The following is a 115343-nucleotide window of genomic DNA, read 5'->3' on the forward strand; positions in this document are numbered from 1 at the left end:
CAAGTGATCGACCCCTTGCGCTGCTATATGACCATCGCGTCACAGAGACCGACAATTCACTACAAGGGGGAGGAGTTGAAGGATTTTGACGCCATCATCCCCCGCATCGGCGCCTCCGTCACCTTCTACGGCACCGCGGTTGTGCGTCAGTTTGAAATGATGAACGTCTACAGCGTCAACGAATCGGTCGCCATCAGCCGCTCGCGCGACAAATTGCGCAGCATGCAGTTGCTGGCACGCAAGGGGATCGGCATGCCGGTCACCGGCTTTGCCCATTCGACCAAATACACCAACGACCTGATTGATATGGTCGGCGGGGCGCCCCTGGTCATCAAACTCCTGGAAGGGACACAGGGGATCGGCGTGGTTCTGGCCGAAACCAACAAGGCGGCCGAAAGCGTCATCGAGGCCTTCCGCGGTCTGCGCGAGAACATTCTGGTTCAGGAATTTATCAAGGAGGCAGGTGGTGCCGATATTCGCTGCTTCATCATCGGCGATAAGGTTGTAGCCGCAATGAAGCGTCAGGGCAAAGAGGGCGAGTTCCGCTCCAACCTCCATCGCGGCGGCTCGGCCACCATCGTCCGCCTGACCCCCGAAGAACGCTCCACGGCGATTCGCGCAGCACGCATCATGGGTTTGAGTGTTGCCGGCGTCGATCTGCTGCGTTCTAATCACGGACCGGTCATTATGGAGGTCAACTCCTCCCCCGGGCTCGAAGGGATTGAACTGGCGACAGAGAAAGACGTGGCCGCTCAGATCATTCAGTTCATCGAGAAACAGGCCAAACCGGGCAAAACCAAAACCAGAGGTAAGGGATGAGAAACCAGGCGGCATTTTCGCTGGGGGGAGTCAATGTCAGTGCGGGCACCCGCACCACGATTGATCTGCCGATGGCAAAACTTTACACCCACGCGGAAGTGACCTTGCCGGTGCACGTAATTCACGGCCGGCAAAAGGGTCCGACCCTGTTTGTCAGTGCCGCGATCCATGGTGATGAGATCAACGGGGTCGAGATCATCCGTAAGCTGCTGCAGAGCCGCTCCCTGTCACGCTTAAAAGGAACCTTGCTGGCGATTCCGGTGGTTAACCCCTTCGGTTTTATCCAGCGCACCAGATATCTGCCTGACCGACGTGATCTGAATCGATCCTTTCCGGGCTCGGCGACCGGTTCGCTGGCCAGTCGCCTGGCGCATCTGTTCATGGACCAGATCGTCAATCGCTGCAGCCACGGCATCGACCTGCACACCGGCTCCAACTATCGCAGCAACCTGCCCCAGATCCGCGCCGATCTTTCGGACCCGGAAACCGCCCGGCTGGCCGACGCCTTTGGCGCCCCGCTGGTGATTCACTCCGAGGTGCGTGACGGATCCTTACGCGAGGCGGTGGCCGACAAGGGGATTCCGATCCTGCTCTATGAAGCGGGCGAGGCGCTCTACTTTAACCCGGCGGCGATCAAGACCGGCACTCAGGGCATCCTCAATGTCATGCGCGCCATCGGCATGCTCAGTCCCGCTCGCAAAAAACCGGCGCAGGATCCGATCCATTCCGACAAAACCCATTGGATCCGTGCCACCATGAGCGGTATCTTTGAAAAACGGGTCTCTCTCGGCAGTCTGGTCCATAAAGGGGATCTGCTCGGGATTCAGAGCGACCCCCTGGGTGATGAGACCCAAAAGCTCTTCTCACCCCTGACCGGAGTAGTGATCGGCCAACTCAACCTGCCATTGACTTATGAAGGGGACGCCCTGATGAATATTGCCCGGGTCAAGGACACCGATGAGGCCGAAGAGACACTGGACGATTACACTTCCGGCTTGACCGAGGCGGATTACGGCGCGGAGCGTTAATATCAAGGGAGGGAAACAGGCATGATGGAGAAACTGGGATGAGACTATTTTCAGAAGCGAAACCGATCGGCCTTTCGCCGGGAACGCTGGTCCATATCGGGCGGCAGAAGACGGACACGGCTTCGATCTCGGTTATCGATTATAATTCCGAAAGTCATAAAATTGTCACGAACATCTCTCCGGAACAATCGAAAACTTTCAAGAATTCGGATTCGGTCAGCTGGATCAATATCTGCGGTATCCACCAGACAGATCTGATCAGCGATCTCGGACAGGTCTTCGATCTTCATGCCCTGGCCCTCGAAGATATCCTCAATACCGAACATCAACCGAAGTGCGAGGAGTTCGATTCCTACATTCTGTTGATCTTCAAACTGATTCACGTACAGAAAGACACACATCAGCTCGAACAGGAACAGATCAGCATGGTGATCGGGCCGAACTGGCTGCTGACCTTTCAGGAGAAACCTGAAGATATCTTTGACCGGCTACGCGACCGGATCAACCGGGCCACCGGCAAGATCAGGCAGCGCGGCACCGATTATCTCGCCTACGCCATTCTCGATTCTGTCGTCGACAGCTATTTCCATATCCTTTCCGATCTGGGTGAGCAACTGGAAGATATTGAAGAATCCCTGCTACTTGACCCCGAACAAAATGTTTTGCAGGAGATCCACCGTCTCAAACAACAGATGATCATGCTCAGGCGTTCGATCTGGCCGTTACAGATTGCGATCACCGAATTTCGTCAACTTGAATCTGCGTTGCTGACGCCGGGTACCGAAATTTTTCTGCGCGATCTGCTCGACCACATTTCCCATGCTGTCAATTCGCTCGAACTGATGCGCGACTCGAGCGCTAACCTGCTCGACCTTTACCTGTCGTTGTCCAGCCAGAAAATGAACGAAACCATGAAGGTTCTCACCATCATGGCCTCGCTCTTTATCCCCCTGACCTTTATTGCCGGGATCTACGGCATGAACTTTGAGAACATGCCCGAGCTCAAGTGGGCCTGGGGCTACCCGATGGTCTGGATGATCCTCATCAGCTGTGCCAGCGGTATGCTCTGGTATTTCAAAAGGAAAAAATGGTTCTGAATCGATATTTCATCATTTTGGTGGCGCTGCTGTTGCTGGCGGCCGTCCCCATGCAGACTCTGGCGGCAGCAGCCGATACCGCCGCTCCGGCGCAAACAGCACCAGCCGCCGCGCCAGCCGCTCCGTCCTTTCCCGGGCTCAGCGAACTCGGTCCACGCACCAGTAAGCTGACCGAGTTTGTTGATAATTCCGAAAGCCGTCTGCATCTCCTCGCCGAACTGAAAGACAGCGAAGAGGCTCTGCGGAACTTCACAACCCAGCTTCAGGATCTTCACGACAAGGCTGCACTCCTCGGCGACCCGAACGAATGGTACGTTGATCGCCTGAGCCAGTTCAACAACCAGTTTCTGCAATTGAAACAGAACCTGGAAGGATTGCAGGCCAAACTGGCTGAACGTCAGAAAAACGTAGAACAAATTCTTAGCAAGAGCCGTGAAGAGAGTGACTTCTGGCAGCAATGGAACAAGGAACTAAAGGCACAGAAGGTCGCCGTTCCGGTGACCACCGTCGGTCAGGTCAAAACTCTGTTGAAACGCCTTGAGCAGGGAGGCCAGAAGACCTCCGGTGCCATTCTTAAAATTCAGGAAAAGACCAGTACCCTGCAACAGAAGGTTAATACCGAACTGGACAGGTTCGCAGGGGCCCTGGCGGCCTTGCGTAAAGCAACCTTTCGTAAGAATGAATATTCGTTTTTTTCCCCTGGTTTTCAGGCCCGCTTCACCCCCGAGCTCTGGGCTCAAGTTCTTCAAGGCTGGCAAACCGCCAAAAAAATCGATTGGGAGTATCTGCAACGCTATATCTGGATCTTCGGCGTACTTGGCCTGGGGTTCATCGGCTTAGGCTACGCGATCAGACGTTACAGGCTTCCGGTGCAGGAAAACAAAGAGTGGCTTTTTGTCCTCTCACACCCTTTTGCTACCGGCGGGTTCCTCTCGCTGATTCTGGTGGGTAATCTTTTTCCGGCACCACCGACCCAGCTCCGTTTCGCCCTGATGCTCGCCAGCGTCGTGACCGGTTCGATTCTGGCGGCGGGGCTGATGGAGAATCGACGCCAGGTGCGGATGCTCTTTCTGGCCGCGGTGGTGCTGGTTCTGACCACCGGTTTCCGCATGATCGACCTGCCCCAGCCGCTCTACCGGATCTACATCGCATTTCTGGCCGTGGCAACCGTGCCGCTGTTGATCGGGCAGATCCGGACCTCACTTAAAGTCCGCGGGCCTAAGGCCGGGAATTTCTTCCGATTCCTGATGCGTATAGCTGTTGTCGTGCTGCTATTGTCATTCCTGACCCAGATGGCGGGCTATATGAATTTCGCCTCCTGGTTATTGCAGGCGGCATTTGAAACCGGGATGGTTATTCTGTTTGCCATCATGATTTTGCGCCTGGGCAGAGGGGCGATCGACTTTGTCCTGCAACACCAGAGGCTTGCCCGACATAAATTTTTTAGCCATTACGGCAAAGAGCTGGCACTGCGCTTCTATCATCTTCTGCAAATGATGGTTGTCCTCTATTGCCTGTATTATCTGCTGCCGCTGTGGCGGCTGGTCAACAGCAGTCAAGAAGCCTGGGCCCTGATTTCAGACTTTTCCATTCATTTCGGCAAAACGCGCATCAGCCTGGAGATGTTAATTCTTGCCCTGATCTCATTCTACCTGGCTATGCAGGTATCCTGGCTGCTGCAGGGATTGCTGGAGACCCGTCTCTTCTATCGCAAATCGGTCGATCGGGGCGTGCGCGATGCGATCAAAAAGCTGGTGCACTATGGGATGGTGAGCTTCGGCTTTCTGGCCGTCCTCAGCCTGCTCGGTATGAGCCTGCAAAACTTCGTCGTGATTCTTGGCGCCTTCGGTATCGGGATCGGCTTCGGCCTGCAGGATATCGTCAACAACTTCCTCTCCGGCCTGATCCTGCTCTTTGAACGACCGGTCAAGGTTGGCGATTTCATAGTGGTCAACGAAGAATGGGGGAATATTACGAAAATCGGGTTGCGTTCAACCGTGGTCGAAATAATTGATCACTCTGAAATCATCGTTCCAAATTCACAGCTGGTCTCGGAAAAGGTCACCAACTGGACCCACAGCACGCGGATGGCCCGCCTGGCCATTCCCGTCGGGGTCGCCTACGGCAGCGATGTGCCACGCGTGATGCAAATTCTCACCGAAATCGCCCAACAACATCCAGATGCGGTTAAGGATCCGGCAGCGAAAGTCCTCTTTATGGAATTCGGGGATAGTTCTCTCAATTTTGAAATTCGGGTTTTTATCCCGGATATCGTGGGGAGCTTCGGCATCCGAAGTGAGATGCTGCAGCAGATCGATGCTCGTTTCCGCGAAGCCGGAATCGAGATCCCCTTCCCGCAGCGTGACCTGCACCTGCGCAGCGTTGATGGCCAGATTCTGGAGAAAGCTCAGCAGCATCAACCGGCACAGGAAGCGGAACCAGCCCCGGAAAAGGAAAAGGAACCAGCCCCAGAATTGGCAACAGGCTTCCCCGAAGAAGGTTAGCTTTCCTGGTTAAACGCGATAGGCGCCGGCCCACAACCCCTTAAAAAATTGCTTCGCGTTGAGCCCGAGGACGCGGCTGTCGTAGCCCCCCTCCTGCACCACCAGGGTCGGCAGACGCAGCTCTCCCAGCAGCTGGCCGTTGGCGAAAAAATCTTCCTTGAGCAGACTCCATGTCCCGGTCGGATCGCCGTTGGCCGTATCAAGACCCAGGGCAATCACCAGAAACTGGGGCTTGAATTTTGCGATGCGGCGTAAGGCCTTTTCGAGCACCTTGCGGTAACCCTCCCCGTCCAGTTTCTCGCCCAGCGCGTAGTTCTGATTAAAGCCAAGGCCTTCCCCTTCCCCATGTTCGTCTTCGAACCCGCTGAAATAGGGGTAGGCAAAATTCGGATGACCGTGAATCGACAGGGTCAAGACATCGGCACGCCCGTAGAAGATGTCCTGGGTGCCGTTGCCATGGTGATAATCGACATCCAGCACGGCAACCCGTCCGTGGCTCGAAAGCATCTCGGCTGCCACCGCCGAAGAGTTGAAATAACAGAAGCCGCCATAAACCCGACGTTCGGCATGGTGTCCCGGCGGGCGCACCAGGGCATAGGCCAGGCGCTGCCCGTCGAGCAGACTCCCCGCGGCGGTCAGGGCGCAATCAGTCGCACGTCTGGCCGCAGGATAGGCATTGGCGGTCAGCGGCGTGAAGGTGTCGATGCAGTAATAACCGGCGCGAATTTCACGGTCGAGGGGCGGCCGCGCCTGATTGCGGATCGGGAAAACATAAGGATAAACCGCCTGCTTCTCGGGCAGGCCAAGACAGACCGTTTTCAGATAGCGGATATACGCCTTGTCGTGCACCCGCTGCAGAAGCTTCTCCGGATGACGCTTGATCGCGCCTTCCCGGAACAACCCGGTCGGCTTCAGTTCACGCAGAATCGAGCGAATCCGCACCGGCGACTCGACGTAACCCCGCTCGCGGATATGATGAATATCGTGCTGATCATTGATGACCAGCAGAATCTGCTGATCTTCGGTCAGGGTCTTTGGAGCCTTGACCCCGTTCACTGGGGATTTGAGATAACGCAGCGGGCGCTGACTGACCGGATCGGCGCTGAAAGACTCAACCACCAGCTTGATGTACTCAGGCGGACAATGATGCTTGTACTTGCGCTCGAGAATCGCCCGCACCAGGGCCTGAGCATCATCGCGGGACAAGGGCCGCGAACTGTCCAGCGGGTCAAAGACCAGGTAGGGCGGGTTATCATCCCCCGGCTTAACCGGGGTTTCATAAGCGGTGCCGGCAAGGGGCGTGGCACCGTATTGTTCATAAAACTTCAGCCGCGCCCGGTTCTGCGCCCTGACTTTGCTATCGGCACAGAGCGCCGGATCATCCGGCAGACATTCGAAGAAGATACCGCGACTGTTCCATTTTTTGGCGTCACCCCGCACCCGCTCATAGAGCGCCCCACCGATCCCGCGCCCGGTCATACCGGAGGCCGTGCTGATATAGTCGAGATAGTCAAACTTAAGATCAGGCTCATGCAGCAGCAGGGCAAAGCCTTTCACCCCCCGCCTGGCCCCTTCCGCCACGTAGAGAATGGCACGGAAGCCGTGTTTGACCGGGTTGTCCAGCTGTTGGGGCAGCTTGTCGACATCACTCACGCTGAGCCCGGAAAACTGCTCGCGCAGAATCGCCTGGACCTGATCAAGCACGATACGATTGGCAGGCAACCAACTATCAAACAGCCGTCTTATGCGAAACATGTCTGGTTCCTTTGAGGTTGCCGAGCCATACGGCAGCCGTGTTGGATTCTAACCCGCGTCTGCCTGCCGGACGATAACCCGCTCATCCGCCTCGGCAGGTTCGGCGTTGGGGTAATGATAGGTGTCGCCCTTATAATTTTTGAGGACCACATCGTCACCGAGCTGCTGCAGGTAATCGGGCAACAGCGGGATTTTCCCGCCACCGCCTGGCGCATCGATGACATAAGCCGGCACCGCCATCCCCGAGGTATGTCCACGCAGGGCACGCATCACTTCCAGCCCCTCTTCAACGCTGGTGCGGAAGTGGTCGGTCCCCTGCACCAGATCGGCCTGGTAGATGTAGTAGGGCCGCACCCGGATCATCAACAGCTTCTGCATCAGGCGCCGCATTACCAGCGGGTCATCATTGACGCCGCGCATCAGAACGGTCTGGTTCCCCAGCGGGATCCCGGCGTTGGCCAGACGCGCGCAGGCGCGGGTTGATTGCGGGGTGATCTCATCCGGATGGTTGAAGTGGGTATTGAGATAGATCGGATGATAGCGCCGCAGCACCCGCACCAGGTTCGGCGTGATCCGCTGCGGCAGAACCACCGGGATCCGCGATCCGATGCGGATCATCTCGATATGCGGGATCGCCCGCAGCCGCTTAAGGATACTGTCGAGGCTCTCATCGCTGCGCAATAACGGATCACCACCCGAAAGGATGACATCACGAATTTCCGGATGCTGCTGGATATAGGCGATGCCGTCATCGATGGTTGTGTCGTTGACCGCCATATCTGCGCATCCGACCTTGCGCTTGCGCGTGCAGAAGCGGCAGTACATGGCGCAGGTCGAACTGATGATAAACAGCACCCGATCAGGATAGCGGTGCACCAGATTCGGTACCGGGCTCTGATTCTCCTCATTAAGTGGGTCGACGTGACAGACCTTATCCTGCAGCTCCAGCGCATCGGGCATCGCCTGCTTCCAGATCGGATCGCCGACTTCACGGATCAAACTCAGATAATAGGGGTTAATCCGCATCGGGTAGCGTTCGGCGACCTTCAGCAATGGCGCCGGGTCAATCCCAAACTTGCGTGCCAGCACGGTCGGATCGGTAATGCTATTTTGTAATATTTTTTGCCAGGATTCCATCATTCCCTCCAGTTAGGCAAAACGCTTGACGTAGGTGATCCGGTCATCGCCCGGTGTGTAGAAATCGGCGATTACCGATTCCTGCAGGTAGCCGGCGTTGTCGTAGAAGGAACGCGTCCGTTGGTAGGAGCCCTTCGACGAGGTTTCGAGACAGATCATACGGGCACCCCGTTCGCACATGTCGCGCTCGGCGGCCTCCATCAGCAGACGACCAAAACCTTCCCCCTGAACACTCGGGTCGGTGGCGATCCAGTAGATATCAAAATTGCCACTGGTCACCGGCACCGGTCCATAGAGGATGTATCCGACCACCCCTTGTGGTTTTTCGGCCACCAGTACCAGGTAATCCTTCTGTTCAGGTTGATCGAGAACGATCTGCAGCAATTCCATGGCGCAGACGACTTCGTCCCTGGTGAAGGAACCCGCCAGTTTGAGGCGATTCAAGATCCCTTTGAGTTGCGCCAGATCACTGCGTTTAAGGGCGCGCATCGGCAACTTCCTTTCTCTGGCTGACAAAAGCCAGAATACGATCGATGAGTTGAGCATAGTTCAGGCCGGCCGCCGTAGCGGACCGCGTGAGACCGGCATCCGGCGAGATATCCGGATTGGCGTTGATTTCGAGGATAAATGGGGTGTTATTGCGCAGACGGATATCGACCCGCGCGTAATCACGACAGCCCAGCAGGGTATACGCGCGCTCGGCCACAGTGTAGATCAGCAGCGTCTCCTTGGCGGTCAGCGCCGCCGGGCAAACGGGCCTGGTGCCACGGTATGCGGCAGACTCCGGCGACCACTTGCTGTCAAAACAGACCATGGCGCGCGGCAATGACGGGTCAAAGGTGATCTCGGAGATCGGCAGAATCTTCGGTTTCACCCCGCCTAAAATGGCGACGTTCAACTCGCGACCTTCGATAAACTCTTCGACCAGCGCCGGCTGACGATAGACCTCATGGATATAGCGGATCCGTTTGGCCAGCGTCTGCTTGTTGTCCACCACACTCGCATGTTCAATCCCCTGCGAGGCGTCTTCATATGGGGGTTTGACAATCAGCGGAAACTTCAGCTTTTCGAGACGCAGGGCATCACCCTTCTGTTTGGCGATGGCAAAGGCCGGAGTCGGCAGACCGCTCTGCTGCAGCAAGGCTTTGGTGCGGATTTTGTCCTGGCTCAGGCCGAGGCAGAGCGCATTGGATCCGGTGAAGGGGATTCTCAGCAGTTCAAACAGGGCCGCGACATGCATCTCCTGCCGCGCATTACCCCAGAAACCTTCACACAGATTGAAGACTACCCCGGGAGCAAAGGCCTTGATCCGCTGGATGAAATCCACCAGGTCATCTGCCAGCGGCAGCAGCTCGGCCTGATGCCCAAGGGAGGCCAACGCCTTCTGCACCGCCTTGGCTTCGTCAAACGAGCCGGCATCGGCGATCAGGTCACGGGCTTCGCCCTGATTCGGTTTTTTAGGGGTCTGATTATAACAAACGGCGATGCGCATGATTTTTCTCCACCAGTCCCAGCCGCTCGCAAGCGGCATCGACGACACTCAGAATCATCTCTGAATAGCTGAGGCCCGCCGCACGCGCGGCCTTGGGGAAGCAGCTGTTCTGCTCCGGCCGCGGGAGGACCCCGGGCAACGGATTCACTTCGATGATCTGCGGATGACCCTCACTGTCGAGCCGCACATCGATGCGGCACCAGTCACGGCAACCCAGGTGGTTAAAAGCCTTACGGCAGAGATCCTCGATCGAACGCCGTAACAACGGTTCGAGGGGAGCGGGACAATGAAAAATCTGGAGCGGGTCATCATCAGTATCCCAGAGCCACTTGGCCTCGTAGGAATAGATCGGGTTGGCGCCCTCTGGCAGAGTCGAAAAATCGATTTCGACAATCGGCAGTACGCGAACATCTGTACCGTTACCGAGCAGGGCGACGGTAAATTCACGCCCGCAGAGGAATTCTTCGACCAGCGCCTGCTGCGCATAATTTTCACGAACGCGCACCAGTTCACGCTGTAACTCCTGCGGCGTGCGAACCAGCGAGCTGTCGGTAATCCCCTTGCTCGAACCTTCGAGGGGAGGTTTGACCAACAGCGGGTAACTCATATGAGCGGGGAGCTCGTCAGCGTTGTCGATGAGGACAAAGTCCGGCGTTGCAATGTGGTTGTAGCTGAGAATCTCTTTGGTGCGGTACTTGTCGAGACAGAGCCCGAGAGTCAGCGGATCACTCCCGGTATAGGGGATTTGCAGCATCTCCAGCAGCGCCGGAATTTGGGATTCACGACTTCCGCCGAAGAGGCCTTCGGACATATTGAAGACCAGATCCGGTTTTAGTCCTCGAAGTCGTTCGAAGGCGTCGAGGTCGGCATTGACCAACGAAACCTGATGCTGTTGAGCGAGAGCGGAAGCGACCGCCGCTATGGTCTGTTCATCGTCCCATTCGGCGTAAAGGTCTGATGATGTTTGCTGCGGGTGCAGGGTGCAGGGTGCAGGGAGAGGGTCATCTCCTTCTGCGCCACGCTGATTAAAAGCGAGTGCAATATTCATGGTCAACCCCTTTTTAAGTAAAACAAGCCACTACAAAATCTACCCTTGCGGGGTGCATTCCTCTTGGCGCGAAGCGCCTGACGTCTGTGGCTAAAAAGGGGTCTCTTTTGTCGCTTGGTCGTTGCGCGCTCCGTAGCCGGATATGCCTATTTCGCGCACTAATACTCCCGCTAAATATACTTGTCAACTAAATAAAAAAAAGCCCCCATTCACCCATTTCAACTACCTGAAATCTTAACAGAAAAGTTAAGGGTGGCTAGTTTAAATCCAGAATAAAAAAGGTCGGATTTTTCATAAAAAAATTTGCCGTGGGCCAAACAGAAACTGGGTTCCGTTTTACTAACTCCGAAAAATGAAATAAACCGCACCCAGCAGACAGAATGCCGCCTGCTCAAAAACCCTTCCGGCTCAATTCGCGAGAAAAAGCACAGCAGCTCACCGAGCCGTTTCAAGGCCTCATCGATGCGCAGTCCCAGTGCCAATCGGGCACCGGTGTTTTTGCCGGCTGCCTATTTTTTAGATAGCTTCGACTACACGATCGGAGCTACTTTCATGGTTTAGATTCTGAGGGAATTCTCGGAGCACCAGCAGACGCCCCTTGGCACACTGGTGCACAACGACCTCTGTTTCTCAGGCGACGGTCAAAAGCCTGCCTGAGGTTGCTAAAACGCCCGACAAACCCGTCCCTTTCAGACCGGACCTGCATATGCTTAATGTCATCTTCTACTGCGCTACCGTCCTGATCTGGGGCTCCACCTGGCTGGCGATCAAATTTCAGCTCGGCACTATCGCGCCAGTGGTCTCAATCTGCTGGCGCTTCGGGCTTGCTTCGCTGCTGCTGCTCGGCTTTTGCCTGCTGCGCCGCCTGCCGCTGCGTTTCTCGGCGCAGGATCAGCTGTTTATTGCACTGCAAGGGATCTCGCTGTTCGCTCTCAACTATCTGTGCTTTTATCTGGCCGAACTGCAGATTACCAGTGGCCTGGCGGCGGTGGTCTTTTCAACCATCGTGGTGATGAACATCGTCAACGGCAGGATATTTCTCAGCACCCCGCTCGAATGGCGGGTGCTGCTGGGAGGAGGTTTCGGCCTCTGCGGGCTGGGACTGCTCTTCTGGCCGGAGCTGGTCGCGGTTCATTTCAGCGGGGCGGTGGTCAGCGGCCTGCTGCTCAGCATCGCCGCGACCTATCTCGCATCCCTCGGCAATATCCTCTCGGCGCGCAACCAGCGTGCCGGGCTACCAGTGATCCAGACCAACGCCTGGGGGATGAGCTACGGCACCCTCTGCATGCTGGCGGTGGCCCTGGCCAGCGGTGCCCCCTTGCAGATCGACACCAGCCCCGCCTACCTGCTCTCGCTGGCCTACCTGGCGATCTTCGGTTCAGTCATCGCCTTCGGCTGCTACCTCAGTCTCATCGGCCGCATCGGCGCCGGTCGGGCCGCCTACTCGACCCTGCTCTTCCCGCTGGTAGCGCTACTGCTTTCAACCATCTGGGAGGGATACCGCTGGACCCCGGCGGCCATAGGTGGCGTACTGCTGATCGCCGGGGGAAACTGGCTGGCCCTGCTCAAGAAACCACTCGCGGTTCCCGTCGGCAACACGCAAAGATCCTGAAGCAGATTAAGCCTTAAACAACATCTGCGCCGCCTCGAAAATTGTCTCTGACAGGGTCGGATGAGGGTGGATGCTGCTGCGCAGATCCTCTCCCGTCGCCGCCATCTCCAGCGCCAGCACCGCTTCAGCAATCAATTCCCCAGCCCCGGGACCCGCCAGCCCCACGCCGAGCAGCCGATCATTTTCAGCATCAACTATCAACTTAGTGATGCCGTCGTCACGCCCCAGGGTCAACGTCCTGCCGTTACTGCGCCAGGGGAGCTTGGCGGTCTTGACCTTAAGCTTCTGTTCACGCGCGGCGGTCTCGGTCAGACCGCACCAGGCAATTTCGGGATCGGTGAAGACCACCGCCGGGATGGCGCGCGGGTCAAAGACCGCCTTGCGCCCGGCCGCAACCGCTGCGGCTACATGCGCTTCGGCATAGGCCTTGTGGGCGAGCATCGGTTCCCCGGCCAGATCGCCGATGGCAAAAATGTGCGGTACTGCGGTGCGCTGCTGGCCATCGACCTCGACAAAACCTTTATCTGAAACCTTGACAGCAGTATTTTCCAGCCCCAGATTTTCATGGTTGGGTCGCCGACCGATAGCAATCAGCACCTTGTCGAAGCGTTTGCTGCTGCTCTCCCCTTTTTGAGTTTCAAAGGTAACAGTCACGCCATTCTTCTGTACCTTAAGCTCGGCGACCTTGGTGTTCAGCAGCATCTGCTCAAACTTCTTGTCGAGCCGCCGCTTGAGCACCGAAACCAGATCGCGGTCACAACCCGGCAACAACCCAGAGGTCATCTCGACCACCGAAACCTTGCTCCCCAGCGCCGCATAGGCCGAGCCGAGTTCTAGTCCAATATAGCCGCCACCGACCACCAGCAGCGTTTTCGGCACATCCTCCAGCTCAAGCGCGCCGCTCGAATCGATAATCCGCTTGCCGGTCTCCACCCCCGGCAGCATCACCGGCCGCGACCCGGTGGCGAGGATCGCCTGTTCGAAGGCAAGTTCGCTCTCTTCCCCTGCGCTGGTTGTCACCACCAGGGTTTGCTGATCCTTGAAGCGCGCCGTACCGCGCACATAGCTGAGCTTCAGCTTGGTAGCTTTACCGCCCAGACCACCGGTCAGGGTTTCGATCACACCGTTTTTCCAGGCGCGGATCTTGTCGATATCGAGCTGTGGATTGCCGAACGTCACCCCGATCGCCGCTGATTCTTCGGCCTCGGTCACCAGCTTGGCGACGTGCAGCAGCGCCTTTGAGGGAATGCAGCCGCGGTAAAGACAGACCCCGCCGGGGTTGATTTCGGGATCGATCAGGGTAACTTCAAGGCCAAGTTCGGCGGCACGAAAGGCGGCGGAATAGCCACCGGGTCCGGCGCCGATGACGACCAGTTGGGATTTTTGGGGGAGAGTACTCATAATGCATCAGCCTTTCGACTATTTTTTAAAAGTCACGGCAAAGATCGTCGGGTTTCGCCCCGACAGGCGCCCAAGCTTTTGTCCGCCCAAAAGTTTGGATCAAAATGCGCCCCGACCTCCTTGCCGCCCACAGCGGTTCCCTCCACTCCACGCCGCTTTTGAGCTCACTCGAAAACTCGCCTGCGGCTCAGACATCCTCGCTCGAATTCCTCAAAATCTCTATTTCGCTCCGGCGGCGTCACGCGGGGAAGGTTGGCCGCACCTCACACCTCACACCTCACACCTCACACCTCACACCTCACACCTCACACCTCACACCTCACACCTCACACCTCCTGATGTCACATCACCAGATACAGCGGATTTTCCAGCGCACGACAGATCCAGCGCAAAAACCGCGCCCCGTCGGCGCCGTCGATCACCCGATGATCATAGGTCAGCGATAGCGGCATCACCAGCTGCGGCTCGAATTCGGTGCCGTTCCAGACCGGCTGCATCCCGGCTTCGGAGACTCCCAGTATGGCGACCTGCGGTGCGTAGACAATCGGCGTGAAGGCAGTGCCGCCGATGCCGCCCAGGTTGCTGATGGTGAAGGTGCCACCTTCCATCTCTGCCGGGGTGAGGCGTCGTTCGCGGGTGCGGCCGGCAAGCTCATTGAGCTCGCCGGCGATCGTCTCCACCCCTTTTTTGTCGACCTCGCGGATGACCGGCACCAGCAGACCGTTGGGGGTATCGACCGCTACACCGATATTGATGTAGTGCAGCATCACCAGCTCACGGCTGGCCAGATCGAGGGCGCTGTTAAACTGCGGAAAAACCTTCAACGCCGCCGCGCAGACCCTGGCCAGAAAAGCGGTCATGGTCAGTTTGGTTTCGGGCGTGGCCTTCAGGTTAAACTCCTTGCGAAACGCCTCGACCTTGCCGATTTGTGCCTTGTCGTACTGGGTGACCATCGGGATGGTCGACCAGGCGTAACTCATGGCATCGGCCGTCAGCTCACGCACCTTCGACATCGGTTCACGGCTGCTGGTGCCGAAACGGCTGAAATCCGGGAGTGGACGCTGGGCATGCAACCCGGGAAATTCTGAGACATGAATCCCGCCGCCAGTCACGCGCCGCATGGTCTCCTGCACAAAACTGCGCACATCTTCGGCACTGATTCGACCGGCGGGGCCTGTCCCCTGAACCTGATAAATGTCGACTCCGAGCTCGCGCGCCTGCCGCCGCACCGATGGCGCTGCCGGTGCCACCCGGTCATCACGCCGCACCGGAGTCAAATCAAGGGGACGCCTGACCTCGTCTTGTACCATTTCCACCGGCGCAGGCGCTGGATCCTGGCGCGCAGACGATTTTTCTGCGCCAACAACCGTCGCGTCCGCGGCTTGATTCTCTGTCGGTGTCTGTACTTTTTTATCCCGGCCATCCTCACCCCCTGCATCCTGGCTAGTTTCAGTTCGGCCCATACTCTCGAGCAGCATAATCACCGCCCCGATCTTGACCGAGTCCCCTTCCGCCACGCGGATTTCACTGATGGTTCCGGCCTCAGGCGTCGGGATTGCCACCACCGCCTTGTCGGTCTCCAGCTCCAGCACGGTCTGGTCGGCCTCGACCCTGTCACCCACCGCCACCATCAACGCCACCACTGTGCCGGATTTCACTCCTTCGGCGACCTCAGGTATTTTAATTTCGACTTTCATAGCTATCCTTTTAAAAGGGGGACAGGCACCTGCAGAGCCAGTCCCCTAATCGATATGCGGGTTCAACTTTTCCGCGTCAATCTTTAAATCCTTAAGCGCCTTGCCCAGCACCGTCTTCGACAGTTTACCCGCCTCTACCTGCTGCTTCAACGCCGCGAGCACAATGTAGCGCGCGTCAACCTCGAAGAAATCGCGCAGATGCTCGCGGTCATCGCTGCGCCCGAAGCCGTCGGTGCCGAGACAATGCAAGGGGCTGGGGAACCACTGGGCGATGGTCGCCGGCAGCAGCTTCATGTAATCACTGACGGCGACAAAACTCCCCTCCTCTTTGGCCAACAGACTGGTCACGTAAGGAATTCGTGCCTTCTTGTCGGGGTGGAGCAGATTCCAGCGCTCGCACTCGACCGCATCGGTATAGAGCTCCTTGTAACTGGTGACGCTCCAGACATCGGCGGCCACCTGATAATCACGTTCGAGAATCTGCTGCGCCTTGAGCGCCTCGTTCAAAATCGCGCCGCTGCCCAACAGGTGCGCCTGCCCTTTGGCCTTTTTGAGGCTCGACTTGTGGAAGCGGTACATCCCCTTCAGAATCCCCTCACGCACCCCGGCACCCTTGGGCATCGCCGGCATCAGGTAGGTCTCGTTCATCACCGTCAGGTAGTAAATCAGATCCTCCTGATGACAGTACATGCGGGTCAGCCCTTCGTGGATAATGATCGCCAGTTCATAGGCGAAGGCCGGGTCATAAGCCTTGACCCGCGTCGGCGTCAGGGCGAGCACGTGGCTGTGACCGTCCTGATGCTGCAGGCCTTCGCCGGCCAGGGTGGTCCGTCCGGCGGTTGCGCCGACCAGAAAACCGCGCGCCCGGCTGTCGCAGGCCTGCCAGATCTGATCTCCGACGCGCTGAAAGCCGAACATCGAATAGAAAGTGTAAAACGGGATGGCCTGCACGCCGTTGTTCGAATAGGCGGTGCCGGCGGCGATGAAGCTGGCCATGGAGCCGGCTTCGCTCAAACCCTCTTCGAGAATCGCGCCCTCCTTGCGCTCGTTGTAGAAGAGCAGGCTCCCCTTGTCGATGGGATCGTAGAGCTGACCGGAATGACTGTAGATACCCGATTGGCGGAAGAGCGATTCCATGCCGAAGGTGCGTGCCTCGTCCGGCACGATCGGCACGATCAGTTTACCGAACTCCGGGTCGCGTATCAGTTTAGTCAACAGATGGACATAGGCCATGGTCGTCGCCAGCGGCCGGTCACCCGAGCCGGCGTAGTATTCGCGGATAATCTCCTCGGTCTGGCAGGCGATGGGAAAACTGCCGTCCTGGCGGCTGGGGAGATATCCGCCTAAGGCCTCACGCCGTTCCTTGAGATAAACCATCTCCGGACTGTCGGCGGCCGGTTTATAAAAAGGGGTCTCGGCGATCTCCTTGTCACTGACCGGGATGTTAAAGCGGGTGCGGAAGGCTTTCAGTTCATCCTCGTTCAACTTCTTCTGCGCGTGGGTGATGTTCTTCCCTTCACCAGCCTCCCCCAGCCCGTAACCCTTGACAGTGTGGGCCAGAATCACCGTCGGCGATCCCTTGTGCTCAAAGGCGCTCTTGTAGGCGGCGTAGACCTTGTCCGGGTCGTGCCCACCACGCGTCAGGCGACCCAGCTGTTCATCGCTGTAACCCTTGACCAGCTCCAACAGCTCCGGATACTTGCCAAAGAAATGCTCACGCACGTAGGCGCCGTTGCTCAAGGTAAAACGCTGCATCTCGCCATCGAGCACCTCGTCCATGCGCTGCACCAGCTTGCCGCTCTTGTCGGCTTCGAGCAGGCGGTCCCAGTCGTCGCCCCAGATAACCTTGATCACGTTCCAGCCGGCGCCGCGGAAATCAGCCTCGAGCTCCTGGATGATCTTGCCGTTGCCGCGCACCGGCCCGTCGAGGCGCTGCAGGTTGCAGTTGATGACAAAGATCAGGTTGTCGAGCTTCTCGCGCGCCGCCAGACTGATCGCGCCCAGGGATTCGGGCTCGTCCATCTCGCCGTCACCAAGCATCGCCCAGACCTTGCGCCCACTGCTCTTGCGCAGGCCGCGATCGACCAGATAGTGGTTGAAGCGCGCCTGGTAGATGGCGGAAATAGAGGTCAAGCCCATGGAGACTGTCGGGAACTCCCAGAAGTTTTTCATCAAAAAAGGATGCGGGTAGGAGGAGAGCCCCCCCTTGCCGGGACGCAGTTCGCGCCGGAAGCCGGTCAGATCATCCTCGCTCAGGCGCCCCTCGAGAAAGGCGCGCGCGTAGACCCCCGGCGAGGCGTGCCCCTGAAAATAAACCATGTCGCCGATAAAACTGTCCGTGCGCCCGCGCCAGAAATGGTTGAAGCCGACCTCCCACAGGGTCGCGGTCGAAGCGAAGGTCGATATGTGCCCGCCGATACCATGGGATTCTTCATTGGCACGCACCACCATCGCCATGGCGTTCCAACGGATGATCGATTTGATGCGTCGCTCCAGCTCACGGTCGCCGGGGAAGTTGGGCTGCTGGTTGCGCGGGATGCTGTTGATATAGGGGGTGTTGGCACTAAACGGGACGCTGACCCCATGTTCCAGGGCGCGCACCTGCAGCAGGCGCAGCAGCTGCTGGACCCTTTCCGGGCCGGCGGTCTGCAAAACATAATCGAGGGATTCACGCCACTCGCGGTTTTCGATCTCGGTGGGATTATTCCGGACGGAGGAATTCGGGTCGGACATAACCTGTGACTCCTTTTCTAAAGCGAAAAAGTACAGATAGCTGACAAAAATTGTTGCCTTTTATTTATAACAGATTTATCAGGTTAAGCGGCAGGGGGTAGAAGAAAACAGACAAATCGGCCCAACTGCTTTTAAGCAGTTGGGCCGATTAAGTGAAATCAGGTGAGAAGAGATCCGTGGAGAAAAAACGTTGCGTTGTCCGGTTGAAATCTTAAGCTCTTTTTTAAGAGTTCGGGGTTACCCTCCGCGGAGCGTTTGGAGAATCTTGGGATTTTCCTGATCCTCTGCCAGTACAGCATGGCAGGTGGTGCAGTCAGAGGGGATGACCTCGCCCTGGGCACTTTCATGGGAGCCATCATGGCAACGGAAACAACCAAGGTCAAAATCTTTGCCATGGCCAATATCGTTAACGTAGGTGCCCCACTCAAGGTTCATGTCAGGAAAGACATTCTTCGCATAAGCATTTTTAGCCCCGGCAATCGACTTGTCCAGCTTCGCTTGATCGATAGCGGGATAGTGTTCTCGGTACCAGCCACGCAGATAGGTTTCAATCCCGATCATGGCTGCAGCCTGGCTGGGAAATTTCTGGTTAATGGCTTTCAATGACTGCTGCTTGATAAAGGGGAGACTTCTGTCGATTGCCTCTATGGTGATCTCCTCATTGATCGCAGCGTCAGCCAGGCGGTAGATGTGCGTCGGCCGGTTGTGACAATCAATGCAATCCATGGCGCGGTCTTCCAATTTATCCCCTGCTTTCTTAATAAGAGCGGCAGCATCTTCGCTGCGGAAGATGACGGTGGACCCATCTGCCTTGGTGAGAGTGACTTCGGGAATAATCATGCGCTTAGAATCAGCTTTGTAGTGGATGCCGTTTTCTTTAGCCACATGCCAGTGGATGCCATTGGGTTTGTCGGTACCGCTTCCGGCTGAACCGATCTTGATCAGCATGACGGTCTGCAGATGGGTGTTCTCTTTATCCTCTGCATACTTGTCGATAACTCTCAATTTGTCCCCTTGAAATTTATCGGGCCGGTGGCATTTTTCGCAGGTCTCACTGGCGGGGCGCAAACCATGGACCGGAGTAGGGATTGGCCTGGGGTAAGTATTGAGAGCAACCGCAAAAACTTGGCGAATCCCTGAAATTTTTGATTTGGCAAACCAGGTGGCACCGGAGCCGATATGACATTCCACGCAATTGACCTTGGAGTGAGGGGAATTCTGGTAGGCCGTATATTCCGGGTCCATCACCGTATGGCAGAATTGGCCACAGAAGCTGTTTGATTCCAGATAATGGTAGCCGCTATAACCCAAAAGTCCGAAAACAACAAAGTTAACGCTGGTCAGCAGCACCGCCAGAAAGATCAGTTTACGCACCCTGTTAAAGCGCGTTTCGTCAGCAAAGTGTCCCTGCAGATAATCCAGCGTGAAGAGACGAACATCCTCCTTCCCCTTCAGAAAAAACAGCCCGACGAAGACCATGACCAACCCCCCAATAAACGCCGGGCCGATGACCATATACACGAAAGCACCAAGGTAGGGGTTTTTGATATGAACCCAGGCGTCGAAAATTATCAGGCAGAGTAGAAAGGGAAAGGTCAGGGTGGTGATCATTGCCCCGACTAATGATACCCGGCTTCTCGCGATCCCGTGAAAAAATGAGAGGATGATGCCTTTAAGGTCGCCCATGGATCGAACTCCTGTCGTGTTACAAGCAAAATTTAACTGTCAATTTAAAAAATGGACATGTCTGTTTTCTGGATGGCTATGAGTATGACACTTCACCTTTGGAATAACAGGGATATTTTGAAAAATTTAACATCTGAGCATCTAAAGGGGGACAGGCACCTGCGGGAGCCGCTAAGGGGACAGGCACCTGCGGAGCCAGTCCCCGAACACGCCCAAGCTGGTATAGAGCACCTTTTATCCTGCATCGTGAAAGGTCCTGCGAGTCACTCACCCCCAGCGCCAGAACGCCACGATCAGCAGGATAGCGACCGCCAGAATCAGGTTGAGATAGGCCAGAAAGAAAAACTGTTTCTTCGGCCGGTCGCCGCTTGTGGCACCCGAGGCTAAAAGCGATCCGACTTCGGGCAGACGCATGACCCGGTCTTCACCGTGGGGGGCCTGCCCCAGGGCGACGGTCAGATCGGTGCCAGCCGAGTGGCGCTGCATATGCTGCCCCTTTTTCCACATCGGGCTCTGGCTCGCGTCATAGATTTTGCCTTTAAAGGCAAAACAGGCCGGCCGCCCTTCCTGTCCATCGCATAGGACCAACTGTTCTGACGTCATATCCCCCAGCACAATTTCTGTCGTTGCCGAGCTGCGCCGCCGTAAGCGCGGGCCGACAATAAACACCGCGATCAGACCCATGGTGACCATTATGGCGAACAGGCCAACCTTGACCAGCAGCAACTGTCCGAAACGGGTATCAACCAGGCCCTGCCATGAATCAAACCGCATCCAGGTCAGATAAAGCCCGGTCAACGCCATAATCGCCATCGAGACCAGTCCGACCCGCACCTCACCGCGCGGCAGACCTTTGGCGGCATAGGCCGGCTTGAGGACAAGGTGGACGTAAAAAATGGTGCCGAACCAGAAGACAGCCGTCAGCAGGTGCAGGCTGCCGACCAGCAGGCGCAGCAGTCGGGCAAAGCCTGACGGAGCGACCGGCGTCCCCGCAGCGGCCTGGGAAGCGATAAACGACTCACCTTGCGCCGTCAACTCTCCACCACCGGCGGGATCGAGATGACAATAGCTGCAATTCTGCCCAGTCTGGGCCGCAAATTCCGGGGTGGCAAGGGCCGGAACGACCCAACAGAACAACAGCAATGCAACCAGAATCACTCTCATCATAAATTCTCCCGCAATCAACAAGTTATCCTCATCAAAATCTTCTTCCCTGCACTTTTTTGATCTGGGTCAAAGATATCCGTAAACAACCGTTCTATTGTATCTGAGCGAATCAGTCAGGTTTTTCCCAGAAAAATGACTGCCCTATAAAACCTGTTCTGTTTCATTTAGTCAAAACCTAATGCTTATGAACAACTGATTACCGGAATTTAAACTTTCACTCCCCGCACCAGATATTTTCCAAGGAGAGACCGCATGAAAATCAGAGGCTGGAGGACCAATCTCTTTCGACTCATCATGCCGCTGGCATTCCTGGCATTTTTGCTGCCGGGGTTCAGCGCCATGGCTGTCGAGGGTGACGCCACGATCGGTGGTCAACTTTACGCCGGCTCACGTCCCATGGCAAACGGCGGTGCCCCCTGTATCGCCTGTCATGCCCACCCCGGGTTCGGTGCAGCAGGCACCGCCAGTTATGGCCCGGACCTTTCCAACCTCTATACCGACTACGGCGCTGAGGGGGTTGCGGGGGTGCTCGAATCCCTGGCCTTTCCCAGCATGGAGGCGATCTTCGCCAGCCGCCCGCTGACCGCAAGGGAGCGTCTCGATCTGAGCGCTTTTTTCGCCCAGACGGCAGACCGGAAAACCGCGCCGGCCATATCTCTGGCCGGGCTGATTCTGCTCGGGGTTGTCAGCGTCTTTGCCATTGTGGCCCTTTTGGGACTGCGCCGCCTCAAGGGGGTGCGTCAGCCGTTGATTGATCAAGTCAGAAAACAGCGAGGTATGTGAGCATGAGCTGGATCAAGGATATTATCGACCCGAAATCGCGCGCCTGGGAAGAGTTCTACCGCAACCGCAACCAGTGCGACAAAATCGTGCGCAGCACCCACGGCGTCAACTGCACCGGCGGCTGTTCGTGGAACGTGCATGTTAAGGACGGTATCGTCGGCTGGGAGCTGCAGGCGACTGACTACCCCGAGCTGGAACCAGGGCTCCCCCCTTATGAGCCCCGCGGTTGCCAGCGCGGCATCTCCTTCTCCTGGTATCTCTACAGCCCGCTGCGCATCAAATATCCCTACCTGCGTGGCATTCTGGCCGACCTCTGGCGCGAAGCCAAGACCGAGCATGGCGACCCGGTTGCTGCCTGGACCTCGATCATGGAGGACCCCGCCAAGCGCAAGAGCTATCAGCAGGCGCGTGGCAAGGGTGGCTTCCGCCGTGTCAGCTGGGACGAAGTCGAAGAGATGATCGCGGCTTCGTCGATCTACACCATCAAGAAGTTCGGCGCCGATCGTCTGGTCGGCTTCTCGCCGATCCCGGCGATGTCGATGCTCAGTTTTGCCAGCGGCACGCGCTTCATGCAGCTGATGGGCGGCGCCAACCTGAGTTTCTACGACTGGTACTGCGACCTGCCGAACGCCTCGCCCGAGATCTGGGGCGAGCAGACCGACGTCGCCGAGAGCGCCGACTGGTACAACAGCAAATATATCGCCGTAGTCGGTTCCAACCCCGACATGACCCGTACCCCCGACGCGCATTTTCTCTCCGAGGCACGCCACAACGGCTCCAAGGTCACGGTCTTCGCCCCCGACTTCAACATCACCTCCAAGCACGCCGACTGGTGGATTCCGGCCCATGCCGGGCAGGACGGCGCCTTCTGGATGGCGGTCAATCACGTCATCCTCAGCGAATTTCACTATCAGGCCAAAACACCCTTCTTCCTCGATTACCTCAAGCGCTACAGCGACACCCCCTTCCTGATCGAACTCGAGGAGAAGGACGGCGTCCACCGCGCCGGGCGCATGGCCCGCGCCGGCGAGCTGGAACGCTACAGCAAAGAGGAGAACGGCAACTTCAAGTATCTGGTCTGGGATGAAGCCAGCCAGGCGCCGCGCATGCCGCTCGGAACCCTCGGCTTCCGCTGGCAGGAGAAGAAGGGCGAATGGAATCTGCAGATGAAGGATGGCCAGGACGGCACCGATATCGCTCCGCAGCTCTCGCTGCTGGATGACAACGACGCGGTGCTGCAAGTCTCCTTCGATGATTTCTCCGCCGACCAAAAGGTCGAGCGCGGCGTACCGGTGCGTTACCTCGAAACCGCCCATGGCAAAGTCGCCGTCACCACCGTGTTCGATCTGCTGATGGCGCAGTTCGGCGTCAATCGTGGCCTCGCAGGGGCTTATCCCGCAGATTACGATGCCGAGAACGGCGTCTACACCCCGGCCTGGCAGGAGAAATATACCGGCATCGACCGCGCCAATGTCATCCAGTTTGCGCGGGAATGGGCCTCGACCGCCGAGAAGACCGGCGGCAAATGTTCAATCATCATCGGTGCCGGAGCCAACCACTGGTATCACTCCAACCTGATCTACCGCGCCGGGATCTCGGCCCTGATGCTCTGCGGCTGTGTCGGCAAGAACGGCGGCGGGCTCAACCATTACGTTGGTCAGGAAAAACTCGCCCCGGCCGCACCCTGGGCGACGATTATGGGAGCCCTCGACTGGGCCAAGCCACCGCGCTTCCAGAACGCCCCGTCCTACCATTATGTGCATACCGACCAATGGCGCTACGAGCGGACTTCGGACGAATCTCTCATCAATCCGGTCGCCGAGGAGAATCAGATCACCGGCGGACACACCATGGACCATCAGGTACGTGCGGTGCGTAACGGCTGGCTCCCCTTCTACCCGCAGTTCGACCGCAGCCCCATCGAAGCGGTCAAACAGGCCGAAGCCGCCGGTGCCAAAAACAATCAGGATATTGTCGACTGGACTGTCAAGCAGCTGGCCGGCAAGCAGATGAAGTTTGCCATCGAAGACCCCGATGCCCCCGAAAACTGGCCACGCCTGTGGATCATCTGGCGCGGCAACGCCCTGATGTCGAGTGCCAAGGGGCATGAGTATTTCCTCAAACATTACCTCGGCACCCACACCAACAGCATCGCACCCGAGACTGCGGAGGAGTTCGTCAAGGAGGTCAAGTGGCACAAGGAAGCGCCCCAGGGAAAACTCGACCTGGTGGTCGACATCAACTTCCGTATGGATACCTCGGCGCTCTATTCCGATATCGTGCTGCCGACCGCGACCTGGTACGAAAAGGACGACCTCAACACCACCGATATGCACTCCTTCATCCACCCGCTGCAGGCGGCGGTCCCGCCATGCTGGGAGTCGAAGAGCGACTGGGACATCTTCAAGGGGTTGGCCAAAAAAGTCAGTCAGCTGGCCGAAACCCATCTGCCCGAACCGATTCGCGAGATCGTCTCGGTCCCCCTGCAGCATGACACCCCGGCCGAGATGGCCCAGTTTGAAATCAAGGACTGGTACAAGGGGGAGTGCGAACCGATCCCCGGCAAGACCATGCCCGGCCTGGTGGTGGTCGAACGCGACTACAAGAACCTCTACAACCGCTTCATTTCCCTGGGTCCCGAGGCCAGAAAAGGGATGGGCGCCCATGGCCTCTCCTGGTCAATCGAGGATTACTACGATGAGATGGCCGCCAGCGACAAGACCCACACCTGGGACGACAAGACCTATCCGACCCTGATCGAAGCCCGCGACGCCGCCGAGGTGATCCTCAAGCTCGCCCCCGAGACCAACGGCGAGATGGCCTTTCGCGCCTTCGCCGCCGAGGAGAAGAAGGTCGGCCTGCCGCTGACCGATCTGGCCGCGGCCACCCGCGGGGTGCGTACGACCTTCGCCGCTCTGGCCGCTCAGCCGCGTCGCCTCTTGAACAGCCCGATCTGGAGCGGTCTGACCGACAACGGCCGCGCCTATTCGGCCTACTGTCTCAACGTCGAGAAGCTGGTCCCCTGGCGCACCCTGACCGGTCGCCAGCATTTCTACCTCGATCATCAGGGCTATATCGCCGCCGGCGAACATCTGCCGACTTACAAGCCGAAGCCGGGTCACGGCGCGTTGCAGGATTTTCTGGCCACCGATACCAGCGACAAGAAGAGCATCATGCTCAACTACCTGACGCCGCACGGCAAATGGAGCATCCACAGCACCTACAGTGATAACCATCGCATGCTGACCCTGTCACGCGGCTGTCACCCCTTCTGGATCAACGATCAGGATGCGGAACAGATAGGCGTCTTCGACAACGACTGGGTCGAGGTCTACAACGACCACGGCGTGGTAGTAACCCGTGCCATCGTCAGCTCGCGCCTGCCGCGCGGCATCTCGTTCCTCTATCACGCCACGGAACGCACCATCGACGTCCCCAAGACCGCACGCCGCGGCAACAAGCGCGCCGGCGGGCACAACAGCTTGAACCGCATCCGCCTCAAACCGAACCTGATGCTCGGCGGCTACGGTCAGTTCACTTTCGCCTGGAACTACTGGGGACCGCCCGGCGCCAACCGCGACACCTACATCATGGTGCGCAAGCTGGATGGTGAACCACAGTGGTAAGAGACTGATTTTTGCGACAAGGGTTGAAAACAGAAAAGTTAACTGATTGGCAGGAGCCTGACTGGTTTGACGAACCGTAGCGAGAAATTGGATTTTCGAGTCCTTATTTTCGGGAATTTGAGAGCGAATAGCACCGCTATTTGTCGAAAATTGGCGGAGATAAGGGCCGAAAAACCGGTTTCGCAGTAGGTTCTTGTTAAGCCAGACAGGTTCCTAGACCAGGGAGAGATTTTATGGATATTCGCGCACAGGTCTCATCGGTATTTCACCTCGACAAGTGCATCGGTTGCCACACCTGCAGCATCGCCTGCAAGAACCTGTGGACCGACCGCCGCGGGAATGAATACATGTGGTGGAACAACGTCGAAACCAAGCCCGGCACCGGCTACCCGACCAAATGGGAAGACCAGGAGAAATACAACGGCGGCTGGGAGCGGGTCGGTACTCAACTGCGCCTCAAACAGGGGGGCAAAGCCGCGACCATCGGCAAGATCTTTCACAATCCTGACCTGCCGACCATGGACGACTACTACGAGCCGTTCACCTATAAGTACGCCGATCTGACCAATGCTCCGGCGGGGACCGATCAGCCGACCGCTCGCGCTGTATCAATGGTCAGCGGCAAGCCGATGAAAATCGAAGCCGGTCCCAACTGGGACGATGACCTCTCCGGTTCAACAGTCTACGCCGCCAATGATCCCGGCGTCATCGAGCTGAGCGCAGAGCAGCAGCAGCAGCTGTTCACCATCGAGAAGATGGTGATGTTCCACCTGCCGCGCATTTGTAATCACTGCAGCAACCCGGCCTGCGTCGCCAGTTGCCCCTCGGGCGCGATTTACAAGCGCGGTGAGGATGGCATCGTCCTGATCAATCAGGACAAGTGCCGCGGCTGGCGGATGTGCGTCTCGGCCTGCCCCTACAAGAAGACCTACTACGGCTGGAGCAGCGGCAAGTCGGAGAAATGTATCCTCTGCTTCCCGCGTCAGGAGGCGGGTGAAGCCCCGGCCTGTTTCCATGCTTGCGTCGGCCGAATCCGCTACCTCGGCGTGCTGCTCTACGATGCCGATAAAATCGAAGAAACCGCCATGAAAGCCGATGGCGAACTGGCCGCCGCCCAGCGCGAAATGATCCTCGATCCCTTTGATCCACAGGTGCTCGCCGCGGCGCGCAAGGGGGGGATGGCCGAGCAGATTATCAAGGCGGCGCAGAAATCGCCGGTTTACAAGTTCGTCAAGGAGTGGGGGATCGCCCTGCCGCTCCACCCCGAATTCCGCACCCTGCCAATGCTCTTCTACGTGCCGCCGCTGTTGCCGGTGCTCTCGACCGAACATCAGGGAACCCAGAAACTGGCAGATGATTTCTTCACCAGCCTCGAGCAGGCCCGCCTGCCGCTGATGTACCTGGCCGGGCTCTTTGCCGGTGGCAACGAGGAAGAGGTCAAGGCGGTCTATCGGCGCTTAATCGCGGTGCGTATCCAGCGCCGGGCCGAAACCGTCGGTGACATGGCCGAGGCCGAGGTCGCCAAGGCAAGGGAACTGGCCGGTCTCGACAGCAAAACACTGGACGCCATCTACCGCATGACCAGCCTGACCCGCATCAAGGAGCGGATCCAGGTGCCGCCGATGCTGCGCGAGCAGGCGGTTGAGGCTGGGATGGATCCCGAAGAGTACAAGCAGTCGATGGGCTTCGGCAGCCGCAAAGCGCCGAAGAGACGGTGGTAATTATGAATCTGGAACTCTGTCTTTCCTTCAGCAGACTGCTGAGCTATCCGAAAACTCAGGTCAAGACCCTTGCTGCCGACTGTTACCGGCAGCTGAAAGATTTTGACCCGCAGGCCGCGGTGGCCTTCGCCCCCTTTAGCACTTTTATCGAGCAGCAGAAGCTGCCGCAGATCGAAGAGCTCTATACCTCGGCCTTTGACCTGCAGGCGCTCAGCTTTCCCTACGTCGGCTACCAGCTATGCGGCGAAAGTCAGGCGCGCACGATGTTTTTGATGAAGCTGCAGGAGATCTACACTCAGCAGAATTTCTCCTCTGAGGGTGAGCTGCCCGACCACCTGAGCGTCATGCTGCGCTTCATCGGCACAGTCCCCGACCCACAGGGGAATCAAGAGATCATTCGCGATGGGCTGTTGCCAGCGCTGGAGAAAATTATTCAGGGGATCGAAAACCAACAACACCCCTACCGCCAGCTGCTGGTGTCCCTGCAGACCTATCTGACCAACCTTATCGCAACTGAACTGCCTGAAAGCGCACCGCAGAAGGAGGTATCCCATGGCTGATCTGATCCTGTTCGGCGTCTTTCCCTATGTCGCGATAGCTCTGGCGATCGGGGTCGGCATCTACCGCTACTGCATCGACCGCTACTCTTACTCTTCGCAGTCTTCACAGTTTCTCGAGAGCCGCGCGCTCTTCTGGGGCTCGATCCCCTGGCACTACGCGATTCTGCTGATTCTGATCGCGCATTTTCTGGCCTTTCTGGTCCCGGCCGGTTGGGGCGCTCTGCTCGGTTCACCGGCGCGCCTGGTCTTGCTCGAAATCACCGGCATGGCGCTCGGCATCACCACCCTGATTGCGCTGGTGATTCTGATCTTCCGCCGCATCATCAACTCGCGTATCAACGCCGTGACCAGCAGTATCGACTGGCTACTGCTTTTCGTACTTCTGCTGCAAGTTGGCACCGGGGTCTATATCGCCATCAGCCTGCGCTGGGGCGGCGTCTGGTATGTCCACACCATTTCCCCCTGGCTCTGGTCGCTGGTCAAACTCGATCCGCAAATCAGCTATCTGGCGAACATGCCATGGATCGTCCAACTGCATGCGGTCAACGCCTTTCTGCTGGTGGCGATCTTTCCCTTTTCACGTCTGGTACACGTGGTCAGCATCCCCCTCGGCTATCTAGGTCGTCCCTACCAGGTCGTGGTCTGGTATCGCCAGCGCCGCAGTAGCTGAAGATCAGTTTTCTCAGGGGAATGAGGCTCCCTTTACTCTGAATTCAGACCGAAAAGGTTTTCTTTATGATGGAACAAAAGGCGACGGCCACTTCGCACAAGATGCTGTTTCTCAACACCCTGGCCTTTACCGTCTGCTTCGCCGCCTGGATGTTCAACGGCGTGTTGGTGACCTTTCTGGCCGATAATCAGATCTTCAACTGGGGACCCATTGAGATCGGCTGGCTGATGGGGATTCCGGTGTTGACCGGTTCGCTGTTCCGTCTGCCGGCCGGGATGCTGACCGACAAGTTCGGCGGCAAGCCGGTCTACGGCACGCTGCTGTTTATCTGCGCCATCCCCATGTACCTGCTGTCGTACGCCGACAGCTTCACGACCTTCGCCCTGTGCAGCTTCGGCTTCGGCCTGGCCGGGGTCAGCTTTTCGATCGGCATCGCCTTCTCCTCGGTCTGGTACCCACGCGAACGTCAGGGCACGGCGCTGGGGATCTTCGGCGCCGGCAACGCCGGTGCCGCCCTGACCACCATGTTTGCCCCGACCCTGCTCTACCATCTGACCAGCAACGGCGCCAACCTTGAGGGCTGGCGGCAGTTGCCGACCTACTACGCCATGGTGCTCGCCGCCATGGGAGTGATCTTCTTTCTCTTCGCCGAGAACAAAAAACCGGCCTCGTCAACCAAAACCTTCACCCAGATGCTGACGCCCTTAAAAAATGTGCGGGTCTGGCGTTTCGGGCTCTATTACTTCCTGGTCTTCGGTTGCTTCGTCGCCTTCTCCCAATGGCTGGTCCCCTACTTCGTCAATGTCTATTACCTGCCGCTGGTCACTGCCGGACTCTTTGCCTCGGCCTTCAGCCTCCCATCCGGGGTGATCCGGGCGCTGGGCGGCTGGCTCTCCGACAGGTTCGGCGGCCGCTCTGTCATGTACTGGGTGCTGGGCGCCTCGGTCCTTATCAGCTTTCTGGTGACCGTGCCGAAGATGGAAGTCTACTCCCCTGGCCGCGGCGTCATGGCGGGCAAAGGCGGAATCGTCACGGCGGTCAGCGCCCAATCGATCAGCGTCGGTGACCGGGTCTACAAGCTGAAGCTCAAGCCCCAGGATCTTGGAACCTTCGACGACAAAATGCTGATCCTGCCGACCAAGCAGGCCTGGCAGGAAGCGGCGGTCGAGGTCGGACAGACGGTGAAGAAGAAGGAGCTGCTGGCCAAGGGGGTGACGCGCATCTTCTTTCAGGCCAACGTCTGGATCTTCGCCATCCTCATCATCCTGCTCGGCAGCACCTGGGGTATCGGCAAGGCTGCCGTTTACAAGCTGATTCCTGATTATTTTCCCGATGAGGTCGGGGTGGTCGGCGGCATGGTCGGCGTGCTCGGGGGCTTGGGTGGTTTCTTCTGCCCGATCATCTTCGGTTATCTGCTGGAATATACCGGGCTCTGGAGCAGCTGCTGGATCTTCATGTGCGGGCTGTCACTGGTCTGCCTGCTCTGGATGCACCTCACAGTCAGTAAACTGATGAAAGAAAAACACCCGAAAGATATGAAAAAGATCGAGCGAGATAAGCATAAAATCATCGGAGAAGCCCTCAAGGAGTAATAACTATGTCGATCAATCTGGAAAAATGGGATGTCGAGGACGAGAAGTTCTGGGAATCCGAAGGCAAGAAGATTGCCAACCGCAACCTGTGGATTTCGATCCCCAGCCTGCTCTGCGGCTTCGCCGTCTGGCTCTACTGGGGGATCATCACGGTACAGATGATCAACCTCGGCTACCCCTTCAGCCAGTCGCAGCTCTTCACCCTGTCGGCGATTGCCGGTCTGACCGGCGCGACCCTGCGTATTCCGAGTTCGTTCCTGATCCGCATCGCCGGTGGCCGCAACACTATTTTCTTTACCACCGCCCTGCTGATGATCCCGGCGGTCGGCACCGGTATAGCGCTGCAGAACATCAACACCCCGATTGAGGTCTACTACCTGCTCGCCCTGCTCTCCGGGTTCGGCGGCGGCAACTTCGCCTCATCGATGTCGAACATCAGCTTCTTCTTCCCGAAGAAGGTCCAGGGGACCTCCCTCGGCCTGAATGCCGGCTTGGGGAACTTCGGCGTCACCACCATGCAGATTCTGATTCCGCTGTCCATGACCTTCGGCCTGTTCGGCGGCAAGTCACAGACCCTGATCAACACCAGCGGCACCTTGATCGGCAAAATCCCGGCGGGGACCGAGACCTACATCCATAATGCCGGGTATATCTGGCTGATCCTGCTGATCCCCCTGGCCTTTGCCGGCTACTTCGGCATGAACAACATCAAAACCAAGACGGTCACCCCCAACCTGAGCTCAACCGGCAAGTCCTTCGCCATGATCACCGGACTGCTGCTCATCGCCTTTGTTACCGCCGTGGCCGGACTCTATCTGATGTTGCCCCCACCTATCGGGCTCGGACTGCTGAGCAAGTGGATCGTGTTGCCGCTGGTGATCGCCGCCACGGTCTACGGCATGAAATACCTGACCAGCGGCGGACTGCGTGAAAACCTCGACCGCCAGTACAAGATCTTCAACAACAAGCACACCTGGGCCATGACCATCATCTACACCATGACCTTCGGTTCCTTCATCGGCTACTCGGCGGCCTTCGCGCTGTCGATCAAGGTTATCTTCGGCTTCTCGCACATCATGACCGCTGGCGTCATGACCCATAACACCATCAACCCCAACGGTCCCAGCGCCCTGATGTTCGCCTGGATGGGTCCCTTCATCGGCGCGCTGATCCGCCCGGTCGGCGGCAAGATCGCCGACAAGCTGGGCGGCGCCATCGTCACCCAGTGGGTTTCGATCGTGATGATCGTCTCGGCCCTCGGCTGCGCCTATTTCATGAAGGCAGCCTACGCCTCCGCCACCCCGGAGACGGTCTTCGTCCCCTTTTTGATCCTGTTCATCATCCTCTTCGCCGCGACCGGTGTCGGCAACGGCTCGACCTTCCGCTCGGTGGCGATGATCTTCAACGCCGAACAAGCCGGCCCAGTCTTGGGTTGGACCTCGGCGGTCGCCGCCTACGGCGCTTTTATCATCCCCAAGGTCTTCGGCGAACAGATCAAGGCCACCACCCCCGAAAATGCCCTCTACGGCTTCGCGATTTTCTACTTCGTCTGCCTGGTGCTAAACTGGTGGTTCTACACGCGCAAAGGCGCCTACATCCAGAACCCGTAAAAGCTAAAGAGACAGGCTCCGCCGTTGGTGCCTGTCCCCCTTTCAGAGGAGAATCCATGTTTCCCGAAAAACTCAGCCAACAGATCATCCAAAACGCCCCCGATGCCATTTTGTATGTCGACAGCAAAGGTTTGATCCAGCACTGGAACCAAGGCTCCGAGCGCATCTTTGGTTTTACCGCCAGCGAGGCGGTCGGGCAGTCCCTCGACATTATCATCCCCGAAAAGCTGCGCGGCAGGCACTGGGAAGGCTATTACAAGGTCATGGCCAGCGGCGAGTCCCGCTACGGCACCGAGCTGCTTTCCGTCCCGGCTTTGCATCGCGATGGCCAGCGGCTGTCGGTCGATTTCAGCATCATAATGTTGAAAGATGACCAGGGAAAAGTCACGGGGATCGCGTCGCTCATGCGCGACGTGACCGCCCAGCGCCAGAAGGAGAAAGAGTTGCGGGAAAGGATAGCTGCACTGGAAGGGCAATAATGTTAAATGACATTCTGTCCTGAGCCACGGTGTTTAATTTAAAGTGGACATCCATTTATCAATTAGCAGGTATTAAATTTTATACTTGAGTAGGATTTTAAACAGGCGGGCAATCCCCACTAAGGACGCGAAAATGGATACATTTTCAGTGGGCAAGTGCAAGAGGAGGAATCTGTTCAAGAGGTTCATCTGGACGGTTGATGCTTTTGGACGCTTAACCCTTCTGGCTACCTGGCCCGGCAGAACAACGCCTGAGATAATCTACGCATCACCCATAATCCACACAACAAACAGGGCGACCCATGGGTCGCCCTGTTTGTTGTCTTATCTCGATTTGGCTAACCAGCAAACGGACGGTGCTTATTCCGCTTCGGCCTGAAGCTCGTCGCTCTCAATCTCGCAGCCGCTGAAACGGATCATGAAGGCTGCGAAGCTGGCGGCGGCAACCAGCAGTCCGACGACCGATGCAACCTGCAGCGACAGCCCGAAACCGATCTTGGCATAGGCCAGGTAGGTGGCGGCGACGGCGGTCATGAAGGTCGCCGGGATGGTGCCGATCCAGTGGTTGCGGCCATGCCGGATCATGTAAGCTGCGCCGGCCCAGAGCACGATGGTCGCCAGGGTCTGGTTGGCCCAGCCGAAATAACGCCAGATCACGCCGAATTCGGCCTGCGAAATGATGATCCCGACGATGAACAGCGGGATCGCCAGCAGCAGCCGCTTGGCCATGGATTTCTGCTCAAAATTGAAAGTGTCGGCAATAATCAGTCGCGCGCTGCGGAAAGCCGTATCCCCGGAAGAGATCGGCAGGATGATAACCCCGATGATCGCCATCAGCCCACCGATCGGGCCGAGCAGGGTGGTGGAGATTTCATTGACCACCGCCGCCGGGCCGCCGTGGCTGAGCGCCACCCCCAGCGCATCGGAGCCATGATAAAAGGCTATGCCGAGAGTCGCCCAGATCAGGGCGATGACCCCTTCACCGATCATTGTCCCGTAAAAGAGCTTACGCCCGTCACGCTCGTTGCCGACACAGCGGGCCATCAACGGCGACTGGGTGGCGTGAAAACCACTGACCGCGCCACAGGCGATAGTGATGAACATCAGCGGCCACATCGGTAACCCCTTGGGATGCAGGTTGGCCAGGGTCATCTGCGGGAACAGATCATACCCCTGATAGAGCAGAGCGCTGGTCAGGCCGACAGCCATGAAGATCAGGATCGCGCCGAACAGCGGATAGATGCGGCCGATGATCTGGTTGATCGGCAGAATGGTTGCCAGGAAATAGTAGCCGAAGATGAGAACAACCCAGACCGGCACCGACAGCGGCGAAAGCTTGGCCAGCAGACCCGCCGGGCCGACGACAAAGACCACCCCGACCAGCAGCAGCAGGATAATGGAGAAGACACGCATGAACTGCTTGAAGCCGTTGCCGAGCTGATAACCGACCACGTCGGGGATACTCTTGCCGCCATGGCGGATCGAGAGCATCCCGGAGAAATAGTCATGCACAGCGCCGCCGAAGATGCAGCCGAAGACAATCCACAAGAGGGCGGCAGGACCGTAGAGCGCGCCGAGGATCGGGCCGAAGATCGGGCCGAGTCCGGCAATATTGAGCAGCTGAATCAGGTAGATTTTGCGCGGCGACATCTCGACATAATCGACGCCGTCGGCCATGGTTTTTGCCGGGGTCAAACGGTTCGGTTGCGGGCCGAAGGCGCGGTCGACAATCTTGCCGTAGACGAAGTAGCCGACGATCAGGGCGGCCACGCAGGAAAAGAAATACAACATAAAAAAACCTCCATCCGTTTGAGTTTGGCCAAAAGTAAGCATTTCTTCGGTCAAATAAAATAGCGGATGGGGTCAACGGTCGGATCTCGAAAGTGACCGGCGGTCTGGAGCAGGTGACAGGTTTTAAGGGGGAAGAATCAAGACAAGCTGGCGATCCCTAGAGCTCGAAGGTCTCCTTCAATGGCCTGACGTAGCGTCGGCTGACCGGCAGCTGGCGACCGGAGCGGGTCTGAATTTCGGCGAGCCCCCCTTCCAGAAAACGGATCTCGTCGATGAGCGCGGGGTTGATCAGATACTGCTTGTGACAAGGCACCAGGCTGGTGCGGGCGGCCAGGGTCTTGAGGGTCAGATCGGTAAAAAACTCCCCCTCAGCGGTCACCAGGTAAACCCCGCCGAAATCGGAGCGCACGTATTCTACGCTCTGCGGGTCGATCAACTTGACACGGTTGGCCAGGCAGCAGGGGATCCGTTTCAGCTCCGCCTGCGGATAAGAAACGGCGCGGCCGCCGGCATCCTCCTGCTTCAGCTTGTCGATGGTCTTGCGCAGGCGCTCGGGATCGACCGGTTTCAGCAGGTAGTCGAGGGCCTGCTCCTCGAAGGCTTTGACCGCGTACTGATCGTAAGCGGTGACAAACACGACGCGCGGCAGATGCTTTTCATCCAGCATGCTGAGCAATTCAAAACCATTTAAGACCGGCATATCGACGTCCAGAAACAGCACCTGCGGTTTCTCCCGGTTGATCAGGCGCAAAGCTTCCATGACGTTGCTGCAGCTGCCGACAATTTCGAAGCTGGCGCTCGCTTCCAGCAGCCGCTGCAGCTCCTTGCGCGCATGGCTCTCATCATCCACGATCAGGGCACGCATCATAACTCTCCCCCTTCGGGCAACGGGATCCGCACCATGACCCGGGTGTACTGCTGCGGCACGCAGGAGACCTCGATGCCGCAGTCCGCCCCGAACAGGTTTTTGATCCGCTTATCGACAATATTCATCCCCAGCCCTTCGCCGCAGGGCTTGTCGCCGTAGGTGCCGGCATCATCCTCGATCATGAGTTCAGCATGCCCGGCGACCCGCTGAACCGAGATTGTCACCTGGCCGCCTTCCAGCACCTGCGAGATCCCATGCTTGATCGCGTTTTCGATCAACGGCTGCAGGGTGAAGGTCGGGATCTGCAGCGTCCAGAGCGCGGGATCGATCCGGGTGATCACCTTGAGCCGCTCCTCGAAGCGCGCCTCTTCGATCATCAGGTAGGAGTGAACATGCTCCATCTCCTCCTTGAGACTGACCAGCTCGCCCGAACGCATCAGGTTTTTGCGGAAGAAGTTAGAGAGCTGCAGCTGCAGCTCGCAGGCGCGCTGTGCATCGCTGCGGGTGATGGATATGATGGTGTTCAAGGCATTGAACAGAAAATGCGGGTTGACCTGGGCCTGCACCAGCTTCAGTTCGGATTGGACGAGCAGATTCTTCTGCTCGGCGTAGCGCGCCCGCAACAGCTGATCCGAGAGCAGATTGGCCAGCCCCTCACCGAGGGAACGATTGAGGTTGAGAAACAGCTTGCTCTTCGGTTCAAACAGGATGATGGTGCCGATCACCTCCTGCTCGACGTGCAACGGCACCACCAGTTCGGAACCGAGGGGACAACCGGCCAGACGGGTACAGCTGAAGGGGATGTTGAAACCATCGGCATAGCATACCTGATTGCTCTGGATCGCCCGCAGGGTATATTCCGAGACGAGCGCCAGTCCCGGCAGATGATGATCGGCCCCCAGACCTGAAAAAGCTAAAATCCGTTCGCGATCGGTGATGCAGACGGCCCCCACCTGGGTCTCCTGATGGATAATCTGGACCAGTTGCCGGGCGCTCTCCGGGTTGAACCCGGAGCTCAGGATCTCCAAGGTGCGATCGGCGACCTTGAGCGCGCGGGCCGAGAAGTGAGCCCCAAAGCGATCATAGGCGTTGCGCTGATCGCGAATAATGCTGATGAACAGCGCGGCCCCGGCGGAATTGGCAAGCATCATCGGCAGAGCGATGGTCTTGACCAGTCCCAGCGCCTGATCGAAGGGTTTGGCCAGCAGCAGAATAATCACCATCTGCATTGCTTCGGCGTAAAAGGTGGCACCCAGGGCGACTAAGGGGAGGTAGATCTGCTCCTGACGGCCGCGGCGCACCAGATAAAGATGCACCAGCCCGCCGATCAATCCTTCGACGGTTGTCGATATCCCGCAGGCCTCGGCAGTAAAACCGCCGAGCAGATAACGGTGCAGGCCTCCGGTCAGGCCGGTTGCAACTCCCAGTAGCGGGCCGCCAATCAGCCCCGCCAGCACCGGCCCGATGGCCCGCGTATTCGCGATGGCATCCTGGATCGGCAGACCGAAATAGGTCCCGAGAATCGAAAAGGAAGAAAAGATCAAGTAGAGCAAAAACTTATGCTTGAAGCGCAGATGCTCGCTGGTCAGCGGTCGAAAGGCCGGAGACTTGGTGAACAGGTAAGCGATAACCAGGAAGATAGACATCTGCTGGAGCAGATGAAAAATCAGGTTCATCCGTTTGTGACCCTTCTTTTTGCTGGGGAGAATATCAGCGCACTATTGTAGCAGACTTAAATCTATTTCTGTGCCCTCTTGACGAAAGCACCAATCCCACCCCTCACACATTCCCTTGTTAAAATTATCCCCGCCGTTAAACCGTCGCAATGGTATTATGCATGTTCACCTTGAGGATTTCGCAAATGAAAGACCTTCTCCCGTTTGACATTGCACCCCAGCCTGACGAAATCACCTGCGGTCCGACCTGTCTGCAGGCCATCTATCAATATTATACGGACCCGATCGGGCTGACCCAGACCATTGACGAAGTGCCGATGCTCGAAGGGGGCGGGACCCTGGCGGTGCTCCTCGCCTGTCACGCCCTGCAGCGCGGCTATCGTGCAACCATCTACACCTACAAATTGCAGATCTTCGATCCGACCTGGATCGATCTGCCCAGAGAGGTTCTGGTTGATAAGCTTCTCGCCCAGGCGGCCTTCAAAAACGATCCCAAAATCCAGGTGGCAACCGACGCCTATCTCAAATTTATCGCCCTCGGCGGGCAGCTGAAGGCACAGGACCTGAACGGTAGCCTGATCCGCGGCTTTCTGAAACAGGGCACGCCGATCATCGCCGGGCTGTCGGCGACCTTCCTCTACCGCAGCGCTCGCGAATTCGGCCCCAATTGTGACTACGACGATGTGCGGGGAGAGCCATCCGGCCACTTTGTCGTGCTGCATGGCTATGATCGTGAAGCGCGAACCGTGCATGTCGCAGATCCGCTCCAGAGCAACCCCATGACCGGAACCCGCAAATACACCGCCAGCATCGACCGGGTGATCAATGCTATCCTGCTCGGAGTGCTGACCTACGATGCCAACCTGCTGATCATTCAGCCTGCCAAGGAGAAAAAATCACATGCCCAGGCCCACCCTGATCGTCGTCGATGACCCAGCCCAGTGGCCCCTGGATATTCCCGGTGTCGAACGGGTGCCAGCCCGTTCCTACCTGACCGATCCCCGCTATCTTGAATTGAAGGGCGCGGAAGTTTACAACCTCTGCCGTTCCTATCGTTACCAGAGTATCGGTTACTATGTTTCGCTTTTGGCAGCAGCCCGCGGCCACAAACCGAGCCCGAGCGTAACCGCCGTGCAGGACCTGAAATCCCAGACCATCATGCGCATCGCCTCGGATGACCTACAGGCGTTGATTCAGAAGAGCCTCGAGACGATCCAGTCTAAGGAGTTTGTGCTCAGCATCTACTTCGGACGCAACGTCGCCAAACGCCACGACCGGTTGGCCGCACAGCTCTTCACCCTGTTCCAGGCGCCGCTGTTGCGCGCCAATTTCGTAATCGGTGAGAAGAGCGGCAAATGGTCACTGTCCAACCTGAGAGCGATCAGCGCCAGCGACATCCCGCCCGAGCATCAGCCGTTTGTACTCGAAGTCGCACAGGAATACTTCTCCGGCAAGCGCCGCCGCATCGCCAAAAAAACCGGTAAGCGCTACGACCTGGCGATTCTGACGAATCCGGCTGACCCCGAACCGCCGTCTGATGAAAAGGCGCTGAAACGTTTCGTGCGCGCCGCTGAAACCGTCGGTTTCTCGACTGAATTCATCACCCGCGACGATTTTGCCAAACTCGGTGAGTTCGACGCCCTGCTCATCCGCGAGACGACCAGCGTCAACCACCACACCTACCGCTTCGCGCGCAAGGCGGTAGCCGAAGGGCTGGTGGCGATTGATGATCCGGAGTCGATCCTCAAGTGCACCAACAAGGTTTTCTTGGCCGAGTTGATGGAGCACAACAATATCCCGGCCCCCAAGACGCTCATCGTCCATCGTGACAACCGCGATCAGGTCGCCGAAAAACTCGGCCTGCCGGTAGTCTTGAAACAACCGGACAGCTCCTTTTCGCAGGGGGTGGTCAAGGTCAGCGCGCTGGCGGAGCTGAAACCGACGATCAACAAAATGCTCGAAAAATCCGATCTTATCATCGCCCAGGAATATCTGCCGACCGACTTCGACTGGCGGATCGGGGTCTTTGACCGGCAGCCGATCTACGCCTGCCGTTACTACATGGCCAAGGGACACTGGCAGATCCTTAAACGCGACAACAACGGAGTCAAGAACGACGAGGGGCGCTACGACACGCTTCCGGTCGAGCATGTCCCAGGTGCGGTCATCAAGCTGGCGTTGAAAATCTGCAACCTGATCGGTGACGGCCTCTACGGGGTCGACCTGAAACAGTCGGGGAGCAAGGTCTACGTCATCGAGGTCAACGACAACCCGAACCTCGACGCCGGGGTCGAAGATCAGGTGCTCAAGGATGAACTCTACCTGCGGATCATGCGCGTCATGTTTCGGCGGGTAGAGAAACGCAAGGAAGGATTCACGGCATGAGTGAACGGGCGCCGCTACACCTCTTCGAAGGCTACGGCATCGAGCTTGAGTACATGATCGTCGACCGCGATTCCCTGGCGGTCAAACCGGTCACCGACCGGGTGCTGCAGCAGGTTTCCGGGGAGATCGTCAACGAGATCGAGCGCGGTCCGCTGTGCTGGTCAAACGAACTGGTGCTGCATGTCATCGAGCTGAAGACCAACGGCCCGGCCCCTGGCCTCAAGGGCCTTGCCGCGCAGTTCCAGAGCGGGATCGCGCAGGTCAATGAACAGTTGGCAGGGCTTAACGCGCGTCTGCTCGGCACCGCGATGCACCCCTGGATGGAGCCGCACCGCGAAACCGTCCTCTGGCCGCACGAGAACAGTCCGATCTATGACGCCTACAACCGGATCTTCGGCTGTCAGGGGCACGGCTGGTCCAACCTGCAGAGCATGCACATCAACCTGCCCTTCTCAGGTGATGCCGAATTCGGGCGACTGCATGCCGCTATCCGCCTGGTCCTGCCGCTATTGCCGGCGCTGGCCGCCAGTTCGCCGATCGTTTCAGGCGAGGCGACCGGCCTGCTCGACAACCGGCTGGAGTTCTATCGCAACAACCAGAAGATGATCCCCGAAATTGCCGGGCAGGTCATCCCCGAAGCGGTCTTCACCCGCGCGGACTATGAGGACCAGATTCTGGCGGCGACCTACCGCGCGATCGCCCCGCATGATCCACAGAATGTGCTGCAGGAGGAATGGCTCAACTCAAGGGGCGCGATTGCTCGCTTCGAACGCAGCGCCATCGAGATTCGTCTCCTCGATATTCAGGAATGCCCCATGGCCGATCTGGCGATTGCCGCTCTGACCATCGCTCTGATTCGGGCGCTGTGCAAGGAGTGCTGGATCGGGCTTCATCACCAGCAGGAGATCGCGGTCGCGCCGCTCGCCGAACTCTTTAAAAGAACCCTGCAGGGGGGTGGCGATGATCTGATCGACGTGCCGGACTATCTGTCCTGCTTCGGAGTCCTTGAAGAGCGGATCAGCGTCGCCGATCTCTGGCGGCGAATCTACGAACAGCTGGAAAGCGACATCCCCATGGAATACCGCGCAGCGCTGGAGGTGATTCTGCACACTGGCCCGCTGGCCGGACGGATCCTGCAGGCGTTGCCGCAAGGGTTCAGCCAGGCGGAGCTTGCAGCTGTCTACCGCCAGCTGGCGGATTGTCTGCACCAGGGGGTAATGTTTCATGGCTGAACCGCGCTGGAGGCTGCTGCTCAGCTGTGAACACGGCGGCAATCTGGTCCCGGAACCCTACCAGGGGTTGTTCGCCGGACAGGAGGCGCTGCTGAAAACACACCGGGGTTACGACATCGGCATTGAACCTTTTGCCCGCCGACTGGCAGCCGAGCTTAAGGCCCCGCTCCAGCTGACGCTTGTCAGCCGCCTGCTGATCGAACTCAACCGCTCCCCCGGTCACCCGGCGCTCTTCTCCGAGTTCACTCGCAATCTCAACCCCGCTGAACGCGAGGCGCTGCTGAAACAGCACTACCGTCCTTATCGGGCTGCAATCATGCAGCAGATCGAGCAGCTGCTGGCCAGTCATTGCCGAGTCTGTCATGTCTCACTGCACAGCTTCACCCCGGAACTGCATGGTGAACTGCGCAATGCCGATATCGGCCTGCTTTACGACCCGCAACGACCGCTGGAGAAACAGTTCTGCCTGAACTGGCAGAAGCAGATTGAAAAGCACAAGGACAGCTGGCGGGTGCGGCGCAACTATCCCTACCGCGGCGCCGCCGACGGCCTGATCACCCAACTACGCCGCCGCTTCCCGGCGGAGAGCTACCTCGGCTTCGAATTGGAGTTGAACCAGTGCTGGCCACTACAGGGTGGAGAGCGCTGGGAAGCGTTGCAGGTCTTGATTGGTGAAACCCTCCTCGCGGCCATCAAACAATAAAATATCTATAAAACAGCGAGTTAGCTAAAAAAGTGCGGCATTCATGATAAACTGTGACCAACAGGTAGCGACCGCCGCAGGCCTGAACCTGAGATGTTGAAAGTTGTTGGGTACAAAACAACAACGTCCGGGAAAGGAGAAATTTTATGGGACGCAAATATGTCGATTGCCGAGAACTTTCGGGTGACGCTCATTGTTCCACAACCATTGCTGCGGAAAATGATAAGGAACTGATGCAGGCCGCACTTAAACATGCCATCAATGTGCACGGATTGGCTAACACTGCCGAATTACGCAAGCAGATCAGCTCCCACTTCAAAGAAGGTAACCCGCCGCTGTGATGCCATCTGGCAGGCTGAGTTTAAGGGACACCCCTTGCGGAGTGTCCCTTTTTTGTATTCAGAAAAGATCAGCCGATGATCAGACCAACGCTCACTAGGCCAGGTGTGCGTATTGCTGAAATTCAGTGTCGTATCCTCTGGCAACGCTGACCAGTTGAGAGCGGTTGCTGACATTCATCCGCTTAAAAATTCTGCTGACATGCGCCTTAATGGTGTGCTCACTCAAGCAGAGTTTTTCTCCAATCTCACGATTTTTGTCGCCTAAGGTAATCAACTGAATAATTTTCTTGTCCTGCTCACTCAAACTTCTGACGCCGCCATTCTCAGTCATCGCGCCATTACGGCCCAGCAGTGATTTTAGATGTTTCTGATCGATCCAGATCTCACCTTCGTGAACGACCTTGAGTGCCTTATGAAACATTTCGATGCTGGCGTCTGGAGAGATAATCCCTTGAATTTTATGACAAACCAGCAGACAGGCAATCTCCTGGTCTTTCAATCCGGTATCCAGTAGAACCGTTTTGGCTTCCGGGTAGGAGAGCTGAAGGGCATGAAAATCCTGGTTGGCATCGAACAACAAAATATCCGGCGCCAGCGAAGAGTCCTTGCTGTGGAAATGAGAAAATGCCTTGTTCTGCGGATTTTCTGAAGTGATTTTATACAGACCCTCACCCAAAATATTATTGCTGACGGCGATCAAGACATTGATCTGTTCGTGGTCAGTCCTCATGACAGCTAGCCTCCTGATTTTAGCGGAGTTGGAAGAGCTCTAAAGCTGGTCGGGTGCGATACGTCGCACCCGACCACAAAATTTAGAGGCCTGCCATCGGTTCCTCAACCGGATCATGAATAATGCTGTGAATAAAAACAATCACGCGCCGGACATCATCTGCATGCTGCACAAATGCTGCGATATTGCTGGCCGGCTCATCGCCTTCCCCTCTGACACCGACTTCACCGTCAAGCACCCGGGTCCAGACGAAGTCGTCCTGAGCGATGTATGGGCAGACATCCTCTGACCGTTCTACAAAGTTAACCGGAACACCCGCAAAATCGATCACCGGGTCAGACGTCGGATCAGACATCGGGCCATAGTCAGCCATCGGGCAATGTGAAACGTCGGAGAAGTCCGCGTATCCATTCACAAGATGAGCGATCCCGGTCGGTTGTCCCTGGGAACCGTCGCCATATTTCAGATAGCCCATACCGTGCTCATTCAGCACCTCATCCGCCAAGGTGATTGCGAGGGTGAAGGTCTCTTTGGTCCCTTCAAGGTTCACCGTCACCGGCACTTCCAGGGTGCCTGATTTCATCAACGCACCATAAATGGCCAGATTCTCGAGCGGTGAATCGATGGCGGCATCCACCCGGACTGTATCCAGATAATTTCCCTCAGCGTCATAAACCTCTTTCTCGGTCGTCAGCACAATCCGCCCGGCCAGATCGCGTTTGATCCCCACCGCGGCATTGATCCGGTTGACCACCTCGTAGAGATGACGATCCATCATGCCCGGATTGTTGAGCGAGGAGCGGACACAATTCAGCCGACCCATCTCGACTTCCATGACGTAGTCCTCATAGCCGAGCAGTGGAGTGCACTTGAACTGCCCGTCCTGATATTCCTCGAGCACCATTGGCACCGTATCGCTGGGAGTGGTCAGCGGATTGCCGGCTTCATCAAGAACAGGCACGCCGTCTTCATCCAGAACCGGCAACTCGAGTGGTTGCGAGGCGAGCGGCTGGACACAACCCAGAGTTTCGTCAAGCAAAGGCACACCGTTAGCGTCGCGCTTAAGAACCCAGAGATCCCCATAAAGATCTTTGGCCTCCAGCGGACCCAGTTGATTGATGCCCATGAGGGTATTGATAAAGACCGTTGCATCTATACTCACCGGAACTTCCTTGCCCGATGCGGCCCCGAGAGCGGCCGCTGCGGTTTCTAGCATCAGGTGCCGGTCATACTGGCCTTTCATGATTTCGGGCATCATGCCATGGCCCGGATAACGTACCAGGATCTCTCCATCCCATGTCGGGGCGATCCCGTCATTCGGTGCATCCTGAATGATGCTATGAATAACCACGATCATCTTGCGCGCATCATCGGCATGCTTGGCAAAGCCGCGAATATTTTCACCCTGATATAAATCTTCGGCAAAAAACCGCTGCCACACATCCTCGCGTTGATCCGTGTAGGTGCACCCTCCGCCCGAAGGATCAGCTTCGGGGTGAAACTGCACATAAGCCATGGGGTGTCCGTGGTAGTCATCTTTGGTGGAGTGGGTCACGCCCGACAGGTCGGCGTAGCCATTGATCAAACCGACCCCTCGCTCGCGCCCCGGAGTGCCATCACGCAAATAGGACAACGCGCCCAGATACAGATCTGGCCGGATCTCCAGCCAGGGCGCCGGCAGGAGCTGCCCCTCTTCACCAATCTTCTGGATGCCGTAGCCGGCCAGGCGACCTTCAACCATCAGCGCCCGGTAAAGGGCCAGGTTTTCACGGGGCGAGTCGATAGGCGACTGGACAAGTTCGGTGCCGATGACCTCCCCCTGTTCGTTGATCAGATCCTGCTCGCCGATCAGAACCAGTCTGCCGGACAGGTCAGTCCTGACTGCGATCGAACTGTTGATATTGTTGATTGCCTCTTCCAAAGCCCGAGCCATGTTGTCCGGATTTTTTACCGAAGAGCGGATCATGTTCAAGCGCCCCATTTCAACCGGTATGGTGAAATCTTCGTATCCCTCGACTACCGTGCATTTATATTCACCATCCTTGTACTCCTCAAGGAGCATCGGGACCGTGTCACTGAAATAATAGAGTGCCTCGCCCTGTTCATCGAACATCTGATTTCCGTCATTATCCAGCTGCGGTAACTCGATCGGTTCCGACGCAATCGGCTGCTCGCATCCGATTGCGTCCAACACTGGCGCACCGTTGTCATCTCTGAGCGTGACCCACAGATCACCGTAAAGGCAGCCCATCTCTGTCTCCGAGCTGGAAGCTGCAGCCGGAACGACCGTCAGGTCAAGCTGGTTGATCCCAAAGACCGTGTTAACGAAGACCACCTGCTCAATCCCGATCGGATTCTCTTTACCGGTTGCCGCCGCCAGAAATGACGCCGCAGAGTCAAGAATTGCGGGGTCAAGCTGTGCCTCGGGTACCGGGCCGGGGACCGGGTCAGTTACCGGGTCAGTTACCGGGTCAGTTACCGGGTCAGTTACCGGGTCAGTTACCGGGTCGGTTACCGGGTCGGTTACCGGGTCGGTTACCGGGTCGGTTACCTGCGGTTGATCTAGCGGCAACGCAGTCGTGTTAGTCTCCCCACATCCCTGAAGGCCGATGACCGACAAGACAATAAAGACCCAGCCAAATCTTCTCCATACTCGCAACAACATACCCTGCCTCCTTTCGTTGATATGCCAACGCCAGAGCAACAGAATCGGGACATTCATATTTTTGGAAATCGCACTCTCTGTACCCGATTTGAGTATTGCCACTCAACGCCGCATCAACTTGCGTTTAATACCCAAAACCCAGACAGCCTTCACCATGGTCAGTCAATTATTGACCCTTTCCGGTACCTTGCAATTAGACGAAAGGATGATTTAACGGACCATTTACGCGATCAAAAAGGCTCAGAAGAAAGGATGATAAAAATTAGGGAAGGATGCTTTCATAGGGAAAAAGGATGAGGAAGGGGAAGCGGACTAATAGGTTATTTTTCGCCCATAGCACGGCCTGTACTCTGCTGGCGACATCGATTTTACGAAAAATATTTTGCAGGTGGGTTTTTACGGTGTGGGTGCTGATGCATAACTGCTCAGCTATGGCCTTGTTGGAAGCCCCTGTGGACAGGAAATGCAGGATTTCTATTTCGCGCGCAGACATGGAATGCTTAACTGGTTCCGACTGCCCGTTCCCGGCGTAGCTCTCCAGCAGGCATTCGGAGAGCAGACCTCGTGAAACCCAGAGCTCCCCGGAATTAATCGTACAGATCCCGTTAAGCAGATCTTCGGTAGGGTCATCCTCATACAAAAGTCCCCGGGCCCCATTTCTTAGAGCTGCTTTTTCAATTTCGAGGCCGTGAACAACATTGAACAGGACCAGCATATCTTGAGAATGGACCTGCCAGGCCTGGGATTGAAGCAGTTGCATCAAATTCTCTCGGTCCATTGTCCGGGTGTCCACCATGATCATTTTCTGACCAAAAGGAACCCCCTGATTGCTGACAGGGACATCTTCAAGTTTATTGACCTCATACCACCGGGCAGCCGTGTGATTCTTGATATAATTGATGATGAGTTCGCGTTCGAAGCGCAAGGAGCCAACGAAATAAATATGACGGCCGCGGTATTGGCAATCAGCACATCGACTCGCAAAGTATTTCATATACTCACCCTTGCACGATTAGAGCATGGATAAAGAACCTGACCTTGGTCTTCAATTTTAAGGCATAAAACCCGTTTGGCAAGGAATTTTCAAAAATAAAACATCAGTTTTTCGACCATTTAGCACACACAAGTCGATCATTCCGAAAGACAAAACATTTTATAATGTTCCTTATCAAAGAACTGTTTAAAGCGCGCCTGCTGCATTAAACACAAAAGCCCCATCACACACTGGCGATGGGGCTGGAGGAGCATCACTTTTAATTTGGCCCGACGGAGTTATTAGTTCCCACCTCGGCTGGAGCCACCTGCACCCTGGGATCCACGATGGCCTCTTTCCATCCCTTGCGGAACCTTATCAGGGAGAGATTTCCCCATAGCTTTGGCGCGTTCCTGCATTCTCTCATGATGACGCATGCGAAACTGCTCTCTCTCCTCCTGAGTTTTCTGCGCACGCAGCTGCGTCCGATACTCACGTTGTTCCTTGTCACTCATCAGCTGTGCGCCATAGATCCTGTCATTGTCCTGCAGGCGATCCTGATCCCTCAGCTGGTCCTGATCCGACGTCGGGTCCATCAACTGGGTGCGATCCTGATCGCGGTCACGATCCTGATCGGCAGCGAGAGCAATCCCAATGCCCCAGCAATTCATCACAATGAAAAGTGCCAGCATAACTTTGATCATGACGTCCTCCCTTTCCTCGGCAACCGGGTTAATAACAAAACATCCCTTGCACACAAATTATAAACCAGCGATTCGAAGTCTTTCGGCTCTATTTGCGAGACCTTCGTATCAATCCAGAAGTGGCAGCAAAGCGATCCATACGCCCGATTCGCACAAAATCTATCATTTAAAAACCTGTGAGTAACGGCCCGGAGATCCTCATGCCTGAGCTACATCTGCTCGATCTTTGCCCCAAAAGAGAGCATTTCGATCACTCCTGGGCGTAAATTCTATTGTTAATCTTAGGCGCTCGTCTTAATCTCCAAAAATCAACATCCGGTGCGGCATTGCAACCTTAACTGGCCTCATCTGCTGCTCGGCAAGGGGTTACCTAGCGGGCTTTCTAACGGCGCTGGGGTAGATAAATTTAATGGGAGAGGGAAAACCATGAAACACCACACACCAACAACCCGTGGAACCAGGCCTCTATCCTTGATGAAACCTGCCGGGATTACCTGGCTTTTCACCCTTCTTTTTCTGTTGTTGGTCCTGAGCGGCTGTTCGGAGAACAAAGCGGGGCGGTCAGCCCAAGCCAAATCCGCGCCGAAGCCCCTGCCGGTCAAAATCGCCAGCGTTGTACTTAAGGATATGCCCGTCGAACTGCGTGCCATCGGCAGCGCCGAAGCCTTCGCCCGGGTCGAGATTCGCTCGCAGGTCAGCGGCCTGCTCGAACAGGTCGGGTTTAAGGAGGGGGATCGGATCAAAAAAGGAGACCTGCTGTTCCGTATCGATTCACGTCCCTTTGCCAGCCGGCTTGAGCAGGCGAGTGCGGCCCTGTCCAGAGACCGCGCCGAACTTGAAAATGCGCGCAAACAGGTCGCGCGCTATCTCCCCGCCGCTACGCAGGGCTACGCTTCCGTCGAGCAGTCCGATCAGGCCCAGACCAGCGTGGCGAGCCTGGAGGCCACGCTGCTGGCCGATCAGGCCGCGCTCAAGAATGCGCGCCTCGAGCTGGATAATTGCACGATCAGCTCGCCCCTCTCCGGCTACAGCGGCGAGCTGCTGGTCGATCCCGGCGCGCTGATCAAGGCGACGGATCAGGCTTTGGTGACGATCAATCAGACCTCACCGATCAAGGTCAGTTTCACCCTGCCTGAACAAGCCCTGCCGGAACTCAAGAAGCATCTTAAGGCCGGGGATATGGAGGTGTTCGTCGATTCCGCCGGCACCCAGGTGACCGGCAAGCTCAGCTTTGTCGATAATCAGGTGAATCAGGCGACCGGCACCATCCGCCTCAAGGCCATTGTTAACAATGATCTCCGCCAGCTGTGGCCGGGAGAATTCGTTAACGTCCGCCTGCGCTTGACCACCATCAAGAGCGCAAGCGTCATTCCGACCCGCGCGATACAGTCCAGTCAGACTGGAGATTTCGTCTACGTGGTCAAGAGCGATCAGACGGTTGAACAGCGTTCCGTCAATGTGGCATTCAGCGTTGACGATCAGAGCGTGATTGAAAAGGGTCTCGACCCGGGGGAAACGGTGGTCACCGACGGCCAGCTGCGCTTGCGCCCCGGAGCCATGGTTAAAGCGCTTGAGGACCCCGCGACAACCGCTGCCCCCAAGGCGGCCCAATGAACATTTCCGCCCTGTTTATCCGCCGCCCGGTCATGACCAGCCTGGTCATGTCGGCGATCTTGATCTTCGGCACCTTTGCCTACCAGCTGCTGGCAGTCAACGATCTGCCGAGTATTGATTTTCCGACCATCCAGGTGCGCGCCAGCCTCCCCGGCGCCAGCCCCGAAACCATGGCCAGCGCCGTGGCGACCCCGCTCGAACGTCAGCTTTCGACCATCGCCGGGATTGATTCCTTAAGCTCCACCAACGGTGAAGGCTCGACTATCATCACCATTCAGTTCGCCCTCGATCGGGATATCGACGCGGCCGCTCAGGATGTACAGACCGCCATTTCTCAGGCGGCGCGACGTCTGCCGCGTGAAATGTCGAGCCCCCCTTCGATCCGCAAGGTCAACCCGGCCGCTTCGTCAATCCTCTACCTGGCAATGACCTCAAAAACCCTGCCCCTCTCCGAGGTCAACGAGTTTGCCGATACGGTCATCGCGCCGAGCATCTCCATGGTCAACGGAGTGGCACAGGTCAATGTTTACGGCTCGCAGAAGTATGCCGTGCGGATCGGCCTCGACCCGCGCAAGCTGGCGAGTCTGAAGATCGGCCTCGACGAGGTCGAGCAGGTGCTCGCCAAATGGAATGTCAACCTGCCCACCGGCGGGCTGGAGGGGGAGAATCAGTCGTTCACCATCCAGGTCAGCGGTCAGCTTTATAACGCCGCCGCCTTCCGTAAGCTGGTCGTGGCCTATCGTGACGCGGCACCGGTGCGCCTGTCCGACATCGCCACCGTCAGCGACAGCGTCGAGAACGACAAGGTCGCTGCCTGGTTCAGCACCAAACAACAGACCACCCGCGCGGTCATTCTGGCGATCCAGCGCCAGCCCGGCACCAACACCATCAAAGTCGTCAACGACATCATCAAGCAGCTGCCGAGCTTCCGCCAGCAGCTCCCCGGTGCGGTCGAGCTGAATCTCATGTACGACCGCTCCAGCTCGATCCGCGAATCGGTCGCCGAAGTCAAACTTACCCTGTTAATCACCATCGCACTGGTGATCCTGGTGATCTTTCTCTTTCTGCGCAACCTCTCGGCGACGATCATCCCCGCCCTGGCGCTGCCGCTGTCGATCGTCGGCACCTTCGCCGCCATGCAGCTGCTCGGCTATTCGGTCAACAACATCACCCTGCTGGCATTAACCCTGTCGGTCGGCTTTGTCGTGGATGACGCCATCGTCATGCTCGAAAACATCGTGCGTCACATGGAGCATGGCGAGACGGCGCGCGAAGCGGCCTTCAAGGGTGCGCAGGAGATCGGCTTCACCATCATCTCCATGACCATCTCGCTGGTCGCGGTCTTTATTCCGGTGCTCTTCATGGCCGGCATGCTTGGACGGGTGCTGCACGAGTTTGCGGTGACCATCACGGTGGCGATTCTGATCTCGGGTTTTGTCTCGCTGACCCTGACCCCGATGCTCGGCAGCCGCTTCCTCAAACCACCTTCCAACAAGCAGCATAGTGCTCTGTATAACCTGATGGAGCGCTTCTTCGCTGGCTGGTTGCGACTCTATGATAAATCACTTCACTGGGTGCTGCGCTTCCGTCGCCTAACCCTGGTGTTGACCCTGGTGCTGACCCTGGTGACGATCTGGCTGTTCAGCCGGATGCCGACCGGGCTCTTCCCGCCCGACGATGTCGGCGCGCTGCGCGGCATCACCGAAGGCACACAGGGGGTTTCCTTCGAAGAGATGAAACGCAACCAGGCACAGCTGGCGGCAATTATTATTCAGGACCCCGATGTCGAGGCCTTCATGTCCTCGGTCGGCGCTGCCGGTTCACGGGTCGGCTCCAACAGCGGCTTTATGTTCATCAAACTCAAGCCGCGCGCTGAGCGCAAGGCGGACGCCGATCAGATTATCCAGCGCCTGCGCCCCAAACTCACCGGTGTCCCGGGGATCAAAATCTTCTTGCAGAATCCGCCGCCGATCCGGCTTGAAACCAAGAGCAGCAAAGCTCAGTACCAGTTCGTGCTGCAGGATCCCGACAGCACAGAGCTCTATGCCCATGCCGAAAAATTTGAAGAGCAGCTGCGCAACCTGCCCCAGCTGCAGGATGTCACCTCCGACCTCGAGATCAAGAATCCGCAGCTGAACCTGACCATCGACCGTGACCGCGCCGCGGCCCTCGGCGTCAGCGCCGAGCAGATCGAGAGCACCCTTTACTCGGCCTACGGCACCCGCCAGGTCTCGACGATCTTCACCCCGACCAATCAGTATCAGGTCATCATGGAGCTGGCGCCGCAGTACCAGACCGACCCGGCGGCGCTCGAACTGCTCTATGTTCGCTCAGATCGGGGCGCGCTGGTGCCCCTGAAATCGCTGGTCAGCATCACACGCGGCCTGGGCCCGCTGTCGGTCAATCATCTGGGCCAGATCACTGCGGTGACCATCTCGTTCAACTTGCGCCCGGATGTTCCGTTAGGGGACGCGGTCAAGCTCATCGAGCAAGCGGCGCTCAGCCTGCCGGCAACCATCACCACCGGTTTTCAGGGCGCCGCCCAGGTTTATCAGGCCTCGACCAAGGGGCTGGCCCTGCTGCTGATTCTGGCGGTCCTGGTCATCTATCTGGTGCTGGGAATTCTGTATGAGAGTTACATCCATCCGCTGACGATCCTCTCCGGCCTGCCGTCGGCCGGCTTCGGCGCTCTGATCACCCTAATGATCTTCGGCAAGGATCTCAACCTCTACGCCTTCGTCGGTATTATCATGCTGGTCGGGATCGTCAAGAAGAACGCGATCATGATGATCGACTTCGCGCTGGAGGCCCAACGCACCGAAGGGAAGGCCCCGCTGGACGCGATCGTCCAGGGCTGCCTGGTGCGTTTTCGACCGATCATGATGACCACCATGGCGGCGCTGATGGGCACCCTGCCCATCGCCATCGGCATCGGTGCCGGCGCCGAATCACGCCGCGCCCTGGGCCTCGCCGTAGTCGGCGGGCTGCTGGTGTCGCAGCTCATGACCCTGTATATCACCCCGGTCATCTACTACTACATGGACCGGGCGCAGGCCTGGGTTAAGATGCGTCTCTTCAGGCAGGGGGAGAATAAACCGGCGAGGATTACGACGTCAGAGCAAAAACAACGATAAATCAGTCGGTTTCCTACAAGAATGGCGAGAATGCGATAAACTGATGCCTGCAGGCAGCGGCTGGCGCAAGCCTGTTCCTGTTGTGTGCGGCGGTTGTTTTCAATACTGTGACTGCCGGGGAAGGAGAAGCCTTATGGGACGCAAATATGTGGAATGTCGTCATCTTTCAGGTGACACTCATTGTCCCAAAACTCTTGTCGCTGACAGCGACAACGAACTGATGGAGGCCGTGATCAAGCACGCGATCAACGCTCATGGTCTTGCCAACACCTCGAGTTTCCGCAAAGAGGTCAGCACACACTTCAAAGAAGGCAATCCACCACTTTGAATCTGGCTGACATGCAGTGAATATTTCAGGGACACCTCTCGCGGAGTGTCCCTTTTTCATATCCAGGATTATCTGTTATGCTCGGTTCCGTGGTCGGAGGGGGCTATCACTCCTCAGAACGAGCGTTCGCGCGCCGCTGGACACAGAAAAGAACGAGCTATGAACGACACGACGAACTTCAAAGTTTGTCTGGTTTGCCAGACTGCCTGGCCGACGCGTGACGCCTTTATTAACGACGCTGAGGTCGGATTGATCGGCTATCAGGCCAACTTTGTCGCTCCGGAAAGAGGCCTGTTTTTATTCAACCATTCCTGTAACGGGACCCTCTCGATCGCAGTGGATGCCTTTGCCGACCTCTACGCAGGACCGGTATTCACCGAGCGAAAAACCGGTTCTGATGAATGCCCCGGCTACTGCCTGCACCAGAACAACCTGAGGCCCTGCCCGGCCACATGCGAATGCGCCTACGTTCGGGAGATTCTGCAGCTACTGTCCAGACCCGAAAAAAATCCGACCTCGTCTCTGCCAGAACCGGTTTAATTTACTTTTCCGGTTCATTACCTTACCCTTCTGTTTCGAACTTGGTATGATCTCGGAACAACTGCTATTGATCGAGTTTTTATTTTGGTTTGGAAGGAATCCATGGCCCGTAAAAATCAGCGGCTCATTCTCACAATCAGCCTGCTGCTGGTTGTCGGGTTTTTACTCACCAGTCTTGCCAGCTTCTTCGTTTCGCGTGCTTCACTCCGGCAGCAGATCACTCAAAGCACCCTGCCGCTGACCAGCGACACCATCTATTCAGAAATTCAGCGCGACCTCTTAAAGCCGATTTTCATCTCATCCCTGATGGCCCAGGATACCTTCTTGCGCGACTGGGTTCTTGCAGGGGAAAAAGCCCCCACGGCTATGACCCGCTACCTCAAGGAAATCCAGGAGCGTTATCAGACTGAAACCAGTTTTTTCATCTCGGAGAAGACAGGCACCTATTATCAGGCCAAAGGAATTCTCAAACATATTTCGCCCGACAATAAACGCGACGCCTGGTATTTCCGGGTGCGCAACATGGCCGCTGATTATGAAGTCAACATTGATCAGGACATGGCCAATCTCGACACCATGACGGTCTTCATCAATTATAAGGTCTTCGACTTTTCGGGAAAATTTATCGGCGCCACGGGAGTAGGGCTGACGGTCAATTCGGTCAAAACCCTGCTCGACAGCTATCAGCAGAAATACGGGCGCGAAGTTTATTTTATTGATCGGAAAGGCGCTGTAACCTTGCATAGCGACAATTTTCCGGAGGGGATCACGACCCTGTCGATGAAACCTGGAATCTCGTCCCTGAAAGATGCCATCCTTACCTCTGAGAATGGCGTCTTTTCGTTCCAGAACCAGGGGAGCAGGGTCCATCTCAATTCGCGTTTCATCCCCGAATTTAACTGGTACCTGCTGGTCGAGCAGAATGAAGATGCTGCACTCAGCAGTATCTATAAAACTCTGGTCATCAACCTGCTGATCTGCGCGGCACTAACCGCAATTGTGCTCTTTTTGACCCACTTGACCATCAAGTCTTACCAGTCCCGGATTGAAACCCTGCGCGGCATCGTGCCGATCTGCGCCTTTTGCAAAAAAGTTCGTGACGACCAGGGCTACTGGAACCAGGTCGAAGCTTATATCGAAAAGCACTCCGAAGCCGAATTTTCTCACTCCTACTGCCCTGACTGTGTCGATAAAAACTTTCCACAATACGCAGACAAGATCAATAAGCGCTCGTGATGAGGGTGGCCAGGGCACGCCGATTCAAACTCAATAGTTCCAGACCTCATTCTATTTAAACCTTGCATCTCCCCCGGCAACCGACTAAGGTCGGCGTCTTTTGCTTTACCACTTCTGTTACAAATCCCCCCCTTTTGAGGACAATAAATGTACGAATTTCTCGTCAATAAGACGGCTAGCTACAAAAATGACATTCTCTCCGGCCTGACAGTTTCGCTGGCGCTGGTACCCGAAGCGGTCGCTTTCGCCTTCGTCGCCGGTGTTCAGCCCCTGGTCGGTCTTTATGCCGCCTTTATGGTCGGACTGATCACCGCGGTTCTGGGTGGCCGACCGGGGATGATCTCCGGGGCGACCGGTGCGCTGGCGGTGGTGATGATCGACCTGGTCGCCACGCATGGCGTCGAGTATCTGTTTGCGACCGTGGTGCTGATGGGGATCATCCAGATCAGTGCCGGGGTGCTGCGTCTGGGCAAGTTTATCCGCCTGATTCCGCATCCGGTGATGCTTGGTTTTGTCAACGGTCTGGGGATTGTCATCTTTCTCGCCCAACTCGGCCAGTTCAAAATCGCCGACAAGGACAACGTACTGCATTGGATGCAGGACCCGCCGCTCTATTTGATGCTCGGCCTTGTCGCCCTTACCATGGCGATCATCATCCTTCTCCCTAAACTCACCAAAGCCGTCCCCGCTGCCCTGGTCGCGATATTGGTGGTCACCGCGCTGGTCCATGGTTTCGGCCTTGACACCCGCACCGTCGGCGACCTCGCTTCATTAGCCGGAGGCCTGCCGGACTTTCATATCCCGATGGTGGTTCTAACCCTGGACAGCATCAAAATCATCCTCCCCTACGCGATAATCCTCGCCGCCATCGGCCTGATCGAATCGTTGATGACCCTGACCTTGATCGACGAAGTCACCGAAACCCGTGGTCGCGGCAACCGCGAATGCATCGGTCAAGGCGTCGCCAATGTCGTGACCGGTTTCTTCGGTGGCATGGGCGGTTGCGCCATGATTGGTCAGAGCATCATCAACGTCAATTCGGGTGGACGCGGACGCCTATCAGGGATTGCGGCGGTGCTCTTTCTGCTCAGCTACATTCTCTTCGCTTCGGATCTGATCGAGATGATTCCGCTGGCCGCACTGATCGGCGTGATGTTTATGGTGGTAGTCGGAACCTTCGCCTGGTCGAGCCTGCGCATCCTGCATAAGATCCCTCTTACAGATGCCCTGGTCCTGGTCCTGGTTTCAGCGGTCACCGTCTTTACCGATCTGGCCATCGCCGTCGCCATCGGTGTGATCGTATCGGCGCTGGTCTTCGCCTGGCAGAACGCGCGGCGCATCTATGCTGAAATTTCAACGGAAGCAAACGGGACAAAAACCTATTGCCTGCATGGCCCCCTGTTCTTCGGCTCGGTCCGTTCTTTCCACGATCAATTCACTCCGGCAGACGATCCCGACGAAGTGGTTATCGACTTTCAGCGCTCACGCGTCTGCGACCATTCGGGGCTCGAAGCGGTCAGCAGCCTCACCGAACGCTATCTGGGGCAGGGGAAGAAACTGCGCTTGAAACACCTGAGCGCCGAATGCCGTACCCTGCTCAGCAACGCCGGAAGCATGATTGAGGTCAACGTCATCGAAGACCCGCGCTACCGCGTGGCGCTGGATGAACTAGCCTGACAGGCATTCAATGATGAGAAAAGGCCACCTCGAACTATTCGGGGTGGCCTTTATTTGGGCTTTGTTAGTGATTTGTACTGCAGCTGGAGCCCCCTGTGCTATTAACCCTAAGGTGAAGCAAGACCCCCCTGTGCCAGCATAGTTGTCGCCTCTAGCTAAACTCAACACTATTGGGGGCAGTTAGGTGGCACATGTATTCCAAAGCGTTCAGAGCCTTGATGGTTAGGAAGATGGCAGATCCAAACGGACCTGGCCCAATGTCTATTGCCAAGGACATTGGCGTCTCACGAAGCACCCTCTATCGATGGGCGGGTGAAACTGATACCGTAGATGTTGCTGCTCTCCCTGACCCGCCCTCATTCTCCAAATCCATGCAGAGGATGTCCAGCATGAAACGACCGCAAGATTGGAGTCCTGAAGAGAAACTGGCTGCTGTGCTTGAGGCGACTTCCCTTTCAGAGGAAGATCTTGGTCCCTTCTTGCGCAGTCGGGGCTTACATGAAGCCCATTTGCAACAGTGGCATGAGCAGATACTGGTAGGACTTGAACCAGCCCCAACAACACGTGTTGTCAGAAAACGCATTCAGGAACTCGAGAAAGAACTCAATCGCAAAGATAAGGCTTTGGCTGAAGCTGCGGCTTTGCTGGTTCTCAAAAAAAAAGCCCAGGACATTTGGGGGGACGAGGACGACGACACGACCCTGTAGCGAGAAAGAAGGTGCTAGCCCTAATCGAGCAAGCAGTGCGCTGTGGAGCCAGGTTGGAGCCCGCCGCTCGGATGCTCGGGTTAACAGCCCGAACTGTACAGCGATGGCGAGGTCAGCATGGTGGCTACGACCGACGCAATGGTCCAAAGGTCACACCAGCGAACAAGCTGTCCTCTTCAGAACGACAACAGGTCCTGTCAGTGTCCAATTCCCTGGGGTATCGAGACCTCTCTCCTCGGCAGATCGTCCCCCGCCTGGCTGATAAAGGGCAGTATATCGCTTCGGAATCGACCTTCTACCGCATTTTGCGAGCTGAAGGTCAATTAGCGCATCGGGAACGCTGCCGACCAGTCAAGCATCGTCGCCCAAAGGAGAAAAAAGCAACCGGCCCATGCCAGGTGTGGTCCTGGGATATCTCCTATCTCAGATCAATAGTGAGGGGCCAGTTCTTCTATTTGTACCTGATTCTCGACATCTGGAGCCGTAAGATCATGGCGGCAACGGTCTTTTCCGTGGAGGGAGACCAGAATGCCTCTTTGTTGTTCATGGATGTGATTTGCAATCACAATATAAACCCCGAAGGGCTGATCCTGCATTCTGACAACGGCAGTCCAATGAAGGGATCGACGATGTTGGCAACCCTTCAGCGCCTGGGTGTGATGCCTTCTTTTAGTCGGCCTAGTGTCAGCAATGACAACCCTTTCTCGGAGTCGCTGTTCCGCACTTTGAAGTATCGACCGGAATACCCCTCGCACCCTTTTGCGTCTGTACAACAGGCACAGCAATGGGTTGATCGATTCGTTCTTTGGTACAACACCGAACATCGGCACAGCGAGATCCGCTTCGTGACTCCGGATGAACGTCACTACGGGCAGGAAAAAGCCATTCTAGATAAACGCAAAGAAGTTTACGAGCTGGCTAGACAAAAGACCCCTAGCCGTTGGACTCAGCAGACCCGCAACTGGAAACCGATTGAAATTGTTGTGCTAAACCCGGCACCCGAAAGGCCCTCCGAAGAGGGCCTCCGAAGAGGGCCTCAACATAGCGATATAATTAAATGAGGTGACAACTATCTTGACACCCGCCGAGACCCCATTATTGAGCAACTTATAGGAAAGCCCCGGTCTGTATAAACAAGCGGGGGCTTTCTTGTGTTTCAAATCGTGACTTATGAGAAGGGACAGATCTTCTCTTCACCGAGTCTCCAGACCGACAATTCAGAAGATCCTTACTCTCAATGAAGGACCTCAGTATGTTAGATGTTAATACAAATTTATCCCTGTTGCCTTGAAGAAATATTCTCATCAGATAATTGCCCATGATTTAATTTCGCCAAAGTTACTGATTTAATCTTCTATACGTTGCCAACTGTTGTTTACTGTTTTAAAGATCCCTTGGACTTTCAGCGGTGCACGAGTGGTTCGGGGGTCAAACTCGTGAAGCATCGGTAAGCTGAAATAGTACAGCCTTGTTGCTGCCCCGAAACGTAGACGGCAGACCGGTAAGCCATTAAAATCATCAACTTGGTACTCGGGGGTGCCTGCCGTTAAAATTTTGTGGCTTTTATGAAAAAGAACTGACGAATGGCCAAAGCTAAATGATTCCTTTTTGGGTAGTCCACTCGTCTCTGCCGAGGTATTGCAAAACACGGTGATCGTATTTCGGACTCCAGGCGTATACTGCATATATTCGCCATAAAAACCATTAACTACGTCACGAAATGCCGTGTGTTCGGGTTTTGGATTGCATTCCAAAACCATCAGCAGATCAAGTTGTTGGCGACTATTAAAAAATAAATGATTGGCTTTGTCGACTATTGCGCTGATGTTCGACTGGTAAAGGTCACGGTAAATATAATCGAAGCAGATCAGGCTCATGAAATGTAAGCTGTTCGGCTGACAATGGAACAGTGGGAAAACCTTCCCTCGGTAGAGGTTGTGCAGTGAATCAAGGTGCTCTTCCCCGACATACGGATGACTTTTGGCCTGCATGAACACCCTTAACCTGCCATCATTTTCCTTGACCGCGGTAATGCTCCAGTTGGTTGGAAGTTCATTGCTGTCACCGCTATCGAGATCCTGAATGACCGAAGCCAGTGCTTCAGGGTTGTCATTAGGGTAGCGCTCCAGAAACTCCCGGTACTTCACCAGTGGCACATGGTCCACCCCAAAAAACGTCACTGTATTTGGCCGGAATCTTTCTTTTATGAATGCCAGGGCACTGTCAACATATTCGCCCGAAATAGCCGCTTCTGGAAGAGCCAGAAAATGGCATTTTTTCAAGTTCCCGTCACCCGTAGCAACGAGTTCGAAGACCGCCTTCACTTCCTCCCACTTATTTTTAGGGTTGGCCAGTCGACAGGAAAAATCGGCCAAGCCCAAATGATTGGGAATCTGGCAAACCATGTAGTGCAAAGGATCGCCAAGAGGCAGGTCGATATTGATTTGTTTTTCGATGATTTCAAACATCACAAAATCTCCCAAAAGATCTTAGATTGGTGTCGTCACAAGCGTTAACTGTCGATAAATTCGTGAATTTTTTCAGAAACATTCTTTAATTTAACAGCTATCGTTATTCACGTTCCACCAGAGCCTAAAGAGGTGACACCGGTTCTTCGGGTTGTTTCCAACAGTAAGTCATCATTGATTTTCAAACAAGTGAAGGGGGGATAACATCTAAAAGATTGTAAGTTTTAACTGGGGGGGGAACGTCTTGGATTTTGTACTGCATTGTTTTCGAGACCAAAATCTGATTGGTTTTAAGGTTACAAAATACCCTGAGATTCGAGAAAGCACCCATCGCAATCGGTTCATGCCATACTGCTAGCCATCGATTGCCACGAAGAACATGGTGAGCGGGTCAGCATCAAAAGAGTCCGTGAGCTACGCAACAATATTCGCAATAAGACCGCAGCTTAGGCCCGCCAGATATCATTGGCCTGGAGTTCGGGGCCTTTGCAACTTCTTAACCGGAGACTACTGACTTTTTTTAACTTTTGTGTGATAAACGTGTCTTACGTGTATCAAGCTCGCTAGTTTTAATACCGGCTTTATCAATAACTGCACACTGCCAACGATAAACAGCCAAGTGCCACGCTCCACCAAGGAATTTGAAAGAAAGAAAAAACTTCCTACCAAAAACCAGATTGCGATCAAAAGATCATTTATCGCTCCTACAGCCTCATATCTGCGTTGAACAATTACATGTTCTCGACCTAAATCAAATTCCATACTTAGACTTTCGTGCTCGCTCATTTTTCTCCTTAATCCTTAGTCAGCCGCGCCGCGCAATACTTCTTCGAGCAAATCGCCTAACCGCTCCCCTTCAATTTCAGCCGAGAAGCTCAGGAGATCAGGACGACTCAAGCGTTGCCGCAGGGTCGGTTCGGTAATCAATCTGAGCGCCTGGCGCTCAAAATCAAGGTCGTCGTCAAACACCAGGCCATTGTCCTCAGGCCGCACAACGCTGGCGTTTCCGGGGATATTGCGCGCTAGAATCGGACGCCCGAGGCTGGCAGCTTCGACCAGGGCGTTAGGCACCCCTTCGGAGGTTGAATTATTCAGAATCAAATCAGACTGCAGCAGCACATCGGGCATCGCAGCATAGGGAATCTCGCCCAGATAGTAAGTGCGTGGCTGCATTTGGAGTGCGGCGAAGAATTGAGCGGCATATTCAGTATCGAGAACCGGGCCACAAAATGCCAGATGCAAGTTCGGAGTGCACTTCAGCAGACCTCTCGCCATCTTCGCCAGTTCAAGGCTCCCCTTCACCGGGCGCAGACTGCCGGGGTGCAACATCAACAGATCTTCTGCAGAGAGTCCGAGGTTACTCCGCAAGGGATAACCGGCGGCGCCAAGCACAATCCCTGGGGGCAACAGCTTTAACTTGGCGATCCAGGGATTATTTGTCTCCTGCAGACCACTGAAAGCAATAGGGTTCTGCACGATAACAGCGCTGGCTCCAGTCAGGGTTCGATTGATAATTAACGCGCGCTCCGGGTTATTCAGGTCACGGTTGAGATCGGTACCGGTCAGCAGCACGGCGTAGGGGATATCGAACTGCGCCTGACTCAGCAACCAGGGCTTCCCGCTGCGATAGGCATGCAGCAGCAGAACGATGTCCGGCGGCGATTGCAAGGCTTCAAGAATCGGGGCAGGTTCGTTCTCGGCCACCTCAATAATGCGTATCTGCCAGCCGCGATGCGACAGGCTCAGGGCAAAACGGCTGGCGCTGACATGGTTGCCGGTGGTATGGGGTTGACGGGGGATGATGATCAGCAGATTCATTACGACTCGATAAATTTCAATGGGTTGTTCCGGAAGGTCCGGATCAACGACTAAGAGGTGGATAAGGCCAGGTACGCACTTGCCTTTACGACCACAACGGCTATCATCAAGGGATGATAAAGCTGATCTGGATTGGCATATCCGCCATCATACTGCCATTTCTGGTAATGGCGCTCGAATATATCTGGGCACTGGTCTCCGGCGCAAAGGGCGAACACCTCGCTTCGGCCGGTTTCTGGGGGGTGATGCTTGGCTACTATCTGCTTCCCGTGGGAATCGTGCTGCTTGTCATCGGACTGCTCGGATGGTTAATGAAACGCTGAGGCAGAAGGCCGCAGCCGGGATCAACCGACTGCGGCGGAGTAGACGTTCTCAGACTAGAACAGTTTAACCATCTCTTGTGCGACCGCCTCAGATGAGGCCGGATTCTGCCCGGTTAACAGCTTGCCGTCAATCTCAATATGACTCCCCCAGTCGGCACCTTTGGCGTAGAGACCGCCATTTTTCTTGAGCATATCTTCCACCAGAAACGGCACTATTTTAGTCAGTTGTACCGCCTCTTCTTCGCTGTTGCTGAAACCGGTCACGCGTTTCCCCTTGACCAGCGGGGCACCATCGACACCCTTGGCATGACGCAGCACGCCGGGGGCATGGCAGACCAGACCCAGGGGTTTTCCGGCACGGTAAAAAGCTTCGATCAGTGCGATTGAGGCCTTGTCTTCGGCCAGGTCCCAGAGCGGCCCGTGACCACCAGGGTAAAAGATGGCGTCAAAATCAGCGGCGTTGAGCGTATCAAGACGCCGGGTGTTGGCGAGCAATTTTTGCGCGGCGGCATCCTCACGAAAGCGCGCGGTCGCGGCGGTATGAAAGTCCGGCTCATCACTTTTGGGATCCAGCGGCGGCTGACCGCCCTGCGGCGAAGCCAGGGTGACCTCAGCCTTGCTGTCGATAAACGTGTAGTAGGGCGAAGCGAATTCTTCCAGCCAGAAACCGGTCTTGAGGCCGGTGTCACCTAATTTGTCATGTGAAGTCAAAACCATCAAAATCTTCATCTATGTCTCCTTTAAGAGTGAAAAGTTAGTGGCGTCGCAAAAACTCACCAACTGCGGTGTTTCTGCAATCGTCTCACTGCTTCGACGTACGTAAATACGCCTCATTGTTCGACAATTGCGCGCCTTGCATTTGGCGTTTTTTGCTTAGCCAGACAATCTGATACTTTTTGCGAAAGCATCAAAGTTGCCTATTGTGCGTCATTGACGCGGATGACCAGCTTGCCGAAATTCTGCCCCTGCAGCAGGCCAATAAAGGCCTCGGGAGCATGCTCCAGCCCTTCAATGAGATGTTCACGATATTTAATTCGTCCCGCGCCGAGCCACTGCGCCATCTCCTTGGCAAACTCGGGATAACGCTGACCATAGTCATCAAAAATGATGAACCCCTGCACCCTGAGCCGCTTGGTCAAAACCGTGCGCATCAGCAGCGACAGGCGGTCAGGACCGGCGGGAAGCTCGGTGGCGTTGTACTGTGAGATCAGCCCACAGACCGGGATGCGCGCGCCGGTGCTCAGCAGCGGAAGCACGGCGTCGAAGACCTTACCGCCGACATTTTCATAATAGATGTCGATGCCGGCGCTGCAGACCTGTTTAAGTTGGGCAGCAAAATCGGGTGCCTTGTGATCCAGGCATTCATCAAAACCAAGCACCTCTTTGGCGTACTGGCATTTTTCGCTTCCACCCGCCACTCCGATCACCCGACAGCCTTTGAGCTTGCCGATCTGACCGACGGTAGCACCCACCGGCCCGGTCGCCGCCGCTACGACCAGCGTCTCGCCGGCTTTGGGCCGGCCAATGTCGAGCAGCCCCATGTACGCGGTAAAGCCGGGCATCCCCATGATTCCCAAAGCATAGGATGGATTTTGCGGAGCGGATCCCAACGCGGTCAGGCCGGTCCCGTCGGAGATGGCGTAATCCTGCCAGCCACTATAGGCCAGCACCCAGTCGCCGACCCGGTAATCCGGGTGCCGGGTTACTTCAACCTGACTGACCGTCGCGCCGAGCATCACCTGGTTCAGCTGCACCGGAGGAGCATACGAGGGGGCATCGCTCATCCGGCCGCGCATATAGGGGTCGAGGGACAGGTAGATACTGCGCAGCAGCACCTCCCCTTCCGCGGGCACGGGTTTGGTGGTCTCTTTAAGACGAAAATTCGCTGTAGTCGGCGCCCCGACCGGGCGTGATGCCAGCAGAATCTGGCGATTTTTTTCTCTGGTTGATTTCATCATTCTATCCTTGGGTTAGAAATTAAGTTACTTGAAGGCCAGCCTCCTCGGTGCATATCCGTCTCGCGGCCGGGATAGTAGACCAGTCGTCTAGCTGGAAGTGAAAAAGATCACCTCGTAAAATCTGGCCAGCATGCTGCTAAAGCAGGCCCTTGTTTTTCAGCAACGCTTTCGTTGTCTCCAGGGTCCGCTGCATGGCTGCGCCGTTCTGCTGCAATTTGCTCATCAGACTCGCCCCCAGCCACAGGTGATAAAGCAGTTCGGCGCTTCGTGCCGCGGGCATTTCAACGATGGAGCCGTCGCCGATACCGGCCTCAATACAGCCCGCGAGCCGTTCGATAATCCGTGAAGATCCATGCAGCAGGGCCAGCCGCATCGGCTCGGACAGATCCGCCACTTCGGCGCTGAGCTTGACCACCAGACACTTCTGCTCAGCACAGTCGGCTGACTGGGTTTCAACCCAGCGTTGCCAGTACCCCATCAGGCGCGTATAGCCCGTGCCGCGGGACGGGTCGAACAGTTCATCCAGGGCGAGCTGATAGGCCTTGAAGTAACTGAGGATCAACTCTTCGCCAAACTGCTCTTTCGATTTGAAATAGTAGTAGAAAGAACCCTTCGGCACCCCTGCATACTGGAGAATTTGTGCCAGCCCGACGGTGGAAAAGCCCTTGCTGGCAATCAGCTGGTAACCACTGTCCAGAATCTGTTGTTTTGTCGCGCTGGTTTCGGATTTCATAGTTCTGACCTTAACCTATAATAGACCGGTCGTCTAGTACTTTTTTAAATAATCCTTATTCCCTTCTGCTGCTGCACTTATATTGCCGAAATGCGCTCAGGGCGTGTTGATTTGAGGCTAAATCGGTTATGCTCTGCCGACATAATCAGGAAACAGATGTAAAGGATTCCCCCTATGTTGACCATGTTTATCAGCGTCTACCTCAAGATGTTCATGATTCTCACGCCGTTTTTCGTGATCTCGGCCTTTTTGTCCCTGACCCAGAAGTACACCGCGGCCGAGCGACAACAGACCGCTATCAAGGTCACCCTGGCGGTGATCGTCACCTGCTTTGTCTTCTTTGTCTTCGGACGTTATATTTTTGCGCTGTTCGGGATCACCCTCGATGCCTTCCGCATCGGCGCCGGGGCGGTGCTGTTTATCTCGGCCATCGGCTTGATTCAGGGGACGCGCATCGTCGCCTCAACCGACCCCGACCAGGAGCTGGCCGTGGTGCCGCTGGCGATTCCGATCACCGTCGGTCCGGGCACTATCGGCGCCCTGCTGGTTATGGGTGCGAGCTTAAAGGGGATGCCGGACAAGATCGTCGCGAGCGCGGCGCTCCTGGCCGCGATCCTCTCGGTCGGCGGGTTGCTGCTGGTTTCGGGCCGCCTGGAGAAGGTCATCGGTCAACAGGGGCTGGTCATCCTCACCAAACTCACCGGTCTCTTCGTCTCGGCGATTGCGGCGCAGATCTTCTTTACCGGGGTCAAAAACTTTCTCGGCTGACATGCGCGTTACCCTCACAGCGCGAAATCAGGGTTCGGCAGGGCTGCTCGTATCTGTGCCGAACAGCGCCTCGGGCCGGGTCCCCGGCTTCCCTTCCCGGTCGTTAAGATAATGGCGCTGAGTCGGATAGGCAAAGTCAATGTTGTCATGACGACCAAAAACTTCGAGCACCGATTCCCAGATATCCTGTTCGGTCGTGCGACGTTTGCGCGGATCACAGAGGTAACGCATAGTCAGCATCACCCCTGAATCCTTGACCGCGGTATAGACTGTTGGCGTCAAGGTCCGGTAAAAAATCATATATTTCTTGGCCGCTTCACGTAGTTCCTGCTGAGCTGTCGCACTGATCGCGCCACCGTGGTGGTTAACCACCTCCAGCAATAACGCCTTCGCCATGCGCCAGTCACTCTCGAATGTCACCAGCACCGGGATTTCGTTCCAGATATACTGAAACCCTTGCCGGTAGTTCGCCAGCACTTCGGAAAAAATCTTGCCGTTCGGGACGTGCAGGATCCGGCCTGTGCTCTGATCGGCATCGACCCAGTTGCCAATCTCCATCAGGCTGAACATGAAGATCCGCTGGTCGATGACATCACCGCGCTGATCACCGATCTGCACCCTGTCCCCCACTTTGAACGGTTGGCGCCAGAGGATAAACCCCCAGCCCGCCAGGTTAACCAGAGGGGATTGCAGAGCGATGGCCAGGCCGGCGGAGAGCAGCCCGAGGTAGGTTGAAATCGCCTCAAAGCCGGTAAACCAGATGCGCCCGACCACCAGAAATGCGAGCGGCCAGGTAATATAAATGACGATCTTGCGGATGCGGTATTGCGCCGTAATCTCCCGCCCGCGCAGCAGGATCCGCAAGGTTATCAGGCGAATGATCCAAAAAATCAGCAGTGCCAGCAGCGAGTAGAAAAGTTTCCCCTCAAAACCCTGTCCGGCTAAAATATGCTCGCGCAGATAGTTCCAGAAATCCATAGCGCCCTCCCGGGTCATTAAAGCCTCAGCGCCGCATGGCGTCGAACGGCCAAACCGATTTTCAGATGATGCCTTATAACTATAGCGCCCCAAAAAGCCTAAAGACTCAAAATATGCGTGAGGAGTTTAGCTTTTTCAAGTACTCTGCGCGCATGAAGAAACCCCCTGTAACCGAACTCTTCCCGCTTGTGCACTTTGACCGGCCCTGGCAACTGCTGCGCCCGGCAGCCATCACTGACCCTGTCGCCAGCATCCGCTTCGATGATGATTTGCTGCAGCGGGTTGGCAGCGGCGAGCTCGGCCCCAGCCTCTGCATCAGGCAGGGGCCGCAAAGCCTGGCGGTGACGAAACGTGAGTCACGCATGCCAAATTTTGCCCTGGCCGCAGAAACCCTGGCGCTACAGGGCTGGCCGCTGGTGGTGCGGAGTTCGGGGGGGTCCTGTGTGCCGCAGGGGCCGGGCATAATCAACCTGTCCCTGATTCATCCGCGCCTTAAAAACTGGACCCTGGAAGATGGCTATCGGCTGGTGTGTCACCTGCTGGAGGGCCTGCTCGCAACCTATGGCTTGCATGCCGAAACGGGTGAGGTGCCTGGTTCCTTCTGCGATGGACGCTACAACCTGCAGGTCGGCGGCCAGAAACTGGTCGGTACGGCGCAACGTTGGGCGGGGAGTAATCGCGAACAGGCGGCGATTCTGGTCCATGCCTGCCTGCTGGTCGACCTGGATCTGGACGCCGCAACGTCACAGATCAACCACCTCTATCGGATGTGCAGCAACCCCCTGCAGTTTGACCCAGCCGCCTGCACCAGTCTGCGCCAATGCCTCGAGAACCCTGCTTTTGTGAGCCCCGATGTTTTTATCACCGAGGTCGAAGAACGCCTGGCGCGCCTGCTGCTGGAGTCTTTTGCGATTTAGAAGCCGAGACGCCAAAAAAACCTCAGCTGGGTCGTTAACCCACAGCTCAGGTCTGGTCGGCGAAACAAGAGACCTTCAATCTACTTCTTTTCCTTATCGCCGAACGTTGCCACCAGGCCGGAGATGAGGGTCTGAGTCTCAGCATCGGTCAAACGCGCTTCAGGATGAGGGAGCAGATAATACCAGGGCGGCATCTCCCCTTCCCTGACAGCCCCTGCCGCCTCATCCCCTTTATTTCTCTGCTGCGGCCCCCAGTTTGACACGTTAAAATGCTGCCGCCCCTCCTCCACATCGCTTTGGACCAACCAGGAAACCGGCGCGTAATTGCTGTATTTCGGCCATTTGGTAACATGGCTGTGACAATCCCCACAGGCCTTAAGAAACAAGGCTTTGGTTTGGTTACTGTTCCACTGCGGTTCCGAGACAACCGCCGGATTTGAATGATCCTTCCCATAAGGGATGAATTGCATGGCCACAAGCACCAGGATAACAATCCCGAAAATTTTCAATTTCATAAATAAGACTCCCGTTGATTTCGGTTTAAGACCGCGCTGACCCCCCTCAGCAAGCCTCTAACTTCTAGCGGTTAGGTCATGGATTGTCAACTCAAAGGCGGGACGAACTGCTAAAGAAAACCGCATGATTCGAGGTAAATAACGGTGGAGTGCGGTTGACGATTTTACGGATCGATTGCGACCCGAGCAGGCGCTGATCCAGGAAGCGACGGGCGGCGGAACGGTCCCAACCGGTTTCGGCGGTAAACTTTTGATAGAGCCCGAGGGGACGGTGATCGCCGATGGGGTCGGTGGATGAAATACCGTACAGCTCGGGATTATCCAGCAGGCCCGAGGCGCGCGGCAGGTTCATGATCGATAGATTAAGAAACCCGATCCGGGCTGCATGCTGTTCCAGAAAATTGAGGGTCAATTCGGCGTCATGCTCGGTTTCACCGGGGGTGCCGAGCATAATATAGACAAAACTGGCGATCCCGGCGGCGGCGAGATTGGTCAGAATTCGCGCCGCAGTTTCGAGCCTCACCCCCTTACCGAGGCGATCGAGCACCGCTTGCGATCCGCTTTCCAGCCCCAGCTGCAGCATTCGGCAACCACTTTTGGCCAAGCTTGCGACAAAATCGGCATCTTCCAGCGCCGCTTCAAAGCGTACGAAGCCGAACCAGTTGAGATCACTCAGCTCCGCGGCGTGCTCAGCCAGGACCTTCAACATATTGACCGGGATCGCGTTATCGGTCAGTTGAATATGCCGGATACCGTAAGTGTCGGCCAGCTGCCGCATGAGAGCAGGGAGTTCGGCCGGCCGCGCGGCGGTATAAGCATGCACCGGCGCGGCGGCCTCGGGGCAGAACAGGCAGCGCTGCCAGTAACAGCCACGCGAAGCCGTGAGCGGCAGGATCGGCTGCGGCGAGAAATAATCCGACAGACGGGCGAAACTGAAATCCGGGGCAAAGCCGATCGTCGTCGCATCCTGTAACAGGTAGTCGGCTCCGGCCGCATCATGACCCAACCTGGCCAGGGCGGTCTCGCCCGGTCCGAAGACCAGATGATCAAAGATCGGCAGACGCAGACCGAGGCGGCGCAGCGGTTCGCGCCAGGAAGAGATCAAGCCTCCACCCGCGACCAGCAGCACCTCGGGCAGGGCCCGGCGCAGCAGGCCGGCCAGCTCAAATGCCGGCAACGCCTGGTGCAGGTAATTGATCGAGATCGCAATTATCCGCGGCTGCACCGCACAAATTCTGGGGAGCAGTTCCTGGTTAAAGTAGTCAGCAAACAGGCTGGGGGAAGCCCCGGATGCAATGCGCTCAAGATCTTCAGGCGCAAAGGGGGAGAGACCCGCGTGCTGATAATCACCCAGAGTCAGCCGCTCTGCACCGCAAGGGCTGTTCCACAGGGCAAGCAGTCGGTTTAAATAACGGACGGCTGTGTTGTAGCGTGAAAAATTTTGCACGGCACCTGCAGAACGCAGCAGGGCCAGAGAGGCGGTGCGATGGCGCAGAGCTCGACTGAGGTTGGTCTCGGCAACCCCCTTCGCTTGAAGGGTGAGCCTCTCTCCGTCGAGCAGATAAAGATAGGCATCAAGGTTGGCGTCAAGCGCCCTGGCTTGAAGCCCCTCGGCCCTTAAGTGGGCCAGCAGCACCGCCAGCGCCAGGGGTGGCTCGGCCGGTTTAAGCGCCGGTGGTTGAAGCAGCAGAATATCTGTCATGGTTTGATGCTCGTCACAGAAGCGGGAGAATTATCATCACCCAGTCTCAAAGGTTTAACCTCAAAAGTCACGCATTTCCTGAGCTTGAAAATCAAATCGCCCTGAGGTGGGTTACCTGAGCACCTTTGGCCGCTGACCGCTCTCGAACGCCAGGCTGTAATCATGGAATCAGGTCGCAGACCGACGTGACTCAGTGGCCATGACAAAGTGCCGTCCAATCTGTTAAGCTGTTCGCCTTTGCCGTTCTCCCTTGGACTCTTTAAAACTGAGACATAAAGGTGATTTTTCATGACTGAACTTGACCAGGCCCTAGCCGCCCTCAACGCGAACCCCGAAGACCCGAAGGCCAGGATGGACTTTTATGGCCGCTTCCTGCACACGATCTTCTTCGTTCCGATCCAGAAGATTAAATCCCTTGTAGAGGGAGTAGAAAAAGAGGTCGAACTGCCGCTGATCATCGAAAATGACGGCAGCGACTTTCTGGTGTTTTTTGATGATCAGAAACGACTGAACGTTTGGGCCGAGAAACATGCGCCCTGCGTACAGATGCCAGGATATGCAATTGCCGAGATCAGCTCGCCAGGGGTTTGGTGGGCGATGAACGTCGGCACCGCCCATGATAAACAGTTCAACCCGGACGAGATTGCCTGGCTGAAGGACGTCCTCGCGCGCTCCAAAGGGGCGGCTTAAAAGTAACTTGATGATGCAAAAAAAGCTTGAACTCCTCGCACCGGGCGGTGATCTTGATTCGATCAAGGCGGCCATTGTCGCTGGTGCCGACGCCATTTACTGCGGTCTGAATAAATTCAATGCCCGCAACCGGGCGACCAATATCGAATTTGATGACCTGATCGAGATGATCAATCTGGCTCATCGGCACAACTGCAAGATCTTTCTGACGATCAATATCATCATCCTTGAAAACGAGATCAAGGCCCTGTTCAAACTGCTGAACCGCCTGGTCAACACCAGCCTGGACGGCGTCATTGTTCAGGATTTAGGCCTGCTTTATCTCTTATCCAGGTACTTCAAAACCCTGCCGATTCACGCCTCGACCCAACTGACTACGCACAATACCGGGCAGATCGAATTTCTGGCCGAACTCTCAACGACCCGGGTCAATCTCTCGCGCGAACTTAACATCCATGAGATTCAGGAGCTCGTACAGGTCGGACATCAGCGCCAGATATCGAGTGAAGTCTTTGTTCATGGTTCCAACTGCATCTGTTTTTCCGGCCTCTGCTATATCAGCTCAGTGCTCGAGGGCAAATCGGGTAATCGCGGACGCTGCAGCCAGCCCTGCCGCGAACAATACCTGACCACGCCGGCGGGGATGAACTTCCCGCTTAATCTCAAGGATAATTCCGCCTTTTACGACCTTGAGCAACTCTCTGCCGCCGGGGTTGACTCGCTCAAGATTGAAGGGCGGATGAAAAAGTTTCATTACGTTTATACGGTGGTGAACGCCTGGCGTAAGCTGCTCGACACTTTTTACGCCCACGCTCACGCGACGCGCGACAATGCCGCCCTGTATCAGGTGTTTAACCGGGATTTCAGCAACGCCTTCCTGCAGGGGGATATCAGCAAAGAGCTGTTTATTGATAATCCGCGGGATCATTCAGCGCTCCATTTTGCGGCATTAAAGGGGGACGTCAGTCCCGACGGCATGGACAGCATCAAGGATGAGATTCATGCCTCACGCACCCGGATCATCACCGAAGTCCAACGCAAGATCGCCTGCCTGGACACCGCAAAGCCGCGGTTAACCATCAGCATCGCCGGAGAAGCGGGAACCCCTCTCAAGGTAACGATGATGACGCCGGAGACCTCCTGCGTCATCTGTTCGGAAACTGCGCTGGTCCCGGCCGCGGCCGGCAACAAAAAAAGCAGCGCTCAGCAACTGGATTACGCGAGCCTCCATCAGCGCTTCGGCGCCATCCACGAGAGCGCATATGAACTCGCGCCGTTAAATCTCGATAAGCTGCGCCCGGGACTTTTTCTTCCGTTTAAAGAGCTGACCACGATCAGAAAAAGGATCCTGTTCTGCCTAAACGGCTCACAAGACCAGGTTGCACCGGTTACCCCCCCGCGCCTGACGCTCCCCGGCCGCGCGCCTGCCAGACCGCGCCTCGCGGTGTTGATCTCCGAACGGCAGCAGCTGGAAGCGTGCAGCGAAACCAGCGCCGATATCTTTTATCAACTGCCCAGCTGCTTTGCCGCCGATTATACCGAGCTTGTCGACCTTTTTTTGGAAAACCCTGATGTGACCCCCTGGTTCCCGGCGGTGCTCATCGGCAAAAACTACCTGGCGGCGCTCGACATTCTGGAGCGGATCGCACCGCAACAGATCGTGACCGACAACACCGGCATCGCCCATGCGGCGCAAAAAAAAGGGCTGCGCTGGATCGCGGGCCCCTGTCTGAATACGGTCAACTCCTTCAGCCTGTTATGCCTGAAAGAAAAATTCAACTGTTCCGGTGCTTTCATCTCCAATGAAATCAGCCGCGATCAGATGAAAAATATTGTGCCCCCCGCAGACTTTGCCCTCTACTACAGCATCTACCACCCGATTCTACTCATGACCAGCCGCCAATGCCTGATGCATCAGATTGAAGGCTGTGAAAAAAGCCGCATTGACGAGGATTGCCTGCTGCAGTGCAGCAGATCGACAGGTATCACGAACGCCAAAGGGGTCAGGCTGATTATCGAAAAGAGCGCCGGTTGCTACCATCGCATCTACAACAACCTTAATTTCCTGAATCCCGACATAGTGCACGATTTGCCCGGAACGTTCAGCGCCTTCCTGATCGATCTCAGCCAGGTAAAAACCGAGACCCGAATAGACTTGGATAACCGCCGCATCATCAGCCTTTTTGAGGCTTTGCTCGCAGGAAAACCGGGGTCAAAAGCCCAACTCGAGCAGAATATCCAGCCAGTCACCAACGCCCAGTACGCCAGAGGGCTCTAACCACAAAGGAACAACTCTCTTCATCCGCAAAAATGGTCCGCGCTTTTTTTATAGTTCACCACCTCGGCCATGAAAAAATTTCGTAAACAGATCAAGGATAACAGGAGCTTAACAATTCTTAACTCTTACCCTTGAATAATATGCGTTACCTTAACAATTGTTCGATACAATTAAATTCATTAAAGACGTTGTTTCGCTAAACCTTGGCGAAAAGATGAGTGCTGATCAGCGCACGGGGGGTCTGCATGGAGTACCAACTCAGGGCGGTCGTTTTTGACGACGTTTCCGCCTGCCGAGAGCTACTTGTCGAAGTCCTTGAAAACCGCGGATATCGGGTCGTCAGCCATTCCGATCTGTCCGCCCACCCTCTGTATACAAACCCTGAAGCCACCTGCTCCAGTTCTGCATGCCCGGATATCCTGTTGACCGACAATCGCATGCCGTATATGACCGGTCTCGAATTTTTGAACCGTCAACGGCAATGTAACTGCCCTCTCAGTCCGTCGGCAAAAGCCATCTTCTCGGGAAGCTGGACCACGGAGGAACTCCAGCAGTCTCAGCAGCTGGGGTGCCAGATCTTTCACAAACCCTATGAATTTGACCTTATCGAAGCCTGGCTGGATGAGCAGGAAGCACTGATCCTTGCACGCAGAGCGGCAACTGGCCGAACACCCATTACGGGGAAAAAACATCCCGAAGAAGAACCCGTCGAATAGAGACCGCTGCGGCATGTGTAGCCGGTTCGGCTTCACATCCCCTGGCGACTGAAAGCGAGGAGGCGCATGTCAATTTTAGTCATTGAAGATGATATTGCTGTCGGCTCTCTGCTTCTGGAATTCCTGCAACCCGAAGGATTCTCGGTTGAAGTCGTGCAGGACGGGGTCACCGGTCTGGAGCGCAGCCTGTCCGGAGAACATCGCATTGTCATTCTGGATGTAAAACTGCCGGGCTTGAATGGATTTGAGGTTCTGCACCGGATCAGGGCAGAGTCGGACATTCCGATCCTGATGCTGACCGTTTACAGCAAAGATGAGCAACGCATCAGAGGGCTGGAGCTGGGCGCCGATGATTATCTGCCGAAGCCCTTCAACCCCAGAGAGCTCCTCGCGCGCATCCACAACATCTTACGGCGCAGTCAGCAGTCCCCCTCCGCGCTGAAACAGACAGACAGGCTACAGGTCGGAGACATCCTGCTCGACCTGGGCTCGCATAGAGCCTACCGTAGCGGCGAAAATATCCAGCTGACTGCCGCAGAATTCTCCCTGCTTGAGATTCTGCTCTCGCGTGCCGGACATGTTGTCCCCCGTGAAGAGCTCGTCCATCATGTGCAGGGCCGCCAAAACAACCCCTATGACCGCAGCATTGACGTCCACATCAGTCACTTGCGTAAAAAACTCTCCTGTCACCCCGATGGCTCGGAACGCATCAAGTCTGTGCGCGGGGTCGGACATTTCTATTCGCTTCCTGCCGATAATTTAGCCGACTGAGACCCAGCTGAAAAAAAGACCTCGCGCGGATCTTCCCGCCTGCCGCCGACACCTTGCACAAGGGTATCGGGACAGCTCGAAGCGGAGCCACAGGAGCGCTCAATGGCTGGCTGGCGGTAGTTGCCGCGCAATTCTCTGTGACAGCCCGACGCTGCAGTTGTAGACAACATCCCTGGTACGGCCTGAGATATCTCCGCACAACTGGCGCGTTTGCCACAAAAGCTTTCCATCTTTGCGGGCAAAAATTTCTGCGACAGCGGTTAGATCGAGAGATTTCGACTCATATCCGGTGTCACACAGAGCCGCATCGAGATATTCGACAACGCGCAAACGAAAGATCCCGTCGACGCTTTGCGGGGCGTTGTGAAGCAACTCGGCGCCGCTCATGCCGGCGACCGGATCGGGCCGGTTACTGTTGTCCAGTGGCGGCACCTTGAAATCAACCACCTGGTAACCCAGATCCTGCAAGGACTGCTTCATCTGCCGATAAATATCGTCACCTATATCGGGTTGACAAAAGGCGTCCGGGCGGGTTTTATCCCAGGTCGTGCGAATCATGGCCAGCGTCTTCACGTCTGCTGGGAGCGGCTGCAGGGTTTTCACCGGCCGTGGGTAACCGAGACAGCCGGTCAGCATCAACAGGCCGGCAACGACCATAAAATACCTGAGATTCCTTTTTATTGATGAAAAGTCAGCACTGCGTACAAGCATGGTGATCCTCCTTCGAATACGTTGCTTCAATATGGCGAGCGGTTGGCAGATTGCCACCTCACCCTCTCCATAGTATGCTCGGTAGAACCTGGCGCGCCATCCACAGATCTTCTTTTTTAAATAACCAACTCAAGGACCCTATGCAACCGATTGAACAGAAAATCATCGACCTGCTCGCCCAGGGCACAAAAAAACCTTTAAGTCGGCGTGAAATTTCAGAACATCTCAACTTGCGCGGCGGAGAGCGAAAACTGCTGACCCGCTGCCTGGAACAACTGGTCAAGAGCGGAACCCTGCAGGAACGCAAAGGCGGGTACCGCTTGCGGCAATCGCAGCAGCGCACCCTGGAAGGGGTATTTTCGCTGGCGGAAAAAGGCTACGGCTTTGTTCGACCCGATGATGCACAGGGCGAAGATCTGTTCATTCCGGCGCGGCACGTGGATACGGCGATGGACGGCGACCGGGTGCTGGTCGCGCTGGCGGTTTCCGCGCGGGACCGACGCCCCTACGCCAAGGTCATCAATGTGCTGCAGCGCGCCCACAGCCGTCTGGTCGGCCAGTACCGCATCCGCGGCAAATCGGCCCAGGTCTTTCCGCAAAATAAAAAACTCGGTGGCCCGGTTCAGGTCCCGCCCCACCCCGATGCGAACCCCGGCGATCTGGTCGAAGTCGAGATCGAGTATTATCCACACGGCGAGTTCAACGCCAGCGGGTGGATTATCGAGGTGCTGGGGGTGGCCGGCGACCCCAGGGTCGACATTGAAAGCGCGATCCGCACCCATGGCCTGCCGCATCAATTCTCCTCGGCCGCACTGGCACAGGCGGGTCGGATCGGTGAATGCATCGACCCGGCTGAAATTGCAAGACGAACCGATCTGCGCCAGCTGCCACTGGTGACGATTGACGGCGAAACTGCCCGGGATTTTGACGACGCAGTGGCACTAAAAAAAACCGCGAGCGGCTATACCCTCTGGGTCTGTATCGCCGACGTCTCGTATTACGTCGAACCGCAGAGCGCACTCGACAATGACGCGCTTGAGCGCGGCACCAGCGTCTATTTTCCCGGCTTCTGCCTGCCGATGCTCCCCGAAGCCTTAAGCAACGGCATCTGCTCGCTCAACCCCGAAGAAGATCGGCTGGTGATGTGCGCCGAGCTGCAGTTCGATCTCAAAGGGAACCGCCAGCAATCCAACTTTTACCCGGCAGTGATGCGCAGCCAGGCACGCCTGACCTACACCAGCGTCGCCGCCTGTCTGGATGATCCGCAGACCTCTGAACTACCGGCCGGCCTGATTGCGCAACTGCAACAGATGGCACAACTCGCCGCGGCATTGCGCGAGATGCGGCGCGCGCGTGGCAGTTTGGATATGGATCTGCCGGAAGTCGAGATTTTACTTGATGAGAGCGGCGCACCCTTCGAACTGATCAAGACCGAACGCACCCTGGCCCACCGCTTGATCGAGGAATTCATGCTGGCGGCCAATGAAGCGGTGGCCGAATACCTGACCCGCAAAAAACGCAACCTGCTCTACCGCATCCATGAAGAACCAGATCCCCTGAAATTGCAGGATCTGCAGCAGCTGGCCGCCGAATGCGGGGTCGGTCTGGTGCTGGGCAAAAACCTGCAGAAATCGCTGCAGCAGTTATTGCTCGATATTGCCGACAAACCCGAAGCGCGCATGGTCAACCAACAGCTGCTGCGCAGCCTGAAGCAGGCCTGCTATGCCCCGCAGAACGCCGGCCATTTTGGCCTGGCCGCCGCCCACTATTGCCACTTCACCTCGCCGATCCGCCGCTACCCTGACCTGATCATCCATCGCATCCTCAAACAGACCCTCGCGCCCGACCCGCACAGCAGCGCCATCTCGGAAGCGGAGCTTGTAACACTCGGGTTTGACACCTCGGCCAAGGAACGCCGGGCGATGCAGGCTGAACGTGACCTGGCTGATCTGCGCCGCTGCCAGATCATGGAGAAGCACCTGGGTGAAGAGTTTGACGGCACCATTTCATCGGTGGCGGAGTTCGGTTTTTTTGTTGAACTGGATGACCTGTTTGTCGATGGGCTGGTGCCGGTGCGCTCCCTGCAGGATGATTTTTATCATTTCGACGCGGCGCGACTTGCCCTGGTCGGCGAACGTCGCCGCCACGAATACAAGATCGGGACGCGCGTGCGGGTCAAGGTGGCCAAGGTTGAATTGGGCCGCAGACGGATCGACTTTTCGCTGATCTCCACGAAATAAAATCCCACGCGGCAGCGTTTTCTAGCCGCAGACACCTCACAACCTGAACCACTAACCTGCTGTATAAGACCACTTAGCATCGTTAAACTTTATGTCACCGCTGTGGCCTCAGTAGACTCTAAGTGCAGAATTTGCTACTGATCTCTTCGGGCGGCTTGCCCCGCCCCCTTTCTGGAGCCGTTGATGTCTATTGTCTATGCCTTGTTGCAGCAAATGGCGATTATTCTGGTCATCGCCTACCTGTTCAGCAAATCTCCGGTGCTGAAATACTTTTCAGGTGACCAGCTGCGTCGCAAAGACAAGCTGGCCCTCTATTGCGTCTTTTCCCTGCTAGCGATCACCGGCACCTACGTGGGCCTGCCGGTCCAGGGCGCAATCGCCAACATCCGGGCGATCGGTGCGGTTCTCGCCGGTCTGATCGGCGGGCCGGTACTCGGTGTAGCCGTCGGCCTGACCGCCGGTTTTCACCGTTACCTGCTCGGAGGGTTCACCGCCTTCTCCTGTGGGGTTTCAACGACCTTCGAGGGTCTGCTCGGCGGACTGGTCTACCTCTATTTCGTCAAACGCAAGCAACCCGACAAGGTCTTTCTGCCGACGGTTGCGCTGCTCACCACCTTGGTCGCCGAAATCGGGCAGATGCTGATTATTCTGGCCCTCTCGCACCCCTATCAGGACGCCCTGGCCCTGGTCGAGGTGATCGCGTTTCCGATGATCAGCGCCAATGCGGTCGGAGCGGCGATGTTTTTAAGTATGATTCGCGACCAGCGCCAGGTGCGCGACAACGCCGGGGCGCGTTTTTCAGCCAAGGCATTCAGCGTCGCCGACCTGACCCTCGACAGCCTCAGTCGCGGATTTAACTCCGAAACTGCCAAGGAGATGGTCGATATCATCCGCCAGGAAACCGGGGTTGGAGCCGTCGCCATTACCGATCGCGAAAAAATTCTGGCCTTTTCGGGCATCGGCGCCGATCACCACCTGCCCGGAAATCCCATCAGCACTCAGGAATCGAAACAGGCTATCCGAGACAAGGTCGTGGTGTTTGCCGATGGCTTTTCGACCAAATTTCAATGCCCGATATCCAGTCCTTGCCTGCTCGGCTCGGCGCTGGTCTTTCCACTGCAGGTGGACCAGGAGGTCATCGGCTCGATCAGCCTCTATGAACCGAAAACCAAGCTTTTCCCCAACATCACCCGCTCCTTCGGCGAGGGGCTGGCGACCCTCTATTCTCATCAGCTGCTGCGCTCGCGTTATGAAGAGCAGAAATCGCTCCTGGTCAGTTCCGAACTAAAGTTGATCCAGGCACAGGTCAATCCGCACTTCCTCTTCAACGCCCTCAACACCATTATCGCCGTCAGCCGTAAGGATGCTGGCCAAACCCGCAACCTGCTGCATCAGCTCTCCAATTTTTTTCGCACTAACCTCAAACGCAGAGGCGATATGAACACCCTCGAAGAGGAACTGGCGCATGTCAGCTCTTATTTGAAGATCGAAGAGGCACGCTTTGGTGAACGGCTGCAGGTCGCGATCGATGTCCCGCCAGAGCTTCTCTGTCAGCGCCTGCCGGTTTTTACCCTGCAGCCGTTGATTGAAAACGCCATCAAACACGGAATAGCCGAACTGCTGGATAATGGCCTGGTACAGATCAAGGCACGTCGCACCGGGACCCGGGCTATTATCGAAATCATCGACAACGCCGGCGCCTACCGCGAACCTCTTGATACTGAGGGACTCGGCATGAAATTGGTCAACAAACGAATCAAAAACAGTTTCGGAGCTGATTTCGGGCTGGAGATCGACTGTACGCCTGGTCTGAAGACCTGCGCCCGGGTGAGTATTCCGTTCGTCGCCAGGGAGGATTCATGATTCGCACCCTGATCATTGATGATGAGCAGCTGGCCCGCGAGGAACTGGCCATTCTGCTGGAGCATTCGGGCAAGTTCGACCTTATCGGCAGCTGTGCCAACGCCTTTGAAGCGCTCAAGCTGATTGGCCGCGAACGCCCCGAGCTGATCTTTCTCGACATAGAAATGCCGGTACTGGATGGTTTTGAGATGCTCGGCATGATCGACACTGAACAGATGCCCCACGTTGTCTTTGTGACCGCCTACGATCAGCATGCCCTGCGCGCCTTCGAAGAGAAAACCCTCGACTATCTGATGAAGCCGATTGACCCCGAACGGCTGCAGAAAACCATCGCCAAGGTCCTGAACAACATCACCCGCGGGGTCACCCCCAGCTACCCGGCAGCCTCGCTGCAGCGGATCCCCTGTCAGGTCTGCAACCGGGTTAAGCTGATCCCGCCGAGCGAAATCCACTACGTTGTTTCAGACTTAAGTGGCGTCCATGTCCTGACCGCGGACGAGAGCTTCTACACCGAGCTGACCCTCAGGGTACTGGAACAGCGGACCCTGCTGGTGCGTTGCCAGAAACAATACCTGGTCAACCCCAATGAAATTGATGAAATCATCATGCTCGACAACGGCCAGGCTGAAATCAAACTGCGCCAGGCGCAAAAAATCCCTGTCAGTCGCCGCTATCTGCGCCTCCTCAAAGAACAACTCGACCTTTAATAAGCATCCTGTCAAATCCAAAATGACCGCTTGGGCAGCAAATAGAACCGGTCAGTCAGGGAGAGGTTGGTTTTCTCCGGCCAACCCCTTAAGACTGGGGGTGAGTGAAATAAAGTCCCTGCAAAGGGCTGAATCCCCTTTTTTTCGCGCACCCCTGGCGCTTATTTTAACCTGTTCAGAGGAGAGAGAATCATGCTCAAAAGCTTAAGTCGTTTTCTGGTCTGCACCCTTGTGGCCTGTGCCCTGCTGCTGGCCAGCGGGACCACACACAAGGCCGAGGCTGCCGCCAAGTATCGCTGGAAACTGGCGCAAACCTGGGGGAGTGGCTTCCCTATCTTTGGTGATGCCGTTATCAAGATGGCTGACATGGTCAAAACCATGTCGAACGGTGAAATGGAAATCCGTATCGATTCCTCCAACAAGCATAAGTCCCCCTTCGGCATTCTCGACATGGTCAAAGAAGGCCAGTACGAGATGGGGCATTCGGCGTCCTACTACTGGAAGGGCAAAGACATCAGCACCATGCCTTTCACCACCATGCCCTTCGGCATGATCGCCCCCGAGCAATATGCCTGGTTCTACTATGGCGGCGGCATGGATCTGATGAAGGAAGTCTACGCCAAACAGGGAATTTACTCCTTTCCCGGCGGCAACACCGGCAATCAGATGGGCGGTTGGTTTCGCAAGGAGATCAAGACCCTGGACGATCTCAAGGGGCTCAAAATGCGCATCCCCGGCTTCGCCGGTGAAGTGGTCTCCAAACTCGGCGTTTCCGTCACCAACATCGCCCCGGGTGAGCTCTACACCGCCCTGGACCGTGGCACCATCGACGCGCTGGAATGGGTCGGACCCTCCCTCGACCTGAAGATGGGCTTTGAGAAGATTGCCGACTATTACTACACCGGTTGGCACGAGCCGGCCACCGAACTGCAGTTCATGGTCAACAAAGAGAAGTTCGACAGCCTGCCCCCGCATCTGCAGAAGATCCTGACCGTGGCCATGGAATTTTCCGCCTACGACATGTATGCCCGTTCCTATCATGAAAGCGCTGTCGGCCTGGCCTCGATCGAGAAGGACTACCCCAACGTCAAGATTCGCACCTTCCCCAAACCGATCATTGCGGCACTAAAAAAGGCGAATAAAGAACTGCTGGCCGAATACGAAGCAAAGAGTCCAGAATTCAAGAAGATTATGGAGTCCCAGAAGGCCTACATGAAGATGGCCCGCCGCTGGACTGAGATTTCTGACTATGCTTACCTCAAGGACAATCTCGAGAAATAAACCCATGAACAGCCTCAGGCCCGGTGAAAAGGGCCTGAGGTTTCTCGCAAGTAGAGAGCGCGACTCGCCATGTTGTTAAAGATTGAAAAATGGATCGACCGTTTCATCGATATTATCGGCGGTATCGCCACGGTGGCCATGTTGTTGATGATGCTCAACGTCTTCTACGATGCCATCATGCGTTATGCCTTCAACGTCAGCTCTATCGGCATGCAGGAGATGGAGTGGCACCTGTTTTCTGTCGTCTTCCTGCTCGGCATCGCCTACGCGCTCAAGTCGGACGGACACGTGCGCGTCGATATCCTCTATGACCGCTGGTCGCCGCAGACGCAGGCGGTTATCAATATCGCCGGCACCCTGCTGCTGATGATCCCCTTGAGCCTGCTGATCATTCACGGCTCCATATGGTTCGTTCATGAAGCCTACATCTCCGGCGAGATCAGTGGTGACCCGGGTGGGCTAACCCACCGCTGGCTGATCAAGGCGGTGATCCCGCTGTCGTTCATCTTTCTGGTCATCTCCGCCATCGGCTTCATGATCCGCAACTTCAACATCTACCGCGGCATTGAGGCGCCAAAAGCGCACTCGGTCGAAGATGATGTGTTTTAGCCACCAGCTCACAAGCCCGTGTGTTTTTTCTCTGTATAAAAGGATAACTCTGCCATGATCGGCATTTGCATGTTCGCCACTGCCCTGCTGCTGTTGCTGCTCGGCTTCCCGGTCGCCTTCACCTTCGGCGGTGCCGCAGTCATCTTCGGCCTGCTCTCCGAAGGGACCAGAATCTTCAACCTGATGCCGCATCGGATCTATGCGGTGATGAACAACACCATCCTGATGGCCATCCCGCTCTTCATCTTTATGGGCATCATTCTGCAGAAATCCAAACTGGCCGAGCGCCTGCTCGAGTCGATGGGTTCATTGTTCGGCGAAATCCGCGGCGGCATCGCCATCTCCACCGTCTTGGTCGGGGCGCTGCTCGCCGCATCGACCGGGGTGGTCGGCGCCAGCGTGGTGGCGATGGGGGTCATCTCCCTGCCGGTGATGCTGAAATACAACTACGACAAACGCCTGGCGACGGGCACCATCTGCGCTTCGGGCACCCTCGGTCAGATCATCCCTCCCTCGATTATCCTGATCATCCTCGGCGATGTTTTCCAGCTGCCGGTCGGCGATCTGTTTAAGGCGGCCTTTTGGCCCGGCCTTTCGCTGGTGATGGTTTATATCGCCTACATCGTCGTCATCACCATTATCAACCCGAAACTGGCACCACCGATCCGCCTGGGGGAAGAACATGGCAGCAAAAAACAGCAGGTCATAACCGCCCTCAAGGCGATCATTCCGCCACTGGTCCTGATAGTGATGGTGCTCGGTTCGATCCTGTTCGGGGTCGCCACCCCGACCGAATCAGCCGCCGTCGGCGGAATCGGCGCTGTCATCCTGGCGGGGCTCTACCGTCAGCTATCCTTCAAGATGGTCTGGGACGCCGCCTCTGAAACGACCAAAATCAGCGCCATGGTCTTCGCGATTCTCATCGGCGCCACCGCCTTCTCCATGGTCTTCACCTACACTGGCGGCGACTATCTAGTCGAAGACTTCATGATGGCGCTCCCCGGTGGCAAGTGGGGCTTTCTGATCTTCTCCATGGGCGCGATCATGATCCTCGGCTTTTTCATCGACTTCGTCGAAATCGCCTACATCATTGTACCGATCCTGGCCCCGATTGCCGACAAACTCGGCATCGACCCGCTCTGGTACGCGATTCTGGTTGCCATGAACCTGCAAACCTCGTTCTTAACCCCCCCCTTCGGCTTCAGCCTCTTTTACCTGAAAGGGGTCGCGCCGCCGGAGGTAAAAACCATGGATATCTACCGCGGGGTGACACCGTTTATCGCCCTGCAGGTGATGGTGCTGGCCATTCTGGTCATCTTCCCGGGTTTCTTCGGCTTCGGCTCCTAGAAAGCTGTCCGATATTATTCCCTGACACCAGCAACGCAGCGCCAGAGATTGTCGCTGCGTTGCTGATTAAGCCGCTCAATTCCAAAGGCTCATACCCTGCTCCCGCCAGATCAATCCTCCTTCAGCTCTCAGCACCCGGCTCGTGATCCTGCTTAGCTCTTTACAACCCTCGGGCCTGAGGGCTATGCTGGGGGGTATTGTTCAACCGATCAAAAAAACAGGTTTATTTTTAAACCAAGACAAAGGATCCCGACCCCATGCTGAAACGTCTGACTCTGCTCCTGATTGCTGCGCTCGTCACCCTGCCCGCCCTGAGTGGCTGCGGCTACAACCAGATACAAAAAAATGAAGAAGCGGTGTTTGCCGCCTGGGCCAATGTCGAGGCCACCTATCAGCGCCGTAATGACCTGATCCCGAACCTGGTCGAGACGGTCAAGGGCTATGCTGCCCACGAAAAAGAGACCCTGGAGGCTGTCACCAAGGCCCGCGCCAGTGTCGGCCAGACCCAGATCAATACCGGCGATCTGGCGAATCCAGCGGCGCTGCAGAAATTTCAGCAGGCCCAGGGTGCACTGTCGGGCGCGCTGTCGCGATTGCTCGTGGTTGCTGAACGCTACCCCGACCTCAAGGCCAACCAGAACTTTCTCGATCTGCAGCATCAACTGGAAGGGACCGAAAACCGCATCAATGTTGCGCGGCAGCGCTACAACGCGGCGGTGCAGAATTTCAACGGCTCAATCCGCACCTTCCCTAACAACCTGACCAACAACTACCTGCTTCATCTTGAGCGCAAAGAGCCCTTCAAAGCCGAGGCGGGAGCTGAAACAGCGCCCAAGGTCAAGTTTTGAGCATGTCCCTGCGCCGCATAACGCTGCTCTTGCTGATCGCCCTGCTGTTGCCGCTGAACCTGCTGGCTCTTGAGGTGCCCAAGCTGAACGGCTATGTCAATGACCAGGCCGGCCTCCTTTCACCGCAGACCACGCTGAAGATTGAAAGTTTTCTGCGCAGCTTCGAACAAAGCGACTCGACGCAACTGGTAATATTGACAATCGATTCCCTGCAAGGGGAGTCCCTCGAGGATTACAGCCTGCGCGTTGCCGACAGCTGGAAAATTGGCCAAAAAGGGAAAGATAACGGCGCCCTGCTGCTGATCGCCAAGGCCGAACACAAGATTCGCATCGAGGTCGGCTATGGCCTCGAAGGGAAGCTCACCGACCTGCTCACCGGCCGTATTATCGACAATGAAATCACACCCCGCTTCAAGGCGGGCGATTACGAAGGCGGTATCATTGCCGGAGTTTCCGCCATGGCCGAAGCGGTGCGCGGTGAATATCAGGGAACTGGCCACTCCGACCGCAAGAAAAAACGCAGCCCCTGGGGTTCACTCGCCCTGCTGCTCTTTCTGGGACCCGGCATGCTCCTGTTCGGTGGTGGTCGACGTGGACGGCGACGCGGCGGCTTTTTCGTCGGCGGACCCTTCATTGGTGGGGGTGGCGGCGGTTTTGGCGGCGGAGGTGGCTTCAGCGGCGGGGGTGGCGGCTTCGGAGGCGGCGGCTCTTCAGGCGGTTGGTAAATTCACCTCATCTGGCCAAAGCCCACCCTCTTCCGTGTGAAGAAGGGCTACCCTGATTCAAGCACAGCTCATCAAAAATCACTATAAAAGGCCCCTATACATGTCAGCCAAAGAATTTTTCACTCCGGCAGAACAAGCCCGCATCGAAGCGGCCGTACGAGAGGCCGAAAGTCGCACCAGCGGTGAAATCGTCCCGATGCTGGTTGATGACTCTTATGACTATCCGCGCTCCGAAATCCTGGGGGCCGGGCTGTTCGCGCTGGCGACGGCAACATCCCTCAGCTGGGCCTTTTTCGGTGAATCCCTCTGGCATTTTTTGTGGCTCTTCGCCCTCAGTTATTTTCCATTCAAACTGCTGATCCGCAAACTGCCGAACCTCAAGCGGCGCCTCATCCATCCCGCTGAGATCAGCGAAGAGGTCAAAGAACGCGCCATCGTCGCCTTCCTCGAAAATGGGCTGCATCACACCCGGGACGAAACCGGGATCCTGATTCTGCTCTCGCTCTTTGAACGCCGGGTTTATGTGTTGGCTGATCGCGGCATCAACAATGCGGTTGCGCACGACACCTGGGACGGCGTCGTCGATACCATCACCCGGGGGATGCTGCAGGGTGATGCCTGCAGCGCCCTCTGCAGTGCAATTGAAACCTGTGGTCAGTTACTGCAGGAAAACTTCCCGGTCAAAACAGATGATACGGATGAGCTGCCAAACCTGATCATCGACTGAACTAAAAATCTCCGCCCGTGCAGTTCATCTGCCGAGCGTCCCCCTTGTTCAAGGTTTAACCATGTGCAACATCATAAAAATACTTGTTATCAGCCCGCTGATGTTGCTGATGCTCCTGATCGGTTCGGCCTCTGCGGCCGAGTCTCCGGTCTATTATTCCGATTACTTCTCTTTTATCGGTCAGGATGAAACCGGCTACCTGCTCTTCGCCCTCGATAACAACCGGGGAGTAGATAAGGGTAAATTTCAGGCCGCGCATTTTGGCGTTCTCTACGATGAACATCAGGGCTGGATCGACCTGGTCGGCACGGGGGCATATCCAAATCCCACGGAAATGTTGACCAAAATCCCCTACTCCACGACCTTTCAGATCTATGGACACTCGAATAGCGGGATCAGAATTCAAAGCCGCATCAACGATCTACGCCTCGAAATCAATCCCCTCCAGGTCAAACTCATAGGCCCGGACCCCGAACGCCACCAGCGCTGGGGCAACGCCGCAGCAGTGCTGTACTGGCAGGGGCGTACCATTCCTGGCCGGGTCATCCACGAGGAGTTGGATCTCGATAACCGGAACCGTCTGACCCACCGCTATTCCAGCGACTGGGATAATTTTCAGGGGTTTTATCTGGCCCTGTTGAATGGGCCCCCGGCCAGTTGGGGAGATATCTATCTGCAGGCTGAGGGGAAGAAGAATCTCAAGACCTTCGGCTTTTTTGATTCGGGTCACGAACAGGCAAAGATCAGCGCGCCTGATCTGGAGGTCAACAAAAAGGGCTGGGCCCTCGGTTTTTATCGCTGGGACAAGGGCTGGCAGATGCACCTCAACCCCGTGCCGAGCGCCGAGCTTCCGGACCCTCTCACCCCTTTACTGACCCTTAAGCAGGTCAGTCGCCAGACGATCAGCAACTGGGGGATCGGCGGCTTCGCCATCAGCGTGGTCGAAGGAAAGATTGAAACCGATGGCCGCAGCAATCGCGTGCTCGGGTTCGCTGAATTGATCAAATAGACCCGGATTCGGCCTTCAGCGCTTGAAACATCTTCCAGAGTTCAGCGGCCACCGGCCCGACTACTTCGTCCCGACGGCGCGCAACGCGAATTTCAAGCTGCGGCCTGTCACCATAATCCTCGATCTGCATCACCTCCAGCTGTCCACTCTTCAGTTCATCCGCAATCATATGCAGTTGCAACCGCCCCCAGCCCATCCCGGCCAGCAGAATCTGCTTTTTGGTCTGATGATCGTTGACCAGCCAACGCCGCCCATCAACAATCACCCCCAGACTTTTCTTACGCGGCTGGCGGCTGCTGTCGCGCACGACCACCTGAACCCGGTCTTTCAAATCAGCCAGCGACAAGGAATGGGCAGTGAATTCTGCCAGAAAGTCCGGGGCGGCGACGGGCACCATCTGGACCCGACTGAACGGGAAGGATTGCAGTTGAATGTTCTCTTCGAACCAGGGGGTGATGGCAATATCCGCGTCACTCTGCTCCAGTCGTTCCAGAGCACCCCAAAGCCTCTCGCCAACCAGTTCGATCGCAGTTTGCGGATATTTTTTTTCGAGCCGCCGCAACACCTCAAGCACCAGTGGCACCGGGCAACTCTCTTCAATCGCGATACATAACCTGGCTTCGTGCCCGCTGGCCAGATGAGCGGCCAGATCGGTCAAATGAGTCCCCTGCCGCAAGACTTCACGGGCCTGCTGACAGATCCTTTCGCCGGCCGGGGTTAAGCGGGCCCGATATTGATCCCGCGCCAGGAGGGTCAATCCGAGTTCATCTTCCAGCTTGCGGATCCCGACGCTGAGGGTCGGTTGCGTTCGGTGCAAGGCCTCAGCCGCAGCCAGCACGCTGCCGGACTCGGCAATCTGCACCAGAATTTTAAGTTGATCAAGAGTCATTACGATTCTCCTTGAATTAATAATAATAGATTTCATCAATACTCATTGTCGAATATAAATATTATTTTTCTATAGCGCCGTCCAGTATTGTGACCAAAATGGTTTTATTTCGAAGCTCAATGACCCGAAACAGGAGAACCAACATGTTAAAAAATCACTCTTGTCCATCGCACTGCTATTCGCCTTCGCCCAACCCGGCTTCAGCGCCAGCTACAAAATCGACCCGATGCACTCGGAAGTCGGCTTCACAGTGCAACACCTGATGTTCTTCAAAGTCAGCGGTTACTTTACCGACTTTGAGGATACAATTGAGGCTGATTCTCAGGCCAGGACGCTCTCTGCTGCGGCCGCCGTGATCAAAACCACCTCGGTCGATACGCGCATCGGAAAGCGGGGCAATCACCTGCGCAGCGCCGACTTTTTCGACGCGGCCAAGTTTCCTGAAATGATCTTTGTCAGCAAAAAGGTCGAGGGGAGCGGCAACGACATCAAGGTTTACGGCGACCTGACGATTCGCGGCACCACCAAACCGATTGTTCTCAGCGGCGCATTTCTCGGTGAGAACAAAGATGCCTGGGGCAATGTCCGCGCCGGATTTGCCGCCAAAGGGATGATCAACCGCAAGGATTTCGGCCTGACCTGGAACGCAATCCTTGAGTCCGGCGGGGTGACCGTCGGCGATGACGTAGAGATTACCCTGCAAGTTGAAGCGATCAAAAGTTAAAGAGCTTTTTCTGGCACACCAACAGCACGTGGGATCCAGAAGTTGAACCATAGATCGAAGAGCTGAACAGTTTCGAGCCAACAAATCGCTGCAAGTGCCCATCAGGAGCACACTTAGGAGATACAGTATGCAAGAATTACCCGCCATCTTTCTTTCGCACGGGGCACCGGATCTGGTGCTCTCGCAGGAACCCGCCCGGCAGGCGCTCATTGATCTGGGTAAAAGTCTACCCCGACCCAAGGGGATCCTGATCATTTCGGCGCATTGGCAAGCGGCGCAGTTCACCCTGGGGGAAGCCCTGCAATTTTCCACAATTTATGATTTCGGTGGTTTTCCTGCCGAGCTTTATCGTTTGACATACCCGGCTCAGGGCGCCGCGTGGCTGATCAGCCTTTGTCGCGAGGTGTTGCAGGAGGGGAATATTGATTTCAACGGCGATCCGCAGCGTGGCCTCGATCACGGAGCCTGGATTCCCTTGATGCTCGCCTGGCCCGAAGCCGAGATCCCGGTGCTCTCCCTCAGCCTCAAACGCGGCGCGTCTCTCACGGAGCACCTGGCCCTCGGCCGCGCCCTCGCGCCGCTGCGCAAGGCCGGGGTGCTGATCGTCGCATCGGGGGCGATCACCCACAACCTCGGCAAGCTGCTCCCTTCGGGGTCACCACCCGAACCCTGGGTGCTCGAATTCAGCAGCTGGGTCGAAGAGAAACTGCTGCAGGGGGCCAGCGCAGATCTGCTCGGTTATCGCGAACATGCCCCTCACGCCCGCCTGGCCCACCCGACACCTGAGCATTTCGAGCCGCTGCTCGTCGCTTACGGCGCCGGTAACGAACAACCCGGGACCCTGCTGCACCGCAGCTTCAGCTACGGCAATCTGGCGATGGAGACCTTTGCCTTCGGGGGAGGATGAATCAACGCGGTGGGTTAAACAATCTGCGGACGAGTAAATAAGCGCTGACGATGCAGGCTTCCTGCCTGGCGCGCGCGTAACTCCTGCGCACCAGGCAGGAAGCCTGAGCAGGGACACATCAGGAGTCCTGAGGTTTTTTTAAGGTACGGGCGACAAACTCATTGATCGCGGCATGGGTCTCGGCTGATTCCCAGAGCGCATACAGTTCAGTCGCCTGAGCTCTGCTTCTCGCATTGATCACCTCGCGCACCGGTTGGCGCAGCTGGCGTTTGGAAAAGCCAAAGAGACCCGGTCGAATCGCGGCCAGTGATTCTGCCGCAGCAAGAGCCTCACCCATAAGCTGCTCCGGCTCGACAACCACATCGATCAGACCGCGTTGCCGTGCCTCGGCCGGGGCATAGGTCGCTGCGTCCAGAATAACCTCGGCGATGAAATCAGGATTGGTTCTGGCGCGCATGATCTCAAGGGCCACCACCGGGAAAGGCACCCCGACCCGTAATTCAGGCACTCCGATCCGGGACTTTCCCGCCGCCATAAAACGCCGATCAGCACAACAGGTCAGCAAACATCCACCGGCGATAGCATGCCCGTTAACCGCCGCAACAACCGGCTTGTTGCAGAAAAACAGAGTTGTCAGCAGTTCATCGAGGGCGGGGAGAAACTGGCGGACATAATCAACCCCACCGGCCAGAAGCTGCGGCAAATCAACCCCGGCCGAAAAAATCTTCCCCTGCCCGGTGAGCACAATCGCACGGGATGAGTGTTCCGCCAACTCCCGAATCATATTGCTCAGGTCGACACAAAAGTTCAGATCCATGGCGTTCGCCGACCCATACTGCATGCGCAGAATCGCAATATCATCTTTCTTTTCAACAGCAAACATAGGTTTCTCCTATTTTGACACGAAAACTCCCAAGACGAATCAAAAGTGCCCAGCTGCTAGGCGCCCACAGCCTGAAGAGTGAGGTGTAGCGGTAGCTACTCCGCAGCGATTCAGGCAAGGGCAACGCCGCAGATGGGTGCTTTTCATCCGCCGCCTACATGTTGCGGCGATACTGCCCGCCAACCTCATACAACGCCGCGCTGATCTGCCCGAGTGAGGCGACCTTGACCGTCTCCATCAGCTCGGCGAAGATGTTGCCCCCGCTTTCGGCCGCCTGCTGCAAGCGCTTGAGCGCAGCCCCGGCTTCAGCTGCATGTTCGGACTGAAATGCGCGCAGGTTGGTGATCTGGTGACGCTTCTCCTCTTCGGTCGAACGGGCCAGTTCGCCGGGGATTACGTAACCATCAGCATTCTTCGGGTTCAGGTAGGTGTTAACCCCGATGATCGGCAGCTCACCGGTGTGCTTCTGATGTTCGTAGAGCATGGACTCTTCCTGAATCTTGGTGCGCTGATACAGGGTCTCCATCGCCCCGAGCACCCCGCCACGCTGATTGATCTGTTCGAACTGCGCCAGCACCGCCGCTTCGACCAGATCGGTCAGCTCCTCGACGATGAAGGAGCCCTGCAGGGGATTTTCGTTCCTGGCCATCCCCAGCTCCTTGTTGATGATCAACTGGATCGCCATCGCACGCCGCACCGACTCTTCAGTCGGGGTAGTCACCGCCTCGTCGTAGGCGTTGGTGTGCAGCGAGTTACAGTTGTCATAAATCGCCATCAGCGCCTGAAGAGTTGTGCGGATATCGTTGAAATTCATCTCCTGGGCGTGCAGCGACCTTCCTGAGGTCTGGATGTGATACTTGAGCATCTGGCTTTTGGTGTTGGCGCCGTAACGCTCGCGCATCACCACCGACCAGATCCGGCGTGCAACCCGCCCGATCACGGTGTATTCAGAGTCGAGACCGTTGCTGAAGAAGAAAGAGAGGTTGCCGGCAAAGTCATCGATGTGCATGCCCCGCGCCAGATAATACTCGACGAAGGTAAAGCCGTTCGAGAGGGTGAAGGCCAGCTGGCTGATCGGGTTGGCGCCGGCCTCGGCGATATGATAGCCGCTGATCGAGACCGAGTAGTAATTGCGCACCTTCTGATCGATAAAATACTGCTGCACATCCCCCATCATGCGCAACGCGAACTCAGTGGTGAAGATGCAGGTGTTCTGCCCCTGATCCTCTTTTAATATATCAGCCTGCACCGTGCCGCGCACCGTCTGCAGGGTCCAGCTCTGGATCTCGGCCGCCTCGGCAGCCGTCGGTTGACGCCCGTTATCGGCTTTGAACTTATCCAGCTGCTGGCGGATAGCGGTGTTCATGAACATCGCCAAAAGCATCGGCGCCGGACCGTTGATGGTCAGCGAGACCGAGGTCATCGGATCGCAAAGATCGAAGCCGGCGAACAGCTTTTGCATGTCGTTCAGGGTACAGATCGACACCCCGGACATCCCGACCTTGCCGTAGATGTCGGGGCGCTCGTCCGGGTCTTCCCCATACAGGGTCACGCTGTCGAAGGCGGTCGAGAGCCGCTTGGCGTCATCATCCTGGGTCAGGTAGTGAAAACGTCGATTGGTGCGTTCGGGCGTCCCCTCACCGGCAAACTGGCGCTTGGGATCTTCGGCGGTGCGCTTGAAGGGGAAGAGACCAGCGGTGTAGGGGAAGAAACCGGGGGCGTTCTCCGTCATGCACCAGCGGATAATCTCGCCGTAATCGGCAAAATCGGGCAGACAGACCCTGGGGATTCGCGTCCCAGAAAGGGTGGTGGTGGTCAGTTCGGTACGGATCTCCTTGTCACGCACACGGGTCACCATGACCTCTTCACGGTAGGCCTTCTTAAGCGCGGGCCAGGTTTGCAGCAGCTTACGGTTCTCCTCGCTGAGGGCGGCTTCGGCCCGGGTTACCAGGGTCTCAAGATCGGCGATCTGACAGGCACATTTTTCAGCCAGCAGGTCGCGCGCGCCGGAGAGCTGAAAGAGCTGCCGCCCGACAAGCACCTGACTTTCGACCTGTTTGCGATAAGCCCTGACACTGTGAACGATCTCGGCCAGATAGCCGATCTGCTCCGGCGGGATGATCTGCTGGGCCAGGCTCTGTCCCTCACCCACTTCGAGTTGCGACTCCCAATCGAGAGTACATTTATCATTGAGCAGGTCGATCAGCGCACGGTAGAGCCGATTGACCCCGATGTCGTTGAACTGACTGGCGATGGTGCCGAAGACCGGCAGCTCCTCATCGGCGGCATCGAACAGTTTGCGGTTGCGCCGGTACTGTTTGCGCACGTTGCGCAGAGCGTCCTCGGCGCCGCGTTTCTCCATCTTGTTGAGCACGATCAGATCGGCGAAGTCGAGCATATCGATCTTCTCCAACTGGGTCGGCGCACCGAACTCGCTGGTCATGACATAGAGCGACAAATCGCAAACCTCGACAATCCCGGCATCCCCCTGACCGATCCCGCTGGTCTCGACGATGATCAGGTCGAAACGCGCCGCCTTCAGCACCTCGAGCGCCTCGTGGATTGCGGTCGAGAGCTCACTGCGCGAATCGCGCGTCGCCAGCGAACGCATAAAGACCCGCGGCGTATCGATGGCGTTCATGCGGATACGGTCACCGAGCAGAGCACCGCCGGTGCGCTTGCGGGTCGGATCGACGGACAGTATCGCGACGGTCTTGTCACTGAAATCGCGCAGAAAACGCCTGACCAACTCATCGGTCAGCGAGCTTTTGCCCGCCCCGCCGGTGCCGGTAATGCCGAGCACCGGCACCGGCCGAGCCAGAGCGTGAACCGCTTTTTGCTGGGCAGCCAGCTGATCATCGCGACTGTCGACCAGGCGCTCAGCGCTGGTAATCAGGCGGGCGATCGCCTGACAATCCCGCTGCGACAGACGTTTGAGATCACGCTCAAACTGCTGGGGTGTCTCAAAATCGCACTGCTCGAGCTTAAAGTTGACCATCCCCTGCAGCCCCATGCGCCGACCGTCTTCAGGGGAGAAAATTTTGCAAATCCCATAGTCTTCGAGCTCGCGAATCTCTTCCGGCAGGATGACGCCCCCGCCCCCACCGAAAATCCGGATATGTCCGGCATCCTGCGCAACCAGAAGATCACGGATATATTTGAAATATTCGAGATGCCCCCCCTGGTAGGAACTGACCGCGATCCCCTGCGCATCTTCCGTAATCGCCGCGGTGACGACCTCCTGCGCAGAACGATTGTGCCCCAGGTGCACAACTTCGGCGCCCGAGTCCTGCAGGATCCGGCGCATGATATTTATCGAGACATCATGACCATCATACAGGCTGGTAGCGGTCACAAAGCGGATAGGGTGCTGTGCCTGATAGACGGCATTCTCCATGGTGCGTTCTCCTTCTGTTGGCATGAGAGACAAAGAACAATGTTTTAGCAATCAGTATGCCACGCTTATATTTTACCTCAGCAGAGTAACTTAGGGCCGCGAGCCATCAGTCTTTTCGGAGATTGTGCGCAAAACCACCCGTGAACATCTTTCCCGCAACAGACCCGACATCTGTAAACACAGGTTTACACTTCTTTTTCAAAAGTCGGTAAATCGAAGGTTGGCCGGTGTCTACCCGGAGAACGCAATGGTGCAGGCTGTTTCCTCACAATCAAATTTTAGTTTCCAATGGCTAAACTAATTCTTTTTGAATTTTTTATAAAACACTGTATTATCATCTTTCAACTTTCACGAAAAGAGCGAGAGACAACCAACCCAAAGGGAGTCAATCCATGGGCTTTGCGCAGGTGGCAGAACGGGCCGGTTATAATCTGGACGGGGTCACCCCGTTAGAAGAGAGCTGGCTGGCGGTGCTTGATTCCGAGCAACGGATCATCACCTCCAACGAAGAATGCTTTGCCTTGCTCGCCAGACGACCCGAAGAACTGATTGGTCAGCGCCTTGGACAGGTGATTAAACTCGGTTTCCTCCATACCCTGCTGGTGCAGGGGGTCTGTTTCAAATCACAGCCGGTCTGGATCAACAACGTTAAACACTACTGCGACTATACGTCCCTCGGCAAAGACCCTCAGCTCTCCGCCGGCCTGTTCAGCCTGATGCGCAGCGAACAACTCACGACCTCCAGCCTGGAAATGCCGGACCTGCTCTGTTCCATGGACCAGGGCTCTACCCTCACCCAGGAGAGCCTGATTCTGGTCAACACCGACTGCATCATCACCATGATCAATCAACCCTTTGCCGACGTCCTCGGATTGCGCGCCGGCGAACTGCTCGGCAAACATGTCCACAAGGCCTACCCCAACTCAAACCCCTCACGCCTGCCGGTGGTCATGGATACCGGCCAGGCCGAAGTCGCCGAGCCGCACCTGCTCAACGGGCGCCAGACGGTGGTCAGCCGCTACCCGCTATTTAAAGAGGGGAAGATGCTCGGCGCCTGGGGGAAGGTGCTGTTCAGTGATATGCGCGAGCTCACCCGCATCGCTGACAAGTTCCAGAACTTCACCCCCAGCTCGAGCGCGCCCAAATCGCGGGGGCAATCCTCGGGCCTCAGTTTCAAGTACGACTGCAACAGTATCATCGGACACAGCAAACGGATGAAGGACCTCAAGGAGAAGCTGTTGCGCATCGCCGAACGACCCTCCAACGTCCTGCTGATGGGCGAGAGCGGCACCGGCAAGGAACTCTTCGCTCACGCCCTGCATGCGGCGAGCAAGCGGCGTTATGGCCCCTTCGTACGGGTCAACTGCGCGGCCATCCCCGACCTGCTGCTCGAATCAGAACTGTTCGGCTACACCGATGGTGCCTTTACTGGCGCAAAAAAAGGGGGCCAGATCGGCAAATTCGAACTGGCCGATGGCGGCACGATCTTTCTCGACGAGATCAGCGACATGCCGATGATCATGCAGGCCAAGCTGCTGCGCGTGCTCCAGGAACGCGAGGTCACCCCCTTGGGGAGTACGGCCACCAAACGGATCGACATCCGGGTGGTGGCAGCGACCAACGTGAATCTGGAAGAGAAGGTCCGAAACGGCCTGTTCCGCACCGACCTCTATTATCGACTGAACGTCATCGCTCTCGAAATCCCGGCCTTGCGTGAGCGGCGGGATGATATCTACTTTATCACCAAACATCTGATCGACGACTTTAATGCTGAGTTCGAAATGAACATTCAAGGCCTGGACGAAGAGGCCTGGCAACTTCTGAAAAACTATGACTTCCCCGGCAATATCCGCGAACTGCGCAATGCGATAGAGAGTGCCTTCAATATGGCCACCGGCACCAGGATTGAAGCCGGGGATCTACCGCGGCATATTCGTGGAGCTTCGCCGAGCGCCGTCTCGCCGCTGGACTCTTCCCAACAGGAGAACCTGCTCTCCTGCATCGGCCAGAAGCCCTTACAGGAGATTATGGACGAGATGGAACGGCTCTTGATTGAGGCCTCCCTGACACAGTCCGGCGGCAACAAACTGAACGCCGCAAGCGTGCTGGGAATCTCGCGCCCCGGTCTCTACAAAAAACTGCATAAATACCACCTCCAGTAGTCACCGGAGCAGGTGGCAACCCCGCCAACAACCGGGGATTCTGGTCTGACAACACGGTTCTTTGACGCTGACTTCTGCCGACTGTAAATGGGGTGTAACAGTGTAAACAAAAAGGACATCGATTGAGATCGCGCCATGAGCATTCATCGCTGTTCCCTCTGATAAAATTCTCTCTTATTTCAAATAGATAAAGGCTCTTACCCTGATTAGAAATAAATAAAACGTTGTTTGGTACCTTGCTTGCAATCTTCAGGTTCTTCACTATCATCTTCGAATCGTTGTCGGCCAGGCTATCCGCTGCGATCTAGTTTTCCCGCTTGAGGAGGATTCCTTCTATGGCTGAAACACCCCCTCTGCTTCAGGTCAGCGACATCTCCCTCTCTTTCGGCGGGGTTCATGCCCTGACCGACGTCAGCTTCAGCGTCAACCCAGGCGAAATCTTCTCAATCATCGGTCCTAACGGTGCCGGTAAGACATCTATGCTCAACTGTATCTCGGGCCGCTACCAGCCGAACAAGGGTTCGATCACCTTCCGGCAGAAGGAGATGATCGGCCTGCGCCCCAACGACCGCTGCACCTTGGGGATCGGCCGCACCTTTCAGAATCTTGCGCTCTTCGCCCACATGACCGTACTCGACAACATCATGGTCGGACGTCACCATCTGCTCAAAAACAACTTCCTCAGCGGCTCCCTCTACTGGTTAACCGGCGCACGAAGAGAGGAATTGAAGCACCGCGCCGAGGTCGAGGACATCATCGATTTTCTCGAGATCGCGCATATTCGCAAGTCGATCGCCGGCACTCTCTCCTACGGTCTGCGCAAACGGGTCGAGCTGGCCCGCGCCGTGGCCCTGCGTCCCGATCTGATTCTGCTCGATGAACCGATGGCCGGGATGAATCTGGAAGAGAAAGAGGACATGGCGCGCTACATCATCGACCTCAATGAAGAGTGGGGGATGACGGTGGTAATGATCGAGCACGACATGGGGGTGGTCATGGATATCTCCCACCGGGTGATGGTGCTCGATTTCGGCAAGAAGATCGCAAGTGGCCTGCCGGACGAAGTGATGGCCAACCCACAGGTTAAAAAAGCCTATCTGGGCGTGGATGACGAACCTTCTGCAACTGCACAATCCGCCGGGGAGGTTGCCTGATGCCAGCCGAATACGCCGATATCAAGCAGTACGACACCTTTCCCAAGCTGCTCGCCTACAACGCAGCCAACTGGCCGGACGAAGTCGCCCTGCGCGAGAAGGAGTTCGGCATCTGGAACGCTTACAACTGGAGCGCTTACCATAAGCTGGTCAAGCACTTTGCCCTCGGCATGCACCATCTGGGGATCGCCCATGGTGATTCGGTCGGCATCATCGGCGACAATCGACCGGAATGGGTGATCGGTGAGATTGCCTCCCATGCCCTGCGCGCGATGATCTTCGGCATCTACCAGGATTCGCTCAACGAAGAGGTCGCCTACCTGATCAACTACGCCGGCGCCAAGATCATCATCGCCGAGGATGAAGAGCAGGTCGACAAGGTCCTTGAGATCACCGCCGAGTGCCCCTGCGTGAAGCACATCATCTATTGTGACCCGCGCGGCATGCGCAAATACGATGATCCTCGCCTGCTCAGCCACCTCGACCTGATGAAAGCGGGCGAACAGCTGGACGCCGAGCAGCCAGAGCTCTACGCGCAGCTGCTCGCTGCGGGACAGGCGGCAGATGTCGCCATCCTCTGCCCGACCTCCGGCACCACCTCGAATCCGAAACTGGCCATGCTGCAATGTGGGCCGATGCTCGAACACAGCCTCGCCTATCTGCACGCCGACCCCAAGTATCCGAGCGACAACTATGTCTCGGTGCTGCCGCTCCCCTGGATTATGGAACAGGTCTACGCCGTGGCTCAGGCGCTGATCTGTCGTCAGATCGTCAACTTCGTCGAGGAACCAGAGACGATGATGGCCGACCTGCGCGAGATCGGCCCGAACTTCGTGCTCCTGGCGCCGCGCGTCTGGGAGTCCGTCGCCGCCGACGTCAAGGCCAAGATGATGGATGCCACCCCGTTTAAACAGAGGATGTTCAAGTTCGGCATGGCGCTGGCCGACAAGGCCGCCCTGCAGGGGAAGGCACAGTCGAAACTGGCCTACTGGCTGCTGTTCAAGGCGCTCAAGGACCGGCTCGGCTTCTCCTTTCTGCGCTCGGCCGCGACCGGTGGCGCCGCCCTGGGCCCCGACACCTTCAAGTTCTTCCTCGCCATGGGGGTGCCGCTCCGCCAACTGTACGGCCAGACCGAAATGGGCGGGGCCTACACCATCCATGAGGCGGACGATGTGGATTTCGACAGCGTCGGTATCCCCTTCGAAAACGCCGAGGTGCGCATCGATAACCCTGATGCTAACGGCGTTGGCCAGGTCGTCGCCAAATCGAAAGGGATGTTTCTCGGCTACTTCAACAACGAGCAGGCCAGCGCGGATGCCCTCAGCGACGGCTGGATGCTCACTGGCGACGCCGGCTATTTCAAAAAAGAGAACGGCCATCTGGTGGTCATCGACCGGATCTCCGACCTGGCCGAAACTGCGACCGGCACGCGCTTCTCGCCGCAGTTCATCGAGAACAAGCTGAAGTTCTCCCCCTTTATCGCCGAGGCGGTCGTCCAGGGGGATGAACGCCCCTATCTGGCGGCGATCATCTGCATCCGCTTTGACATCGTCGCCAAATGGGCCGAACAGCGCGGGCTTGCCTTTACCAACTACATCAACCTCTCGGCCCAGCCGCTGATCTACGACATGGTGCAGAAGGAGGTGGAGCAGGTTAACGCCAGCCTGCCCGAGGCCCAGCGGATCCGCAAATTCCTGCTGCTCTACAAGCAACTCGACGCCGACGACGGCGAGCTGACCCGCACCCGCAAGGTACGCCGCGGAGTGATCAAGGAGAAGTACGCCGAGATCATCGATACAATCTACAGCGAAGAGGAGATCGTCCATATCGACACGGTCATCACCTTTCAGGACGGCAACAAATCTCGCATCCAGACCGATGTCCGGGTGGTTGATCTGCAGAAGGAATCTGCAGGCCAGCTGACCAAACAGGTCCGGCGGCAAGCGGCCCACTAACCCCTTAAGGAGAGAAAGATGAATTTTGAACTGCTGACCCAGCTACTGGTCAACGGCCTGATCGTCGGCACCCTCTACGGGGTGGTGGCCATGTGCTTCGTGCTGATCTACAAATCGACCCGTATCATCAATTTTGCCCAGGGTGAATTTCTGCTCATCGGCGCCTGGACCTGCTGGGCGATGCTGGTCAAATTTCAGCTCCCCTTCTACTTCGCCTTCCCCCTGACCCTGGTGTTCATGTTTATTTTCGGCATCGTGCTGCAGATCGTGGTGTTGCGCCCGATGATCGGCGAACCGATCATCTCGGTAATCATGGTCACTATCGGCCTCTCGATGTTTTTCCAGGCGCTGGTCTCCTGGATTTTTGGCGGCTACACCAAAGCCTTTCCCAAGGTCTTTGAAACCGAATCGGTGAATATCGCCGGGCTGCAGATCGAGACCGCCTACATCATGAGTCTGGTCATTTCGCTCATCATCATGGTCGGCTTCTATATCTTCTTCAAATATTCGCGAATGGGGCTGGCGATGCGCGCCACCGCCTTCAACCAGCAGATCGCCCAGAGCCTCGGGATCTCGGTCAAACACGTGTTTGCCGCCGCCTGGGCAATTTCCGCGGTCGTTTCGGCCCTGGCCGGGGTGGTCATCGGCATGGTCAACGGCGTCTCCTCGGCGCTCTCCTTCATCGGCATCAAGGTCTTTCCGGTGGTGATTCTGGGCGGCATGGATTCGATCATCGGCTCGATTGTCGGCGGACTCATCATCGGGGTGCTCGAGAATCTGGCCGAATTTTTCGACAGCCAGTGGCTGCACCTCGGAAACATGTACAACATCGCCCCCTTCTATGCCCTGGTCATTATTCTGATGATCAAGCCTTATGGGCTCTTCGGCACCAAAGACATCGAGAGGATTTAAGCCTATGGCCTCTGCTCATTCACGCATGCGCTGCGGAGAGTTCCGCACCAACTACCGACAGGACACCACGATCTTCCCGACCCCCCTGGCACGGCGGGTGGCGATTGTTTCAATTCTGGTGCTGATGCTCTCCCCCCTGGTGTGCGACGCCTACCAGCTGAACCTGCTGATCCAGATCGGCTACTACGGCATTGCCGCATTGGGGCTGAACATCGTCGTCGGGTTCACCGGCCAGATCTCCCTCGGCCACGCCGCCTTCTTCGGTCTGGGGGCCTTTACCTCCGCCTGGATCAACAACACCACCGGCCTGCCGGTCTTCTTCTGCATCCCGCTGGCGGGGCTTTTGACCATGGCCGTCGGGCTGATGGTCGGCATCCCGGCCGGCCGGATCAAGGGACTCTACCTGGCGATCGCGACTCTGGCCTCGCAGTACATCCTCGAAGACTTCTTCGCCCGCGCCGACTGGTTTACCGGCGGCTCGGCCGGCGCCATGGCCGCCCCGTTCAGCATTTTCGGCTACACCATGAACGACGACCGCTCCTATTTTTATGTCGTACTCTTCTACGTCATCATCATGTTCCTGGCCGGCACCAACCTGTTGCGCACCCGCGACGGCCGAGCCTTTATCGCGGTACGTGATCATTACCTGTCGGCCGAAATCATGGGGATCAACCTCAACAAATACCGGATTCTCTCCTTCGGCATCTCCTCGTTCTATGCCGGAATCGGCGGCGCCCTTTTTGGTCACTACCTTGGCTTCGTCTCGGTCGAAGGCTTCACCATCGTGCTTTCGATTCAGTTTCTGGCCATGATCATCATCGGCGGCCTCGGCTCGGTGATGGGGACCATGCTCGGCACCATCTTCATGGTGCTGCTCCCCGAGGTGATGGCGTTTGGCGTGCATCTGATCGGGAGTAACAGCACTGCTTTGACCCAGGCTTTGGCCTACATCAAAGCCATGTCCATCGGCCTGGCGATTATCCTGTTTCTGATCTTTGAACCGGACGGCCTGTCCCATCGCTGGAAGATGATCAAGAACTACTGGAAGCTGTATCCGTTTTCGTACTGATCTGCAAACTCCCTGGCATCTGGTCTGAAGACCCTGCCAGCAGGAAGTCAAGTGACGACGTTGAACGCAGGCAGGGGCTGGAGACCCGTTGCTCTTGCTGGTGAGGCTGAAACCATAGACAGATATGCTCGCTATAATTTCCAAGGCAGTGCTTGCCTGGGGTTGAGAGTTTACGCACGGGAACCGACTCCCCGATGACCCCGTCATGTTCCATCAACGTTTAAGGAGGAAACACGTCATGCGCAAAAAGCTACTCTGTGGAACCCTGGTCCTGGCAATGTTCAGTATTACAACCCTTGCATTCGCCGCCGATACTATCCCGGTCGGCCATCTGGCCTGCTACACCGGCCCGACCTCTGACGTCGGCGTCCCCTATGGCAACGGTATCGACGATGCCATGAAATACATCAATGCCCATGGCGGCATCGATGGCAAACTGCTCAACTACGAAACCGTCGATTACTCCTACAAGGCTCCGCAGGCCGTGGCGACCTACAAGCGCTGGGTCTCCGATCTCAAACCGGTCGCTATTCAAGGCTGGGGTACCGCCGACACCGAAGCCCTGGTCCAGTTCGTCGCCAAGGATAAAATCCCCTATTTCTCGGCCTCCTATTCCGGTCACCTGACCGACCCGACCGGCAAATCTGAGCACAGCAAATCGGCTGCCCCATATAACTTCTTCTACGGACCCTCCTATTCCGACACCTGCCGCGGGCTGGTGCAGTGGGCCGCCGAAGACTGGAAAGCCAAAGGGCATAAAGACGCACCAAAATTCATTCACATGGGCGCCAACCACCCCTACCCCAACGCACCCAAGGCAGCCTGTGCGGCCTACGCCAAGGAACTCGGCTTCGAAGTGCTGAACCCGATCGTTTATTCCCTGAAGCCCGGCGATGCCAAGGCGCAGTGTCTGACCCTCAAGGATTCCGGGGCGAACTACGCCTACATGGGTAACACCGCCGGCTCGAACATCTCGCTGCTCAACTCCTGCGGTACCGTTGGCGCCAATCCCCAGTTTCTGGCCAATGTCTGGGGTTGGGATGAAAACTCGATCAAAGCCGCTGGGCAATCAGGCGATGGTGTAGCCGTCCCTCTCGGCTCACCCTCCTGGAACGATTCAGCTCCGGGGATGGCCATGGTTCGCGAAATCGCAAAAATGTCTGACCCTTCCGGCAAGACCTATCATAACCTGCACTACATGCGCGGTATCTGCACGGTGTACTTCATGAAAGACGCCATGATCGCCGCCGACAAAATGAAGGGTGGGATCACCGGGCCGAACATCAAGAAGGGGATGGAGCAGATGAAGAACCATGTCCCGGCCGGCCTCGAAGGGGTCTGCAAGCCATCAACATGGACCAGCGAAGATCACCGCGGCACCACCGAAGTTTCGGTCTATACCACGACCTACAACGGCGGCGATTTCAAATTCAACCTGCAATCAACCGTTGAAGTTCCACGCCGCGCCGACTGGCTCGGCTGGTAAGTTATTCCTCTGTGCGGGGGTGATATCATCCCCGCACAGCTTCAATCTTCGAGGTGCGGGCTTCCCGTTATTGAATTCCAGACCTGGAATATTGAACACCGAACCTTTTCCCTTTTGATCGGAGTGTTTCCATGGGAGAGCCGGCCGTTAAGGTTGCTGCACAGCCTGCCGAAAAAGAGATCATTCTCTCGGTCAACAACATCGAAGTTGTTTATGACGAAGTCATTCTGGTGTTGCGGGGTATCAGCCTCGACGTCCCCAGAGGCGAACTTGTCACCCTGCTCGGGCCCAACGGCGCCGGAAAATCGACCACCTTGAAGGCAATCTCCGGACTGCTCAAGACCGAGGACGGCGAGGTCACGCGCGGCACTATCACCTTCAAGGGAGAGAACATCGCCAACAGTGACCCCGACGCCATCGTGCGCAAGGGGATTTTTCAGGTCATGGAGGGACGTCGGATCATCGAGGATATGACGGTCATCGAAAACCTCCGCCTCGGCGCCTTCACCCGCAAGGACCGCGGCGCCATCAAGGGGGATATCGAGAAGGTCTTTCATTATTTCCCACGTTTGAAGGAACGCACCGGCATGGCCGGCTACCTCTCGGGCGGCGAACAGCAGATGCTTGCCATCGGCCGCGCGATCATGGCCAAGCCCGAGATGATTCTGCTCGACGAACCCTCCATGGGCCTCTCACCACTGCTGGTCAAGGAGGTCTTCGAGATCATCCGCAACATCAACCAGGAACAGGGGATCACCATGCTGCTGGTTGAACAGAACGCCAACATGGCCCTGCACAGCGCCAACTACGGCTACGTCATGGAGTCGGGCAAGATCGTCCTCGACGGCAGCGGCGAAGATCTGCTCAACAATGAGGATATGAAAGAGTTTTATCTGGCCGGTGGCGATAAGGAACGCAAGTCGTTCAAGAATTTGAAGTCATATAAGCGCAGAAAACGCTGGATGTGACCCAAAACCCTTCTCCCTGAGGGAGAAGGTGGCTGCTGGCCGGATGAGGGGGCCCTTTTACGAACAGTCCCCCTAGCCCTCTCCTCAGGGAGAGGGGATTTAATTTCACGCGGAGAAACCATGTCCGATTTCTACGACAACCTCGAAACCCGCAGCGCCGAACAACGCGAGACCGAACTGTTTACACAACTGGCTGAGCAGCTCGAGCATGCCCAGACCACGGCATCTGCTTTTGCCGAGACCCTGGGCGGGATTAAAGGCGCGAGTGTCAGTAATCGTGTGGCCCTGGCCAAATTGCCCCTCTTGCATAAGACCGAGTTGATCAAGCGCCAGCAGAATCTGCCGATCTTCGGCGGCCTGACCGGCATCACTCCCCCGGCACTCTGCCAAATCTTCGCCTCACCCGGCCCAATCTTCGAGCCCGGTTCGACCAGACCCGATTTCTGGCGTTTTGCGCGTGCACTTTACGCTGCCGGCTTCCGCCGCGGCGAAATTATTCACAACTGCTTCTCCTACCATTTCACCCCGGCGGGAATGATGTTCGAATCCGGTGCCCGCGCACTCGGTTGCGCGACGGTTCCGGCCGGCGTCGGCCAGACCGAACTACAGGTCCAGACCATGGCCCATGTCCGCCCCGAGGGCTATGTCGGTACGCCATCGTTTTTAAAACTGATCCTCGACAAAGCAGACGAACTCGGCATCGATCTCTCCTGCCTCACAAAAGCTCTTGTTTCCGGTGAATATCTGCCACCAACGCTACGCGCTGCCTTCGCCGCACGTGGCATCGCCGTGCTGCAATGCTACGCCACCGCAGACCTCGGTCTGATCGCCTACGAGTCCAAGGCGCAAGAAGGGATGATCGTCGATGAAGGGATCATCCTCGAAATCGTGCGCACCGGCACCGGCGAACTCGTGGCCGAAGGTGAAGTCGGCGAAGTCGTCGTCACCAGCCTCAACCCCGACTACCCGCTGATCCGTTTCGCGACCGGTGATCTCTCGGCGATCCTGCCCGGGCCAAGCCCCTGCGGCCGCACCAACCAGCGCATTAAAGGCTGGATGGGCCGCGCCGACCAAACCACCAAAATCCGCGGCATGTTCGTCCACCCCAGCCAGATCGCCGCAATCCTCAAGCGCCATCCAGAGCTGGGACGGGGCAGGTTGGTGGTTACCCGAGTCGAGGATCAGGATGCGATGTGCCTGCAGATTGAATGTGCTGAGACCGCTGCCTCTAATTTGCAAGCAGCAGTTATAGAAACCATCCGCGACCTGACCAAGCTGCGCGGAACGGTAGAATTTGTAGCACCGGGAAAGCTGCCCAACGATGGCAAAGTCATCGACGACCAGCGCCCCGTCGCGATTTAGCCTCCCCGTGTGACGCCGCCGGAACGGAATAGAGATTTTGAGGATTTCGAGCGAGGATGTCTGAGCCGCAGGCGAGTTTCCGAGTGAGCTCAAAATCGGCATGTAGCGGAGGAAACCCGCCAAAGGCGGGCAAGGAGGTCGGGCGCGTTTCTTTGCTTACTTTCTTGCCGCGCAGCAAGAAAGTAAGGCGGCGTGCGGGGCGCAACCCCGCGACCCTGATTAACCTAATTATTTCATAGCACACAACTTTAAGGAGAAATCCCATGTCAAGCCAAGCCAGCGCACCCGATGAAGGTCTCAAACTTTTACAAAAACTCAGCAAACAGGAACTCATCACCATCATCCAGGACGATGCCAAAAACTGGCTGGCCCACGACGGTCTCTGGTTCCAGGCAATCGAAAAGACCCACGGCATGGAGGTCGCCATCGCCGCCGATACAGACGCCTGGCGGCATTTTACTGTGATCGAAGCCAAACGCATCATGGCGCGACTTAATCTCCAGCCGGGGGGCGGCATCCCGGCCTTACTCGAGTGTCTGAATCATCGACTCTACGCCCGCCTCAACCTGCAGGAGGCGATCGAGGTCAGTGACACCCGTGCCGTCTTTCGCATGGTTGATTGTCGGGTGCAGTCAGCGCGCAAGCGCAAGGGGCTGGATGACTTCCCCTGCAAATCGGTCGGCATCGTTGAATACAGTGAGTTCGCCCGCACCATCGACCCGCGCATTACGACCAGATGCATCGCTTGTCCGCCCGACGCGCACCCGGACGATTTCTTCTGCTCCTGGGAATTCACCTTAGAACCCTGATGAGGTGAATTGATGCTTAACGACTGCCTCGCCGGGGTGCGGGTCCTCGACCTCAGCCAGTATCTGCCCGGTCCCTTCACCACCCAGATGCTCGCCGATTTTGGCGCCGAAGTACTGAAGATTGAACCGCCGCAGGGCGATCCGATGAGTCACTTTATCCTGCAGGATGAAGATGGCGTCTCCCCCTGGTATAAGCAGATCAACGCTGGCAAGACCCTTTTGCCTCTCGATTTGAAAACCGAATCCGGCGGAGAGGTGCTCGCCGAATTGATCACCCGCGCCGATGTCCTGCTCGAATCCTTTCGCCCGGGCGTGCTTGAGCGTCTCGGCTTCGGCCGCGCCCGCCTGCAGGAATTGAATCCGAACCTGATCCACTGCGCGCTTTCGGGCTTCGGTCAAACCGGCCCCTGCCGCGAGCGCGCCGGACATGACCTGACCTATCTGGCCATGAGCGGCATGCTCAGCCTGACCGGAAGCCGCGAAACGCCGGTCATCCCTTTTCCGCCGATCTGTGATCACGCCACCGGCCAGCAGGCAGTTACCGCCATCCTCGCTGCCCTGCTGCGCCGCAACACAACGGGCAAAGGCGCTTATATTGATATCAGCCTGTTTGAAGTTGCCCTCTCCTGGCAGTCTTTCCCGCTGACCGCGGCCCAACGAGCAGGGGAGTCTCTTTCCCGCGGGAGTGATCTGCTCACCGGCGGCGCCGCCTGCTACCAGATCTACCGTACCGCCGATGACCGGTTTATCGCCCTCGGTGCCCTCGAAGAAAAATTCTGGCAATCCTTCTGTGCCACCGTTCAGCGCCCCGACTGGGTCGACCGTCAACATGAACCGATGCCGCAGACCGCTTTGATCGCCGCCGTTGCCGAGCTCATTGCCAGTGCCGATTTTTCGGTCTGGCAAACGCGCTTCGACGGGGTCGATTGCTGTTTTGAACCGATTCTCGATCATAGCGAAGTACTCAACCTCCCACAGGTCATTGAACGCCGACTGCTGCAAAATGAAGGGACCGAGGGGCGGCAGGATGCGCTCCTGCCTATCTGGTTTGATAACCGGCCCCCGCCCGCGCGCCGCGCGCTGCAAAAACAGACCACCGCTGCAGCCTTAAATGCCTGGCAAAAACTCTAAACAACAGAACCGACCCAACGGACGTTACAGAATAAAAGCATCTTTGCCTCCCTCGGCTTATGAGCTAAGATAGCCATTCGAAAAACACCGTCATTCATTTTCATCAGGGAGCAGACATGCAGACCCCCACACAAAAAATGATCCAGATCCGTTGGCACGGCCGCGGCGGTCAGGGTGCGATTACTGCCGCCAAGGTGGTGGCCGAAGCGACCTTCAAGTCCGGTTATGCCGGGGTTGTCATGGCGCCGAGCTTCGGCACCGAACGCCGCGGCGCGCCAGTATCAACCTCACTCAAAATTTCACGCACCAAGATCTATGACCTCTCGCCGATCCAGACCCCGGATATTGTCGTGGTACTGGATCATCTGATCTTGAATGAGGTCAACGTCACCGCCGGACTCAAACCTGGCGGACTGTTGATCATCAATTCACCCCACCCGGCCAGCAAACACCAGCAGGCCGATTTTCGCGTCGCCGTGGTCAATGTTACCCGCCTCGGCGAAGAAGCCGGGCTGCGCAAGGGGATCGTCAACAGCGGCATCATCGGCGCACTCGGCAAAGCGAGCGGACTGGTCGCTATCGAGATGCTCACCAGCTGCATCGTTGCTGAATTTACTGGACGCAAACCCGATGAAAACGCCAAAGCTGCTCAACTGGCCTATGACGCCACCGAGATCTGCGAACCGGCACAAGGAGGCGTGCATGCCTGATTCCCGTTTTAAAATATTGACCACCGCCAGTACCCCCGGTCCCGGCGACGCCGGACGCACCGGCTCCTGGCGCGTCGAACGCCCGATCATTGACTACAACCGCTGCATCCCGGCCAAAACCGGCAAACACGCCTGCCACCTCTGCTGGCTCTACTGCCCCGACAGCACCGTGAGCAAGGCGATCAAGCCAGAATTCGACCTGCAATACTGTAAGGGGTGCGGGATCTGCGCCGAGGAGTGTCCGGCCCAGGCGATCACCATGGTCGCCGAAGAAAACTTCGCGGGAGGGGGCGACAATGAGTAAGCAACGCATCGACTCCGGCAACAACGCCGCGGCGCTGGCGGTACAGCTCGCCGCCGCTGAAGTAATCGCCGCCTACCCGATCACCCCGCAGACACCCTTGACCGAGAAGCTCTCAGAGCTGATCGCCGCCGGCAAGATGGACGCCGAGTATGTCGCGGTCGAGAGCGAACACAGCGCCATGGGCGTTTGCATCGGCGCCGCCAGCGCCGGGGTGCGCGCCTTCACCGCGACCTCGTCCAACGGTCTGCTCTACATGAGCGAGCAGCTTCACTGGGCGGCCGGCGCGCGCCTGCCTCTGGTGATGTGCGTGGTCAACCGCGGCATCGGCGCGCCCTGGTCGGTGTGGAACGATCATCAGGACGCCATGAGCCAGCGCGACACCGGCTGGATTCAGCTCTTCGCCAAGGATCATCAGGAGATCGTCGACATCTGCCTCAAGGCCTTCCGCCTCGCCGAGCTGGTGCATATCCCGGTGATGGTCAACTACGACGGCTATTACCTGTCACACACCTACATGCCGTTCGAACTCCCCGAGGCCCAGGCGGTGCAGGATTTCCTGCCGGCATACGCCTACAAACATGCCCTCGACCCGGAGCACCCTGAAAGCTTGAACACCGTCACCCTACCTGATGCACGCAACGATATTCACGGCGTCAAACAGGGCGGCTACATGGACATCCGCCACAACCTGCATCAGGAGATGCGCGACGCGCTGACCGTGCTCGAGGAGATCGACGCCGATTACCAAAAGCGGTTCGGTCGCGGCGGCGCGCCGATTCTCGACCCCTTTCTGTGTGAAGATGCCGATTTCATCGTGGTCGCCATGGGGAGCCTGGCCAACCAGTTCCGCGAAGTTGTTGAACGTCTGCGCGCAGAGGGCATCAAGGTCGGCGTGCTAGCGGTACAGGTCTATCGCCCCTTTCCGACGGGACATCTCGCCATCGCCCTGCAATCGGCCAAAAGGGTAATGGTCTATGAAAAGGGTCTCAGCTACGGCAATCAGGGTGCGCTCTATAGTGACCTGAAATCAGCACTCTACCCCTACCCCAACCGGCCGCAACTTTCGAACGTCATTGTCGGCCTGGGCGGACGCGATATTCCGACCAGCGACCTCTACCAGACCCTGAAAGCCGCCTGCCTGCAACAGGATGCGGCCACACCGGAGCAGATCGATACGCCGCAATGGATGGGATTACAACTATGAAGACAACTGCCAGAACCACAGCCGTCAATCTGACCACAGAAGAGTTTGTTTACCCGGGTAACCGCGCCTGTTCCGGGTGCAGCATGAGCCTGCTCTACCGCATCGGCCTCAAGGCGCTGGGGCGCGACTGCATCTTCGTCGTACCACCCAGCTGCATGACGGTCATGCAGGGGCTCTACCCGATCTCCGCCTCGCAGATGCCGATCTTCAACTGCACCTTCGCCTCGACCGCCGCGGTCGCCACCGGCGTGCGCGCCGCCATGAAACGCCTGGGCAAACCGACCCAGGTCGTCGCCTGGGCGGGTGACGGCGGCACCTCGGACATCGGCATTCAGGCCCTCTCCGGTGCCCTCGAGCGCGGCGAAGACATTATCTATATCTGCTACGACAACGAAGCCTACATGAACACCGGGGTGCAACGCTCAGGCACCACGCCGCAGGGCGGCCTGACCACCACCACCCCCTATACCGGCAAGAAGGAACAGGGGAAAAATCTGCCGGCCATCGTCGCGGCCCACAATCCGACTTATGTCGCGACCTGTTCGGCCAGCTACCCCCTCGACTTTCACGACAAGCTGCTCAAGGCCAAAGAGATGCGCGGGCTGAAATACTTTCATATTCAGACCCCCTGTCCACCAGGCTGGGGCTGTGAAGAACGGATGACGATCAAGATCGGCAAGGCCGCGGTCGAGTGCGGCCTGTTTGATCTGTATGAAATCGAGAACGGGCAGAAAACCCTCTCCGAGCCGTCGCTGAAACTCCTGAAGCAGGAGAAGCTGCGGCCGGTTGAAGACTATTTGAGCATGCAGGTACGCTTCAAGGCTCTTTCGCCAGAGCAGGTCCGCGGCATTCAGGCGCAGGTGGATCAGAAATGGGCTACCTACCGCAAAGACTCCGGCGAGAGGTGAAAGGGACCTGATATGCACGCCCCACCGCTTTTAACCGACACCCTGCTCAGCATAAACAACCGGGTTGCCGAACTCACTTTCAATCGCGAAGACGTGCGCAACGCCCTGACCGGTACTGCGCTGGTCGAAGAGATCGTCGCGATACTCGACTGGTGCAACCATAACCAGGAGGTTTCGGTCCTGATTCTAACCGGGTCGGGCTCCGCTTTCTCCGCCGGGGGGAACATCAAGCAGATGCGTGATCGGGAGGGGATCTTTGCCGGTTCAACGCTGCAGATTCAGGATCAGTACCGGCGCGGCATCCAGCAGTTGCCGCTGGCCATGCAACGCTGTGAAATTCCGCTGATCGCAGCGATCAACGGTCCGGCGATCGGTGCAGGGATGGATCTGGCCTGCATGTGTGACCTGCGCATCGGTTCAAACAAGGCGCTGCTCGGAGAAACCTTTCTCAACCTCGGCATTGTCCCCGGTGACGGCGGCGCCTGGTTTTTACCGCGGATTGTCGGCGCTCAACGCGCCGCAGAGCTGATCTTTAGCGGACGACTGGTCAAGGCCGATGAAGCCAAAGAGTTGGGTCTGCTGCTCGATGTGGTCGCCGAAGATGAACTGCTCACCAGCGCCCGCGCACTGGCCGCCAAGATCGCCACCAAACCGCCCCAGGCGCTGCGCTTGACCAAGCGCCTGCTCAGACTCGGCCAGAGCCAGGAATTACCCGAATTTCTCGACCTGTGCGCCAGCTTTCAAGCCATGGCGCATCAGACCGAGGATCATATTGAAGCGGTAAACGCCTTCATCGAAAAACGAACACCCGCATTTAATGGTAAGTAGTGAGAGCTCTTTTTCAGGAGGTTAGCCATGTCGCTGAAACAATTGAATATCGGTGAAAAGATCAAAAGCCTGCGCGAAAGGCAGGAGCTGACACTCGAACAGGTTGCGCAAGATGCTGCCATCCCGGTAACAGTTCTTGCTGCGATCGAGGCACAAACGGCGACTCCTCCACTGGGGCAGATTGTCAGTCTGGCCAATGTCTTTAATGTCCCGATCGGTGAAATTCTCGGCGGCAGTTCCGATTCTCCCTTCTGCATCGTACGCCGCGACGAACACAAAACCGTCGAACGCTTCGAATCCAGCACCAGAACTTCCGGTGGTTACAGTTACGAATCTCTCGGGCACAAAAAGCAGAACCGCCACATGGAACCCTTTCTCGTTACCCTCACTCCATCCGGTGCCCCGCACACGACGCCTAACCAGCACGTCGGCGAAGAGATCCTGTTCGTTCTCGAAGGCCAGGTTGAAGTCAGTCTGGCTGGGCACACAGATATCTTCAACCCCGGCGATTCAATCTACTACGATTCAACCCTGCCGCATGTCGTAACCTGCCACGGCGATCAAACCGCAACCCTGTTTGCAGTGATTTATGCGCGGAAAGATATGCTGATATTTTAAGGAAAACGGCACTATTCCTTTCCAGACCAGGATGCTCAACAATTTACTCTCCATCAAAAAGGCTCGAGCTGTCACTAGTTCGAGCCTTTTTGATGGAGATGTCAAAGATCCGTAAATGCCGGAATCAATAAACGCAGTATTGAAATTTTTATTTGGTGGTGCGATAATTCATGTTGATCTCCCGAAAAATAACACGCCTGTAACTTCTGCCCCTTCCTGGCTTTTTGTTCGCTAAATTAACGACTAAGGTCCAATTAAGGCAGGTTTCCTGATTGAACCTGCGAGGGGAACAGGAGCTATCATGTCCCAGAAAAAAACAGAACCTTCCTCGCTGACCGAGACAGCGCGCACGGAATTACCCAGCGATATCTCTTTCCCTTTGGAAATTCGTCTGCACGGCCGGGGAGGCCAGGGCGGCGTAACCTGCGCCAAGCTGATCGCGGCGATCTATGCCCAGACCGGACTGAACGTACAAACCTTCGGTGATTATGGCGCCGAACGTTCCGGCGCTCCGGTGCGTGCCTTTACCCGGGTCGATCGCGAACCGATCAAAAACCGCAACAAGGTCTATCGCCCGGATCATCTGCTGGTGCTTGATGCTGCCCTGCTCGGGCCCCAGGTGCTGGACGGGGTTGCTGCCGGTGCGGTGATTCTGCTTAACAGTGCCGATCCGGCAGAGAGGTATGCCGAGCAGTTCGCCGCTTACCGTATCGGGATCATCGACGCCACCGGCATCGCACGCAAGCATGGCATCGGCACCAGCACAGTAGTCATCATCAACACCACCCTGGTCGGAGCTTATGCCAAACTCCTCGGCCTGCCATTTGAAGTTCTGGCAGACGCTTACGCAAAAATGGGGCTCTCTGATGACCTTGAGGCTGCCAGGGAGGCTTATCTGAAGGTGCGTATCCGACAACCTTCCTCCGCGGGGACAGGGATAGCCGTGGGCGGTGATCTGCAAACCAGTCTGCCGCCGGTTAAGCCCCAGACCGCGCATTCCGAGGATATTGTCACCAGCTTGAAAACCGGCAACTGGAGCACCCAGCTTCCCGGTTATGAAGATTTTGTCGCCCCCTGCAATCATGCCTGCCCGGCCGGCAACGACGTGGTCGGCTTCATTCAGGCCCTCAAAACCTCCGGCCCCGATGCCGCAGCGCAGATTTTGCTTAAGACCCAAGCGCTGCCTTCGGTCTGCGGCCGGGTGTGCCCGGCTCCCTGCATGTATGAATGCAATCGTAATCAGATGGACGGTGCCGTCAATATCCGCAGTCTCGAGCGCTGGATCTCGGACCATTCCGCAATCCGCCTGACGGCGCAGAAAGCCGACAAGGTGCATACCCTGGCGGTAGTCGGAGGCGGTCCCGCCGGCCTGAGCGCTGCCTATCAACTGGCACTGCGTGGACACGAGGTGACGCTCTTCGAAAAAAATGAAAAACTCGGCGGCGTTCTGCGTTACGGCATACCGGTCTATCGTTTGCCCGAAGACGTTCTGGAGCGCGACCTTGAGCGCATCCTCTCGCTCGGGATTCGCAGCCAGTGTGAACATCCGGTCGACAAGGCGGAAATGAAACGCCTGCAGCGAGAATTTGACGCGGTCATCGTCAGCAAGGGTTTCAGTGACGCCATGACCCTGACCGCGGCCGGAGAATCCCTCGACGGCATCGAGCAGGGGCTCGACTTTCTGGCCCGCAGTCGTGAGGGAGGCTCGACGCTCTCCGGTGATCTGGTGGTTATCGGTGGCGGCAACACTGCCATTGACTGCGCCCGCAGCGCCCTGCGCAGCGGCGCCTCCTCGGTCAAACTGGTTTATCGCCGCAGTCGCGCTGAAATGCCAGCAATCGCCGAAGAGATTGATGACGCCATCCGTGAAGGGGTGAAGCTGCTCCCCCTGCGCCAGCCGGTCGCCTTTCGCGGGGTCGGTTGCGTCGCCGGAATTGTGCTGGCCGAGGTCGAACTGGCTGAGGCCGATGCCGACGGGCGACGTCGCCCGCTGGTGACCGAACGCACGACCGAACTGAACTGCTCCAGAGTTTTGCTGGCCCTGGGTCAGGAGAACGACATGGGTCTGCTGCCGGAGGCCTGGCAGATGCGTGAGGCAAGGGCCTGGTCCGCGGATAAACCCCTCAATATCTGGTTTGCCGGTGACTGTTCCACCGCTGACGGCACCGTGACCCACGCCATCGGCAACGGCCGGTTAACAGCGCTGGCCGCCCTCGCCAGCCTGGACGGCACAGACACCGAGGCGCTCCCCCTGCGGCCAGGTGCGCTGGTGGCCCCGGCCCAGGTGCGCTTCTCCCACTTTCCGATCCTCGCCCCGCATCAGGATCGACACAAGGTGCTGGAGAATTACCGGCACAGCTTCGAAGAGGTCAATCTGGGGCTCTCTACCCAGGAGGAGGCCGAGCGCTGTTTCTCCTGTGGTCGCTGCACCCAGTGTGATACCTGCCTGGTCTACTGTCCCGAGGGGGTTATCTCCCGCAGCGAGGGTGGCTACCGGATCGATGAGGAATACTGCAAAGGCTGTGGGATCTGCGTGGCCGAATGCCCGCGGCGGGCCATAGATCTGAACGATAAAGGATTAAGCGATGTCTGTTGAATTGATCAGCGCCAACCATGCCGCGGCTCTCTCGGCCACCCTCGCGGCCAGGGCTAACCGCACGGCCAGGGGTTTCTGCAGCGGAGTTTACCCGATCACCCCATCGACCGAATGCATGGAATATCTGTGCGGGCAGGAGATCGAGAAGGGGACGGTAGTCCGGGCCGACAGCGAACATAACGCCATGGGGATCTGTATCGGCGCCTCTGCGGCCGGCGCGCGCTCCTTCACCACCACCTGCTCCAACGGACTGGCCTACATGGTCGAAAACTGCGTGGCGGCAGCCGGCTATCGCCTGCCGATTGTCATGTCAGTCGCCAACCGCACCCTCGGCCCACCGTGGAATATCTGGGCGGATCATGGTGATTCGCTGCTGCTGCGCGATCTGGGCTGGCTGCAGCTGTACTCGGCCGACAATCAAGAGGTCTTCGATACGGTGCTCTGTGCCTTCAAACTGGCTGAAGATCCCCGCATGCTGATGCCGGCGCTGTGCTGCATGGATGGCTTTATCCTCTCGCACACCATGGCGCAGGTTGACGTCCCCAGCCAGGAGCAGATCGATCGTTTTCTCCCTCTGACTGATATCCCGCATCGCCTCGATAAGACCGCCCATACCCTCGGCCAGATGGAGGCCCCGCATGCGTCCGTGGTGCACCGCATGCAACATCATCAGGCGATGCTCGGCGCAGAGCAGATTTATGCCGAGATCCAGAACTCTTTTGCAGAGATTTTCGGACGGCGCCCGGCTGATCCGCTGGTGACATACCGCACCGAAGACGCCGAAACCCTGCTTGTCTCCATGGGCACCCTGGGAGTGACCGCCGAGAGGGTGGTCGATCAACTCAGGGAACAGGGCAAGGCAGTGGGTGCGGTGCGGGTGCGGATGTTCCGCCCCATGCTGGACACGGGGTTGCGCAAAATTTTTGCCGGCAAGAAACGGATCGCCGTTTTGGACCGGGATATCAGCATCGGTTTCGGCGGGGTGCTCTGGGGTGAAGTGCGTGGCTTCGCCGATCCTGGGGCCATTGTGCAGAATTATATGGTGGGTGTGGCTGGCGGCGACGTGCGCCCCGAACATATGCTCAACCTGCTCGCTGATCTCGAGCAACGTCATGAATCTGGCGCACCGCAAATCGTGGAGGTGGCATGATGAACGAACCCGCACTGAATGGCATGGCCTGCACTGACAGGGACCGCCGTGACCCGCTGCTGCGTCCCGGCAACAGCAACTGCGGCGGCTGTGGCATGTCGAACCTGTTGCAGATGCTCAGACGCGCCACCGGCGAGCGTGAATTGAAGATGGTGGTACCCGCCTGCTGTGCTGCGGTAACCGGCGGCAGTTTTCCGGAGAGCGTTTTCGGCATTCCGGCAATCATGTCCACCTTTGCCTCGGCCGCCTCGGTGGCCACCGGCGTCGCCGCAGTAGCACAGTTGAACGGCGAAGAGACGCGGGTCATCTGCCTGGCCGGTGATGGCGGGACCTATGACATCGGCATGGGGACCCTGTCGGCGGCCGCCGAACGCAACGAAGATATCCTCTATATCTGTTATGATAACGAAATTTACGGCAACACCGGTGGTCAGCGCTCCTCGGCAACCCCGGCCGGCGCCGCGACCACCAGTACGCCCCGGGGCAAGCAGGAGACCAAAAAGGATATCATCGGGATCATGGCGGCCCACCGCATCCCCTATGCCGCCTCCATCTCTCTGGCCCACATCGACGATACCCTGCGTAAACTCCAGTTCGCGCTGGACGCCAGGGGGTTCCGCTTTCTTCACGTACTCTCCCCCTGCCCGACCGGCTGGAAATCGGAACCGGCCATGGGGATCGAACTGGTGCGGCTGGCAGTGCGCTCCGGCCTGTTCCCGGTGTTCGAGGTGTTCGACGGCGAACGCTATGTAATTAACATTGAACCGGAATTTTCCAACGAGGCGCTGATGATGTATCTCTCCCTGCAGCGGCGCTTTCGCAATACCGGGGTCACCGAAGAGAGCCTGCAACCGAACATTGAGCGTTACTGGAATTACCTGCGCCTGATGAGCGGCCGGATTGTGCCGGCTAAACGGAATTAACCGGGATCCTGAATGCCTTCTTAGCCATGTGGAAAGTTACCAACAAGCAGTGAAAGGACAACCATGCGCAAATACGTCGGGGAACGGGTGCAGAAATTACGCGAGGCCCAGGGGCTGAGTCAGCAGGAGGTCTGCAAGCTGGCCGGACTGGAGCTCTCTCAGTTACAAGCCTATGAAGACGGGACCGCGGTCCCTTCGGTGGGTGTCGTCATCAACCTGTCCCGAATTCTGGGCTCCAAGTTCGAAGGCCTCCTGCATGGCGGCGGAACTGTCTCCGAAGCGTTAACCATCTGCCGCTCGGGAGCATCCTACGGCGGACAGCAGGGGAACACCGAGCAGGGCTACGCCTACGCCACCCTGACCCGACCGGGCACTGTTGGTCACGTCATGGAGCCGTTCATGCTGACCTTTGATCCCCATGCACCAAAAGGTCCGCCGATTGCCCACGACGGCCAGGAGTTTGTCTATATTGTGTCAGGCAGGATAGAGCTTTTCTATGCCGGCAAGGAATACCATCTTGAACAAGGGGACAGCGCCTATCTGAATGCCTCCCTCAAGCACCGCTTCCATGGCTTGGGAACCAGTCCGGCGCAGATGCTGGCGGTGGTCAGCTCGGCGTGACGATTTTTCAAAGGTGGGCTGTCGGGGCGGACTGATGGCTCAGGTTGCCTGCAGGATGCTATAGTAGCTAACAGAAACCCATTTATCGGAGGATCTATGTCAGAACCCATAATGCCAGAATGTAAGGATTCGGCAGGCCATCACCTGCATATCTGTCAGTTAAGAACCGAAGGAAGGCAGAAGGAAGTCTCGGCGCTCATGACCGATCCCGGCTATATCTGCCTCAACTGCAATGCCGTTGCGCACAACATCAAAAACCTCTGCAACCCAATTTCGTTTTCAAAAGCCTAGGGCTTTTCGGGGTAAAGGGAGAAAGCACGCTTTGGAGCCTGTTGATGTGATGGTCTCCTGGCTCTGAGACGAACGAGATCCAGCCGCGCTTGCCAACCGAAACGGGGATGAGCCATGCAGACCCACATCAAATACGGTCATCAAGGACTGAATCTCGAGTTTCCTGAAACGCCGAATTTCATCGGTGTCCTTTATCCTCAAGACGCCGAGGTTTTGGCGGAGCCAGCTGAAGCGGTATTCCGATCCCTTACTCAGCCGATTGCGTCCAGGTCCCTCAAAGAGCTGGCGCAGGGCAAGGCTGATGCGCTCATTGTCATCAGTGACATAACCCGGCCGGTGCCAAACGCCCTGCTGCTGCCGATCATCATTCAACAGCTGAAAGCGGCGGGCATCCCCGCCGCAAAAATCACCATTCTGATTGCGACCGGAATCCATCGCCCCAACGAGGGGGAAGAGCTGGAACGCCTGGTCGGTAAAGAGATTGCGACCTCCTGTCGCATTATCAATCACTTCTCCAAAAATACAGATGAGATGCTGCTGGTCGGACATATCGGCGACGGGGTTCCGGCCCTGGTCAACAAGCATTATCTGGCCGCCGACCTGAAGATTCTGACCGGTTTCATCGAGCCGCATATGTGGGCCGGATTCTCCGGCGGGCGTAAATCAATCTTACCGGGAATTTCTTCGGTGAAGACGCTGGAGTTCATGCACGGACCCGAGATGGTGGCCCATCCGCAAACCCGCTACGGAGTTCTGCAGGGGAACCCTTTCCACGAAGCCGGGCTGGCGATCATGGCGCAGGCCGGAGCTGATTTCATTGTCAATGTCACCCTCGATACCGACAAAAAGGTGACCGGCATTTTTTCCGGACATCCGGTCAAGGCACACCTCGCCGGAGTCGAGTTTCTCTCGCGTCATTGTGTCCGGACGCTGGACGCGCCCCTCGATTTTGTCGTGACCACCAACGCCGGCGCCCCCCTCGACTGCAACCTGTACCAGACCGCCAAGGGGATTTCGGGTGTGGCCGGCGCAACCCGCGAAGGTGGTGTAATTCTCATCGCCAGCGAGTGCCCCGAAGGATTCGGCAGTGAAGAGTATCGCGCGGTGTTTGAGCTGGTCACCACCCCGCAGGCCTTTATCGATAAATTGATGAAGAAGG

The 115343-nt window shown here is 56.9% G+C and carries 97 protein-coding genes (2 of these 97 only partly in view); 66 read left to right on the forward strand and 31 right to left on the reverse strand.

Annotation, left to right across the window (positions count from 1 at the left end; translation table 11 throughout):
- The 4 genes in view from rimK to D888_RS23375 are tightly spaced (at most 38 nt apart) and all read left to right on the forward strand, a layout consistent with a single transcriptional unit that may run on beyond the window.
- Window positions 1-819, forward strand: the 3' portion of a protein-coding gene (gene rimK, locus D888_RS0116435) for a 30S ribosomal protein S6--L-glutamate ligase (RefSeq protein WP_020677667.1). Its footprint begins 87 nt before the window's first position; the window shows 819 of its 906 coding nt (coding positions 88-906); its start codon lies off the left edge, out of view; the stop codon is at window positions 817-819.
- Window positions 816-1847, forward strand: coding sequence for a succinylglutamate desuccinylase/aspartoacylase family protein (locus D888_RS0116440; RefSeq protein WP_020677668.1), 1032 nt, complete (start codon window positions 816-818; stop codon window positions 1845-1847). Before rimK ends, D888_RS0116440 begins: the two co-directional genes overlap by 4 nt.
- A 38-nt stretch (window positions 1848-1885) precedes the next feature.
- Window positions 1886-2944 carry a magnesium/cobalt transporter CorA gene (corA, locus tag D888_RS0116445; RefSeq protein ID WP_020677669.1) on the forward strand — a complete coding sequence of 353 codons (1059 nt, stop codon included), beginning with the start codon at window positions 1886-1888 and terminating at the stop codon, window positions 2942-2944.
- Window positions 2935-5448, forward strand: a complete 2514-nt coding sequence (locus D888_RS23375) for a mechanosensitive ion channel domain-containing protein (protein ID WP_020677670.1) — start codon at window positions 2935-2937, stop codon at window positions 5446-5448. The genes corA and D888_RS23375 overlap by 10 nt, the downstream gene beginning before the upstream one ends.
- A gap of 9 nt (window positions 5449-5457) precedes the next feature.
- Here D888_RS23375 and D888_RS0116455 read toward each other — a convergent pair whose 3' ends face one another.
- From D888_RS0116455 to D888_RS0116480, 6 genes are all read right to left on the reverse strand, one after another.
- On the reverse strand, window positions 5458-7203 hold the full coding sequence (locus D888_RS0116455) for a hypothetical protein (protein WP_020677671.1): 1746 nt from the start codon (window positions 7201-7203) through the stop codon (window positions 5458-5460).
- Between the two features lie 48 nt (window positions 7204-7251).
- Entirely contained in the window at window positions 7252-8340 is a 1089-nt protein-coding gene (locus D888_RS0116460) for a KamA family radical SAM protein (RefSeq protein WP_020677672.1), read from the reverse strand.
- A 12-nt stretch (window positions 8341-8352) separates the two neighbouring features.
- Window positions 8353-8829 carry a GNAT family N-acetyltransferase gene (locus tag D888_RS0116465; protein WP_020677673.1) on the reverse strand — a complete coding sequence of 159 codons (477 nt, stop codon included), beginning with the start codon at window positions 8827-8829 and terminating at the stop codon, window positions 8353-8355.
- Window positions 8816-9832, reverse strand: a complete 1017-nt coding sequence (locus tag D888_RS0116470) for a D-alanine--D-alanine ligase family protein (RefSeq protein WP_020677674.1) — start codon at window positions 9830-9832, stop codon at window positions 8816-8818. The genes D888_RS0116465 and D888_RS0116470 overlap by 14 nt, the downstream gene beginning before the upstream one ends.
- The gene (locus tag D888_RS0116475) at window positions 9810-10880 is read right to left on the reverse strand and encodes a D-alanine--D-alanine ligase family protein (protein WP_020677675.1); all 1071 of its coding nucleotides are present in this window, start codon (window positions 10878-10880) and stop codon (window positions 9810-9812) included. Before D888_RS0116475 ends, D888_RS0116470 begins: the two co-directional genes overlap by 23 nt.
- A gap of 218 nt (window positions 10881-11098) precedes the next feature.
- On the reverse strand, window positions 11099-11362 hold the full coding sequence (locus D888_RS0116480) for a hypothetical protein (protein WP_020677676.1): 264 nt from the start codon (window positions 11360-11362) through the stop codon (window positions 11099-11101).
- Between the two features lie 224 nt (window positions 11363-11586).
- Between D888_RS0116480 and D888_RS0116485 the strand changes: the two genes are divergently transcribed.
- Window positions 11587-12492, forward strand: a complete 906-nt coding sequence (locus D888_RS0116485; RefSeq protein ID WP_020677677.1) for a DMT family transporter — start codon at window positions 11587-11589, stop codon at window positions 12490-12492.
- A 6-nt stretch (window positions 12493-12498) separates the two neighbouring features.
- Here the strand turns inward: D888_RS0116485 and lpdA are convergent, their stop codons facing one another.
- From lpdA to D888_RS0116510, 5 genes are all read right to left on the reverse strand, one after another.
- Entirely contained in the window at window positions 12499-13893 is a 1395-nt protein-coding gene (lpdA, locus tag D888_RS0116490; protein ID WP_020677678.1) for a dihydrolipoyl dehydrogenase, read from the reverse strand.
- Window positions 13894-14234: 341 nt separating this feature from the next.
- A complete protein-coding gene (locus tag D888_RS0116495) occupies window positions 14235-15590 on the reverse strand; it encodes a 2-oxo acid dehydrogenase subunit E2 (protein WP_020677679.1) in 1356 nt (451 codons plus the stop codon).
- Window positions 15591-15635: 45 nt separating this feature from the next.
- Entirely contained in the window at window positions 15636-18323 is a 2688-nt protein-coding gene (aceE, locus tag D888_RS0116500; protein ID WP_020677680.1) for a pyruvate dehydrogenase (acetyl-transferring), homodimeric type, read from the reverse strand.
- A 237-nt stretch (window positions 18324-18560) separates the two neighbouring features.
- Entirely contained in the window at window positions 18561-20009 is a 1449-nt protein-coding gene (locus tag D888_RS0116505; RefSeq protein ID WP_020677681.1) for a cytochrome c3 family protein, read from the reverse strand.
- Window positions 20010-20276: 267 nt separating this feature from the next.
- Window positions 20277-21176, reverse strand: coding sequence for a CopD family protein (locus tag D888_RS0116510; RefSeq protein ID WP_020677682.1), 900 nt, complete (start codon window positions 21174-21176; stop codon window positions 20277-20279).
- A 252-nt stretch (window positions 21177-21428) separates the two neighbouring features.
- Here D888_RS0116510 and D888_RS22085 point away from each other — a divergent pair, with 252 nt between their 5' ends.
- The 8 genes from D888_RS22085 (at window position 21429) to D888_RS0116550 (ending at window position 32217) form a co-directional block, all read left to right on the forward strand.
- Window positions 21429-21959, forward strand: coding sequence for a hypothetical protein (locus D888_RS22085; RefSeq protein ID WP_020677683.1), 531 nt, complete (start codon window positions 21429-21431; stop codon window positions 21957-21959).
- A 2-nt stretch (window positions 21960-21961) separates the two neighbouring features.
- Window positions 21962-25585: a nitrate reductase subunit alpha gene (locus D888_RS0116520; protein ID WP_020677684.1), complete on the forward strand. Its 3624-nt coding sequence runs from the start codon at window positions 21962-21964 to the stop codon at window positions 25583-25585.
- Window positions 25586-25818: 233 nt separating this feature from the next.
- On the forward strand, window positions 25819-27306 hold the full coding sequence (narH, locus tag D888_RS0116525) for a nitrate reductase subunit beta (RefSeq protein WP_020677685.1): 1488 nt from the start codon (window positions 25819-25821) through the stop codon (window positions 27304-27306).
- Window positions 27307-27308: 2 nt separating this feature from the next.
- Window positions 27309-27866 carry a nitrate reductase molybdenum cofactor assembly chaperone gene (locus D888_RS0116530; protein ID WP_020677686.1) on the forward strand — a complete coding sequence of 186 codons (558 nt, stop codon included), beginning with the start codon at window positions 27309-27311 and terminating at the stop codon, window positions 27864-27866.
- Window positions 27859-28536 (forward strand): respiratory nitrate reductase subunit gamma, encoded by a 678-nt coding sequence (narI, locus tag D888_RS0116535; protein ID WP_020677687.1) that lies wholly within the window; start codon window positions 27859-27861, stop codon window positions 28534-28536. Before D888_RS0116530 ends, narI begins: the two co-directional genes overlap by 8 nt.
- A 65-nt stretch (window positions 28537-28601) precedes the next feature.
- Window positions 28602-30128, forward strand: coding sequence for an MFS transporter (locus D888_RS0116540; protein ID WP_020677688.1), 1527 nt, complete (start codon window positions 28602-28604; stop codon window positions 30126-30128).
- 5 nt (window positions 30129-30133) lie between these two features.
- Window positions 30134-31738, forward strand: coding sequence for an MFS transporter (locus D888_RS0116545; protein ID WP_020677689.1), 1605 nt, complete (start codon window positions 30134-30136; stop codon window positions 31736-31738).
- Between the two features lie 56 nt (window positions 31739-31794).
- A complete protein-coding gene (locus D888_RS0116550; protein ID WP_020677690.1) occupies window positions 31795-32217 on the forward strand; it encodes a PAS domain-containing protein in 423 nt (140 codons plus the stop codon).
- A gap of 360 nt (window positions 32218-32577) precedes the next feature.
- On the opposite strand, the gene D888_RS0116560 is transcribed toward D888_RS0116550, so the two are convergent.
- The 3 genes from D888_RS0116560 to D888_RS0116570 all read right to left on the reverse strand — a co-directional run bounded on the left by D888_RS0116560 (window position 32578) and on the right by D888_RS0116570 (window position 36552).
- A complete protein-coding gene (locus D888_RS0116560) occupies window positions 32578-34008 on the reverse strand; it encodes a carbon starvation CstA family protein (RefSeq protein WP_020677691.1) in 1431 nt (476 codons plus the stop codon).
- Window positions 34009-34165: 157 nt separating this feature from the next.
- Entirely contained in the window at window positions 34166-34876 is a 711-nt protein-coding gene (gene btsR / locus D888_RS0116565) for a two-component system response regulator BtsR (RefSeq protein WP_020677692.1), read from the reverse strand.
- Entirely contained in the window at window positions 34873-36552 is a 1680-nt protein-coding gene (locus tag D888_RS0116570) for a sensor histidine kinase (protein ID WP_020677693.1), read from the reverse strand. Before D888_RS0116570 ends, btsR (D888_RS0116565) begins: the two co-directional genes overlap by 4 nt.
- Before the next feature lie 185 nt (window positions 36553-36737).
- Between D888_RS0116570 and D888_RS0116575 the strand changes: the two genes are divergently transcribed.
- From D888_RS0116575 to D888_RS0116595, 5 genes are all read left to right on the forward strand, one after another.
- The gene (locus D888_RS0116575; RefSeq protein ID WP_020677694.1) at window positions 36738-37484 is read left to right on the forward strand and encodes a C39 family peptidase; all 747 of its coding nucleotides are present in this window, start codon (window positions 36738-36740) and stop codon (window positions 37482-37484) included.
- Complete coding sequence (locus D888_RS0116580) at window positions 37453-38937, forward strand: RimK family alpha-L-glutamate ligase (RefSeq protein ID WP_020677695.1); 1485 nt, start codon at window positions 37453-37455, stop codon at window positions 38935-38937. The genes D888_RS0116575 and D888_RS0116580 overlap by 32 nt, the downstream gene beginning before the upstream one ends.
- Window positions 38934-40169, forward strand: coding sequence for a carboxylate-amine ligase (locus D888_RS0116585; protein WP_020677696.1), 1236 nt, complete (start codon window positions 38934-38936; stop codon window positions 40167-40169). The genes D888_RS0116580 and D888_RS0116585 overlap by 4 nt, the downstream gene beginning before the upstream one ends.
- A complete protein-coding gene (locus tag D888_RS0116590; protein ID WP_020677697.1) occupies window positions 40162-40872 on the forward strand; it encodes an N-formylglutamate amidohydrolase in 711 nt (236 codons plus the stop codon). Before D888_RS0116585 ends, D888_RS0116590 begins: the two co-directional genes overlap by 8 nt.
- Before the next feature lie 146 nt (window positions 40873-41018).
- Entirely contained in the window at window positions 41019-41213 is a 195-nt protein-coding gene (locus D888_RS0116595) for a DUF1059 domain-containing protein (protein ID WP_020677698.1), read from the forward strand.
- A 94-nt stretch (window positions 41214-41307) separates the two neighbouring features.
- Here the strand turns inward: D888_RS0116595 and D888_RS0116600 are convergent, their stop codons facing one another.
- From D888_RS0116600 to D888_RS0116615, 4 genes are all read right to left on the reverse strand, one after another.
- A complete protein-coding gene (locus D888_RS0116600; RefSeq protein ID WP_020677699.1) occupies window positions 41308-41943 on the reverse strand; it encodes a response regulator transcription factor in 636 nt (211 codons plus the stop codon).
- Window positions 41944-42025: 82 nt separating this feature from the next.
- Complete coding sequence (locus tag D888_RS0116605) at window positions 42026-44608, reverse strand: hypothetical protein (RefSeq protein WP_020677700.1); 2583 nt, start codon at window positions 44606-44608, stop codon at window positions 42026-42028.
- 262 nt (window positions 44609-44870) lie between these two features.
- The gene (locus D888_RS23380) at window positions 44871-45602 is read right to left on the reverse strand and encodes a response regulator transcription factor (protein WP_020677701.1); all 732 of its coding nucleotides are present in this window, start codon (window positions 45600-45602) and stop codon (window positions 44871-44873) included.
- A gap of 281 nt (window positions 45603-45883) precedes the next feature.
- Complete coding sequence (locus tag D888_RS0116615) at window positions 45884-46285, reverse strand: hypothetical protein (RefSeq protein WP_020677702.1); 402 nt, start codon at window positions 46283-46285, stop codon at window positions 45884-45886.
- Between the two features lie 426 nt (window positions 46286-46711).
- On the opposite strand from D888_RS0116615, the gene D888_RS22095 reads away from it, so the two are divergent.
- The 7 genes from D888_RS22095 to D888_RS22105 all read left to right on the forward strand — a co-directional run bounded on the left by D888_RS22095 (window position 46712) and on the right by D888_RS22105 (window position 56582).
- Window positions 46712-47899: an efflux RND transporter periplasmic adaptor subunit gene (locus D888_RS22095; protein WP_083928892.1), complete on the forward strand. Its 1188-nt coding sequence runs from the start codon at window positions 46712-46714 to the stop codon at window positions 47897-47899.
- Window positions 47896-51033: an efflux RND transporter permease subunit gene (locus D888_RS0116625; protein WP_020677704.1), complete on the forward strand. Its 3138-nt coding sequence runs from the start codon at window positions 47896-47898 to the stop codon at window positions 51031-51033. The genes D888_RS22095 and D888_RS0116625 overlap by 4 nt, the downstream gene beginning before the upstream one ends.
- 133 nt (window positions 51034-51166) lie before the next feature.
- A complete protein-coding gene (locus D888_RS0116630) occupies window positions 51167-51361 on the forward strand; it encodes a DUF1059 domain-containing protein (RefSeq protein WP_020677705.1) in 195 nt (64 codons plus the stop codon).
- Between the two features lie 159 nt (window positions 51362-51520).
- Entirely contained in the window at window positions 51521-51901 is a 381-nt protein-coding gene (locus D888_RS0116635; protein ID WP_020677706.1) for a hypothetical protein, read from the forward strand.
- A 102-nt stretch (window positions 51902-52003) separates the two neighbouring features.
- Window positions 52004-53137 carry a cache domain-containing protein gene (locus tag D888_RS22100; RefSeq protein ID WP_020677707.1) on the forward strand — a complete coding sequence of 378 codons (1134 nt, stop codon included), beginning with the start codon at window positions 52004-52006 and terminating at the stop codon, window positions 53135-53137.
- Between the two features lie 147 nt (window positions 53138-53284).
- Window positions 53285-54814 carry a SulP family inorganic anion transporter gene (locus D888_RS0116645; RefSeq protein ID WP_020677708.1) on the forward strand — a complete coding sequence of 510 codons (1530 nt, stop codon included), beginning with the start codon at window positions 53285-53287 and terminating at the stop codon, window positions 54812-54814.
- Between the two features lie 191 nt (window positions 54815-55005).
- Window positions 55006-56582 (forward strand): IS3 family transposase gene (locus D888_RS22105; RefSeq protein ID WP_156827038.1). Its coding sequence is split into 2 segments (ribosomal slippage): window positions 55006-55477 and window positions 55477-56582, totalling 1578 coding nucleotides; the frame shifts between segments, so codons are not numbered across the junction.
- Between the two features lie 285 nt (window positions 56583-56867).
- Here the strand turns inward: D888_RS22105 and D888_RS0116660 are convergent.
- The 3 genes from D888_RS0116660 to D888_RS0116670 all read right to left on the reverse strand — a co-directional run bounded on the left by D888_RS0116660 (window position 56868) and on the right by D888_RS0116670 (window position 59807).
- Window positions 56868-57989: a hypothetical protein gene (locus D888_RS0116660; RefSeq protein ID WP_020677711.1), complete on the reverse strand. Its 1122-nt coding sequence runs from the start codon at window positions 57987-57989 to the stop codon at window positions 56868-56870.
- A gap of 507 nt (window positions 57990-58496) precedes the next feature.
- A complete protein-coding gene (locus D888_RS0116665) occupies window positions 58497-58775 on the reverse strand; it encodes a YrhK family protein (RefSeq protein WP_020677712.1) in 279 nt (92 codons plus the stop codon).
- Between the two features lie 15 nt (window positions 58776-58790).
- Entirely contained in the window at window positions 58791-59807 is a 1017-nt protein-coding gene (locus D888_RS0116670; protein ID WP_020677713.1) for a GPMC system family 4 glycosyltransferase, read from the reverse strand.
- A gap of 167 nt (window positions 59808-59974) precedes the next feature.
- Between D888_RS0116670 and D888_RS0116675 the strand changes: the two genes are divergently transcribed.
- A complete protein-coding gene (locus D888_RS0116675; RefSeq protein ID WP_169513297.1) occupies window positions 59975-60130 on the forward strand; it encodes a hypothetical protein in 156 nt (51 codons plus the stop codon).
- A 54-nt stretch (window positions 60131-60184) separates the two neighbouring features.
- On the opposite strand, the gene D888_RS0116680 is transcribed toward D888_RS0116675, so the two are convergent.
- From D888_RS0116680 to D888_RS0116690, 3 genes are all read right to left on the reverse strand, one after another.
- On the reverse strand, window positions 60185-60859 hold the full coding sequence (locus tag D888_RS0116680; RefSeq protein ID WP_020677715.1) for a type 1 glutamine amidotransferase domain-containing protein: 675 nt from the start codon (window positions 60857-60859) through the stop codon (window positions 60185-60187).
- A 188-nt stretch (window positions 60860-61047) separates the two neighbouring features.
- Window positions 61048-62085, reverse strand: coding sequence for a zinc-binding dehydrogenase (locus D888_RS0116685; RefSeq protein ID WP_020677716.1), 1038 nt, complete (start codon window positions 62083-62085; stop codon window positions 61048-61050).
- A 139-nt stretch (window positions 62086-62224) separates the two neighbouring features.
- On the reverse strand, window positions 62225-62821 hold the full coding sequence (locus D888_RS0116690; protein ID WP_020677717.1) for a TetR/AcrR family transcriptional regulator: 597 nt from the start codon (window positions 62819-62821) through the stop codon (window positions 62225-62227).
- Between the two features lie 174 nt (window positions 62822-62995).
- Between D888_RS0116690 and D888_RS0116695 the strand changes: the two genes are divergently transcribed.
- Window positions 62996-63589 (forward strand): MarC family protein, encoded by a 594-nt coding sequence (locus D888_RS0116695; RefSeq protein ID WP_020677718.1) that lies wholly within the window; start codon window positions 62996-62998, stop codon window positions 63587-63589.
- Between the two features lie 27 nt (window positions 63590-63616).
- On the opposite strand, the gene D888_RS0116700 is transcribed toward D888_RS0116695, so the two are convergent.
- Window positions 63617-64567, reverse strand: coding sequence for a mechanosensitive ion channel family protein (locus D888_RS0116700; RefSeq protein ID WP_020677719.1), 951 nt, complete (start codon window positions 64565-64567; stop codon window positions 63617-63619).
- A gap of 113 nt (window positions 64568-64680) precedes the next feature.
- On the opposite strand from D888_RS0116700, the gene D888_RS22110 reads away from it, so the two are divergent.
- A complete protein-coding gene (locus tag D888_RS22110; RefSeq protein ID WP_156827039.1) occupies window positions 64681-65484 on the forward strand; it encodes a lipoate--protein ligase family protein in 804 nt (267 codons plus the stop codon).
- Between the two features lie 80 nt (window positions 65485-65564).
- Here D888_RS22110 and D888_RS0116710 read toward each other — a convergent pair whose 3' ends face one another.
- Window positions 65565-65999: a heme-binding domain-containing protein gene (locus tag D888_RS0116710; protein ID WP_020677721.1), complete on the reverse strand. Its 435-nt coding sequence runs from the start codon at window positions 65997-65999 to the stop codon at window positions 65565-65567.
- 91 nt (window positions 66000-66090) lie between these two features.
- A complete protein-coding gene (locus tag D888_RS0116715; RefSeq protein WP_020677722.1) occupies window positions 66091-67701 on the reverse strand; it encodes a B12-binding domain-containing radical SAM protein in 1611 nt (536 codons plus the stop codon).
- Between the two features lie 288 nt (window positions 67702-67989).
- On the opposite strand from D888_RS0116715, the gene D888_RS0116720 reads away from it, so the two are divergent.
- From D888_RS0116720 to D888_RS0116735, 4 genes are all read left to right on the forward strand, one after another.
- The gene (locus tag D888_RS0116720) at window positions 67990-68391 is read left to right on the forward strand and encodes an SseB family protein (RefSeq protein ID WP_020677723.1); all 402 of its coding nucleotides are present in this window, start codon (window positions 67990-67992) and stop codon (window positions 68389-68391) included.
- Window positions 68392-68401: 10 nt separating this feature from the next.
- Window positions 68402-70669 (forward strand): peptidase U32 family protein, encoded by a 2268-nt coding sequence (locus D888_RS0116725; protein WP_020677724.1) that lies wholly within the window; start codon window positions 68402-68404, stop codon window positions 70667-70669.
- 245 nt (window positions 70670-70914) lie between these two features.
- On the forward strand, window positions 70915-71385 hold the full coding sequence (locus D888_RS0116730; protein ID WP_020677725.1) for a response regulator: 471 nt from the start codon (window positions 70915-70917) through the stop codon (window positions 71383-71385).
- 66 nt (window positions 71386-71451) lie between these two features.
- Window positions 71452-72156, forward strand: coding sequence for a response regulator transcription factor (locus D888_RS0116735; RefSeq protein ID WP_020677726.1), 705 nt, complete (start codon window positions 71452-71454; stop codon window positions 72154-72156).
- A 99-nt stretch (window positions 72157-72255) separates the two neighbouring features.
- Here D888_RS0116735 and D888_RS0116740 read toward each other — a convergent pair whose 3' ends face one another.
- The gene (locus D888_RS0116740; RefSeq protein WP_020677727.1) at window positions 72256-72867 is read right to left on the reverse strand and encodes a hypothetical protein; all 612 of its coding nucleotides are present in this window, start codon (window positions 72865-72867) and stop codon (window positions 72256-72258) included.
- A 140-nt stretch (window positions 72868-73007) separates the two neighbouring features.
- On the opposite strand from D888_RS0116740, the gene rnr reads away from it, so the two are divergent.
- The 10 genes from rnr to D888_RS0116790 all read left to right on the forward strand — a co-directional run bounded on the left by rnr (window position 73008) and on the right by D888_RS0116790 (window position 84223).
- Window positions 73008-75107, forward strand: a complete 2100-nt coding sequence (gene rnr / locus D888_RS0116745) for a ribonuclease R (protein WP_020677728.1) — start codon at window positions 73008-73010, stop codon at window positions 75105-75107.
- 183 nt (window positions 75108-75290) lie between these two features.
- The gene (locus tag D888_RS0116750) at window positions 75291-76970 is read left to right on the forward strand and encodes a sensor histidine kinase (protein ID WP_020677729.1); all 1680 of its coding nucleotides are present in this window, start codon (window positions 75291-75293) and stop codon (window positions 76968-76970) included.
- Entirely contained in the window at window positions 76967-77677 is a 711-nt protein-coding gene (gene btsR / locus D888_RS0116755; RefSeq protein WP_020677730.1) for a two-component system response regulator BtsR, read from the forward strand. The genes D888_RS0116750 and btsR (D888_RS0116755) overlap by 4 nt, the downstream gene beginning before the upstream one ends.
- Window positions 77678-77869: 192 nt before the next feature.
- Window positions 77870-78958: a TRAP transporter substrate-binding protein gene (locus D888_RS0116760; RefSeq protein WP_020677731.1), complete on the forward strand. Its 1089-nt coding sequence runs from the start codon at window positions 77870-77872 to the stop codon at window positions 78956-78958.
- A gap of 69 nt (window positions 78959-79027) precedes the next feature.
- Window positions 79028-79567, forward strand: coding sequence for a TRAP transporter small permease subunit (locus D888_RS22115; RefSeq protein WP_020677732.1), 540 nt, complete (start codon window positions 79028-79030; stop codon window positions 79565-79567).
- A 54-nt stretch (window positions 79568-79621) separates the two neighbouring features.
- Window positions 79622-80914 (forward strand): TRAP transporter large permease, encoded by a 1293-nt coding sequence (locus tag D888_RS0116770; RefSeq protein WP_020677733.1) that lies wholly within the window; start codon window positions 79622-79624, stop codon window positions 80912-80914.
- A gap of 257 nt (window positions 80915-81171) precedes the next feature.
- On the forward strand, window positions 81172-81762 hold the full coding sequence (locus D888_RS0116775; protein ID WP_020677734.1) for a LemA family protein: 591 nt from the start codon (window positions 81172-81174) through the stop codon (window positions 81760-81762).
- Window positions 81763-81764: 2 nt separating this feature from the next.
- The gene (locus D888_RS0116780; RefSeq protein ID WP_020677735.1) at window positions 81765-82487 is read left to right on the forward strand and encodes a TPM domain-containing protein; all 723 of its coding nucleotides are present in this window, start codon (window positions 81765-81767) and stop codon (window positions 82485-82487) included.
- 100 nt (window positions 82488-82587) lie between these two features.
- Window positions 82588-83214: a TPM domain-containing protein gene (locus tag D888_RS0116785; RefSeq protein ID WP_020677736.1), complete on the forward strand. Its 627-nt coding sequence runs from the start codon at window positions 82588-82590 to the stop codon at window positions 83212-83214.
- A 61-nt stretch (window positions 83215-83275) separates the two neighbouring features.
- Complete coding sequence (locus D888_RS0116790; protein ID WP_020677737.1) at window positions 83276-84223, forward strand: hypothetical protein; 948 nt, start codon at window positions 83276-83278, stop codon at window positions 84221-84223.
- Here D888_RS0116790 and D888_RS0116795 read toward each other — a convergent pair.
- Window positions 84216-85112, reverse strand: a complete 897-nt coding sequence (locus tag D888_RS0116795) for a LysR family transcriptional regulator (protein WP_020677738.1) — start codon at window positions 85110-85112, stop codon at window positions 84216-84218. The genes D888_RS0116790 and D888_RS0116795 overlap by 8 nt on opposite strands.
- 160 nt (window positions 85113-85272) lie before the next feature.
- Between D888_RS0116795 and D888_RS0116800 the strand changes: the two genes are divergently transcribed.
- Both D888_RS0116800 and D888_RS0116805 read left to right on the forward strand, forming a co-directional pair.
- Window positions 85273-85836, forward strand: a complete 564-nt coding sequence (locus D888_RS0116800) for a YceI family protein (RefSeq protein WP_020677739.1) — start codon at window positions 85273-85275, stop codon at window positions 85834-85836.
- A gap of 127 nt (window positions 85837-85963) precedes the next feature.
- Complete coding sequence (locus D888_RS0116805; RefSeq protein ID WP_020677740.1) at window positions 85964-86743, forward strand: DODA-type extradiol aromatic ring-opening family dioxygenase; 780 nt, start codon at window positions 85964-85966, stop codon at window positions 86741-86743.
- A gap of 118 nt (window positions 86744-86861) precedes the next feature.
- Here the strand turns inward: D888_RS0116805 and D888_RS0116810 are convergent, their stop codons facing one another.
- Window positions 86862-87626: an enoyl-CoA hydratase/isomerase family protein gene (locus tag D888_RS0116810; protein WP_020677741.1), complete on the reverse strand. Its 765-nt coding sequence runs from the start codon at window positions 87624-87626 to the stop codon at window positions 86862-86864.
- Between the two features lie 154 nt (window positions 87627-87780).
- Entirely contained in the window at window positions 87781-91023 is a 3243-nt protein-coding gene (icmF, locus tag D888_RS0116815; protein WP_020677742.1) for a fused isobutyryl-CoA mutase/GTPase IcmF, read from the reverse strand.
- 392 nt (window positions 91024-91415) lie between these two features.
- Here icmF and D888_RS0116820 point away from each other — a divergent pair, with 392 nt between their 5' ends.
- From D888_RS0116820 to D888_RS0116925, 22 genes are all read left to right on the forward strand, one after another.
- Window positions 91416-93185 (forward strand): sigma-54-dependent Fis family transcriptional regulator, encoded by a 1770-nt coding sequence (locus D888_RS0116820; protein WP_020677743.1) that lies wholly within the window; start codon window positions 91416-91418, stop codon window positions 93183-93185.
- A gap of 335 nt (window positions 93186-93520) precedes the next feature.
- A complete protein-coding gene (locus D888_RS22120; protein WP_020677744.1) occupies window positions 93521-94339 on the forward strand; it encodes an ABC transporter ATP-binding protein in 819 nt (272 codons plus the stop codon).
- The gene (locus D888_RS22125) at window positions 94339-96294 is read left to right on the forward strand and encodes a long-chain fatty acid--CoA ligase (protein WP_020677745.1); all 1956 of its coding nucleotides are present in this window, start codon (window positions 94339-94341) and stop codon (window positions 96292-96294) included. The genes D888_RS22120 and D888_RS22125 overlap by 1 nt, the downstream gene beginning before the upstream one ends.
- 18 nt (window positions 96295-96312) lie before the next feature.
- The gene (locus D888_RS0116835; protein WP_020677746.1) at window positions 96313-97206 is read left to right on the forward strand and encodes a branched-chain amino acid ABC transporter permease; all 894 of its coding nucleotides are present in this window, start codon (window positions 96313-96315) and stop codon (window positions 97204-97206) included.
- Between the two features lie 4 nt (window positions 97207-97210).
- Window positions 97211-98275, forward strand: coding sequence for a branched-chain amino acid ABC transporter permease (locus D888_RS0116840; protein WP_020677747.1), 1065 nt, complete (start codon window positions 97211-97213; stop codon window positions 98273-98275).
- Window positions 98276-98513: 238 nt separating this feature from the next.
- On the forward strand, window positions 98514-99761 hold the full coding sequence (locus D888_RS0116845; protein ID WP_020677748.1) for an ABC transporter substrate-binding protein: 1248 nt from the start codon (window positions 98514-98516) through the stop codon (window positions 99759-99761).
- Between the two features lie 131 nt (window positions 99762-99892).
- On the forward strand, window positions 99893-100729 hold the full coding sequence (locus tag D888_RS0116850) for an ABC transporter ATP-binding protein (protein ID WP_020677749.1): 837 nt from the start codon (window positions 99893-99895) through the stop codon (window positions 100727-100729).
- Between the two features lie 120 nt (window positions 100730-100849).
- Window positions 100850-102091 (forward strand): phenylacetate--CoA ligase family protein, encoded by a 1242-nt coding sequence (locus D888_RS0116855; RefSeq protein WP_020677750.1) that lies wholly within the window; start codon window positions 100850-100852, stop codon window positions 102089-102091.
- Between the two features lie 263 nt (window positions 102092-102354).
- On the forward strand, window positions 102355-102900 hold the full coding sequence (locus tag D888_RS0116860) for a DUF6125 family protein (protein ID WP_020677751.1): 546 nt from the start codon (window positions 102355-102357) through the stop codon (window positions 102898-102900).
- Between the two features lie 12 nt (window positions 102901-102912).
- A complete protein-coding gene (locus D888_RS0116865; RefSeq protein WP_020677752.1) occupies window positions 102913-104031 on the forward strand; it encodes a CaiB/BaiF CoA transferase family protein in 1119 nt (372 codons plus the stop codon).
- A gap of 116 nt (window positions 104032-104147) precedes the next feature.
- Window positions 104148-104741, forward strand: a complete 594-nt coding sequence (locus tag D888_RS0116870; protein WP_020677753.1) for a 2-oxoacid:acceptor oxidoreductase family protein — start codon at window positions 104148-104150, stop codon at window positions 104739-104741.
- Window positions 104734-105045 carry a 4Fe-4S binding protein gene (locus tag D888_RS0116875; protein WP_020677754.1) on the forward strand — a complete coding sequence of 104 codons (312 nt, stop codon included), beginning with the start codon at window positions 104734-104736 and terminating at the stop codon, window positions 105043-105045. Before D888_RS0116870 ends, D888_RS0116875 begins: the two co-directional genes overlap by 8 nt.
- Window positions 105038-106249: a transketolase C-terminal domain-containing protein gene (locus D888_RS0116880; protein WP_020677755.1), complete on the forward strand. Its 1212-nt coding sequence runs from the start codon at window positions 105038-105040 to the stop codon at window positions 106247-106249. The genes D888_RS0116875 and D888_RS0116880 overlap by 8 nt, the downstream gene beginning before the upstream one ends.
- A complete protein-coding gene (locus tag D888_RS0116885; RefSeq protein ID WP_020677756.1) occupies window positions 106246-107157 on the forward strand; it encodes a thiamine pyrophosphate-dependent enzyme in 912 nt (303 codons plus the stop codon). Before D888_RS0116880 ends, D888_RS0116885 begins: the two co-directional genes overlap by 4 nt.
- Before the next feature lie 12 nt (window positions 107158-107169).
- Window positions 107170-107985, forward strand: coding sequence for a crotonase/enoyl-CoA hydratase family protein (locus tag D888_RS0116890; protein WP_020677757.1), 816 nt, complete (start codon window positions 107170-107172; stop codon window positions 107983-107985).
- 27 nt (window positions 107986-108012) lie between these two features.
- Window positions 108013-108603: a helix-turn-helix domain-containing protein gene (locus D888_RS23385; protein ID WP_020677758.1), complete on the forward strand. Its 591-nt coding sequence runs from the start codon at window positions 108013-108015 to the stop codon at window positions 108601-108603.
- Window positions 108604-108904: 301 nt separating this feature from the next.
- On the forward strand, window positions 108905-111199 hold the full coding sequence (locus D888_RS0116900; protein ID WP_020677759.1) for an FAD-dependent oxidoreductase: 2295 nt from the start codon (window positions 108905-108907) through the stop codon (window positions 111197-111199).
- A complete protein-coding gene (porA, locus tag D888_RS22135) occupies window positions 111189-112349 on the forward strand; it encodes a hypothetical protein (protein ID WP_020677760.1) in 1161 nt (386 codons plus the stop codon). Before D888_RS0116900 ends, porA begins: the two co-directional genes overlap by 11 nt.
- Window positions 112346-113272, forward strand: a complete 927-nt coding sequence (locus tag D888_RS0116910; protein WP_083928895.1) for a thiamine pyrophosphate-dependent enzyme — start codon at window positions 112346-112348, stop codon at window positions 113270-113272. Before porA ends, D888_RS0116910 begins: the two co-directional genes overlap by 4 nt.
- 63 nt (window positions 113273-113335) lie before the next feature.
- Window positions 113336-113893, forward strand: coding sequence for a helix-turn-helix domain-containing protein (locus tag D888_RS0116915; RefSeq protein WP_020677762.1), 558 nt, complete (start codon window positions 113336-113338; stop codon window positions 113891-113893).
- Window positions 113894-113989: 96 nt separating this feature from the next.
- Entirely contained in the window at window positions 113990-114184 is a 195-nt protein-coding gene (locus D888_RS0116920; RefSeq protein ID WP_020677763.1) for a hypothetical protein, read from the forward strand.
- A 114-nt stretch (window positions 114185-114298) separates the two neighbouring features.
- A protein-coding gene (locus tag D888_RS0116925) for a nickel-dependent lactate racemase family protein (protein WP_020677764.1) crosses the window boundary here: on the forward strand, window positions 114299-115343 show its 5' portion. Its footprint extends 230 nt past the window's final position; 1045 of the gene's 1275 nt are visible here — the first part of the coding sequence; the start codon lies at window positions 114299-114301; the stop codon falls past the right edge of the window.

Origin of the sequence: Geopsychrobacter electrodiphilus DSM 16401 (assembly GCF_000384395.1) — a bacterium.
GTDB lineage: Bacteria > Desulfobacterota > Desulfuromonadia > Desulfuromonadales > Geopsychrobacteraceae > Geopsychrobacter > Geopsychrobacter electrodiphilus.

Coding starts and splice junctions, on each gene's coding strand:
- D888_RS0116440 (WP_020677668.1), top strand. CDS start 816: ATGAGAAACCAGGCGGCATTTTCGCTGGGGGGAGTCAATGTCAGTGCG.
- corA (WP_020677669.1), top strand. CDS start 1,886: ATGAGACTATTTTCAGAAGCGAAACCGATCGGCCTTTCGCCGGGAACG.
- D888_RS23375 (WP_020677670.1), top strand. CDS start 2,935: ATGGTTCTGAATCGATATTTCATCATTTTGGTGGCGCTGCTGTTGCTG.
- D888_RS0116455 (WP_020677671.1), bottom strand. CDS start 7,203: ATGTTTCGCATAAGACGGCTGTTTGATAGTTGGTTGCCTGCCAATCGT.
- D888_RS0116460 (WP_020677672.1), bottom strand. CDS start 8,340: ATGGAATCCTGGCAAAAAATATTACAAAATAGCATTACCGATCCGACC.
- D888_RS0116465 (WP_020677673.1), bottom strand. CDS start 8,829: ATGCGCGCCCTTAAACGCAGTGATCTGGCGCAACTCAAAGGGATCTTG.
- D888_RS0116470 (WP_020677674.1), bottom strand. CDS start 9,832: ATGCGCATCGCCGTTTGTTATAATCAGACCCCTAAAAAACCGAATCAG.
- D888_RS0116475 (WP_020677675.1), bottom strand. CDS start 10,880: ATGAATATTGCACTCGCTTTTAATCAGCGTGGCGCAGAAGGAGATGAC.
- D888_RS0116485 (WP_020677677.1), top strand. CDS start 11,587: ATGCTTAATGTCATCTTCTACTGCGCTACCGTCCTGATCTGGGGCTCC.
- lpdA (WP_020677678.1), bottom strand. CDS start 13,893: ATGAGTACTCTCCCCCAAAAATCCCAACTGGTCGTCATCGGCGCCGGA.
- D888_RS0116495 (WP_020677679.1), bottom strand. CDS start 15,590: ATGAAAGTCGAAATTAAAATACCTGAGGTCGCCGAAGGAGTGAAATCC.
- aceE (WP_020677680.1), bottom strand. CDS start 18,323: ATGTCCGACCCGAATTCCTCCGTCCGGAATAATCCCACCGAGATCGAA.
- D888_RS0116505 (WP_020677681.1), bottom strand. CDS start 20,009: ATGGGCGACCTTAAAGGCATCATCCTCTCATTTTTTCACGGGATCGCG.
- D888_RS0116510 (WP_020677682.1), bottom strand. CDS start 21,176: ATGATGAGAGTGATTCTGGTTGCATTGCTGTTGTTCTGTTGGGTCGTT.
- D888_RS22085 (WP_020677683.1), top strand. CDS start 21,429: ATGAAAATCAGAGGCTGGAGGACCAATCTCTTTCGACTCATCATGCCG.
- D888_RS0116520 (WP_020677684.1), top strand. CDS start 21,962: ATGAGCTGGATCAAGGATATTATCGACCCGAAATCGCGCGCCTGGGAA.
- narH (WP_020677685.1), top strand. CDS start 25,819: ATGGATATTCGCGCACAGGTCTCATCGGTATTTCACCTCGACAAGTGC.
- D888_RS0116530 (WP_020677686.1), top strand. CDS start 27,309: ATGAATCTGGAACTCTGTCTTTCCTTCAGCAGACTGCTGAGCTATCCG.
- narI (WP_020677687.1), top strand. CDS start 27,859: ATGGCTGATCTGATCCTGTTCGGCGTCTTTCCCTATGTCGCGATAGCT.
- D888_RS0116540 (WP_020677688.1), top strand. CDS start 28,602: ATGATGGAACAAAAGGCGACGGCCACTTCGCACAAGATGCTGTTTCTC.
- D888_RS0116545 (WP_020677689.1), top strand. CDS start 30,134: ATGTCGATCAATCTGGAAAAATGGGATGTCGAGGACGAGAAGTTCTGG.
- D888_RS0116550 (WP_020677690.1), top strand. CDS start 31,795: ATGTTTCCCGAAAAACTCAGCCAACAGATCATCCAAAACGCCCCCGAT.
- D888_RS0116560 (WP_020677691.1), bottom strand. CDS start 34,008: ATGTTGTATTTCTTTTCCTGCGTGGCCGCCCTGATCGTCGGCTACTTC.
- btsR (WP_020677692.1), bottom strand. CDS start 34,876: ATGATGCGTGCCCTGATCGTGGATGATGAGAGCCATGCGCGCAAGGAG.
- D888_RS0116570 (WP_020677693.1), bottom strand. CDS start 36,552: ATGAACCTGATTTTTCATCTGCTCCAGCAGATGTCTATCTTCCTGGTT.
- D888_RS0116575 (WP_020677694.1), top strand. CDS start 36,738: ATGAAAGACCTTCTCCCGTTTGACATTGCACCCCAGCCTGACGAAATC.
- D888_RS0116580 (WP_020677695.1), top strand. CDS start 37,453: ATGCCCAGGCCCACCCTGATCGTCGTCGATGACCCAGCCCAGTGGCCC.
- D888_RS0116585 (WP_020677696.1), top strand. CDS start 38,934: ATGAGTGAACGGGCGCCGCTACACCTCTTCGAAGGCTACGGCATCGAG.
- D888_RS0116590 (WP_020677697.1), top strand. CDS start 40,162: ATGGCTGAACCGCGCTGGAGGCTGCTGCTCAGCTGTGAACACGGCGGC.
- D888_RS0116595 (WP_020677698.1), top strand. CDS start 41,019: ATGGGACGCAAATATGTCGATTGCCGAGAACTTTCGGGTGACGCTCAT.
- D888_RS0116600 (WP_020677699.1), bottom strand. CDS start 41,943: ATGAGGACTGACCACGAACAGATCAATGTCTTGATCGCCGTCAGCAAT.
- D888_RS0116605 (WP_020677700.1), bottom strand. CDS start 44,608: ATGTTGTTGCGAGTATGGAGAAGATTTGGCTGGGTCTTTATTGTCTTG.
- D888_RS23380 (WP_020677701.1), bottom strand. CDS start 45,602: ATGAAATACTTTGCGAGTCGATGTGCTGATTGCCAATACCGCGGCCGT.
- D888_RS0116615 (WP_020677702.1), bottom strand. CDS start 46,285: ATGATCAAAGTTATGCTGGCACTTTTCATTGTGATGAATTGCTGGGGC.
- D888_RS22095 (WP_083928892.1), top strand. CDS start 46,712: ATGAAACACCACACACCAACAACCCGTGGAACCAGGCCTCTATCCTTG.
- D888_RS0116625 (WP_020677704.1), top strand. CDS start 47,896: ATGAACATTTCCGCCCTGTTTATCCGCCGCCCGGTCATGACCAGCCTG.
- D888_RS0116630 (WP_020677705.1), top strand. CDS start 51,167: ATGGGACGCAAATATGTGGAATGTCGTCATCTTTCAGGTGACACTCAT.
- D888_RS0116635 (WP_020677706.1), top strand. CDS start 51,521: ATGAACGACACGACGAACTTCAAAGTTTGTCTGGTTTGCCAGACTGCC.
- D888_RS22100 (WP_020677707.1), top strand. CDS start 52,004: ATGGCCCGTAAAAATCAGCGGCTCATTCTCACAATCAGCCTGCTGCTG.
- D888_RS0116645 (WP_020677708.1), top strand. CDS start 53,285: ATGTACGAATTTCTCGTCAATAAGACGGCTAGCTACAAAAATGACATT.
- D888_RS0116660 (WP_020677711.1), bottom strand. CDS start 57,989: ATGTTTGAAATCATCGAAAAACAAATCAATATCGACCTGCCTCTTGGC.
- D888_RS0116665 (WP_020677712.1), bottom strand. CDS start 58,775: ATGAGCGAGCACGAAAGTCTAAGTATGGAATTTGATTTAGGTCGAGAA.
- D888_RS0116670 (WP_020677713.1), bottom strand. CDS start 59,807: ATGAATCTGCTGATCATCATCCCCCGTCAACCCCATACCACCGGCAAC.
- D888_RS0116675 (WP_169513297.1), top strand. CDS start 59,975: ATGGCGCTCGAATATATCTGGGCACTGGTCTCCGGCGCAAAGGGCGAA.
- D888_RS0116680 (WP_020677715.1), bottom strand. CDS start 60,859: ATGAAGATTTTGATGGTTTTGACTTCACATGACAAATTAGGTGACACC.
- D888_RS0116685 (WP_020677716.1), bottom strand. CDS start 62,085: ATGAAATCAACCAGAGAAAAAAATCGCCAGATTCTGCTGGCATCACGC.
- D888_RS0116690 (WP_020677717.1), bottom strand. CDS start 62,821: ATGAAATCCGAAACCAGCGCGACAAAACAACAGATTCTGGACAGTGGT.
- D888_RS0116695 (WP_020677718.1), top strand. CDS start 62,996: ATGTTGACCATGTTTATCAGCGTCTACCTCAAGATGTTCATGATTCTC.
- D888_RS0116700 (WP_020677719.1), bottom strand. CDS start 64,567: ATGGATTTCTGGAACTATCTGCGCGAGCATATTTTAGCCGGACAGGGT.
- D888_RS22110 (WP_156827039.1), top strand. CDS start 64,681: ATGCGTGAGGAGTTTAGCTTTTTCAAGTACTCTGCGCGCATGAAGAAA.
- D888_RS0116710 (WP_020677721.1), bottom strand. CDS start 65,999: ATGAAATTGAAAATTTTCGGGATTGTTATCCTGGTGCTTGTGGCCATG.
- D888_RS0116715 (WP_020677722.1), bottom strand. CDS start 67,701: ATGACAGATATTCTGCTGCTTCAACCACCGGCGCTTAAACCGGCCGAG.
- D888_RS0116720 (WP_020677723.1), top strand. CDS start 67,990: ATGACTGAACTTGACCAGGCCCTAGCCGCCCTCAACGCGAACCCCGAA.
- D888_RS0116725 (WP_020677724.1), top strand. CDS start 68,402: ATGATGCAAAAAAAGCTTGAACTCCTCGCACCGGGCGGTGATCTTGAT.
- D888_RS0116730 (WP_020677725.1), top strand. CDS start 70,915: ATGGAGTACCAACTCAGGGCGGTCGTTTTTGACGACGTTTCCGCCTGC.
- D888_RS0116735 (WP_020677726.1), top strand. CDS start 71,452: ATGTCAATTTTAGTCATTGAAGATGATATTGCTGTCGGCTCTCTGCTT.
- D888_RS0116740 (WP_020677727.1), bottom strand. CDS start 72,867: ATGCTTGTACGCAGTGCTGACTTTTCATCAATAAAAAGGAATCTCAGG.
- rnr (WP_020677728.1), top strand. CDS start 73,008: ATGCAACCGATTGAACAGAAAATCATCGACCTGCTCGCCCAGGGCACA.
- D888_RS0116750 (WP_020677729.1), top strand. CDS start 75,291: ATGTCTATTGTCTATGCCTTGTTGCAGCAAATGGCGATTATTCTGGTC.
- btsR (WP_020677730.1), top strand. CDS start 76,967: ATGATTCGCACCCTGATCATTGATGATGAGCAGCTGGCCCGCGAGGAA.
- D888_RS0116760 (WP_020677731.1), top strand. CDS start 77,870: ATGCTCAAAAGCTTAAGTCGTTTTCTGGTCTGCACCCTTGTGGCCTGT.
- D888_RS22115 (WP_020677732.1), top strand. CDS start 79,028: ATGTTGTTAAAGATTGAAAAATGGATCGACCGTTTCATCGATATTATC.
- D888_RS0116770 (WP_020677733.1), top strand. CDS start 79,622: ATGATCGGCATTTGCATGTTCGCCACTGCCCTGCTGCTGTTGCTGCTC.
- D888_RS0116775 (WP_020677734.1), top strand. CDS start 81,172: ATGCTGAAACGTCTGACTCTGCTCCTGATTGCTGCGCTCGTCACCCTG.
- D888_RS0116780 (WP_020677735.1), top strand. CDS start 81,765: ATGTCCCTGCGCCGCATAACGCTGCTCTTGCTGATCGCCCTGCTGTTG.
- D888_RS0116785 (WP_020677736.1), top strand. CDS start 82,588: ATGTCAGCCAAAGAATTTTTCACTCCGGCAGAACAAGCCCGCATCGAA.
- D888_RS0116790 (WP_020677737.1), top strand. CDS start 83,276: ATGTGCAACATCATAAAAATACTTGTTATCAGCCCGCTGATGTTGCTG.
- D888_RS0116795 (WP_020677738.1), bottom strand. CDS start 85,112: ATGACTCTTGATCAACTTAAAATTCTGGTGCAGATTGCCGAGTCCGGC.
- D888_RS0116805 (WP_020677740.1), top strand. CDS start 85,964: ATGCAAGAATTACCCGCCATCTTTCTTTCGCACGGGGCACCGGATCTG.
- D888_RS0116810 (WP_020677741.1), bottom strand. CDS start 87,626: ATGTTTGCTGTTGAAAAGAAAGATGATATTGCGATTCTGCGCATGCAG.
- icmF (WP_020677742.1), bottom strand. CDS start 91,023: ATGGAGAATGCCGTCTATCAGGCACAGCACCCTATCCGCTTTGTGACC.
- D888_RS0116820 (WP_020677743.1), top strand. CDS start 91,416: ATGGGCTTTGCGCAGGTGGCAGAACGGGCCGGTTATAATCTGGACGGG.
- D888_RS22120 (WP_020677744.1), top strand. CDS start 93,521: ATGGCTGAAACACCCCCTCTGCTTCAGGTCAGCGACATCTCCCTCTCT.
- D888_RS22125 (WP_020677745.1), top strand. CDS start 94,339: ATGCCAGCCGAATACGCCGATATCAAGCAGTACGACACCTTTCCCAAG.
- D888_RS0116835 (WP_020677746.1), top strand. CDS start 96,313: ATGAATTTTGAACTGCTGACCCAGCTACTGGTCAACGGCCTGATCGTC.
- D888_RS0116840 (WP_020677747.1), top strand. CDS start 97,211: ATGGCCTCTGCTCATTCACGCATGCGCTGCGGAGAGTTCCGCACCAAC.
- D888_RS0116845 (WP_020677748.1), top strand. CDS start 98,514: ATGCGCAAAAAGCTACTCTGTGGAACCCTGGTCCTGGCAATGTTCAGT.
- D888_RS0116850 (WP_020677749.1), top strand. CDS start 99,893: ATGGGAGAGCCGGCCGTTAAGGTTGCTGCACAGCCTGCCGAAAAAGAG.
- D888_RS0116855 (WP_020677750.1), top strand. CDS start 100,850: ATGTCCGATTTCTACGACAACCTCGAAACCCGCAGCGCCGAACAACGC.
- D888_RS0116860 (WP_020677751.1), top strand. CDS start 102,355: ATGTCAAGCCAAGCCAGCGCACCCGATGAAGGTCTCAAACTTTTACAA.
- D888_RS0116865 (WP_020677752.1), top strand. CDS start 102,913: ATGCTTAACGACTGCCTCGCCGGGGTGCGGGTCCTCGACCTCAGCCAG.
- D888_RS0116870 (WP_020677753.1), top strand. CDS start 104,148: ATGCAGACCCCCACACAAAAAATGATCCAGATCCGTTGGCACGGCCGC.
- D888_RS0116875 (WP_020677754.1), top strand. CDS start 104,734: ATGCCTGATTCCCGTTTTAAAATATTGACCACCGCCAGTACCCCCGGT.
- D888_RS0116880 (WP_020677755.1), top strand. CDS start 105,038: ATGAGTAAGCAACGCATCGACTCCGGCAACAACGCCGCGGCGCTGGCG.
- D888_RS0116885 (WP_020677756.1), top strand. CDS start 106,246: ATGAAGACAACTGCCAGAACCACAGCCGTCAATCTGACCACAGAAGAG.
- D888_RS0116890 (WP_020677757.1), top strand. CDS start 107,170: ATGCACGCCCCACCGCTTTTAACCGACACCCTGCTCAGCATAAACAAC.
- D888_RS23385 (WP_020677758.1), top strand. CDS start 108,013: ATGTCGCTGAAACAATTGAATATCGGTGAAAAGATCAAAAGCCTGCGC.
- D888_RS0116900 (WP_020677759.1), top strand. CDS start 108,905: ATGTCCCAGAAAAAAACAGAACCTTCCTCGCTGACCGAGACAGCGCGC.
- porA (WP_020677760.1), top strand. CDS start 111,189: ATGTCTGTTGAATTGATCAGCGCCAACCATGCCGCGGCTCTCTCGGCC.
- D888_RS0116910 (WP_083928895.1), top strand. CDS start 112,346: ATGATGAACGAACCCGCACTGAATGGCATGGCCTGCACTGACAGGGAC.
- D888_RS0116915 (WP_020677762.1), top strand. CDS start 113,336: ATGCGCAAATACGTCGGGGAACGGGTGCAGAAATTACGCGAGGCCCAG.
- D888_RS0116920 (WP_020677763.1), top strand. CDS start 113,990: ATGTCAGAACCCATAATGCCAGAATGTAAGGATTCGGCAGGCCATCAC.